The organism is Burkholderia sp. Bp8998 (genome assembly GCF_003854235.1).
GTDB lineage: Bacteria > Pseudomonadota > Gammaproteobacteria > Burkholderiales > Burkholderiaceae > Burkholderia.
This window is the reverse complement of the sequence record NZ_QTQF01000017.1, coordinates 1-110116: the sequence shown is the minus strand read 5'-3', so window position 1 is coordinate 110116 and position 110116 is coordinate 1. Positions and strand designations below refer to the sequence as shown.

Annotated in this window: 131 protein-coding genes; 85 read left to right on the top strand and 46 right to left on the bottom strand. The window is 61.3% G+C overall.

Features of this window, described 5'->3' with window-relative positions; genetic code table 11:
- Window positions 1–241 precede the first annotated feature (241 nt).
- The 4 genes from DIE06_RS18570 to DIE06_RS18555 all read left to right on the top strand — a co-directional run bounded on the left by DIE06_RS18570 (window position 242) and on the right by DIE06_RS18555 (window position 3876).
- Window positions 242–1174, top strand: a complete 933-nt coding sequence (locus DIE06_RS18570; protein ID WP_059607857.1) for a 4-hydroxyproline epimerase — start codon at window positions 242–244, stop codon at window positions 1172–1174.
- Window positions 1171–2298: an FAD-binding oxidoreductase gene (locus DIE06_RS18565; RefSeq protein ID WP_124662609.1), complete on the top strand. Its 1128-nt coding sequence runs from the start codon at window positions 1171–1173 to the stop codon at window positions 2296–2298. The genes DIE06_RS18570 and DIE06_RS18565 overlap by 4 nt, the downstream gene beginning before the upstream one ends.
- A 79-nt stretch (window positions 2299–2377) precedes the next feature.
- Window positions 2378–2611: a (2Fe-2S)-binding protein gene (locus tag DIE06_RS18560; protein WP_124662608.1), complete on the top strand. Its 234-nt coding sequence runs from the start codon at window positions 2378–2380 to the stop codon at window positions 2609–2611.
- Entirely contained in the window at window positions 2608–3876 is a 1269-nt protein-coding gene (locus tag DIE06_RS18555) for an FAD/NAD(P)-binding oxidoreductase (protein WP_124662607.1), read from the top strand. Before DIE06_RS18560 ends, DIE06_RS18555 begins: the two co-directional genes overlap by 4 nt.
- A 46-nt stretch (window positions 3877–3922) precedes the next feature.
- On the opposite strand, the gene DIE06_RS18550 is transcribed toward DIE06_RS18555, so the two are convergent.
- Window positions 3923–4867: a LysR family transcriptional regulator gene (locus DIE06_RS18550; protein WP_124662606.1), complete on the bottom strand. Its 945-nt coding sequence runs from the start codon at window positions 4865–4867 to the stop codon at window positions 3923–3925.
- A 164-nt stretch (window positions 4868–5031) separates the two neighbouring features.
- Here DIE06_RS18550 and gtdA point away from each other — a divergent pair, with 164 nt between their 5' ends.
- From gtdA to DIE06_RS18510, 8 genes are all read left to right on the top strand, one after another.
- Window positions 5032–6078 (top strand): gentisate 1,2-dioxygenase, encoded by a 1047-nt coding sequence (gene gtdA / locus DIE06_RS18545; RefSeq protein ID WP_124662605.1) that lies wholly within the window; start codon window positions 5032–5034, stop codon window positions 6076–6078.
- An 82-nt stretch (window positions 6079–6160) separates the two neighbouring features.
- Complete coding sequence (locus DIE06_RS18540; protein ID WP_124662604.1) at window positions 6161–6859, top strand: fumarylacetoacetate hydrolase family protein; 699 nt, start codon at window positions 6161–6163, stop codon at window positions 6857–6859.
- Between the two features lie 34 nt (window positions 6860–6893).
- Window positions 6894–7535 (top strand): maleylacetoacetate isomerase, encoded by a 642-nt coding sequence (gene maiA / locus DIE06_RS18535; RefSeq protein WP_124662603.1) that lies wholly within the window; start codon window positions 6894–6896, stop codon window positions 7533–7535.
- 19 nt (window positions 7536–7554) lie between these two features.
- Complete coding sequence (locus DIE06_RS18530) at window positions 7555–8763, top strand: 3-hydroxybenzoate 6-monooxygenase (RefSeq protein ID WP_124662602.1); 1209 nt, start codon at window positions 7555–7557, stop codon at window positions 8761–8763.
- A 76-nt stretch (window positions 8764–8839) separates the two neighbouring features.
- Window positions 8840–10201 carry an aromatic acid/H+ symport family MFS transporter gene (locus DIE06_RS18525; protein WP_124662601.1) on the top strand — a complete coding sequence of 454 codons (1362 nt, stop codon included), beginning with the start codon at window positions 8840–8842 and terminating at the stop codon, window positions 10199–10201.
- A gap of 130 nt (window positions 10202–10331) precedes the next feature.
- The gene (locus DIE06_RS18520; RefSeq protein WP_124662600.1) at window positions 10332–10682 is read left to right on the top strand and encodes a helix-turn-helix transcriptional regulator; all 351 of its coding nucleotides are present in this window, start codon (window positions 10332–10334) and stop codon (window positions 10680–10682) included.
- Complete coding sequence (locus tag DIE06_RS18515) at window positions 10672–11106, top strand: YeeE/YedE family protein (RefSeq protein WP_124662599.1); 435 nt, start codon at window positions 10672–10674, stop codon at window positions 11104–11106. The genes DIE06_RS18520 and DIE06_RS18515 overlap by 11 nt, the downstream gene beginning before the upstream one ends.
- Window position 11107: 1 nt before the next feature.
- Window positions 11108–11530 carry a DUF6691 family protein gene (locus DIE06_RS18510; RefSeq protein WP_124662598.1) on the top strand — a complete coding sequence of 141 codons (423 nt, stop codon included), beginning with the start codon at window positions 11108–11110 and terminating at the stop codon, window positions 11528–11530.
- Window positions 11531–11672: 142 nt separating this feature from the next.
- On the opposite strand, the gene DIE06_RS18505 is transcribed toward DIE06_RS18510, so the two are convergent.
- A complete protein-coding gene (locus tag DIE06_RS18505; RefSeq protein WP_124662597.1) occupies window positions 11673–12023 on the bottom strand; it encodes a hypothetical protein in 351 nt (116 codons plus the stop codon).
- 203 nt (window positions 12024–12226) lie between these two features.
- On the opposite strand from DIE06_RS18505, the gene DIE06_RS18500 reads away from it, so the two are divergent.
- A complete protein-coding gene (locus tag DIE06_RS18500) occupies window positions 12227–13711 on the top strand; it encodes a PLP-dependent aminotransferase family protein (RefSeq protein WP_185733422.1) in 1485 nt (494 codons plus the stop codon).
- 144 nt (window positions 13712–13855) lie between these two features.
- On the opposite strand, the gene DIE06_RS18495 is transcribed toward DIE06_RS18500, so the two are convergent.
- The 26 genes from DIE06_RS18495 to DIE06_RS18370 all read right to left on the bottom strand — a co-directional run bounded on the left by DIE06_RS18495 (window position 13856) and on the right by DIE06_RS18370 (window position 40636).
- Entirely contained in the window at window positions 13856–14131 is a 276-nt protein-coding gene (locus tag DIE06_RS18495) for a hypothetical protein (protein WP_124605290.1), read from the bottom strand.
- Between the two features lie 299 nt (window positions 14132–14430).
- The gene (locus tag DIE06_RS18490; RefSeq protein ID WP_124662595.1) at window positions 14431–14619 is read right to left on the bottom strand and encodes an AlpA family transcriptional regulator; all 189 of its coding nucleotides are present in this window, start codon (window positions 14617–14619) and stop codon (window positions 14431–14433) included.
- 97 nt (window positions 14620–14716) lie between these two features.
- The gene (locus tag DIE06_RS18485; RefSeq protein ID WP_124662594.1) at window positions 14717–15052 is read right to left on the bottom strand and encodes a hypothetical protein; all 336 of its coding nucleotides are present in this window, start codon (window positions 15050–15052) and stop codon (window positions 14717–14719) included.
- Window positions 15049–15684 carry a type VI secretion system amidase effector protein Tae4 gene (locus DIE06_RS18480; RefSeq protein ID WP_124506420.1) on the bottom strand — a complete coding sequence of 212 codons (636 nt, stop codon included), beginning with the start codon at window positions 15682–15684 and terminating at the stop codon, window positions 15049–15051. Before DIE06_RS18480 ends, DIE06_RS18485 begins: the two co-directional genes overlap by 4 nt.
- A gap of 2 nt (window positions 15685–15686) precedes the next feature.
- The gene (locus tag DIE06_RS18475; protein WP_375861558.1) at window positions 15687–16184 is read right to left on the bottom strand and encodes a PAAR domain-containing protein; all 498 of its coding nucleotides are present in this window, start codon (window positions 16182–16184) and stop codon (window positions 15687–15689) included.
- A gap of 199 nt (window positions 16185–16383) precedes the next feature.
- Window positions 16384–17502, bottom strand: a complete 1119-nt coding sequence (locus DIE06_RS18470) for an SPRY domain-containing protein (RefSeq protein ID WP_124662593.1) — start codon at window positions 17500–17502, stop codon at window positions 16384–16386.
- Complete coding sequence (locus DIE06_RS18465) at window positions 17499–20312, bottom strand: hypothetical protein (protein ID WP_124662592.1); 2814 nt, start codon at window positions 20310–20312, stop codon at window positions 17499–17501. Before DIE06_RS18465 ends, DIE06_RS18470 begins: the two co-directional genes overlap by 4 nt.
- Window positions 20313–20930 (bottom strand): hypothetical protein, encoded by a 618-nt coding sequence (locus tag DIE06_RS18460; RefSeq protein WP_124662591.1) that lies wholly within the window; start codon window positions 20928–20930, stop codon window positions 20313–20315.
- On the bottom strand, window positions 20927–21442 hold the full coding sequence (locus DIE06_RS18455) for a lysis system i-spanin subunit Rz (RefSeq protein ID WP_124662590.1): 516 nt from the start codon (window positions 21440–21442) through the stop codon (window positions 20927–20929). Before DIE06_RS18455 ends, DIE06_RS18460 begins: the two co-directional genes overlap by 4 nt.
- A complete protein-coding gene (locus tag DIE06_RS18450) occupies window positions 21439–21807 on the bottom strand; it encodes a phage holin family protein (RefSeq protein ID WP_124506414.1) in 369 nt (122 codons plus the stop codon). Before DIE06_RS18450 ends, DIE06_RS18455 begins: the two co-directional genes overlap by 4 nt.
- A gap of 11 nt (window positions 21808–21818) precedes the next feature.
- The gene (locus DIE06_RS18445; protein ID WP_124506413.1) at window positions 21819–22232 is read right to left on the bottom strand and encodes a hypothetical protein; all 414 of its coding nucleotides are present in this window, start codon (window positions 22230–22232) and stop codon (window positions 21819–21821) included.
- Window positions 22232–22765, bottom strand: a complete 534-nt coding sequence (locus DIE06_RS18440; RefSeq protein ID WP_124662589.1) for a glycoside hydrolase family 19 protein — start codon at window positions 22763–22765, stop codon at window positions 22232–22234. Before DIE06_RS18440 ends, DIE06_RS18445 begins: the two co-directional genes overlap by 1 nt.
- A 126-nt stretch (window positions 22766–22891) precedes the next feature.
- Complete coding sequence (locus DIE06_RS18435; protein ID WP_124662588.1) at window positions 22892–23233, bottom strand: hypothetical protein; 342 nt, start codon at window positions 23231–23233, stop codon at window positions 22892–22894.
- Window positions 23230–24582: an SPASM domain-containing protein gene (locus tag DIE06_RS18430; RefSeq protein WP_124662587.1), complete on the bottom strand. Its 1353-nt coding sequence runs from the start codon at window positions 24580–24582 to the stop codon at window positions 23230–23232. The genes DIE06_RS18435 and DIE06_RS18430 overlap by 4 nt, the downstream gene beginning before the upstream one ends.
- On the bottom strand, window positions 24579–25289 hold the full coding sequence (locus tag DIE06_RS18425; protein WP_124662586.1) for a hypothetical protein: 711 nt from the start codon (window positions 25287–25289) through the stop codon (window positions 24579–24581). The genes DIE06_RS18430 and DIE06_RS18425 overlap by 4 nt, the downstream gene beginning before the upstream one ends.
- Window positions 25276–26754: a shufflon system plasmid conjugative transfer pilus tip adhesin PilV gene (gene pilV / locus DIE06_RS18420; protein ID WP_124506408.1), complete on the bottom strand. Its 1479-nt coding sequence runs from the start codon at window positions 26752–26754 to the stop codon at window positions 25276–25278. Before pilV ends, DIE06_RS18425 begins: the two co-directional genes overlap by 14 nt.
- A 61-nt stretch (window positions 26755–26815) precedes the next feature.
- Window positions 26816–27277, bottom strand: a complete 462-nt coding sequence (locus DIE06_RS18415; RefSeq protein ID WP_124662585.1) for a hypothetical protein — start codon at window positions 27275–27277, stop codon at window positions 26816–26818.
- A 1-nt stretch (window position 27278) separates the two neighbouring features.
- The gene (locus tag DIE06_RS18410; RefSeq protein WP_124662584.1) at window positions 27279–30884 is read right to left on the bottom strand and encodes a host specificity protein J; all 3606 of its coding nucleotides are present in this window, start codon (window positions 30882–30884) and stop codon (window positions 27279–27281) included.
- Between the two features lie 12 nt (window positions 30885–30896).
- Window positions 30897–31526, bottom strand: coding sequence for a hypothetical protein (locus DIE06_RS18405; RefSeq protein WP_124506405.1), 630 nt, complete (start codon window positions 31524–31526; stop codon window positions 30897–30899).
- Window positions 31471–31839 (bottom strand): Mov34/MPN/PAD-1 family protein, encoded by a 369-nt coding sequence (locus DIE06_RS39555; protein WP_124662583.1) that lies wholly within the window; start codon window positions 31837–31839, stop codon window positions 31471–31473. The genes DIE06_RS18405 and DIE06_RS39555 overlap by 56 nt, the downstream gene beginning before the upstream one ends.
- Window positions 31775–32317: an NlpC/P60 family protein gene (locus tag DIE06_RS18395; protein ID WP_124506403.1), complete on the bottom strand. Its 543-nt coding sequence runs from the start codon at window positions 32315–32317 to the stop codon at window positions 31775–31777. Before DIE06_RS18395 ends, DIE06_RS39555 begins: the two co-directional genes overlap by 65 nt.
- On the bottom strand, window positions 32304–32798 hold the full coding sequence (locus DIE06_RS18390; RefSeq protein WP_124662582.1) for a hypothetical protein: 495 nt from the start codon (window positions 32796–32798) through the stop codon (window positions 32304–32306). The genes DIE06_RS18395 and DIE06_RS18390 overlap by 14 nt, the downstream gene beginning before the upstream one ends.
- The gene (locus tag DIE06_RS18385) at window positions 32795–33187 is read right to left on the bottom strand and encodes a hypothetical protein (RefSeq protein WP_124662581.1); all 393 of its coding nucleotides are present in this window, start codon (window positions 33185–33187) and stop codon (window positions 32795–32797) included. Before DIE06_RS18385 ends, DIE06_RS18390 begins: the two co-directional genes overlap by 4 nt.
- Window positions 33188–39046: a phage tail tape measure protein gene (locus DIE06_RS18380; protein WP_124662580.1), complete on the bottom strand. Its 5859-nt coding sequence runs from the start codon at window positions 39044–39046 to the stop codon at window positions 33188–33190.
- Between the two features lie 311 nt (window positions 39047–39357).
- Complete coding sequence (locus DIE06_RS18375) at window positions 39358–39759, bottom strand: hypothetical protein (RefSeq protein WP_124662579.1); 402 nt, start codon at window positions 39757–39759, stop codon at window positions 39358–39360.
- 85 nt (window positions 39760–39844) lie between these two features.
- A complete protein-coding gene (locus tag DIE06_RS18370) occupies window positions 39845–40636 on the bottom strand; it encodes a hypothetical protein (RefSeq protein ID WP_124506398.1) in 792 nt (263 codons plus the stop codon).
- A 95-nt stretch (window positions 40637–40731) separates the two neighbouring features.
- Here DIE06_RS18370 and DIE06_RS18365 point away from each other — a divergent pair, with 95 nt between their 5' ends.
- Complete coding sequence (locus tag DIE06_RS18365) at window positions 40732–40926, top strand: Arc family DNA-binding protein (protein ID WP_038728891.1); 195 nt, start codon at window positions 40732–40734, stop codon at window positions 40924–40926.
- Here the strand turns inward: DIE06_RS18365 and DIE06_RS18360 are convergent.
- The 10 genes from DIE06_RS18360 to DIE06_RS18315 form a co-directional block, all read right to left on the bottom strand.
- Window positions 40904–41365 carry a hypothetical protein gene (locus tag DIE06_RS18360; protein ID WP_124506397.1) on the bottom strand — a complete coding sequence of 154 codons (462 nt, stop codon included), beginning with the start codon at window positions 41363–41365 and terminating at the stop codon, window positions 40904–40906. The two genes, DIE06_RS18365 and DIE06_RS18360, sit on opposite strands and share 23 nt — an antisense overlap.
- Window positions 41362–42123 (bottom strand): hypothetical protein, encoded by a 762-nt coding sequence (locus DIE06_RS18355; RefSeq protein ID WP_124662578.1) that lies wholly within the window; start codon window positions 42121–42123, stop codon window positions 41362–41364. The genes DIE06_RS18360 and DIE06_RS18355 overlap by 4 nt, the downstream gene beginning before the upstream one ends.
- Entirely contained in the window at window positions 42123–42641 is a 519-nt protein-coding gene (locus tag DIE06_RS18350) for a hypothetical protein (RefSeq protein WP_124506395.1), read from the bottom strand. Before DIE06_RS18350 ends, DIE06_RS18355 begins: the two co-directional genes overlap by 1 nt.
- 2 nt (window positions 42642–42643) lie before the next feature.
- Window positions 42644–43372, bottom strand: coding sequence for a hypothetical protein (locus DIE06_RS18345; protein WP_124662577.1), 729 nt, complete (start codon window positions 43370–43372; stop codon window positions 42644–42646).
- Window positions 43373–43383: 11 nt separating this feature from the next.
- A complete protein-coding gene (locus DIE06_RS18340; RefSeq protein WP_124506393.1) occupies window positions 43384–43710 on the bottom strand; it encodes a hypothetical protein in 327 nt (108 codons plus the stop codon).
- A gap of 76 nt (window positions 43711–43786) precedes the next feature.
- The gene (locus DIE06_RS18335; RefSeq protein WP_124506392.1) at window positions 43787–44980 is read right to left on the bottom strand and encodes a hypothetical protein; all 1194 of its coding nucleotides are present in this window, start codon (window positions 44978–44980) and stop codon (window positions 43787–43789) included.
- A 125-nt stretch (window positions 44981–45105) separates the two neighbouring features.
- Window positions 45106–45528: a hypothetical protein gene (locus DIE06_RS18330; protein ID WP_124506391.1), complete on the bottom strand. Its 423-nt coding sequence runs from the start codon at window positions 45526–45528 to the stop codon at window positions 45106–45108.
- Window positions 45529–45555: 27 nt separating this feature from the next.
- A complete protein-coding gene (locus DIE06_RS18325) occupies window positions 45556–46683 on the bottom strand; it encodes a hypothetical protein (RefSeq protein ID WP_124662576.1) in 1128 nt (375 codons plus the stop codon).
- Between the two features lie 79 nt (window positions 46684–46762).
- Window positions 46763–48346, bottom strand: coding sequence for a hypothetical protein (locus DIE06_RS18320; RefSeq protein ID WP_124662575.1), 1584 nt, complete (start codon window positions 48344–48346; stop codon window positions 46763–46765).
- Entirely contained in the window at window positions 48312–50096 is a 1785-nt protein-coding gene (locus DIE06_RS18315) for a phage terminase large subunit family protein (protein WP_185648384.1), read from the bottom strand. The genes DIE06_RS18320 and DIE06_RS18315 overlap by 35 nt, the downstream gene beginning before the upstream one ends.
- Before the next feature lie 205 nt (window positions 50097–50301).
- On the opposite strand from DIE06_RS18315, the gene DIE06_RS18310 reads away from it, so the two are divergent.
- Window positions 50302–50853 (top strand): hypothetical protein, encoded by a 552-nt coding sequence (locus DIE06_RS18310; protein ID WP_124506387.1) that lies wholly within the window; start codon window positions 50302–50304, stop codon window positions 50851–50853.
- Window positions 50843–53362, top strand: coding sequence for a bifunctional DNA primase/polymerase (locus DIE06_RS18305; protein ID WP_185648383.1), 2520 nt, complete (start codon window positions 50843–50845; stop codon window positions 53360–53362). Before DIE06_RS18310 ends, DIE06_RS18305 begins: the two co-directional genes overlap by 11 nt.
- Before the next feature lie 232 nt (window positions 53363–53594).
- Here DIE06_RS18305 and DIE06_RS18300 read toward each other — a convergent pair whose 3' ends face one another.
- Window positions 53595–54164, bottom strand: a complete 570-nt coding sequence (locus tag DIE06_RS18300; RefSeq protein ID WP_185733421.1) for an HNH endonuclease signature motif containing protein — start codon at window positions 54162–54164, stop codon at window positions 53595–53597.
- Window positions 54165–54635: 471 nt separating this feature from the next.
- Between DIE06_RS18300 and DIE06_RS18295 the strand changes: the two genes are divergently transcribed.
- The 61 genes from DIE06_RS18295 (at window position 54636) to DIE06_RS18000 (ending at window position 90652) form a co-directional block, all read left to right on the top strand.
- A complete protein-coding gene (locus DIE06_RS18295) occupies window positions 54636–55394 on the top strand; it encodes a hypothetical protein (protein ID WP_124662572.1) in 759 nt (252 codons plus the stop codon).
- 239 nt (window positions 55395–55633) lie between these two features.
- Window positions 55634–56014 carry a hypothetical protein gene (locus DIE06_RS18290; protein WP_124662571.1) on the top strand — a complete coding sequence of 127 codons (381 nt, stop codon included), beginning with the start codon at window positions 55634–55636 and terminating at the stop codon, window positions 56012–56014.
- A gap of 1111 nt (window positions 56015–57125) precedes the next feature.
- Window positions 57126–57533, top strand: a complete 408-nt coding sequence (locus DIE06_RS18280; RefSeq protein ID WP_124506382.1) for a hypothetical protein — start codon at window positions 57126–57128, stop codon at window positions 57531–57533.
- A gap of 196 nt (window positions 57534–57729) precedes the next feature.
- Complete coding sequence (locus tag DIE06_RS18275; protein ID WP_124506381.1) at window positions 57730–58044, top strand: hypothetical protein; 315 nt, start codon at window positions 57730–57732, stop codon at window positions 58042–58044.
- Window positions 58045–58047: 3 nt separating this feature from the next.
- Window positions 58048–58338 (top strand): hypothetical protein, encoded by a 291-nt coding sequence (locus DIE06_RS18270; RefSeq protein WP_038728852.1) that lies wholly within the window; start codon window positions 58048–58050, stop codon window positions 58336–58338.
- Window positions 58339–58359: 21 nt separating this feature from the next.
- Entirely contained in the window at window positions 58360–58638 is a 279-nt protein-coding gene (locus DIE06_RS18265) for a hypothetical protein (protein ID WP_124506380.1), read from the top strand.
- A 17-nt stretch (window positions 58639–58655) separates the two neighbouring features.
- The gene (locus DIE06_RS18260; protein WP_124506379.1) at window positions 58656–59300 is read left to right on the top strand and encodes a hypothetical protein; all 645 of its coding nucleotides are present in this window, start codon (window positions 58656–58658) and stop codon (window positions 59298–59300) included.
- Window positions 59297–59473: a hypothetical protein gene (locus DIE06_RS38325; protein ID WP_185648381.1), complete on the top strand. Its 177-nt coding sequence runs from the start codon at window positions 59297–59299 to the stop codon at window positions 59471–59473. The genes DIE06_RS18260 and DIE06_RS38325 overlap by 4 nt, the downstream gene beginning before the upstream one ends.
- Window positions 59474–59498: 25 nt before the next feature.
- Window positions 59499–59804: a hypothetical protein gene (locus tag DIE06_RS18255; RefSeq protein ID WP_124506378.1), complete on the top strand. Its 306-nt coding sequence runs from the start codon at window positions 59499–59501 to the stop codon at window positions 59802–59804.
- 10 nt (window positions 59805–59814) lie between these two features.
- The gene (locus DIE06_RS18250) at window positions 59815–60090 is read left to right on the top strand and encodes a hypothetical protein (protein WP_124506377.1); all 276 of its coding nucleotides are present in this window, start codon (window positions 59815–59817) and stop codon (window positions 60088–60090) included.
- A gap of 1 nt (window position 60091) precedes the next feature.
- The gene (locus DIE06_RS18245; protein WP_124506376.1) at window positions 60092–60526 is read left to right on the top strand and encodes a hypothetical protein; all 435 of its coding nucleotides are present in this window, start codon (window positions 60092–60094) and stop codon (window positions 60524–60526) included.
- A complete protein-coding gene (locus tag DIE06_RS18240; protein ID WP_124506375.1) occupies window positions 60519–60875 on the top strand; it encodes a hypothetical protein in 357 nt (118 codons plus the stop codon). The genes DIE06_RS18245 and DIE06_RS18240 overlap by 8 nt, the downstream gene beginning before the upstream one ends.
- Window positions 60876–60907: 32 nt before the next feature.
- Window positions 60908–61237, top strand: a complete 330-nt coding sequence (locus DIE06_RS18235) for a hypothetical protein (protein ID WP_124506374.1) — start codon at window positions 60908–60910, stop codon at window positions 61235–61237.
- The gene (locus tag DIE06_RS18230; protein WP_124506373.1) at window positions 61234–61440 is read left to right on the top strand and encodes a hypothetical protein; all 207 of its coding nucleotides are present in this window, start codon (window positions 61234–61236) and stop codon (window positions 61438–61440) included. The genes DIE06_RS18235 and DIE06_RS18230 overlap by 4 nt, the downstream gene beginning before the upstream one ends.
- Window positions 61441–61445: 5 nt before the next feature.
- The gene (locus tag DIE06_RS18225) at window positions 61446–61652 is read left to right on the top strand and encodes a hypothetical protein (RefSeq protein ID WP_124506372.1); all 207 of its coding nucleotides are present in this window, start codon (window positions 61446–61448) and stop codon (window positions 61650–61652) included.
- Window positions 61653–61686: 34 nt separating this feature from the next.
- Entirely contained in the window at window positions 61687–62049 is a 363-nt protein-coding gene (locus DIE06_RS18220; protein ID WP_124506371.1) for a hypothetical protein, read from the top strand.
- A gap of 74 nt (window positions 62050–62123) precedes the next feature.
- A complete protein-coding gene (locus DIE06_RS18215; RefSeq protein WP_124506370.1) occupies window positions 62124–62588 on the top strand; it encodes a hypothetical protein in 465 nt (154 codons plus the stop codon).
- Window positions 62585–63250, top strand: a complete 666-nt coding sequence (locus tag DIE06_RS18210; RefSeq protein ID WP_124506369.1) for a hypothetical protein — start codon at window positions 62585–62587, stop codon at window positions 63248–63250. Before DIE06_RS18215 ends, DIE06_RS18210 begins: the two co-directional genes overlap by 4 nt.
- A 2-nt stretch (window positions 63251–63252) precedes the next feature.
- On the top strand, window positions 63253–63594 hold the full coding sequence (locus DIE06_RS18205) for a hypothetical protein (protein ID WP_124506368.1): 342 nt from the start codon (window positions 63253–63255) through the stop codon (window positions 63592–63594).
- A complete protein-coding gene (locus DIE06_RS18200; protein WP_124506367.1) occupies window positions 63591–64172 on the top strand; it encodes a hypothetical protein in 582 nt (193 codons plus the stop codon). The genes DIE06_RS18205 and DIE06_RS18200 overlap by 4 nt, the downstream gene beginning before the upstream one ends.
- 3 nt (window positions 64173–64175) lie before the next feature.
- Window positions 64176–64670: a phage protein NinX family protein gene (locus DIE06_RS18195; RefSeq protein ID WP_124506366.1), complete on the top strand. Its 495-nt coding sequence runs from the start codon at window positions 64176–64178 to the stop codon at window positions 64668–64670.
- The gene (locus DIE06_RS18190) at window positions 64667–64852 is read left to right on the top strand and encodes a hypothetical protein (protein WP_124506365.1); all 186 of its coding nucleotides are present in this window, start codon (window positions 64667–64669) and stop codon (window positions 64850–64852) included. The genes DIE06_RS18195 and DIE06_RS18190 overlap by 4 nt, the downstream gene beginning before the upstream one ends.
- The gene (locus DIE06_RS18185; protein ID WP_124506364.1) at window positions 64849–65526 is read left to right on the top strand and encodes a hypothetical protein; all 678 of its coding nucleotides are present in this window, start codon (window positions 64849–64851) and stop codon (window positions 65524–65526) included. The genes DIE06_RS18190 and DIE06_RS18185 overlap by 4 nt, the downstream gene beginning before the upstream one ends.
- A 301-nt stretch (window positions 65527–65827) precedes the next feature.
- On the top strand, window positions 65828–66055 hold the full coding sequence (locus DIE06_RS18180; protein ID WP_185733420.1) for a hypothetical protein: 228 nt from the start codon (window positions 65828–65830) through the stop codon (window positions 66053–66055).
- Window positions 66056–66129: 74 nt separating this feature from the next.
- The gene (locus tag DIE06_RS18175; protein ID WP_124506362.1) at window positions 66130–66888 is read left to right on the top strand and encodes a hypothetical protein; all 759 of its coding nucleotides are present in this window, start codon (window positions 66130–66132) and stop codon (window positions 66886–66888) included.
- Between the two features lie 44 nt (window positions 66889–66932).
- Window positions 66933–67346 carry a hypothetical protein gene (locus DIE06_RS18170; RefSeq protein ID WP_124506361.1) on the top strand — a complete coding sequence of 138 codons (414 nt, stop codon included), beginning with the start codon at window positions 66933–66935 and terminating at the stop codon, window positions 67344–67346.
- 247 nt (window positions 67347–67593) lie between these two features.
- The gene (locus DIE06_RS18165; protein WP_124506360.1) at window positions 67594–67908 is read left to right on the top strand and encodes a hypothetical protein; all 315 of its coding nucleotides are present in this window, start codon (window positions 67594–67596) and stop codon (window positions 67906–67908) included.
- A 7-nt stretch (window positions 67909–67915) separates the two neighbouring features.
- Complete coding sequence (locus DIE06_RS18160) at window positions 67916–68626, top strand: hypothetical protein (RefSeq protein WP_124506359.1); 711 nt, start codon at window positions 67916–67918, stop codon at window positions 68624–68626.
- A gap of 162 nt (window positions 68627–68788) precedes the next feature.
- On the top strand, window positions 68789–69022 hold the full coding sequence (locus DIE06_RS18155) for a hypothetical protein (protein WP_017880883.1): 234 nt from the start codon (window positions 68789–68791) through the stop codon (window positions 69020–69022).
- 59 nt (window positions 69023–69081) lie between these two features.
- Window positions 69082–69462, top strand: coding sequence for a hypothetical protein (locus DIE06_RS18150; protein WP_124506358.1), 381 nt, complete (start codon window positions 69082–69084; stop codon window positions 69460–69462).
- A 61-nt stretch (window positions 69463–69523) separates the two neighbouring features.
- A complete protein-coding gene (locus DIE06_RS18145) occupies window positions 69524–69934 on the top strand; it encodes a hypothetical protein (RefSeq protein WP_124506357.1) in 411 nt (136 codons plus the stop codon).
- An 83-nt stretch (window positions 69935–70017) separates the two neighbouring features.
- On the top strand, window positions 70018–70920 hold the full coding sequence (locus tag DIE06_RS18140) for a hypothetical protein (protein ID WP_124506356.1): 903 nt from the start codon (window positions 70018–70020) through the stop codon (window positions 70918–70920).
- Window positions 70913–71512, top strand: coding sequence for a hypothetical protein (locus DIE06_RS18135; RefSeq protein WP_124506355.1), 600 nt, complete (start codon window positions 70913–70915; stop codon window positions 71510–71512). Before DIE06_RS18140 ends, DIE06_RS18135 begins: the two co-directional genes overlap by 8 nt.
- A gap of 4 nt (window positions 71513–71516) precedes the next feature.
- The gene (locus tag DIE06_RS38320; protein WP_185648380.1) at window positions 71517–71663 is read left to right on the top strand and encodes a hypothetical protein; all 147 of its coding nucleotides are present in this window, start codon (window positions 71517–71519) and stop codon (window positions 71661–71663) included.
- Entirely contained in the window at window positions 71664–71963 is a 300-nt protein-coding gene (locus DIE06_RS18130; RefSeq protein WP_124506354.1) for a hypothetical protein, read from the top strand.
- Window positions 71960–72229, top strand: coding sequence for a hypothetical protein (locus tag DIE06_RS18125; RefSeq protein WP_124506353.1), 270 nt, complete (start codon window positions 71960–71962; stop codon window positions 72227–72229). Before DIE06_RS18130 ends, DIE06_RS18125 begins: the two co-directional genes overlap by 4 nt.
- A complete protein-coding gene (locus DIE06_RS18120; RefSeq protein ID WP_124506352.1) occupies window positions 72226–72435 on the top strand; it encodes a hypothetical protein in 210 nt (69 codons plus the stop codon). The genes DIE06_RS18125 and DIE06_RS18120 overlap by 4 nt, the downstream gene beginning before the upstream one ends.
- A complete protein-coding gene (locus DIE06_RS18115; protein ID WP_124506351.1) occupies window positions 72432–72695 on the top strand; it encodes a hypothetical protein in 264 nt (87 codons plus the stop codon). The genes DIE06_RS18120 and DIE06_RS18115 overlap by 4 nt, the downstream gene beginning before the upstream one ends.
- A 115-nt stretch (window positions 72696–72810) precedes the next feature.
- A complete protein-coding gene (locus DIE06_RS18110; protein ID WP_124506350.1) occupies window positions 72811–73038 on the top strand; it encodes a KTSC domain-containing protein in 228 nt (75 codons plus the stop codon).
- A gap of 8 nt (window positions 73039–73046) precedes the next feature.
- Window positions 73047–73451 carry a hypothetical protein gene (locus DIE06_RS18105; RefSeq protein WP_124506349.1) on the top strand — a complete coding sequence of 135 codons (405 nt, stop codon included), beginning with the start codon at window positions 73047–73049 and terminating at the stop codon, window positions 73449–73451.
- Window positions 73448–74176 (top strand): hypothetical protein, encoded by a 729-nt coding sequence (locus DIE06_RS18100; protein WP_124506348.1) that lies wholly within the window; start codon window positions 73448–73450, stop codon window positions 74174–74176. The genes DIE06_RS18105 and DIE06_RS18100 overlap by 4 nt, the downstream gene beginning before the upstream one ends.
- Window positions 74173–74523 (top strand): hypothetical protein, encoded by a 351-nt coding sequence (locus DIE06_RS18095; RefSeq protein ID WP_124506347.1) that lies wholly within the window; start codon window positions 74173–74175, stop codon window positions 74521–74523. Before DIE06_RS18100 ends, DIE06_RS18095 begins: the two co-directional genes overlap by 4 nt.
- Before the next feature lie 170 nt (window positions 74524–74693).
- Window positions 74694–75014: a hypothetical protein gene (locus tag DIE06_RS18090; RefSeq protein WP_221624060.1), complete on the top strand. Its 321-nt coding sequence runs from the start codon at window positions 74694–74696 to the stop codon at window positions 75012–75014.
- Window positions 75011–76456 (top strand): SNF2-related protein, encoded by a 1446-nt coding sequence (locus tag DIE06_RS18085; protein WP_185648379.1) that lies wholly within the window; start codon window positions 75011–75013, stop codon window positions 76454–76456. The genes DIE06_RS18090 and DIE06_RS18085 overlap by 4 nt, the downstream gene beginning before the upstream one ends.
- A gap of 305 nt (window positions 76457–76761) precedes the next feature.
- Window positions 76762–77313, top strand: a complete 552-nt coding sequence (locus tag DIE06_RS38315) for a hypothetical protein (RefSeq protein WP_038728797.1) — start codon at window positions 76762–76764, stop codon at window positions 77311–77313.
- Window positions 77314–77362: 49 nt separating this feature from the next.
- Entirely contained in the window at window positions 77363–78157 is a 795-nt protein-coding gene (locus tag DIE06_RS18075) for a hypothetical protein (RefSeq protein WP_124506345.1), read from the top strand.
- A gap of 22 nt (window positions 78158–78179) precedes the next feature.
- Window positions 78180–78368, top strand: coding sequence for a hypothetical protein (locus DIE06_RS18070; RefSeq protein WP_124506344.1), 189 nt, complete (start codon window positions 78180–78182; stop codon window positions 78366–78368).
- A gap of 3 nt (window positions 78369–78371) precedes the next feature.
- Complete coding sequence (locus DIE06_RS18065; protein WP_124506343.1) at window positions 78372–81056, top strand: DNA polymerase; 2685 nt, start codon at window positions 78372–78374, stop codon at window positions 81054–81056.
- A complete protein-coding gene (locus tag DIE06_RS18060; RefSeq protein ID WP_124506342.1) occupies window positions 81053–81268 on the top strand; it encodes a hypothetical protein in 216 nt (71 codons plus the stop codon). The genes DIE06_RS18065 and DIE06_RS18060 overlap by 4 nt, the downstream gene beginning before the upstream one ends.
- 157 nt (window positions 81269–81425) lie before the next feature.
- Window positions 81426–82715, top strand: a complete 1290-nt coding sequence (locus DIE06_RS18055) for a hypothetical protein (RefSeq protein ID WP_124662570.1) — start codon at window positions 81426–81428, stop codon at window positions 82713–82715.
- 77 nt (window positions 82716–82792) lie between these two features.
- Window positions 82793–83200 (top strand): Holliday junction resolvase RecU, encoded by a 408-nt coding sequence (locus tag DIE06_RS18050; protein WP_031396845.1) that lies wholly within the window; start codon window positions 82793–82795, stop codon window positions 83198–83200.
- A gap of 13 nt (window positions 83201–83213) precedes the next feature.
- Window positions 83214–83816: a 3'-5' exonuclease gene (locus DIE06_RS18045; RefSeq protein ID WP_038728781.1), complete on the top strand. Its 603-nt coding sequence runs from the start codon at window positions 83214–83216 to the stop codon at window positions 83814–83816.
- A gap of 68 nt (window positions 83817–83884) precedes the next feature.
- Window positions 83885–84889: a metallophosphoesterase gene (locus tag DIE06_RS18040; RefSeq protein ID WP_124662569.1), complete on the top strand. Its 1005-nt coding sequence runs from the start codon at window positions 83885–83887 to the stop codon at window positions 84887–84889.
- Between the two features lie 10 nt (window positions 84890–84899).
- On the top strand, window positions 84900–86918 hold the full coding sequence (locus tag DIE06_RS18035; protein ID WP_124506339.1) for an AAA family ATPase: 2019 nt from the start codon (window positions 84900–84902) through the stop codon (window positions 86916–86918).
- Window positions 86919–86925: 7 nt separating this feature from the next.
- Window positions 86926–87273 carry a hypothetical protein gene (locus DIE06_RS18030; RefSeq protein WP_124506338.1) on the top strand — a complete coding sequence of 116 codons (348 nt, stop codon included), beginning with the start codon at window positions 86926–86928 and terminating at the stop codon, window positions 87271–87273.
- 1 nt (window position 87274) lies between these two features.
- Window positions 87275–87853 carry a MazG nucleotide pyrophosphohydrolase domain-containing protein gene (locus DIE06_RS18025; protein WP_185648376.1) on the top strand — a complete coding sequence of 193 codons (579 nt, stop codon included), beginning with the start codon at window positions 87275–87277 and terminating at the stop codon, window positions 87851–87853.
- Between the two features lie 47 nt (window positions 87854–87900).
- Window positions 87901–88818 (top strand): hypothetical protein, encoded by a 918-nt coding sequence (locus tag DIE06_RS18020; protein ID WP_124506336.1) that lies wholly within the window; start codon window positions 87901–87903, stop codon window positions 88816–88818.
- On the top strand, window positions 88815–89081 hold the full coding sequence (locus tag DIE06_RS18015; protein WP_124506335.1) for a hypothetical protein: 267 nt from the start codon (window positions 88815–88817) through the stop codon (window positions 89079–89081). Before DIE06_RS18020 ends, DIE06_RS18015 begins: the two co-directional genes overlap by 4 nt.
- Window positions 89081–89287 (top strand): hypothetical protein, encoded by a 207-nt coding sequence (locus DIE06_RS18010; RefSeq protein ID WP_124506334.1) that lies wholly within the window; start codon window positions 89081–89083, stop codon window positions 89285–89287. Before DIE06_RS18015 ends, DIE06_RS18010 begins: the two co-directional genes overlap by 1 nt.
- Complete coding sequence (locus tag DIE06_RS18005) at window positions 89288–89506, top strand: hypothetical protein (RefSeq protein WP_124506333.1); 219 nt, start codon at window positions 89288–89290, stop codon at window positions 89504–89506.
- Window positions 89507–89995: 489 nt separating this feature from the next.
- Window positions 89996–90652 (top strand): SOS response-associated peptidase family protein, encoded by a 657-nt coding sequence (locus DIE06_RS18000; protein ID WP_124506332.1) that lies wholly within the window; start codon window positions 89996–89998, stop codon window positions 90650–90652.
- Window positions 90653–90682: 30 nt separating this feature from the next.
- On the opposite strand, the gene DIE06_RS38690 is transcribed toward DIE06_RS18000, so the two are convergent.
- The 6 genes from DIE06_RS38690 to DIE06_RS17970 all read right to left on the bottom strand — a co-directional run bounded on the left by DIE06_RS38690 (window position 90683) and on the right by DIE06_RS17970 (window position 98942).
- Window positions 90683–91846, bottom strand: coding sequence for a hypothetical protein (locus DIE06_RS38690; RefSeq protein ID WP_221624059.1), 1164 nt, complete (start codon window positions 91844–91846; stop codon window positions 90683–90685).
- A gap of 29 nt (window positions 91847–91875) precedes the next feature.
- Window positions 91876–93147 (bottom strand): site-specific integrase, encoded by a 1272-nt coding sequence (locus tag DIE06_RS17990; RefSeq protein ID WP_124506331.1) that lies wholly within the window; start codon window positions 93145–93147, stop codon window positions 91876–91878.
- A gap of 310 nt (window positions 93148–93457) precedes the next feature.
- Window positions 93458–94801, bottom strand: coding sequence for a cytochrome-c peroxidase (locus DIE06_RS17985; protein WP_124662568.1), 1344 nt, complete (start codon window positions 94799–94801; stop codon window positions 93458–93460).
- A 155-nt stretch (window positions 94802–94956) separates the two neighbouring features.
- The gene (locus DIE06_RS17980; RefSeq protein ID WP_124662567.1) at window positions 94957–96420 is read right to left on the bottom strand and encodes a metallophosphoesterase; all 1464 of its coding nucleotides are present in this window, start codon (window positions 96418–96420) and stop codon (window positions 94957–94959) included.
- Between the two features lie 130 nt (window positions 96421–96550).
- Window positions 96551–96862 (bottom strand): hypothetical protein, encoded by a 312-nt coding sequence (locus tag DIE06_RS17975; RefSeq protein ID WP_124662566.1) that lies wholly within the window; start codon window positions 96860–96862, stop codon window positions 96551–96553.
- A gap of 58 nt (window positions 96863–96920) precedes the next feature.
- Window positions 96921–98942, bottom strand: a complete 2022-nt coding sequence (locus DIE06_RS17970) for a BCCT family transporter (protein WP_124662565.1) — start codon at window positions 98940–98942, stop codon at window positions 96921–96923.
- Between the two features lie 454 nt (window positions 98943–99396).
- On the opposite strand from DIE06_RS17970, the gene DIE06_RS17965 reads away from it, so the two are divergent.
- The 8 genes from DIE06_RS17965 to DIE06_RS17930 all read left to right on the top strand — a co-directional run bounded on the left by DIE06_RS17965 (window position 99397) and on the right by DIE06_RS17930 (window position 108770).
- Window positions 99397–100353, top strand: coding sequence for a MurR/RpiR family transcriptional regulator (locus tag DIE06_RS17965; RefSeq protein WP_124662564.1), 957 nt, complete (start codon window positions 99397–99399; stop codon window positions 100351–100353).
- Window positions 100350–101339: an isoaspartyl peptidase/L-asparaginase family protein gene (locus DIE06_RS17960; protein ID WP_124662563.1), complete on the top strand. Its 990-nt coding sequence runs from the start codon at window positions 100350–100352 to the stop codon at window positions 101337–101339. The genes DIE06_RS17965 and DIE06_RS17960 overlap by 4 nt, the downstream gene beginning before the upstream one ends.
- Window positions 101340–101366: 27 nt before the next feature.
- A complete protein-coding gene (locus DIE06_RS17955; protein WP_124662562.1) occupies window positions 101367–103280 on the top strand; it encodes a dipeptide ABC transporter ATP-binding protein in 1914 nt (637 codons plus the stop codon).
- A gap of 128 nt (window positions 103281–103408) precedes the next feature.
- Complete coding sequence (gene gsiB / locus DIE06_RS17950) at window positions 103409–104971, top strand: glutathione ABC transporter substrate-binding protein GsiB (protein ID WP_124662561.1); 1563 nt, start codon at window positions 103409–103411, stop codon at window positions 104969–104971.
- 67 nt (window positions 104972–105038) lie between these two features.
- On the top strand, window positions 105039–105959 hold the full coding sequence (gene gsiC, locus DIE06_RS17945) for a glutathione ABC transporter permease GsiC (protein ID WP_044842909.1): 921 nt from the start codon (window positions 105039–105041) through the stop codon (window positions 105957–105959).
- 11 nt (window positions 105960–105970) lie between these two features.
- Window positions 105971–106864: a glutathione ABC transporter permease GsiD gene (gene gsiD, locus DIE06_RS17940; RefSeq protein WP_124662560.1), complete on the top strand. Its 894-nt coding sequence runs from the start codon at window positions 105971–105973 to the stop codon at window positions 106862–106864.
- Window positions 106864–107946, top strand: coding sequence for a P1 family peptidase (locus DIE06_RS17935; RefSeq protein WP_124662559.1), 1083 nt, complete (start codon window positions 106864–106866; stop codon window positions 107944–107946). The genes gsiD and DIE06_RS17935 overlap by 1 nt, the downstream gene beginning before the upstream one ends.
- A complete protein-coding gene (locus DIE06_RS17930) occupies window positions 107943–108770 on the top strand; it encodes a M55 family metallopeptidase (protein WP_124662558.1) in 828 nt (275 codons plus the stop codon). Before DIE06_RS17935 ends, DIE06_RS17930 begins: the two co-directional genes overlap by 4 nt.
- A 528-nt stretch (window positions 108771–109298) precedes the next feature.
- Here DIE06_RS17930 and DIE06_RS17925 read toward each other — a convergent pair.
- Window positions 109299–109673 carry a hypothetical protein gene (locus tag DIE06_RS17925; protein WP_124662557.1) on the bottom strand — a complete coding sequence of 125 codons (375 nt, stop codon included), beginning with the start codon at window positions 109671–109673 and terminating at the stop codon, window positions 109299–109301.
- Between the last annotated feature and the right edge of the window lie 443 nt (window positions 109674–110116).

Genomic DNA, 110116 nt, shown 5'->3' with positions numbered 1-110116 from the left:
CCTGCTTCGTATCGGTGCGACGACTGGCGCGTCGACGTGCAACCAGTATCGCCGTGCAAACACCCATCACGCTTGAGCCGTATCGCGGAGCAGAATGACGAAATCGGCACAGTGCCCGGAAGGGCCGCGAAAGGCGCTGCGTACTATGCCGATTTCGTCGCCGTCCTCATCGAAAAGCCACAAGCGGACGGACGCACGACGGAGGAAGCTATGCTCCTTTCCCCACTTCGGACGGCTCATGATGAAGCGCATCCAGATCATCGATTCGCACACGGGCGGCGAACCCACGCGGCTCGTCGTGTCCGGTTTCCCCTCGCTCGGCAACGGCACGATGGCCGAGCGCCGCGACGTGCTCGCGCGCGAGCATGATCGCTATCGCACCGCGTGCATTCTCGAGCCGCGCGGCAGCGATGTGCTGGTCGGCGCGCTGCTGTGCGAACCCGTGTCGCCGGAGGCGGCGGCCGGCGTGATCTTCTTCAACAACAGCGGTTACCTCGGGATGTGCGGGCACGGCACGATCGGCGTCGTGCGCACGCTGCATCACATGGGCCGCATCGAGCCGGGCGTGCACCAGATCGAAACGCCAGTCGGCACCGTGGAGGCGACGCTGCACGACGACTTGTCGGTCAGCGTGCGCAACGTGCTCGCGTACCGCCATGCGAAGGCCGTCGACGTCGACGTGCCGGGTTACGGCCCGGTGAAGGGCGACATCGCGTGGGGCGGCAACTGGTTCTTCCTGATCAGCGATCACGGCCAGCGCGTGGCCGGCGACAACGTCGCGGCGCTGACCGCCTATTCGTCCGCGGTGCGTGCAGGGCTCGAGCGCGCGGGCATCACCGGCGCGAACGGCGGCGAGATCGACCATATCGAGCTGTTCGCGGACGATCCCGAGCACGACAGCCGCAGCTTCGTGCTGTGCCCGGGCCATGCGTACGACCGTTCGCCGTGCGGCACCGGCACGAGCGCGAAGCTCGCGTGCCTCGCGGCCGACGGCAAGCTCGAACCGGGCGTCGTGTGGCGGCAGGCGAGCGTGATCGGCAGCGTGTTCCAGGCGAGCTATGCTCAGGCCGACGGCGGCATCGTGCCGACGATCCGCGGCAGCGCGCACCTGAGCGCGGAAGCGACGCTGCTGATCGAGGAAGACGATCCGTTCGGCTGGGGCATCGTGTCGTGAGCGAGACCCGGACCGACGTCGTCGTGATCGGCGCCGGCATCGTCGGCGCGGCGTGTGCGCATGAACTCGCGCAGCGCGGGCTGCGCGTGCTCGTCGTCGACGATGCGAGCGGCGGTGCAACCGGCGCCGGCATGGGGCACCTGGTCGCGATGGACGACAACGCGGCCGAGCTCGCGCTGAGTCATTACTCGATCGAGCTGTGGCGCGCGCTCGCCGACGAGATGCCGGAAGGTTGCGCGTACCGCAACTGCGGCACGCTGTGGCTCGCGGCCGATTCCAACGAGATGGACCTCGCCCGCACCAAGCAGGCGACGCTCGCCGCCCATGGCGTGGCGGGCGAGCTGATCGACGCGGCGACGCTCGCGCAATGGGAGCCGATGCTGCGCGCGGGGCTCGGCGGCGCGCTGAAGATTCCCGGCGACGCGATTCTCTATGCGCCCGTCGCCGCGAGCTGGCTGTTGCAGCGTGCGCCGGGCATCACGTTGCGGCGCGATCGCGCGGTGGCGGTCGACGGCCCGGGCGTGACGCTCGCGAGCGGCGACACGGTGCGCGCGGAGCGCGTCGTCGTCGCGAACGGCGTTGCCGCGCGCACGCTGTTGCCCGAGTTGCCGCTGCGCCCGAAGAAGGGGCACTTGCTGATCACCGACCGCTATCCGGGCCAGGTGTCGCACCAGCTCGTCGAGCTCGGCTATGCGGCGAGCGCGCATGCGAGCGACGGCATGTCGGTCGCATTCAACGTGCAGCCGCGGCCGACCGGCCAGCTGCTGATCGGCTCGTCGCGCCAGTTCGATACCGAGGACGCGCGCATCGAGCCGCCGGTGCTCGCGCGCATGCTGCGCCGCGCGGCCGGCTACCTGCCGGCGCTGGCTGACCTGAACGGGATTCGCGCATGGACGGGCTTCCGTTCCGCGAGCCCCGACGGCCTGCCGCTGCTCGGCGAACATCCGGCGCGGCCGGGCGTGTGGCTCGCGGTCGGGCACGAAGGGCTCGGCGTGACGACCGCGCCGGGCAGCGCGCGGCTCGTCGCCGCGCTGATGACCGGCGAACGGCCGCCCATCGACATAGAACCGTATTTGCCGGGACGTTTCCTGACGACGTCCCCCGTAGCCGGAGCGCTGACATGAAACGACCCCCACGCTCACTTCGTTCGCTGCCCCCCGCGGGGGCTGTCAGCCCCCTTGGGGCGGCCCGGCGGAGGCTGACATGATCATTCATCTGGACGGCCGCGCGCTGACGGTGGCCGACGGTGCGACCGTCGCGGCTGCCATCTCGGCGAGCGGCGACGACACGACGCGTGTGTCGTGCACGGGTGCGGCGCGCGCGCCGTTTTGCGGCATGGGCATCTGCCAGGAGTGCAGGATGACGATCGACGGCCGCCGTCGTCTGGCTTGTCAGACGCTGTGCCGCGACGGGATGCGGGTGGAGCGCACGCGATGAAACAGGAACGACTGAGCGTCGACGTCGCGATCGTCGGCGCGGGCCCGGCCGGGCTGTCGGCGGCGCGGGCCGCCGCACGAAGCGGTGCGACGGTCGCGATCGTCGACGACAACCCGCGCGCGGGCGGGCAGATCTGGCGCCAGGCGGCGGCCGCGACGCCCGTGCCGGCCGCGGCGGAACGTCTGGCGGTGCTGCGTCAGCCGAATGTCACGCATCTCGCGGCCACGCGCATCGTCGCCGAAACGCAGCCGGGCACGCTGCTGCTCGAGGACGACGAGCGCGGGTTCCTGCTCGAATTCCGCACACTGATCGTGTGCTGCGGCGCGCGCGAGCTGCTGCTGCCGTTCCCCGGCTGGACGCTGCCGGGCGTGACCGGCGCGGGCGGCCTGCAGGCGCTGATCAAGTACGGCCTCGACGTGCGCGGGCAGCGCACCGTGATCGCCGGCAGCGGTCCGCTGCTGCTCGCGAGCGCGGCCACGGCCCGTCAGGCGGGCGCGCAGGTGTCGCACGTGCTCGAACAGGCTGCGTGGCGCGATGTGGCCGGTTTCGGCGCGGGGCTGTGGCGCTGGCCGTCGAAACTCGCGCAAGCCGCGAAGCTCGTCACGACCACCTACCGGCCCGATGCACACGTCGTCGAAGCGTTCGGCGACAAGCGGCTCGAACGCGTGCGGATCCGGCAGGGCGAGCGCGAGTTCGAGGTCGACTGCGACCGGCTCGCGTGCGGCTTCGGGCTCGTGCCGAATACCGTGCTGCCGAGCCATCTCGGCTGCCGGATCGAGAACGGTGCGGTCGTGGTCGATGCGCACCAGCACACGAGCCGCGACGGGTGTTTCGCGGCGGGCGAGTGCACGGGTGTCGGCGGCAGCGAACTGGCGATGGTCGAAGGCGAGATCGCGGGCTACGCGGCCACCGGGCAGACGGCGCCGCTGGCCGCGCTGGTTGCGCAGCGCGCGCGCTGGCAGGCGTTCGCGGATGCGGTGCGCGAGCGCTTCGCGATCCGCGAGCCGATCCGCCGGCTCGCGCGGCCCGATACGCTGCTGTGCCGTTGCGAGGACGTGCGCTTCGACGCGGTCGCGCCAGCGCCGGCCTGGACGGCCGCGAAGCTGCAGACGCGCTGCGGGATGGGCGCCTGCCAGGGTCGTGTGTGCGGCGCGGCCGCGCAGGCGCTGTTCGGCTGGACGCCGTCGGTACCGCGCACGCCGCTCGTGCCCGCGCGGGTCGGCACGCTGATGCTGGACGAGACGGTGTCCTGCGACGGCACCTGACGAGCGACGGTGAGGCGGCCCGGTTCGCGCCGGGCTGCTTCGCCACTCATTCCACCCTCACTTTCTCCCATCCGCCCACCTGCGGCGCCGCACAGGCACGCAGGCACTCGATCGCGGCGCCCACGGCCGCGCGATTCGCGCTGTCCGGGTGCCAGTACATCGATACCGCCCCCTGGCCCTCGAGCCGCATCGGCAGGATGCGGATCGCGTTCAATTGCTCGAAGCGCCGCGCGGCTCGATGCGACGCGACGCCCAGCAGGTCGGTGTTGTTCAGCAGCGTGAGGTTCAGGATCGACGAATTCGATTCGACGCAGTGCGGCGGCTGCACGCGGCCGGCGGCCGTCAGCGCGACCTGCAGTGCGTTGTGCACGGGCGTGCCGGACGGCCAGACGATCCACGAGTAGGCCAGCACCTCGTCCCAGCCGACGGATGCCGCGCCGACGAGCGGGTGATCGGGCCGCGCGACGAACACCACCGGATCGACGTACAGCGCTTCTGCGTGCAGGTGCGGATCGACGGACGCCGAGCCGGAACGGCCGACGACGATGTCCAGCTCGCCGCGCGCGAGCTGCGGCATCAGCTGGTTCATCGTGCTCTCCGCGAGCCGCACCTGCGCGCGCGGCATCCGCTTCAGCAACTGCGACACCGCGAGCGGCACCGTATCGGCGGCCGCGACGCCCGACGTGCCGATCGTGACCAGGCCGCTGCCGCCTTCGCGCAGCGCGGCCATGTCGTCACGCGCGACGTCGAGCTGCGCCTCGACGCGGCGTGCATGCTCGATCAGCGCGTCGCCGTAGGCCGTCGGCCGCAAGCCGCGTGCTTGCCGCTCGAACAGCGGCAGCCCGACATCCTCTTCGAGTTCCTTCAGCCATTTCGACAGCGCCGGCTGGGTGGTCGCGAGCGCCGCCGCCGACTGGCTCAGGTTGCCCGTGCTGGCCAGGCTCAGCAGTACCTGCAGGTGCCGCAATCGCAGCCGGTGGGTCCAGTCCATCGCACGCTCCGTATCGGAAGGTATATCCGGAATCGTATGGATTAGATGATTTCACCATTTTACCGGGTATGTCTACGTCGCATATAAATGCGCTAACGGACTGAAGCACGCGGTCCCCGACCCGACACAGCGCCGACCGAGATCGGTCGCCCCAAGGAGACATCATGACCAGCCGACACCCGGATACGTCGCGCGCCGACTACTACGCACGGATCGCCGAACAGCGCCTCGCGCCGTTGTGGGAATCGCTGCACAACCTCGTGCCGAAAGCGCCGCAGCCCGCCGCGATGCCCGCGATCTGGAAGTACGCGCAGGTGCGCGACCTCGTGATGCAGGCCGGCAGCGTGATCAGCGCGGAAGAAGCCGTGCGCCGCGTGCTGGTGCTGGAGAATCCCGGGCTGCCCGGCAAGTCGAGCATGACGCCGACCCTGTACGCAGGCCTGCAGCTGATCCTGCCCGGCGAGATCGCGCCGAGCCACCGGCATACGCAGTCGGCGCTGCGCTTCATCGTCGAAGGCAAGGGCGCCTGGACCGCGGTGAACGGCGAGCGCACGACGATGCATCCGGGCGACTTCATCATCACGCCGTCGTGGGCGTGGCACGACCACGGCAACCCGTCGGCGGAACACGGCGGCGAGCCGGTCGTGTGGCTCGACGGGCTCGACATTCCGCTCGTCGCGAACCTCGACGCGGGCTTCGCGGAGAACTATCCGGAAGCCGAGCAGCCCGTCAGCCGCGCGGAAGGCGACAGCTTCGCGCGCTTCGGCCACAACATGGTGCCGGTGCGGCATCGCGTCGGCGATCCGACGTCGCCGGTGTTCAGCTATCCGTATGCGCGCACCCGCGAGGCGCTCGACGCGCTGTACCGCAACGGCGAGCTCGACGCATGGGACGGCGTGAAGCTGCGCTACGTGAACCCCACGACGGGCGGCTGGCCGATGCCGACGATTGCAACTTTCATGCAGTTCCTGCCCGCCGGATTCGACGGCCGCACGTATCGCAGCACCGACGCGACGATCTACTGCGTCGTCGAAGGCAGCGGTACCGCGTATATCGGCGGCGACGCGTTCGCGTTCGACGCGCACGACATCTTCGTCGCGCCGTCGTGGGCGGCGGTGCGGCTGTCGGCGTCGTCCGACAGCGTGCTGTTCAGCTATTCCGACCGACCGGTGCTGTCCGCGCTGAACCTGCTGCGCGAAGCGCGCGACTGACGCCGCCGGATTCCTTGATTCGTCCGGTGCGCCGCCGACGCGGTGCGCGGTTCTTCTTTCATTGCTCACGCTGGAGCCGTTCATGACTTACGTTTTCCCGCCCGAAGCGCCGGTGGCGCTTCCCGTCGCCGGTAGCGACGCCCGCTTCGCGGTGCGCCGCGTGTACTGCGTCGGCCGCAACTACGCGGCCCATGCACGCGAAATGGGCTTCGATCCCGATCGCGAGCCGCCGTTCTTCTTCTGCAAGCCGGCCGATTCGATCGTGCCGGTCGCCTACGGCGAAACGCTCGATCTCGCGTATCCGTCGCAGACGCAGAACTACCACTACGAAGCCGAGCTCGTCGCGGTGATCGGCAAGGGCGGGGCGGACATTCCGCTCGAGCGCGCGCTCGAGCACGTGTGGGGCTATGCGGTCGGTCTCGACATGACGCGCCGCGACCTGCAGATGAAGATGCGCGAGATGGGCCGGCCGTGGGAAATCGGCAAGGCGTTCGACCGTTCCGCGCCGATCGGCCCCGTGCATCCGGCGAGCGAAGTCGGTCGCTTCGAACAGGCCGGCGTGTGGCTGACCGTCAACGGTGCGACGAAGCAGAAGAGCGACGTGTCGCACCTGATCTGGTCGGTCGCGGAAACGGTGGCCGACCTGTCGAAGTTCTTCCGTCTCGAACCGGGCGACGTGATCTTCACAGGCACGCCGGAAGGCGTCGGTGCGGTGGTCAAGGGCGACGTGATGCAGGTCGGCATCGAGCGTCTCGGCGAACTGGTCGTGCGCGTGGTCTGACGCGCGCTCCGCGCTTTCCTCGAAAGGTCACATCGTGCAACTCCATAGCTTCTTCAACAGTTCGACATCCTATCGGGTGCGCATCGCGCTCGCGCTGAAAGGAGTGCCGTACGACACGCTGCCCGTGAACATTCGCACGGGCGAGCACCGCGAGGCCGGCTACGTCGCGCGGGTGAATCCGTCGGCGTCGGTGCCGGCGCTGGTCGACGGCGATTTCCGTCTCGGCCAGTCGCTCGCGATCATCGACTACCTCGACCAGGTTCATCCGGCGCCGCGGCTGATTCCGCTCGAACCGCGGCAGCGCGCACGCGTGCTGGAACTCGCGACGCTGATCGCGTGCGACATCCACCCGATCAACAACCTGCGCGTGCTGCGCTACCTCGACAGCGAATTGCAGGTCACGCCGCAGCAGAAGAATGCGTGGTACCGGCACTGGGTCGCGGAAGGGATGGCCGGCGTCGAGCGGCTGCTCGCGCGTGCGGACACCGGTCCGTGGTGTTTCGGCGATGCACCGACGCTCGCCGACGTATGCCTCGTGCCGCAGGTCGCGAACGCGCTGCGAATGGATTGCGACCTGGGCGCGTATCCGCGCAGCCTGGCGATTTACGAACACGCTCGGCGCGAGCCGGCATTCGACGCGGCGCAGCCGCAGCGGCAACCGGACTACGTCGCGTAACACGAAGCAGGAGACAGACATGGACGAGACAAACAACACAGGCCGACGCGTACTCGTGATCGGCGGCGGTATAGGCGGGCTCGCGACCGCGCTGGCGCTCGCGCGCCAGGGCATTCGCGTGAAGCTGCTCGAGCAGGCCGCGCAAATCGGCGAGATCGGCGCGGGCATCCAGCTCGCCGCGAACGCGTTCAACGCGCTCGACGCGCTGGGTGTCGGCGAGGCCGCGCGCAGCCGCGCGGTGTTCACCGACCGGCTGCAACTGATGGATGCGGTCGATGCGCGGGAAGTCGCGTGCATCGATACGGGTGCCGCGTATCGCGAACGCTTCGGCAACCCGTATGCGGTGATCCATCGCGCGGACATCCATCTGTCGATCTACGAGGCGGTCAAGGATCATCCGCTGATCGAATTCCGGACCAGCACGCAGGTGTGCGGTTTTGAGCAGGACGACAATGGCGTGACCGTGATCGACCAGCACGGCGAGCGTTATCGCGCCGATGCGGTGATCGGTTGCGACGGCGTGAAGTCCGCGATCCGGCACGCGCTGATCGGCGACGCGCATCGCGTGACGGGACACGTCGTGTACCGCGCGGTGGTCGACGTCGACAACATGCCGAAGGATCTGCAGATCAATGCGCCGGTCGTCTGGGCCGGCCCGCATTGCCATCTCGTCCACTATCCGCTGCGCGGCGGACGGCAGTACAACCTCGTCGTCACGTTCCACAGTCGCGAGCAGGAAACCTGGGGCGTGCGCGACGGCAGCAAGGAGGAAGTGCTGTCGTACTTCGACGGCATCCATCCGCTGCCGAAGCAGATGCTCGACCGGCCGACGTCGTGGAAGCGCTGGGCGACCGCCGATCGCGATCCGGTCGAGCGCTGGAGCGCGGGCCGCGCGACGGTGCTCGGCGACGCCGCGCATCCGATGACGCAATACCTCGCGCAGGGCGCGTGCCAGGCGCTCGAGGATTCTGTGACGCTCGGCGCGGCCGTCGCGCAGACGGACGGCGATTTCGAGGCCGCGTTCGCGCTGTACGAGCGCGTGCGGATTCCGCGCACGGCGCGCGTGCTGTATTCGGCGCGCGAGATGGGGCGGATCTATCACGCAAAGGGCGTCGAGCGGCAAGTGCGCAACGTGCTGTGGGTCGGACGCACGCAGGCGCAGTTCTACGACGCGCTCGACTGGCTGCACGGCTGGCGCGCGGAGGATTGCCTGAAGTCCGTCGCCTGACGCACTTCAGCCCGAATCCGGCGGCGCGCATTCCAACGACATCGCGCGCGACCGCCTTCATGGAGGAGACACCATCATGGCCGATATGCAGTCCATCGACATCAGCGCATGGATCGACCGGCATCGCGTTGCGCCGTTTCAGGCCGCGATCGTCGTGCTGTGCTTCCTGATCGTCGCGATCGACGGTTTCGACACCGCATCGATCGGGTTCATCGCCCCCGTCATCCGCGCGGAATGGGGCCTGTCGCCCGCGCAGCTCGCGCCGGTATTCGGCGCGGGGCTCGCCGGGCTGATGGCCGGCGCGCTCGTGTTCGGGCCGTTCGGCGACCGGTTCGGCCGCAAGCGCCTGCTGCTCGCTTGCGTTGCCTGCTTCGGCATCGCGAGTGCCGCGTCGGCGAGCGCGGGCGGCTTGACCGAATTGATCGCGTGGCGCTTCGTGACCGGCCTCGGGCTCGGCGGCGCGATGCCGAACGCGATCACGCTGACGTCCGAGTATTGCCCCGCGCGGCGGCGCTCGCTGCTCGTGACGACGATGTTCTGCGGTTTCACGATCGGCTCCGCGCTAGGCGGGCTCGCGGCCGCGTCGCTGATCGAACGCGACGGCTGGCGCGCGGTGCTCGTCGTCGGCGGTGCCGCGCCGCTGCTGCTCCTGCCGGTGCTCGCGTGGCGGCTGCCGGAGTCGGTGCGCTACCTCGTCAACACCGGCGCGGCGCGCGAGCGGATCGCGGCGATGCTCGCGCGCATCGCACCGGACCCGCGTCTCGCGCACGCATCGTTCGTCGCACCGCGCGGCAAGCCGGCCGGTTCGCCGCTCGGCCGCCTGTTCGGCGCCGACCTGCTGCGCGGCACGCTGCTGCTGTGGCTCACGTTCTTCATGAGTCTGCTCGTCATCTACCTGCTGTCGAGCTGGCTGCCGACGCTGTTGCGCACGACCGGCGCGACGTTGCAGACGGCCGCACGCGTGACCGCGATGTTCCAGGTCGGCGGCACGCTCGGTGCGATCGTCCTCGGCTGGCTGATGGACCGCTTCGATCCACACCGCGTGCTCGCGTGCAGCTATGCGGCGGCGGGCCTGTTCGTCGCGGCGATCGGCGTGCTGGCCGCGTCGCCGGCGGGTGCCGCGCTGGTCGTGTTCGCGGCCGGCTTCTGCGTGTCGGGCTCGCAAGTCGGCGCGAACGCGCTGTCGGCCGCGTTCTACCCGACCGAATGCCGGACCACGGGCGTGAGCTGGGCGAACGGGATCGGCCGCGGCGGGTCGGTCGTCGGATCGATGGCGGGCGGGGCGATGCTCGCGATGGGGCTGCCGTTGTCGACGGCATTCGCTGGCGTCGCGGTGCCGTGCGTGATCGCCGGGATCGCGGTGCTGGTGCTTGGCGCGGTACGGGCCGGCGCGAAGCGCGCGGCGGCGGCCGATGCGATCGCCGGCGAACAGGCGTAGCGGAGCGAAGCGAGGGCGGTGGTGAAGGCGCTTTCTGGTTCTGATGGGCGCGCGCCGGACGACGATGGTACGGATAAATATTATATAAACTGATATAATATTTATCCGTTAATCGTATGCCATCGCCCTCATGAACGCCGATCCCTCCTCCGGGCTGCCCGAGCCCGATCAGATGCGTGCCGCCGCCGAGTCGGCGTGCGCGCTGCTCAAGGTGCTGTCCAATCCCGACCGGTTGTTGCTGCTGTGCGAACTGTCGCAGGGCGAACGTTGCGTGAGCGATCTCGAGGCGCGGCTGGATATTCGCCAGCCGACGCTGTCGCAGCAGCTCGGCGTGTTGCGGGACAACACGCTCGTCCGCACGCGCCGCGAGGGCAAGAACATCCACTATTCGCTCGACAGTCCGGCCGCGATCGCGGTGATGGGCGTGCTGTACGAACAGTTCTGCGGCCCGGCCGCGAAGGGGACGCGTCATGCAGCTTGATGCGCTTCATTTCACGCCGTGGCTGTCGCTTGCCGGCGGCGTGCTGATCGGGCTGGCGGCCGCGTGGCTCGTCGCGTTCAACGGGCGGATCGCCGGAATCAGCGGCATCGTCGGCGGCCTGTTCACGGCCGGTGGCGCGGAGCGCGACTGGCGTGTCGCATTCGTCGCCGGGCTGATCGCCGCGCCGCTGATGATGCGTATCGCCGGTGCCGCCGTGACGCCGCGGGTCGATGCAGGCTGGGGCGCGTTGCTGGCGGCCGGCCTGCTGGTCGGGATCGGCACTCGCTATGCGGGCGGATGCACGAGCGGTCACGGCGTCTGCGGGCTGTCGCGGGGTGCGGCGCGATCGATCGTCGCGACGGCGGTGTTCATGGTCGCGGGCTTCGCGACCGTATTCGTGCAACGGCACGTGCTCGGGGGCTGACATGCAGGCAGGATTCGCGTTTCTTGCGGGGCTGCTGTTCGGCGTCGGCCTCATCGTGTCGGGGATGGCCAACCCGCAGAAGGTGCTCGGTTTTCTCGACCTGGCAGGCCGCTGGGATCCATCGCTCGGGTTCGTGATGGCCGGCGCGATCGGCGTCGCCGTGTTCGCGTTCGCGTGGGCGAAGCACCGGACGCGGTCGTTGCTCGGCCTGCCGATCCAGTGGCCGGCCGCGCGGGCGATTACCGTGCGCCTGGTCGCGGGGAGCGCCGTGTTCGGCATCGGCTGGGGGTTGGCCGGGTTTTGCCCGGGGCCGGCGATCGTATCGATCGGACTCGGGTCGGTCAAGGGCATCGCGTTCGTCGTCGCGATGCTGGTCGGGATGGCGTTATTCGAATGGATCGAGCGCGCTAGGAAGGCGCGATAGCACGGCGGGGGCTGCGGCCGAAGTTATCGGCCCGCTCGAGTCGGCGCGGCGCGGTGAGGGCGCCGGACACGATCGCGCTCGTCGCCGGAGCGGGCGACACGGTGGTCACATGACGACACCGGCGACGGCGCAAGCCACTGCGTCAGGATTGCCCGCGCACATGCCGCTCGCCGAGTAGCGGCGCGGACACCCGGCGCAGCCACGCGCGCCACGCGGCGAACACGCCGGACCGGGGCGCGGGTTCCGCGACGGTCGCGGCGACCGGCCCCGCATCGCCGGCGGACAACGCAACGTGACCGGGTGTCTCGATCGTCAGACATTCGCCTTCGTCGAGCATGCGGCGAACGTATTGCGGCGCATCGGGCAGCCAGTCGAGCCCGCCGTGACGCAACGTGACCGCGAGCGCGCCGTCGAGCACGATGACCTGGCTGCCCTTGTCGAACCACGCAAAGTGGCTTTGGCCGGCGTCGAGCCGAATGTCTTGCGTTCGCATGGCGAGTCCTTTTCCCGGTTGCGCAGCCCCGCGACGGCGAGGCGAGAGCGTGCAATCAGGTTAGGGAAACGCATGCGGGCAGGACAGATTCAGGGGACGGGAATCTGTTACGGTGCAGGCGACGATTTCGTGCCGCTGTATCGGTGGGTTTTCCCGGAATCTGTATCTGGCGTGCGCCTGAGCGCGCGGGCACGATGACCCGCATGACGCCCATCACCGACTCGTCCCGCACCCCGTTGCCGATGGCCGGCGAGCCGCTGTACGAACGGCTCGCCGAGCATTACCGCCGCATCATCGCGGCCGGCACGCTGTCGCCCGGCGATCGGATGCCGTCGGTGCGCGCATTCATGGCGCAGCACGGCGTGAGCCTGTCGACCGCGATCCAGGCGTTCCGGCGGCTGGAGGATACGGGCTGGTGCGAAGCCAGGCCGCGCTCGGGCTATTTCGTGCGGCGGCGCGCGGCGGCCGCCCTCGAAGCGCTGCCGGAAAGCAATGGGCCGCCGCCGAGCATCGAGCCGCCGTTCGCGGGGCTGCACGAACGCGTGTCGCGTGTGATCGATCGCGCGAATGCGATGCCCGATGCGCTGAACCTTGGCGGCGCGTCTGCGCTGGCGACGCTGTATCCGGCCGAGCGCCTGCAGGCGCTGGCGATCCGGCTGCTGCGGCGCAAGCCGACGCTGCTCACCGACGCGGGGCCGGTCGGCGGGTCGCCCGAATTCCGGCAGACGATGGCCAAGCGTGCGCTGTCGTACGGCGTGACCGTGTCGCCGGACGACGTGATGTCGACGAGCGGCGGCGTCGATGCGGTGAATCTCGCGCTGCGCGCGGTCGCGCGCCCCGGCGACACGATCGCGATCGAATCGCCGGCCTTTTTCGGCTTGATCCAGCTGCTCGAAAGCCTCGGCCTGCGTGCGCTCGAGATTCCGGCCAGCCCGACGACCGGGCTGTCGATCGAAGCGCTCGACGTGGCGCTGACCGCGTACCCGGACATTCGGGCCGTGGTCGTCGTGCCGAATCTGCAGAACCCGCTCGGCAGCGTGATGCCCGATGAACGCAAGGCCGCGCTGGTCGCGCTGTGCTCGCGTCACGGCGTGGCCGTGATCGAGGACGAGCCGTATCGCGAGCTCGTCGAAGCGCCGCACGCGGTGAAGCCCGTGAAGGCATGGGACCGTGACGGCACGGTGATCTACTGCCCGTCGTTCAACAAGGTGCTCGCACCCGGGATGCGGCTCGGCTGGATGAGCGCGGGCCGCTGGCACGCGCGCGTGAAGATGCTCAAGTTCGCGCACAGCCGGCACAACGCCGCGTTGCTGCAGGCCGTCGCGGCCGAGTTCGTCGGCTCGGGTGCGTTCGATCGCCACCTGCACCGGTTTCGCGAGCAGCTGCGCGTGCAGCGCGATGTGACGATCGATGCGATCGCGCGCCATTTTCCGGCCGGCACGCGGATGAACCGGCCGCCCGGCGGCATGCTGCTGTGGATCGCGTTGCCGGACGGCGTGCGTTCCGAAGCATTGTTTGATGCCGCGCTGGCACGCGGGGTAAGGATCGCGCCAGGCGCGATCTTCTCGAATTCCGACCGCTTTGACGCGTATATCCGGCTTGCCTGCACGCGGGTGTTCGACACGGCCCACGAAGCGGCCATCGAAACGCTCGGCCAGTTGATACGCGACGCGGCGGCCGCTGCGTAAGCGGGGCGGGTGCCGGCCGGGCTGGCGTGCCGGCGACCGGGCTCGGCGGTCGTGACAGGGGCACGGGCCGACCGATGCGGCACGTCGCCTGTGCGCCGGCCGGCCGCTGCGCCATGACGCGCCAGCGATACGATTTTGGCGATTTCATCGGCCGACCGCGTGCGCGGCGAGGTGCTGACGGATCAGCGACAGGTAGCGATCGCCGACCGAGAAGTCGCGCGCGGCACGCGGCCGTTCCGCCTGGCGCAGCGTGGCCGGCGCGCTCATGCCCAGGTACCGGCATACCGCCGACGGAAAGGGCTTGCGTGTATGCCCGAGCTGGCGCGCCGCGCGCTCGACGCGGGCGTCGCCGACCTGCGCACGCAGCCATGCCAGTACTTGGCGATCGGTGTCGTTGACGATACGGACCAGATGTTCCACTTTAAACAGGGACCCTTGTTGCATAAGGCTCTCCGGGGTGTTTTCGTCGATAAATCAGGTCTGGCTACCACCCTAGCTACCATGAAAGGCTGCGCTGGACCTGGAGCCACCAACCGGTGCTCTCCACGGTAGCGCCGAGCTTTTGCCGTGGCCACAAATACTGGTTGGTTGTACAGCTGTTTATCCATACAGTATTTTGGGCGAAGCAGGTTGTCAAGCGCTATAACGAGCCATGAGGGAACGAAGGAGGGAGATGAGGCGGGAGGGGCGGCGCTCGGGGCCGAGCGCCAGAGGGAGGGTTAGGCGGCGTCCGCGCCGGCCATGATCGCTTCGACGCTTTCGGCGGTGATACCGCTTGAGCGCTCCCCGATCTTTACCAGTTTCAGCTTTCCCTTGTCGACGAGGCGGTAGACGGTGGTTCGGGAGATGCTGAGCATATCCATGACAGCCTTAATGCGATACAGCTTCTTCGAAGTGGTGGTTTCCATGTTTCGACCTATTGTGGTGGTGGCCAGAGCGCGTATGGTATGGAGCGCTCTGGCACGTCGCAACACAATCTAGGTGACTATCGTATAGTCCGCGGCGTCAGCCGAAGGGGCCCAACGCAGGTACGGCGTAGGTGGCGAGATAGAACAACACGACGAATAGCGTCACAACGGCAAACACGGTGCCCCATTTCCGATTCGACCATCGCTTATAAGCGACTGCATTCAACACGCAGAACACAATGGCAGGCCAAATTAGTAATCCCAGTGTCACCAGGAAAAAAGCGGCATGAGAGCCGCAATGCTCCAGGTCGTTGCAGCCCGTCGAGTGTGAGGGAGGCGTGGGCCAGTGAATGTGGCTGAATGTGTAGCCTGATGCCCAGGTGACCAGCAAACCCCACACGAACCCCAACAACGCAAGCCCTGTACGCTTCATTTCACTTCCCAAAAAAGGATTTCTTTCGAGTTGGCCAGATCGGAGAACGCGTTGTCTCTTCGACCTCGAAGCCACGACAACGGGTTCGGCATTGAAGACATGCCAACTCGGAATCGCAGAAACGACGCCCAGTTGGGGGTCAGCGTATCCTTGTTCCACAAGTCGATGTGTCCACCGGTAAGAGTGCTATCGCCCGAGTCACCTTCTTGTCGCCAATATCCGAAAAAGTAGATGATGCCCGTTCGCCCTTTTACCTTGCTCTGCCAATCCGCGCCAGTGATGTTTTCCGGTTTGCCGAGTCCCAAGAAAGGTTGCAGCTTCAACCACTCGGCAAGTTCATAAGCACGAGTTGCCGTAGGCTTGTCGTTTAGCATGAGACGGCCCAGCTCCTTCTTTCCAGGCATGGGCTTCACGACCTTCTGCGAAAACGACTTCATATCGCTTCCGATGTTGTGAAAGGTGACGCTCATGCGGATGGCACACTGGTTCTCGTATTGACCTGTCTTATCGTCGTACGGGTCTTTGCTCGGGTAGGCGTTCCAAAGCTCTTGAAACGTAATTGACTTCAGTTGAGTTGGCTTGACCGAGTCACGCGTACTGTTCGAGCGTACCTTCAACGGTTTGTTCGGCATGGTTAAGCCTCATTCTGCTTAGCGATTGCATCGTCACCCCAGTAGACCGTGTAGTCGTCTGCACTGTGGCCCGTATGGACGCGCGGTAACATGCCGCTTGCATCGAGACGCCCTTGGAAGACACGACCATCCGTAGTCTCGATGTAGTAGGGGTAGCCCTCCGGACCATCAGCCGTCACTTTCACTTGTTCGTCGTACGGCTCGACCAGGTTGGACGCAACAGCGCCAGCAGCGGCGACGCCCGCAGCGGCGAAACCGGAAGAGGTGTGCTGACCGCTACCGCCTAAGTTGTCATCGCACCACGACTCGCCGCTAAGCGCCGCAATAATCCGTGGAGGTCGCGGGCATTTACACATGACGATGTCGCCGTCCAGGGCAATCTCCGCTACGAACTGTATGCGGTAGGGTCCCCCGGACTTAGCAATGACGCCGTTGCTCTTACATGCTGTGCAAAAGGCTTGTCCGCCAATCAGGGCAACTTGGTGGCCCATGAAGGTCATCGGCGGCCCCGCCGCAGGTAGAACGGTGCCGCCACTAGATAGAACATCCCCTACAGACGCGATTCTTCTTTGCATTGTTTGGCCCTCTCAGAATCCACGATCTTAGTCGCGTGGCTGCGTAATTTATCTCAATATTCCCGAGGGGCGCTATATCGTCCTCTTCAATGAGTAGTTGATCACACGACGGAAACCTTGAGGCTCACACAACCGAGGATGGTTTCCAAACCCCATTTGCTGAGAGCTTCAGCATGTCGCCGGTTTTTGCTCCGGTCAGATCGACGTCAGCGCAATCCCCAAGTGAGAGCTGCAAGCTGCCTTGCGACCACGGGATGAAGCCATCAGGTGCCGCGGCTGCGAAAGGTCCGCTGAAATTCACGGTCCACACTGACGCGACGTCCGAGCAGACGGCAGGGAAAAGGGGGAACGTGCCGCCAATCGGGTAGCCACCGACACCCGTCGCCGGGTTATTTGTGGCGCTACCGTTCCAGACGCCGCCGTTGACTCGGAACCATGCCGTGCGCGACGACGCGTCGATCGCTACGCCGACCGTGTCCCCTGCGACGTTGAATGCCGCGCCGGACCCGGAGTTCGTGCCGCCGTCTCGATACACGTTGCCGCTCGACTGGAACTTCCCGATCGTCCCCTGGCCGTCGTCATATCCGACCTGAGCGTCCATCGCCTCGTTGCGCGGGCACACGCCAACGGAGGCGTTCCCGCTCGACGTGCCCGAGACGAACGTGGTCTCGAAGTACCACTTGCCGGCCTTCATGCCGGTCGTTCCGAGCGCTACGACTTGCTTACCGCCAGGGACGGTAGCGGTCAGGTTGTTGTTCGAGAGCGCTACCGTGCCGGCCTTCATTACCGGATCGAATGCTGCACGCTCGGCGAAGCGCGAGATCCGCAACGTGCCATCCCCATCGGTTGTCTGGCCGGGACCGAGCTTCACGCCACCAAGCTGCGTGTTCGTTGCGACCGGGATGCCCGTGGACGGGGCATCTTTCAGGTCCTTATAGCTACCACTCGTTGCCACTTTCGCGAGACCGGTCACGGTGCTCGCGTCTTGCTGGCCGGTGTGGTTCTGTCGGTTCAGAAGCGTCGAATCCGCGCTGTTCTTTGTCGCTTGTGATGCAATACCGTCGAGCTTGGTCTTATCGTCAGCGCTCATGAAGCCGGCTGCTTTCTGCGTCACCACTCCGAACCACGCGCGCAGTGTCGAGAGCTTCAACTTGAAGTTGTTGCCGCCGTATGCCCCCGCGAGCATTGCATCATCAACTGGATTCTGGAGTTCGTTGAACTCCGAGATTTTCATGTCGCTCATAGGGAGGTCTCTGTTTTGATCAAGGTGCCGTCTTCTGCGGCGATATGGCCAGATGCGTTTTCAAGCAGGATGTTCGATTCTTCGATTTGGATGCCTGCACCTTGTTGGTTGCGTAGGTTCCACATCATTAAAAGACCTAGCGCGCGCATGATTTCGCCCGCCCAAAACCCGTAGAAGTAGTGTCCGTGTGACCAGCTTGAATAGGCACCGCTCATGTCGGAGTAGGGACCAGTCGGGTCTTCGATCACCTGCGTGCGTGTAAATTCGACCATGCAGCCGTTGATCACACGATCGACGTAGGCCGACTTCGAGCCGGCGAACTTCATACAGACAGCACCTGCCATGTACAGCGCCGTCATATGGCCGGTGTGGTCGTAGTCATCGTTGAACGCCGGCTTGTCGGGTGGAAATTCAGTTGGCGTCAGGTTGTCGTTTGCATCCTGGAAGTCAGCCAGATACTTCGCGTAGCGCTCACAAAACGTGATGAGTCGGGTATCGACAGGGAAACCTTGCTGCACGAGCAACTGCCACATCCGGCAACCTGCAAAGAACGCGCGCGCGTTGTATCCCGCCCACGGGTACGGCTTGTCCGTACCCCATGCGAACGTGTCGATGGGGCCTTGATCGAGCTGGTCATAGCGTGGCCATACATATAGCGGCGCAACCGGACCCATGACGCCGATCTTCTTCGCGTACGCTTCCTGAGCGTCGTAGTAGAAGGCGATGCAGTTGGTGTAATACTGGGTCTTGCCCGAGAGCACCCACATCGGCCCATACTGGTAGCCGGTGTACGGTGTGCCTCGCCAGTAATCCTTCCGCGCGCGAGAGACTGAATACTTCGTCGTGAATGGAAGCACTCCAGGTGTGTATTTCAGCGCGAGGGGGGCGGGATTGGACGCATACACGTCTCCCACTGCCATCTCCATCGCCGGCTGGCATTTCACATGGATGAACCACTCGGTCGAGTAGTCGTTGACCGACACGAGCTTCTGCGGGATCTCGCCCCAGCAGTACGTCGAGATCGAGCCGCCTTGGCCGTTGTTCGTGATGAATTCGATCTGCGTCATCGCACCATTCGGCGTCGGTGCGGCCGGTGTGCCTGCCGCCTGATTCGGCACGAGCGTGAAGTCTGACCAACTCAGCGGCAGTGTGGTCCAGCCACCGGAGGGCAGCACGCGCTGATACTTATTGCCAAGCGCGTCCGTGACCTTCAACCAGATCTCGCCGCTGTTCACCCGGTACGTCAACGACGTGAGGGCGCGGGTGGTCGGTGTTGCGAGCCAGAAGCCGGCGACGACACCGGAAGTGCCGTCATTGATGTTGGCCGTGCCGATCCAGTCAGCGCGGCCAGCGTCGCCGAGGATGCCGCCCTCGTACGTGGTGGTGTAGCCGGCGTTGCCGTACGGCACGAAGCTCGAACCGTCGAGCATGGCGTGCTGCTGGCCGTCCGATTGCGTGGCCGTGACCATCTGGCCGAACGGAACCACCATCGGCGTCGGCGTCACGCTACCGTTCGAGGGCAGGGCAAAGCGATACTGCCGGCCGGCGCTCAGGAGGTCGGTCTTCATCCGCGTCAGGAACTCGATGCGCGCCTTCGGCGTGTTGATGCCGATGGTGTTGACCATCGCCGTCTTGCTGGAGTCGATGCGCGTGTAGACGGCGATCTGTTCGAGCGCGACCGTGCTCTCCTTGTTCACATTCGATTCAGCGGTCTTCGACACGTGGATGTAACCGCTGCTGTCGCGATTGACCGTCGCCTTCGCGTCGCCGAGGTATTCCCAGTCGTACGCGATGCCCACGTTAAACGGGTCCGCTGCCCTCGAATCCTGGCGGAAATAGAATCCGTCAGCTTGAAGGTCCGTCGCGTCGTTGATCGTATAGATCGACGCGTTGAATGCGTTGAAGTAGCGGGGATTGCCAGTCTCCTGGAACATCAAGTAGCAGGCTTCGGCAAACCACTGCTCCGAGTCGATTGAATTGCCCCACTGGTCGGGCGTCAGCGCCATCCAGATCGGCCAGACGTCGAACGGTTGGTTGCGACCGATCATCGGGCCGGTCATGTTCGCGTAGTTGACCAGTGCCGTGCCCGTGAACGTCGCGTCGACGAGGCGAATCGTCCCCGGCGCGTCGCCGTTCGGGTCGATCGGATCCTGATCGGCGTTGTGCCGTACGCCGTCGTACGTTACGTACGAAGCGAACGGGTAGACCGTGCCGCCAGCATTGACCCCCGAGCGCACTGAGTCGTACGAGAGCTTTCCGTTGTAGACGGAGTAGAGTCGCGTGATGAGCTGGCCGTTATACGGATCGCCGGTCGGGATCTGGCCCACCCCGTTCGTGAACTGAACCTGGACACCCTTGCCACCGGGGCTATCCGGGTTGTTCGGGTCCAGCGGGCCGAAGGCCTGGAACGGGCGCTTGCCGTTGATGATCCAGTTCGCACGGTAGATCTGCGGCGTGGTCGGTGTCGACTGGCCGGCATAGAACAGATCGAGGTACGCGTCGATGGCGCGCACGGCGCGGTCGAGGTAGGAGCGCTTGCCGGTGCCCTTCCATGCGTAGTAGAGGCCGAGGATGTACAGGGCCTGACCTTCGGTCGTGGCCGTGCCATTCGGGGTGTACCAGACGCTCCCCGTCTCGTAGTGCATGTTGTTGCAAAGCACGCTCTTGCTGTTGACGATCATGTAGTCCTGACCCGTGTCAGGGTCGTCTTTCGTGTGACGATCCACGAACTGCATGAGGCCATCCAGCATCGAGTTCGCATTCGCGGCGAGCTGGTTGAGGGACTGACGGGACAGGTAGAGCCGGTTCATTTACGCAGGAATGTTGTTGCCGACGAAGTAGCCGACGTACGACTTGCCACCGTCGTAGGTTTCAAACATGAAGGCGTCGCTCACACCTTGTGCGTACGACAGGACGGGTGCGACGCCACCGTTCCATTTGATAATCGCCGGCCAAGTGCTGACCTTGTTCGAGCCGGTGCCCTGCTTGAGCACGAGCGAGAACGAGCGGACGAAGTTCGCATCGGTGGCCGGGTTGCTGATCGTGATAGCCGTCTGCGGGGAGTTGATCGTCGCGTTGAAACAGCCGATGCCGGTCGACAGGTCCAGGTCGAGACCGTTGCCGGTCACGTTCATGCGCGCGATCGGCGTCTTGTTGACGTCGCCGGTATCGCCTTTGTCGCCCTTGTCGCCTTTGATGCTGTAGCCGCTCGGCCAGACACCGCCCGTCTTCGGGCCGAACATGAAGCTGTTGTCCAGGTTGATGTACGAGTCGCCGTCGTTACCGACGTTATTGGCCGGCGCTCCGCGGCCGTAGAGCAGTTTCATCGGGGTAAGCTGTCCGAGATTGTTGTAGACCGGACTCATCATCAAGACGAGCGGCTGACCGTCAGGATTGGTCGGGGCGAGCGGGAGAGGGGCGGCGATCATTGCGCACCTGCATTCAAACGATCGAGAACGTCTCGGTCGCTCCGGACGACCGCTTCGCAGGCGTTGAGCTTGAGCACGATTCCGTCTGCTCGGCCGGCTTCGCTGAGAAGAAACTCAGTAGCCGGCAGCGAAAGTTCGGCTCCTCCGGTGTCAGCAGATATGCCGGCACCGGGGCCAGCTGTACCTTGGGTCGATTGATTGCCACAGGTTGCGGCTCGGTCGCGCAGGCGCAGAGCACCAGCGCGGGCAGCAGCAATGTCGCGGTCGGCTTGAGACTTCGCATCGTTGAGCTTCCTTTCGTAATCGGTCGAGATCCGCGTGACCAGCAGGTTCGACGTTGTGGTAGCGAATGCCGCTACCGCGTCCGCCCGCTCTTGAGCGGCACGCACGGCTTTCTGCTGCCGATCGTCGTTCTCGGCCATGAGCGCAACGTAGTGGTCGCGGGTGAAGTAGAAAGCGCCAGCACCGCTCAGGAGAGCGGCGCAGAGCGCGGCAATGGTGGTCAATTTCATGCGGTATCCACCTTTTGCAGAATGCGGGTCATGACCGCGTCGAACAGCTTCGAGCTGCCGTACCCGGCGACTGTGATGGCCGCGGCCTCCTGAGCGGAATCCCAGCGGAACGATTCGGCGATGAAGAACATAAGCAAGCCGGCTGCGATCGAGGAGACCATGTCTCGCGCGACGTGCAGCTTCCAGCGCGACAGATCTTCGGCGTTCGACAGCTTTTGCAGCGTCGACGCAGCGCCGCCGATGCTGCTGAGGATGACCGTGATCACGTACGCGATGACGGGGATACTGGCCAGATCCCGCCCGAAAGATACGTCGCTACGCGTTGCCGCGTAGGTGACGAGAGACCACGTGAGAGCGAGGAACATCGCCCATACCTTTATCGTTCGCTGCACGCTCGACCCCGTACGTGAAAAAGATTGCGAAAACTCAGCGTCAGGCCAAACACAGCCATCGAGCCATAGAGAACGAGGGCGCTTATCTGCACACTCTTGTAAGCCTGCTCAGCAACGAACAGATGAGACGCAAAGGAGAACGACGCCATCGGATAAACCCAATGACGCCACTTCAACCCCCACGTGAAAACGTATCGGTCGGGCATCAAGTCATTGACCACGATGTCGACCAGAAGCAGTGCGCCGGCAACGAGCAGCAAGACAGTAAAGAACCAGCCGCCGTGTTGCATCGTCGCGGCGGGGATCGAACTTGCGTGGCACCTCGAAAGCACGACGACAACAAGCACCCATGTCGTGAAGCCGAGGCGGGCGAAGAAGTCACCGTTGCGAGTCGTCATTAGGCGGCTCCCGGAATGACCTTTCGTGCGAGCGCGAGATACGCTTGACGATCCGCGAGACCGTTCGTGCCGCCGTTGATCACCTTCGTGACCGCGATGAAGTTCCTCTTCAACGCGAGGTTGTCGAGCTTGTGGTTCCACCAGAAGGCAGCAGCACTGAGGCACGCGTACTGCGGTTGCTCCAGCAGTTCCGGGTGCGCGATCAGGTCGAGGTCAAGCAGCATGCCCATCAGCAGGTAGTTGATCCGACCGGTACATTGGATCAGGCCGCGGCCCTTGTAGCGAACGCCGTCGCCCGGTTGCGTGTTGCCGAGGTCCTTGCGTCCCTCGTATGCTTGTCCGCTGGCGATCTCCAGCGTGTAGCGCCCCTCGGCTGACTCATGCGAGATCTGAGCCAGGAACTCGACGATCTCTTCCGGGGTATCGATCTCGAACTTCGCCATCGCGTCCGAGAGCAGGGGCGCGTACGTGGCGCATCTGTCGATCGGTGCGTGCGTCCAGAGCTTCCGAAGCTGGTCGGACGTAATAGACATCTCGGACTCGTGTGGTGGTGGTGAGTGCCGAGAATTTTAAGGTTGGGGTTTACGCAGACACAAAGAGTTTTGCACTCGAAATGCTAAGTGAACCTAAGTGGTTCACTTAGCACCAACTTCATGTAGTTACGCGGGTATCGGATCAACCGACGAGGGGGCGGCTTCAACCGAACGCGGCTGCGCGGAAAGCTTCCGGTTGGCGTCGTCGAGGCTCATTTGAAGCCGATGGGCGCGCGATTGGCTCTCGACCAGCGCGCTCTTCGTCGCTTCGAGCGCGGCATTCGCCTCGTCGAGCACAGATTGCAGAGTTGCGTTTGCCGAAGCCAGAGCTTGCAATTGCTGTTCGGCTTGACCCGCTGCAACGCTCGCGTGAGCGAGGCGATCCGCCAGCTCATTGCGCTGTTGCGTCAGCACGTGGTGCATCATCTGGCCTTCGTTCATCAGGGGGGTAGCTTGTTGATCGCTCATGGTGTTTCCGTTTTGATCTGAATGATTTTGCGGGTGGTGGTCCGCTTGTTGGCCAGAGGTCCGAAGACGATCTGGCGATGCTCAGGCAGCGTGCCGGTTAGCGGCTCGATACGCTGAAGTGTGCAGCCGGTCAGCTCGTAGAGAGCCGTGGCCATAAATACGACGTTATCGCTGTACGCGCTCTCGCAGGTGACATCCCACAAGTCGCCTTCGAGGAACATGCAGCTACCTTTGCAGAGCTGAAGCACGGGGCACGAGTTGCAGTGTTCGCGGGTCGACCAGTGGCGCGAGGACTTGAGCTGGACTGCGTCCATGTCCTGAACGTTGCCGGCGAGATGAGGCTGGCCGTTCGGCGCAACCGCTACCGCCGACACGTTCTGACACGTCAGCACGTTGCCCTTTAGGTCCATCGTCAGGGTGTCAGCGCGGTCGCTTCCGCACTTCTGGCCGAGCGTGCGTGCTTCGCGCCGAGTGACCACGGACTCGCCGAAGTCCACGATTTTCTGCGTGACGCTGTCGAAATTGAGTGCGTTGCCGCTCTTCAGCTCGTCGAAGGCGCGAGCGCGGTAGCGGACGTGCTCGTGCGTGTCGTGAAACGACATCGAGCGGCCACCTTCGTCGTACGCGTCGACGAACATGCCTTCTCCGATCGGTACTTCGGTGTCGCCCGTCAGCTTGATGAAGTAGTCGCGCACCGCGAGTCGCGACGTGCTTTCCTTGTGCAGCATCGCGTTGAAGGAGATCCGGTTCAGCGGGCGCAGGCGCTGGTACAGCATCAGGATCGCTTCCCGCGTCAAGGGGTTATCGAGGGGGTCTTGACCTCGTGCCTTCTGCCCCGGCCCGTCGTGCGAGATGCCGACCGTGAACCCCATCGAAATGAGCCATCCAGCCTTCATGTGATCGATCAGAGAGCCGTTCGTGATCATCCGAAGGGTGACGCCTGGGTAACGCATCCGCAGCCGCTCAGCGAGCGGTTTCAGCGTCTTCCAGTACACCATTGGCTCGCCACCCCAAAACTCGACCGTCGCGTCCTCGGTGAGATAGCAGTTTGCCGTGAGATGGGACATGAACACGTCGACGTCGCCGGGGTTGGCTTGGTCCGCGTGCGGCACGAATCGTTGCGAGCAGTATTCGCAGCTGTAGTTGCACGACAGGCCGAGCTGGATCTTCAGCGTGCGAACAACGCGGTCTTTACGCCCAGGGGGCGCGGCCGGCGCGCGCGGCTCGCTCGGACGCTCGGACACGACGTCGCAACCACGCTGGTCGGTGAGGGTGCTTCGTTGGTTGTTGTAGAAAAAGTCACGGCCGACTCCGGAGGCGTCGACCGTCTTCAGGCGGAAGGTGGTCATCTGGTGGCTAGGTACGTCGCCTGCCGCGCGCGGAGCGTCGTCTTGAAGGCGACCATGTCGTTGAAAGCGAGGTCCCCATCCTTCATTTTCAGCACACCAGCGTCAAGGAGTTTCTGTCGTTTATCAGATGGAAATGCGTCGGCCGGCAGGATCGAAAATAGCAACTCGGTGAGCAGATCCACCTGCGCTTCCAGTGCGGCAAGCGCGTCGTTTGTCTTGATGTCTTTCAGCAGCTTGTGTTTCGCATGCCAGCGGTCGATAACGGGCGCAATTGCCGGCATGAGCCGCTTTAGGACCATGTCGCCGCTTTCATCCGACAGATCCACGGTTGGCGCTGAATTGGCCGGCTCGACAGTGTGGCAAAAGAATACCGCCGTGTAGGCGTTCATCTCTTCGTTGATACCGACGAGAACGAGCGGCATAAAAGAATCAATGTTCTTTCGAAGAAGAGCGGACGACAGGCTGTCCTTTGACTCGTGGATGTCGCTGCCCCACACGACTACGTACTGTCCGTTGCGAGCACGCACGAGATGCAGGACGTCATTACCGTGCTCCACTTTGTTCAAGTCGAACTGCCAGTAGAGGCTCAGGTCCGTCGACTGCATAGTGAAACCGGTAGGTGTTGGGATGACAGTGACGATGCCGTACGCTTGGGCGCGCTGCTCATCCGTCAGATCGTCGGGGATGAGTACCTTATGCACCAACATGGCTGAGTCCTTTCCATTCGAAAGTGTTGTAATCGAAGTCGAATCCGTTTGCGCCGGCCGAGACGACGTATCCTTCGGCGATGATCATGTGGCATCCGCCGACGATTGGCAGATAGACCTTCGTGTTGGGATTCATGTCGTGTTCGACCACTCGCTTGCGTTGCCAGCCGTTGATGTGGGCGAACTCATCCCATCGGTCATCCAGAACGCGAACGTCGTCATTGTTCGGCAGGCCTTTCACTACACCCGTCTCGACGCCTCGCAACCACGACTGTTTGTCTACCACGCCAAACGCCTGCACGCCGTCGCGGCGCGTCCAAAACGCGTGATCGTCGGTCCAGAAGAATGAACGATCCTCGAACGAGATCATCTTTCGATCGCCCAGCAGCGGCGTCTCGACGTCGAGCACGGCTTCCGGCCCAAGCGGCGTCATGACAATGTCGCCAATCTCGATCTGTTCGACGTACTTCCAACTCCGGTCAGCCATCATGATTCGAGTGCCGGCTGGGAAGCACGTGCATGCACAGTTGCAGTTGCAGTTGCCCCAAACACGGACGAGCTGGACCTGATTGCCGGATCGCTGGAGGTAGAAGGACTGAGGCGCGATCACGCCGTTGGGCACCCACGGCCAGCCACCGGGGCGCCATCCGTCGCCACCGTCGAGCGTGCCGACCGAATTGAGTCGATCTTCTGCACCTTTGCCGGCAAAGCAGTTTTCCAGCCACCCGTAGCGCGAGGTCCAGATTCCACCCGTGCCTTGTTCGAGCGTGTGTGTGTCGGTCGCGAACCCTTTGCCTCCATACACCCGCACGTAGCTGCTGTCAGTCATGTGGATGCCGCCGCCGTACGTCTGGTTGTACCAGCCTACCTGACCGTTCGAACGGAACCAGCCGTTGTTATACAGCTCGGCCACCGTGTCGCCGTTGCGGCCGAGCTTGGCGTTATTCAGCGAGTTGTAGAGGTAGTCGGCGTAGTTTTTCGTCGCGGCGTGGTAGGGCTGTGACGGGTCGCCCGAAAGCGTCAGGGGGCCGTTCATCTGGTCGCCCGAGCGCAACACGCGGTTGTTCGCTGCGGTAGTCGCTGCCTGCGCCTGCGCGTCAACGTACCGCTTTGGCGCGGCATGCAACGCCTGGGATGGGTCTCCGGAGAGGGTGAGCGGACCAGTCATGTTGTCGCCGCTCTTCAAGACGCGCGTGCCAATTGCTGCTGAGAGCGCGTCGATCGAATCTTGGTAGGCGATCGTACGGTTGTAGTCGATCTCGACCACCCACGTGACCGGAGTCAGGCTCGCAAGGCGGAAAAGCTTGTTCTGCGACGTGCTCAGGTACGGCATGCCGATCTGAAGACCGTTGATCGGAAATGAGTCGCCAGCGTTGCGCGAGATCGCTGTGAGGTCGTTGTTGAGCAGCGGAGCCAGCGAGTCGGAGACTCGCTGACTTTCCGGAATCTGTGTGTAGTTCTGCATCGTGGTGGTGTCCGTTAGCAAACCGAATTTTACGAGCGCTGGCCAGAGCGCCCAAGGGATTTCAGTACGCGTGTGCTGCCCAAGTCAAAGCGCCATCGATCTTCGCCTTATCCGAGACTCGCTCCAGGAAGCAGTCGAAATACGTACGTGTGATCGAACCTGAAACCAGCTTCGCGGTGCATGGGTCGCTCGCGCTCTGTACGGTCAACGTCACTTTCGGTGGTACGTGGAACGGTCGCGAGAAGAATATGCGTGTCGGTGTCGTACCGTCGATGATGTTGTCACCGCTGTCAAACATATCCGGAACGTCGACGACAACGCTAAGCTTGTTGATCACACCCCGGTCGCCGGAAGTCGAGTTCATCGAGATGCGGAAGAGGGCAGTTTGATACTCGTAGTCACCCTGCACAAACGGTTGAAATGGTGCATAGCCGGTAGGGCTGTCCGAAGTCAGAAGCGTGAGGAAGCCATCGTCGTCGAGCACCTTCTTTGAGATGGTGATATCGGAAATTACGTGTGCCATGTCAGTACAGACTGTAGTTGATAGTTTGGCCGATACCCTGGACGTTGAGGGTCCCACGGAATATCGATCCACCTTCGCGGCCGACATACAATGTGCGCGTGTTCGTGTCCTGCGAAATCGCGACGAAATAGCGTTCGCCTATTTCAAGATCGATCGGGATGGAGATCTTTTTGCCGTTGTTGTCGATCGCGTAGACACTCATCGTCGATGCTTGATAGCCGATCGTGATTTGCGCGCCATTTCTCCCGCAGAAGCTAGACCATGTGTCGTCGTTGTTGTCGTACGGGATGACCCAAAAGCTCGTCGAGAACACGTTCGGGACATTGACGTCGAAGGTGACGCGAGTCGGGACCGGTTGGAGCGGTGCGGTTTGCACGAAAAGGCCCGACCCGTACTTCCCAGCGCGGTAGCTAACCGTCTGTTGCTCGGAGACCGCCCCATCCTCACCGGGGCCGGAGAAACCCAGTGTGTTGTCGAGCTTGATCGCATAAAGAACGTCGGCGGGTAGAGCCGAGAGTGTTGCAATCTCGGCGCGGTAGTTGATCGACGAGATGTCGCCCTCCGCAGCCCACGGCATCTGTGCCTTGGCGTCGTCCCACGGGAAGGTTGCATCCTTCCAGCGCATAGTGAAGTCGACAATCGCATCGAGACCGATGAAGAGCGTATTCTGCGCGCGGAAGCTCGTCGGAAGCGACACGCTGAAAATGTACTCAGCCTTCGCTTTGCCGTCGTCCATCCGCAGAGAGTCGCCGTAGACCACCATGTTGTACCGCATGCCGGTGAAACCTTTCGACAGTTCGTCCGACTCGTACACAATGTTTGTGTTGTCGAGTTGCGCGACGTCGGTCGTGACGAACGTTGCCTTGTCCGAATAGATGCCCGGCGCGGCGATCGACTTCAGCCAGAACTTGCGCGTACCACCTGCGCCGGCTGTAAGACCAAAGCTTGTAGATTTCGTCTTCGCTACGAACACCGCAGTGGCCCAGGTGTCGCCTTCACGGATCTCGTAGTCGAGGATGTTGTCTTCCGGGTTCGGCTTCCAGCTCATCTCAATCCGGTTCGCCGACTGAACAGCGATGACGCCGCGCACGGAGGAGGGACCATACAACGCGATGGTCTGGATCGTCGGAATCGGCGAGAAGTTGTGGCTCGTGTCGATGGCTCGGATCATGAAGGAGTATGCCCCCCCTGTATCCGTCGTCCATGCGAACTGCGTCGCTGCGTAGTCGGTCACGAGAACAGTTCCGGTCTCCCACGATGTGCCAAGGCGGATCTCATAACCAGCGCGGTCGAGATCAGGGATGGGGTCCCACTTCAGCAGAATGTCGTTCTGACGACGGATCACGTTGAAGTTCGTCACGTTGCTCGGCGGATCATCCTTACCGACGCATCGATAGTTCCACGCGGACAGTTGCGAGCTGCGGTAGTCGAACGTGCTAATTGCCCACACCGTGATGTCGTAGTCGACGCCGCTCTTGCAAGGGCCGAGGAAAATGCTTTCACCCGTCGTGCTCGCAGTGAGCCATGTCGACTGAGAACTCTCTTTCCACTGCACGTCGTAGCGCTTGACGATCGCGTTTGCAGGTGGGTCCCACGATACGAGGATGCGCGCTTGAATCGAGCCGTCCTGACCGATGATCAGTTGCTCCGTCCCGGAGGCCATGACCATGTTCGTCGGCGGGGGTGGGATCAGCGGGTTTTTGAACGAATACTGCTTGCTGCCGATCGGCACGCAGTTGTCCGCTGCTGCTTGCTTGTTGACGTTGACCTCGACAGCCGTAACCTTGTAGGTGTCAGGTTGATTGTCAACTGGCTCGATCGCGATCGTACGAAAGGGTTTCGCAATCCCAAATCCACCGTTGTCCTCGATCGTGAAAACCGTGCGATCCGGAATGTTCGGCGGAATGACGCCGCTCACGATCGTCAACTCAGTCACGGCCCCGGTCTTGCCGGGGTTCACGACGAGGTTCCACAATCCGTCGACAGACTGAAGCCGAAGGTTGTAGTTTTGGTTGATCGTAAAGTAGACCGGGTCGCGCAGATAGATCTTGTTGTTGAAGATGGACTTAATGCGACCGCCCGACGACCAGCCGGTGATCGGGTCGGCGACGTAGATCGGCTTGTAAGGGTCGATGACGCGGCCAAGGCGCGCGGTCATGAACGATACGGTCGCACACTCAGTGGTCGACGTGATCAGCTGATAAGTGGCGCGGCGAACGGCTTCGTGCTCGTTCGTGCAGCCGATCGCCTGAAACTGATAGGGAATGCTGCCGTTGAGCGCGATGTGCTCGTCATATGGGACACGCCGATGGTCGACGTTCCAGTCAATGTCAGGGTTGACGAACTGGACCTCGTAGTCGTTGTAGCGTGTCGACATGTCCGTGAACGTGTAGCTGAAGCCTTCCGGCGTCACGTTCTCGGGCGTGAACATCAAGGTAGGTTCTTCCCACTTGTCGACGCGGAGGTGAACCATGCCTGTTGCGTCGTCGAAGATGACCGCACCAAAGCTGCCGGCGACGTATCGCAGCATGTCAAGGCCGGTCTGCTGGTCGGTCAGAGCGAGGTTGAAAGTGTAGCGCGGTTGCCAGCCACCGCGACCGTCAGGGACCATCTCGTCACACCAGCGCCCCGCATCATAGAAATCGAAGCGGTTGCAGGTGATCCACGGGTAATATTTCGCGAGACCCCATGTGGGGTTCATGATGAGGTTGTACAGAATCCACGCCGGGTTGTTCGTCCACGCGAGCTTGAATGTCCCGTTCCACGGGCCGCTCGCGTCGTACGAGTGCATGTCGCCGTTGTAGTTCGTCGGCACGAGGATTTCCAGCCCGTCGTAGATGCCAGCGAAGTCGGGGATCGAGCTGAACTGGCTCGTCGCCTTGGCGACCAGATGCAGGAGCGCGACTTGGTTGTACGAGCGGTTCCCTTTCGTGACCATCTGGAAGCTTTCCCAGGTCAGGTCGCAGAACTCCGTCGTACTGGCGTCCGGATTCTCCTTCAGTACCCGAATTACCCAGTTGTCGTTGATACGAGGTACGTCCCACGAGTAGTCGACCATGTAGCCGCTCGTGGTCTTGCCGGTAACCTTGATCAATCCGCCCTGAACCTCTGACCACGCGGCGTAGCTGGACGCTGGACGATACTGGATTCGGAAGCGCGCCGTGTTGTTGAAGGAGCCGTCGTTGTTCTGAACGTAGAGGACATTGAACTGCATTCGTACTTGCAGTTGGTCGATCACGCCTTTCAACGACTGGTCGGTCTGTCGGTTGACCCACGTCCCTTGAAATAGCCGCGTGCCGACCTGGGTGTTCGAGCTTTCGCCCCCAAGGACGTAGTTGACCGGAGAGTCGTGCGCGGTGCCGAGCTTGACGCCGAGATTGAACGAGCTGAAGTTCAGCGATCCGTCCTGCGACATGAGAGGCGTCCCGCCGACGTAGAAGGTCTTCATGCCGTCGACCAGTCCTCGAATCGGGCCTTGAGAAAGTCCAAGGACGATCTCGACGACGTCTCGGGAAAACAGGTTGTCGTCCGTTCGCGTGGGCGAGCTGGAGCCACCGCCGCTCGCGCCACGGATGCTCTGGATAGGGCGTTCTTCTTCGACAATCATTATTTGGTTTCGTTATGCGAGCACGCAGTGGAGTGCCTGACCGTCCCCGTTCTGGTTGCAGTAGCCACCAAGGACCATGTTGGAATCGTCGTACCGCTTCGCGTCGACGTTGAACGACAGGTAGTGCCCGAAATGTTTCACGCGGCCGAACAGGAGGGGTAGTCGAGTTCCGATTTTCACGGTGTTCTGGCTGGCAGGGATAATCAAGCTAGAGTTCGTCGCTGAACCTGTTCCCAGCTTAGGTTGTGGGGCGAGCATTGAAATGATCCCGCCAAGCATCATCATCGCGCCCCCCATCATCATGCCGATGCCTACCTGAGCCATCGTGGCCCCTGCTGGACCGGTCCACCATAGGACCGCGCCGACCACGACCATGACGGCCCCAATCAGGATCTGTAGGAAGCCGCCGTTGCCGCCCGCGCCACGCAGGGCAGGGTAGACGTGCAGCTCCGTCTTCTCGGTCTGGACGAATAGCGCGTCACGGCAATCGAAGCCGTCGACGCGCACGTCGATGGGGTTCTCCGCATCAAAGCCGGGGAGCTGCTTCAGCACCGTCAGCGCTTCAGCAGCAGTGGTGGCATGAACTTTAATCGGTTCCGGGTGCAGTTCCTTCAGGGAGCCATGCAGATAGATCGTCTTCATCGAGCAGAATCACCGCGTTGTTTCTGACGTAGTAGCACCAAACATCGTGCTCGCCAATGATGTAGTGGAACCACCTTGGCCACGCCTGAAATGCACGGTAGTCCTCAGCAGATAGGTTAGGCCCCGTGCGCGGATGCGTGTGCCATGTGGCAGCAATTTGATCCTCGTATTGTCGGATAGACGCGGGGGTAATTTCAAAGCCTATTTCGGGTTGCTCATGGACGTTTTGGCACTCGACGATCGACCCGTCATTTAGGAGGAAGCCGCACCGTTCGGTCAGGGGAGTCCAGAGTCTCAACAAGTCGTCGTTCATACTTCTCTCTCAAGTGGGGTGGCAACAGGGTCATGAAGTCGACGGACTCTGTTTGCTCCTGATTCTTGGCTGCGATGTCCGGATGCCGGATGACATCGAGGATGCGGTTCTTCCATCGATCGTTCAGAGGGTCGGCTTTCGATACCTGTCCATACAGGTGATGCAATACGTACTGGTTGCCGACGTAGACGCCGATGTGGTTCGAGATGCCTGTCCTGCTGGCGACGTGCATCATCAACAGGTCGCCGATCTGCAAGCGATTCAACGGCGTGTTGACGAGTACGAACCCCTCACGGTTGAAGTAGTCACCAAGCAAATTGAAGCCATCGTTTTCCCAGGCACACGGCCGAGCGTAGTTCGTCAGCTTCATTCCATATGTCTTGTTCAGCCATCTGCGCACGAGGCCGTAGCAATCATCGCGGCCTTCCACATATGGGATTCCCTCGAACCCTTCAATGTATTTTTCATAGAGAGACATGTGGGAACTCCGGGGGGTAGAAGGCACGCGCCGGCAGATAGAACATCTGTCCGTCGAGTGGGGTGCGCAGTTCGAACGTCGCCATTGAATTGCTCATGCTCAAAGTCTTCGAAACACGCCAGATGTTGATTTGATATCGGCCGACATTGTTTTTTACGTCCTCAAGATGGCAGCGGTAGCGTGTCACTGTTGCGCTGTCGGTCTTGCCCTGTGCAATGAACGCCGAGAAAATGCCGTCAGGGTTGGCAACTGTAAGCTTCGGTCGATTCCACTGGCCGTCCGTGCGAACACCCTCGCCGGCGAGGGTGATCGGAATGGACTCGAATACCATGCCTTGCCAGGTGACTTGATTCTTGGCCGTCATACAAAGAACCGTACCGCCTGAGATGCTGTTGAGTTCGAGCTTGAATAGGTCGACCAATCCATCGGCTGACAACTCGAAGGATTGGGAGACATGGGTATCAGGAAGATCGGCTCTCACGGCATCTCCACAAACTCGATGCTGAATGACTCAGACCACCCGTCGGCCCCTTTCTTACCCTTCGGCATTTCGAGAGGCTTGCTGAAACGGACATTCAAGATCCCCAGCCAGGGGTGCTTATACTGAAATGTCTTGTAGAGTCTGTACGTTTCGTAGAACTCTTTCAGAAGACCCATGTTGTTGAGCGGATTCGTGGTGGTGTCCACGGTGCCGTCCGCGTTGATACCGCGCCACATCGTTTCAAAGGAGAGAACGAACGTGCGTTGTTCCGGAGCGGTGGGGGGTGTTGCGAAGACATACGAATTCCCGAGCTGGATACGCGTGCCAGACTCGGGGTACTTTTCTTCGACCAGATGATTCGGGAAATCGAAAGTGAGTGACGTTGCCATTTACATTTGACCCAGTGCAACTTGCTTGATCAGTTTCTTCGTAGAACCGCCCGTGACGATGTCGTTGCTAATCGCGGCGACGACGTCATTCGGCCCCATCTGTGGCTTCTGATCCGGAGCGACGACCCACACATTGACGTGCTGTGGCTGCTTCTCACGTTCAGGCTTGGGGGCCGGCGTGCTCTTCGAGATGACGCGGTTGCCGTGTGCGTTGAGGTTGTCGAGGAAGTCCGTGCCTACCGTCGACACGGCCCCATCGTTTAGCACATACTCGCCTTCTTTCAAAAGAGCATGTACGGAGTCACGACCGGGCATCCCGCCCGTCACGCTGCCACCCGACACGAAACGCTTCACGCCGGCCGAGCGAGAGACTAGGCCGTTGCTGACAGAACCACCCTGGACAGCTAACGCAGTGCCGGTCGAGGGCATATCGAAGCCACCCGTAGCCGCGGGAGCGGCGGAAGCAGAAGCAGCAGTCCCGAACATGCTGAGGACGCCCTTGATAAGCATGAGCGCGGCCTGCTGTTCGAGGATCTGCAAGACCATCTTCAGGAACGACACGCCGAAATCCCTAACGGCCTGACCAGCGGTCTTCGAGTGGGTGGTCAAGTCATCGAAGAACTGGATCAACGCGTTGTCGGTGCCGTTCAGCATGTTGGCGTATCCGTCGATCGCCATTGAAGTTGCGTTGTGCGTGTCGAGGAAGTTTTTGTTTGCTTCGTTGATGCCCTGCATCAGTGAGAATGAACCCGTGGTGGTCTTCGCCGCCAGCTTCTCCTGCAAACGCTCCTGACTCTCGACAAGTGCGTTAGATTTATCTTGCAGCGCGTTGAGTTCCCCCTGCTGCGCGGTGCGTTCCGTGGTGAGGCGCACGATCGTCGCTTCGAGACGTGCTTGTTCCTCCCGCTTCGCAGGATCAGCCTTCGCCGCGGCGAGCTGCGCGTACAGGCCTGTTGCGGGTGAACCAGCGCCGTCAGCTTCCTCGCCAAGCATCGCCGTCCGGGCGTTGACTTGTTTCCCCAACTGCTCGATTTCGCCGCGCAGTTGGGCGATGTTCGCCTGATATGTGACGAGGTTCCGCGCGTCTACGACGTCCTGATCCGCCGCTGCCTTCATGCTGAGCGATTGACGTTGAACCTGGCTGAACTGGGCTGAGTAGCGTGGATCACTCATGTATGCCGACGCGGCCTGATCGGCAACCACGGGGTACGAGTTTCGCTTCAGTTCGATCGCTTGATTGTTCGAACGAGTTTTCTCATCGCCCTTGAGAGTGGTCATGAAGGCGTTGAACGCCATTCGCGCCCGATCCTCGTCCTCCTTGAACTGCGCAGCCTTAATCTGCTCGTTGAGCTTGCGAACGCGTTCTGTGTTCTTGTCGATCTGCGAACGTACCTTCGCGTCCATCTCGTCTTGCAACGACTGAAGCTGCTGCTTCACGTCGTCAGCGTAGTCGCGGTGGTCGCCAACCTGAAGCGTCGGGCTGGTCCTCTTCAGCGTGTCGATCGTGCGGTTGTACTGGTTCTTGATCAGCTCGACGGCGACGTCGCCAAGCTGCCGTGCCTTGTCTGGGTCGCGGGTAATCCCGGCTTGGGTCTCGACTTCGGCCAGTTGTGCTTGAAGCGCGCGCTGCGCGGCCGAGTTTGTCGCTTTCAACGACGGTGCAGCCTCGACGCGTGCGTTTTCGATCTTGCGCTGGATATCGTTTTGCGCAACCTTCAACCGGTCGATCTGTGCGCGTAGGAATGCCTTCTGGATGTCGTCGTCGGACGCTTCCAGCTGGGTCTGAAGTTGGCGCATAAGCTGGCTGTTGGCCGCGCCTTGACTCGCCAGATCCGGGTTGTTCAGGAGGCTCTGGTAGCGGCCGAACGCACCAGCGCCGCTGCCGATGCGCTGCACGTAGTTGCGCGTCTCAGGCTTGAGCGCGCTGACGAACTCGGTCTCGGTGACGCCGGTTGGATTGCGGAAGTCCATCGACCGCCCGTCTGCGCTTGTAGTGGCCAGCAGTTTGTCGACATAGCCGGGGCCACCGTTGTAGGCCGCGAGCGCGAGCGTCGAGTTGTTGCCGTACTTCTTCAGTTGCGCGTTGAGGTATGCGCGGCCGATCGCCTCGTTGTAAGCGGCGTCGTTCCGGTAGCGCTTGTCGTCCCACGGCAGGCCGGCCAGCCGTGCAGCTTCGGGGGCAGTGTCTGGCATCACCTGGGCGATGCCGATCGCGCCCTTGCTCGACGTGACCGGAAGCCCGTTGGCGTCGAACTGCCGGTTGCCGCTCTCCTGCGTCTTGAGGGCGGTCCAGAGGGCGTCTAGGCGCGATTCCGGCGAGCCGAGTGCGCCCCTCGTACGCGTGACCGCCGCGGTGACTGCGGTGATGATTTCCTGCGCGACGGGATTTGAGTTGGCATAGCGCTGGCTCGCTAGAGACGTGTTCGTTCGATCCAGTTCGTGCTGGTAACCCTGTGCCGTTTGCAGGCCGTTCGTAACCTTCTGGAGATTCGTCAGGAGGTTGGATAGCGCCTGCTCCTCGGCATACGAGTTTGCCTTTTCGGCGTCCGAGATCCCCGGCGTGGCCCGTGCCTGAATTGCCTTCGCGATTGCTGCGTTCACGGCCGTTGCGAAGGCCGATTGGGCGTCCAAGTCGCGCGGTTGGCCGTTGATGCCGGCCGCGTCCACCAAGCCCGCTTGGACCTTGCCAGACACGTCCGCGCCGGCATCCTTCAGGTACTGGATGATTGCCGGAATGGTGTCCTTGTTCACCCCCTCGTCGATGGGCAGATATCCGGTTGACTGCTTGCCTCCCGGCAGGGCGTTGAAGCGGCTCGGCTCATACCCGGACAATGCGGTCTCGTCCATCATGCCGACGCCGGGAGTGCTCATACCCGGCGCGCGTTCGAGCTTGTCGCGTGGCCCGGAGAATGCCCCCTTCTGGAAATCTCCAGCGGCTTGGCCAGCGGCTTCTTTCGCACGCTCAACCATGACATCGAGTTGCGCGCCAAGCACGCTCGTGTTCATCTCGTAGCGCTTGCCAAGCTCAACTTGCAGCCGTTGCAGGCTATCGATCAGGTCTTCGGTCTTGCTGATAGCACTCTTGTCTAGCGTCACCCCATACTTCTCGAACTGCATGCTGACGTCGTCGATCTCGCGCTTGAGCTGTTCAGGGTGCTCGTTGAGCGCGGCCATCTTGTAGCGCAGGGTGTCGATCTGCTTGCCGATGCTGTCGAACGACTGCTTCGAAGAGGTCACGGCATCCTTAGCCGCGTTGACAGCAGTGCGCTGGTCCTCGAATGCCTGCTTCGAATCATTCAGCTTGTTGACGAGATAGACGACGCCAGCCGTCAGGCCCGCAATGGCTCCGACCACGAGGCCGACTTGACCACCCATTGCAGCGAGACCAGCCGCAGCTTCGAAGCCACCAAACGTCATGCCTGCGATGCCGCCAAGCAGACCCCCAACGTACTTTAGGCCGACTGCGAGTGCTCCGGTTCCGATCAACGTGCCAACTGTCTCCGTGACACCTGCGTAGTTCTTCAGCGCGGTTTCGGCACTCGACGTAAGGTCGAGCAGGTGCTTCAGGCCATCGAGCAAAGGCGTGAATCCTTCGCCGACCAGCAGCGACGTCTGGTTCTTGAAGCGGTCATACTGCGCGCCGAGCGTTTCCATCTGCTCGGCGTTCGCGCGCACTGCGGCGTCGGTGTGGTTGAGTGTCGACGAAAAGTCGTTCATCTCGGACAGGTTGCCCGAGAGCGCCGTGAAGGCCGATGCACTGCGCGCCTCGAATGCCTGCATGGCGTCGGCGGCAGTAAAGCCCGCATCCTTGAGGTTCTTCAGCGCACCGTACAAGCCTTGGGACTTGACGTTGATATCCTCCTGCGTGAGACCCAGCTGATCCAGCGTCGCCTTGAACTTCTGGCTCGGCTTTTCGAGGTCGATCAAGAGCTGACGCAGCCCGCCACCAAGTGTCGCACCCGAGGCAGTACCAGTGTTCGTAATCGACACAGTCGCCGACAGCATTTCCTTGAATGAGACGCCGGCTTCACTCGCGGTTTCACCAGCGGTTTCGATAGACGTCTTGAGCTTGTCCATCGTCAAGCGCGAAGAATTGACCGCTTGTGCGATCATGTTCGTCACCTGAACCGTATCGCTCGCGGAGATCTTGAATGCGCCGAGCGAGCCGGTAACGGTGTCAACCGTCTTGTTGAAGTCTTCGCCCGTTGCGGTGGCGAGGTCAGCGACGCCGCGCAGTGCTACACCGAGCTGATTGGTGGTCACACCAGTCTCCGACAAGGCGGCAGCTGCCTTGGTCAGATCCGTGGCGCTGTAGCGTGTCGCATTCGAGACAGTCTCGATGGTTGAAGCGAGCGAGGCGAGCTGAAGATCGGTCGCGGAAGTGATCGTCTTGAGGTGCGCCAGCGCTTCTTCGTACTGGATCGTATTTTGCAACGCGGACGTGAATGCAGTCTGCACTCCACGGGTCACGCTGTAGTTGGCGAGGAGGGCGGTCTGCGTCAGCGCGACTGATGCTCCACCATCGCCAAATGTCTGGCGATAGCGACGAGCACGCGTGGCTGCGTCCTGCTCATCCAGGAATTCCGGACTGTTGCGACGGTTGTTCTCGGCGTGTGCGTCACGCAGGCGCATAAGCGTCGCGCGATCGGGACCAAACTGAGCAGCGGCGCGTGCCGCTGCCTCGTCAGCCTGCTGCTGCCGGCGACGATTCTCTCGAATGGCACTATCCCAATCGTCTTCGAGCTTCTTCTGTGCTGTCTTCGACCGTCTATGGTCCTCAAGGATTGCGGCATCCCAGTCAGCCAGGAATTTTCGTTCCGTAGCCTTGTCGCGCTTGAGGTTTTCGAGATGCGCTGAATTCCAGGTCTTGTCAAACGACGCCTCGGCATCACGCGCGCGCTTGTGGTCTTCAACCTGCGCGGCCCGCAGTTGTCTTTCGAACGTGGCGTCGGCGCGTTGTGTACGCTGACGGTCTTCGACAATGGCTTGATTCCATGCCTTTTCGATCGCGGCTTGGCGGCTACGTTCCTCAGTGAGTGCTGCGGTCCAGTCCTTTTCGAGTTGCTTGCGCTCATTACTCAGGGCTTTCGCCGCTTCACGCTCGGCGCGCTGCTGAGCACCGACCGTAGTGCGCAGCGACGTCGAGAGATCCGCCTTGTCGGCGTTCACGATGGCTAGTTGGGCCTGCGCGACATCAACGTTCTGGCCGCTGTCGAGCGCGCGGCCGAGGCGCACGCGTGCCCCGCGCTCGCGCAGATCGATTTCCTGCTTCAATTGGTCGAGACGCTGCTGGCCATCGCGCATGTCACGCTTCGCCGCTGCCTGAGTCGCGGTGTCGCTGTCGATGATCGCTTGCTTGTACCGCTGCTGGGCGTCGGTGATCCGCGCCGTGATCTCGTAGATCCGCGTCGCGGCACTCATCTGCGCCGTCGAGTATTCGCGGTTCGCCTCTTGTGCGACCTGAAGTTGCCGCTCGAGGAGCACGCGGCGTTCCGCGGCGGCATTGAGTGCGGTTAGCTGTTCGAGCTGCGCACGATTGTCGGAGCCGAACAGTGCTTGCGAGCGCGTGCCTTGCACCAGGGCTTGGTTGATCTGCGCCTGCGGCCCGCCCGTACGCACCGTCGCGAGCATGGTTCGCATGTCGCGCTGAAGACCACCGATCGCGGCCAGGATGTTGGATTGACTTGGATCGGTGGAAGAGACGCCGGGGATCGAGATCTGCTTCGCGATCCCGCTGATGTCGTTGAGGCGCTTGAAGATCTCGGTGAGGAGGGTCGAGAGGGACTGCGCGTCCTGAAAGATCTTCGGACCAAGGGATAGGTCCAGTTGCCCCTGTTGTACTTGATTCTCGCCCGCCATTTATCGTTTCCCGAAGACTGCTGCCAACCGGCGTTGGGCGTCCGCGAAGTCTTTGGGCACGTCTTCTTGGGAGGATTCGGATGTGCTCGAAGCAGTCCCTGTGCCGAGGACTTCGGAGAGAAGGATCGCCAACGTCTGGAACTGTTGCACGTGGTTTGCTTGGCATTCGCCGAGCTTCAACCGTGTGCGGATTTTAATGTCCTCGCGACTGTACTTCCAGAAAATAATAGGCAGTGCAGAAGGAACTGTATCGAATGCCCAGCACACTGCCTCGCTGAAAGTGAGGTCGCGGAACCAGTCCGTGTATGCGGTTAGCTTGCCGGGTTTTCGGCCAGCTCTTTCAGGGCCTTCAACCGGCTTTCCTTGTCCTTGTGCCCCGTGACGATTCTCTCCATCGTCCGGACGAAAAAATCTGTCGCGTGCTGCGATACCCAGTCGAGCAGGCGTTCACCGTCTTCGATGGACATCTCGATGCGATTGACGTTGATCGGCTTGACGACGTTACCTTCTTCGTCTCGATCGGAAAGCACAACCATCAGTACAAAATCGCGAAGTTGAGAGTTCGCGGTGACTTGCAACGCGCCTTGAGCATCTCCAATACCTCGGCACAGTTCATTGAGCAAGCCAAAGGACATGAACAAGATCTTCTTCGCGCCGGCCAGGGTGATTTCGAGTTTTGCGGGCGGGGCTTGTCGCGTGGTGGTGGTCGACATGTTTTGGTTCCCTAATGAAAAATCCCCACGATTATGAGTCGCGGGGATTGGTGCTTCAAGGTTTTTCTCCGTACCGGAGTGAACCTTAGTTTGCCGACGCCAGCATCGCTTGCCCGAACGGCAGGAAGTCGTCGTAGAACGGGTCCGTCGAAACCAGATCGTACGGCTGGAACTTGTACGGCAGGTTGCCGAATGCGTCGGTCTTGAACGCCAGCGTGAAGCCGCCCGTGATTCGGATCTTCGGGATCAGCAGTGCGACCGGCGTGTTGTCGGCCAGGTTGCCGACCACCTTCGCGGCGAGGAACGGCTGGTTGGCCTTCGAGCCGATGCCCACGACGTTGACCTTCTGGACCACCGTGCCGATCGGCAGCTGGTAGTCGAACTTCTGCGAGCTGACGACTTGCAGCGTCTTCGCCGTCGAGTCGATCGTCTTGACCTTGGCGACGAGCATCCGGTCGCTGTAACCCGGCACAACCGCCTGAATCCAGTCGCCGACCGCGAAGCCGGTGGCCGATGTGACCGGCAGCGTGTCCGCGCCGGCAGCGTTCGCGGGCACGTCGGCGTTCAGCGTGGTCTTGACTGTGGACGGGGTCAGTGCCGAACCGTCGAGGCCCAAGCCGTACGCGAGGTTCTTCGACGTGTGCTCGAACACTTCCATCGTGGCGGTCACGGGGTTGCCGGTCATCACCGAGTAAACGACGCTGTTCTTCACACCCTGCGTCAGCTCGGTGTATGCCGGCTGGCCGCTGATCGTGAAGTTTTTCACGAGACCGATCGAGTGCTCGTCGGGATTGAGGTTGAACAGGTCAGCTTGGGGGCCGATCATCACGGTGGCCGACCCCAGCATGAACTTTTCGGACTTTGCTTCACCAGCCATCGTTAGTTCTCCGGTTTAAAATTCTGGTGGGGCGATCCTACGTGTGATACCTTCCCGAATCAAAGGTTTTTATTGGTATATGGAGGAACCACGCAATGGAGTTGGAAGAGCGCGAAGCCTTTACGGTACGCATCCCCGTCACGCTCGACGTTCAGATCAAGCAGCGTGCGAGAGTTAACCGTCGAACGCGGAATGCAGAGATCATCCATCTGCTTGAAACTGCGATCGACAATGCTACGAGCGCCGATCAAAAGCTCATCAGCAGCATTACGAAGAAAGATCCGCAGTAACCGTGGACGATGCCATGAACGCGACCCACTTCATGGATCGTCCCAGCCCACCGCCTACGGGCAAGACGCGAACGCCGTTTTGCACCACCATCGTCCCCAGCTTTTCCCCCTTCAACGCATCGAGCACGTCGATCGACTTCGTCGGTAGCAGCCGCTGAACCAGTGCGCTCATCACTCGCGTGAGATCAAAGTCGTTTGTATCGTTCTCGGTCGCGACACCAACGACAGCTGACACCGTCGTCAGATGTTCGTCGAAGTCGAGCGAATACTGTGCGACTCCAATCAGATTACCGGACGGTAGCTTGTCGTAGTCGTTGTAAGAGTCGAAGAAGACGGGTTGAAGCGCGATGCCCGTCGAGGCCTGAAGGCTTGTCGCCTGGTCTGCGCAGAATCGCAGGAGACTCGACAGATGATCGCCATAGAGGTTTTCGCTTTTCATAGGTATGGTTTGACTGCTCGGTTGATGATCGGAAAGATCATGTTCTGCTGATACCAGAGGATGTATGCGCTCACCAGCGGGCGGTATGCACCGCGCCGGTTGTTCGTCAGCTTTGCGGCGAGGTTGTTTGTCTCAGGCAGATACTGCTCCACCATGTTGGCGACCATCACGTTCATGTTATTGAGCTTCGGTAGCCAGTCGACTACGATGCGAACGGTATCGGACGGACGGCTGTAGTATCGTCCACCGACCTTGACCCCATTGCGCATCGTCCCAGCAGGGTAGCGGCCAAGGCCCTGCATGCGAGTCGCGTCGATTGTCACCTTTACCTCGCCGAAATACTGCGACGGGTTGCCGAGACGCATCAACTCGTTACGCAGCGAGTTCTTTATCTGCTTGGCATCACCGATGTGCTTGCGGCGCATACGACGTGACTCAGGACTGTTCTTCACCCGGCGCGGGAGGGTGCTGTACTGGAAATAGTTGACGTGATCATTCTTCTCGTAATGGAGATAGAAGTACGTCAGTTCGTTCCAGTGAGCGCCTACTTGACCGAGCCACATGGGTGGGTCGGACGAGCCGATCGAACCGGTCCCGACAAGGTCGGTGAAGAAAGAGTCCAGCTTCTTCGTTATCTCATCCTTGATTTTCACCGAAACCTTGTCGGCGTAATCGGCAAGGCTGTTCGTGACGTTCTGAAAGATAAAGTTCTGGACGAACTGCATCACGCTGTCTTGAACAGCCTTGACGTCTGCCATTACTCAGCCTCGGCCACGGTGACGCCCAGCTCGAACTTCACATTCGAGACGCGATAGTTGTTCGGCCCGATCAGGTCACCCTCTTGCAACGGGAACCCGGTGATGACTCGATAGCGCTGACGCTTAGAGTTACTGACGTCAGTGGTCTGGCCGAGCGGGCGTACGTCGTACCACGTCTTACCGATCATCGACATCGCCTCGTTACGTGCGAAGCCGGACACGGGGTCGGTCTGGCGCGAGATACGTTGAACATCCCCGTTGAACGGGAGATGGAACATACGGAAGATCGCATCGTTTGCCGTCCGGCTGAAATCCCCGAGGACGTAGTAGAACCCGAGGTCGTTGACCGTGTCGCCGGGGTTTGCGACAGAGCCACGGCGCACATGAAGCATGCGTTGGGGCGTCGTGAACTGCTCGGACGACGACTTCGCGGACGGTGAGGAGACGATGCCGTACACCTTGGCGTTGCCTCGTGATACGTTCACGAGGATTCGGGTGAGCTGAGGTAGAGTGGTCATGACTAGCCTGTCACCGGGTCAGTTGGGGAGGAGACCACGAAGATCGTCGGCGTCACGGCGACGGATCGGGCCAGTGTGTCGCTCAGCTGCGCGAGGCTCGCGCCGAGTTGAGTTGTCAGGTCTTCCTTCAGCTTGTCTAGGTCGACCCAGTCCCAGCGTGAGAAGTTCGAGTTCTCAACTTGTTTCGACTGCACGAGCCGCAACTGGAAGGAGGGCAATGCGTCGATCGCGGCGCGCGCGGCGAGAGCGCGATTCGCGGCCGAGCGCGTACGGCTGTCCCCGACCACGAGGGCGTTTGTGAAGTCCGTACCATAGTCGGCGCGCAGCGAGTAGTACGCCGGGATCAGGTCGATCGCTTCGTCTGGCAGCTCGTCGACGGAAACCCCCATCAGACCGCGCACGGCGTCCGCATCGGCGCTCATCGGTATGAAGGGGTGTAGACCATAGGCCACCTGCTGCTGGCGGCTCTGCCCGGACGTTTTGAAGGCGAGGAAGACGAATCGGGTCTCGGTGTCGTTTCCCGCGGTGATGCCGTTCACGTGAGCTGGCAGCAGGATTTGGGCGGTCGTGCCCGGTACATCGAGCGCAGCGTGGTCCAGGCCGGCCAGGACAGCGCCGCTCTGGTCACGCACGGTGTACGTCACGGAACCGGCATCAGGTTGGGCTTGCACGCCACCGGCCATTAGCTCGACTTCGAAGGTCAGGTCTTCACCAGCCTGGAACCACTGCATGGCGCGTCTCCTTACGAGCGGCGACGGCGGGACGTTGCCGGGGCGGCTTCGGCATCTTCACCGGCCTCGGTCGGCTCGGCGTCGATGCCATATCGAGCGAGGAACGACTCGTTGGCCACGTCGAAGTCGCCATCTGCTTCCTTCAAGAAGCGGACGTATTCGGCGTCCGTGGCGTCGGGCTTCAACTCCGCGACGATCTCAACCTGATTCAGACCGACACGAGTGTTGATGAACGGGGTTTGACGAACGACCGAGGGGCGGAAAGCGTCCAGCTCGTCGCCGCTCATGCCGTCGAGCAACATGAACTTGCCAGTGGTGTGTGCGAGGATCTTCTTCATCTTCATCATCTATCCATAAAAGGACATAAAAAAGCCCGCCCGAGAGGGGCGGGCTTTCAGGCTCTCGACCGGAGGTTTACGCGGTCACGTCGAGGACTTGGCGCGTGTCCGGGAACGCCAGCTTGTAGCCGGTGTTTTCCGTACGCACGTAGGTGATCGACTGGTTCAGGATCGAACGCTCGTTTTCCGAGATGTTCGAGCCGGCTTCGATCAGCTCTTCCAGCGTTTCAGCCTTCGTGAAGCCGACCAGCTTTCCTTCCGGCACCGCCGACGACAGGTGGAAGTTCACCGACTGGTTGAGGATCGGGACCTGGGTGTTGATCTTCGGCGTACCTTGCGCAACCAGCGCTTCGATATCGGTCGCATGCGCGCCCGAGATGCCCGTCACCGGCTGGAACATGAACAGCAGCTCTACGAACATGTCGTAGTTGCCGATAATCGTGTCGATCGGGTAGCCAGCCTTCGCGCGGGCCATGAGCCACTTCGCGAGCGCCTTGTAGTTCGACGAGAATGCCTTGGTGGCATCGCCGCCGAAGTCCGATACCTTGACCACGCCAGCTGCACCATTGACGCCGTCGCCGTTGATCAGGATGGCCGTCGCGGCGCGCACCTTCGAGATCTCCAGCTCGCGGCCGACGCGCGCTGCAAACGGCGTCATGATGTCGAGCGAAGCACGGCGGTTGAATTCGTACGAGGTACGATAGCCCGAGCCGTGCTTGAAGATGCCGACCGTCTGCTGCGACGTGCGGATCGTGCGAACCGGGATGCGGCCCAGTTCCGGGATCGTATGCGTCGTGCGCTCGTTCGAGTCGTCTTCGACGAACGTCGAGATCATCTCGGTGCCGTTGATCGTGCGCGACTGCGCGACGAGCGGAGCGACCTGTTCGATCTGGTCCTGGCGGTTCTTCCAGCGCAGGATGTCGTCCATGACTTCCGGGAACATCGCGCGGGTGCCCGGATACGTCTGGAACGTTTCCGATGCAGCTTGCAGCAGGACGCCTTGCGAGAGATCCTGGCGGACGGGCAGGTTGAGGTAGGCGAGCGCAGCTTCGTAGCCGTTCAGGCCATCGTAGCGGCCTGCGTCGTCGGCACGGCGCGGGTCGATCGCGAGCGTGAGATAGTCACGCAGGTTGAGGCCCGAGTCTGCGGCGAGGCGCACGAGGCGCTGGCCAGCGTTGATCGAGCGCTGGACGTCGGTGGTGTCGTCCGGTTTGAGGCCGGCGAGAACTTCCGCAGGTGCGCGGCGTTCGATGTCGATCAGATCTGCCATGTTTTGATCCGTTGTCAGTTGTTTTTGAACCTTCGTCAGCCCGGTGGTGGTCGGAATTGACGAGGGTTTTGCAGCTCTTCCAGCAGATGAACCCGGTGGTGGGCGAGGTCATCTGCCGCCATTCTTTACAGCTCGATCGCGACCACGTTGCCGCTGGCCAGCACTTCGACGACGCACCACGGCGAGTAACCACCGAATGCGTCCTTCGCAGGGTCGGCCTTGCGAACCGTGCCGCCGCCACCGCCGACGAGGCGGTCACCCGGCGTCGCGGCGTAGCCCGCTTTGACCAGGAAGTCGAGGCCACCTTCCAGCGAGACGGTGCCGACGTTCAGGCCTTCGGTCACGCGGTTTTCGATCGTTTCGAGTCGGCCGGCGAGCAGATCACCGTCGCCGGCCAGCTTCACCGTATTGGGCGCGGTCGGGTCGATCGACACTGCCTTGCCTTCGTCCTGACCTTTCTTGATGCCCGCGGCCAGGTTGAACGGATACTGCGAATCCTCATCGTAGAGACCACGAAGGGAGACGCCGTTACCGATAGCGTTGCTCATGAATTACCTCTCGTGTTGCGGGTTCGCTTAACGCGGCGCGGACTTGAACGCGCTCGACGCGTGAAGCGTCGTCCCCTTCGTTGCACCAGTGCCGGTATCGGACCCTTGCGAGCGGCCACCGTTGCCGGCACCCGCTTTCAGGACTTCAACCTGCGCTTCTGCGGTCGCGAGCTTCGCCTTCAGATCGGCGACCTCGGTTTCAGCAGTCTTTGCCGAAGCTTCCAGCTCCGTCACCTTCGCTTGCGACTCGGCCAGCGAGGTTTGCGCTGCCTTCAGCTCCGTACCTTCCTTCAGCGTCTTGTTCTCGGTGCTCAACGCCTCGTTGGTCGTCTTGAGCGCCGCGATTTCCGCTTCTTTCAGCGAAATCGTGTGTTCGTGAATCTTCTGGCCCGCCTTCAGGTTGGCCAGCTCTTCGATCAGTTCCTTATCCATCTTCGTCGTACTCCGAGGGGATGTGGTGGTGGTGGCAATCAGCATCAAATGCTCGGGTGCGACGCCCGAAGCTGCCAAGCGGTCATACTGCTCTTGGCCGAGCCGCTGCTTCGTGCGGCCCAAAATCTTCGCGTTGTTCGCTGCGCCTTTCGACACGAGCGACGTTTCAGTCCATCGATCCAGCCCGTTGATCTTCAGATACGCGCCGTCTTCGCCGAGCACGTGATCATTGCCGCACACGCGGTCGTAGAAGTTCGAGAAGCTGGCGTCGGGGCCACGCCAGTCCCAACTGCACTTCGAACAGAGCAGCTGTTGGCCGACAAACCCTACGCTGACCTCGTCGATGATCCCGTTGTCGAGCTTCGCGACATTCGGATCGTCTTTCGGCAGGTAAAAGAGGCAGACCAGTTCGCTCGATCCGTCGCCGAGCGTCGACGGGAGGACTTCGCCGTAGAAGAATCGACCGAGGGGGAGTTCGTCTCCGTTCGGGTGAAGGGTCTGGAGGGGGACAAAGCCGCCGCTATTCAGATAGCTGGCCATCTGGTTGAGCGTGTCAACCTGGATCTGGCCTTTGTCGAAAATCGAACCGGGCTTCGTCAGCGGGCGCGTGTTAGTGACCGAGGCTTCGAATACGACGATCGCGTTGAAGTCGACCTGATCACCCCCGTTGTTGCGGGTGATCAGATTCTGAATTCTCGGTGTGATCGGAACGCTCTTAGCCATGCCAGTGTGGTGCTTTTCATGCTGCCCGGTGAATGTAGCCCGTATTATTTCGACCAGCTAAATGAGAGTCAAAGAGTTTTTAGGGCTTCACCGCGTTACTCGCGGCGGACTTCGAACCTTTTGAGGAAAGCGACCGGCCGAGTGGGTCGGAGTTGGGGCTGACCTTGCTGACGTCCGGGCCGTGCGGGCCATTCGTCTTTCCCGAGTCTCCTCCAGAACCACCTGAGTTCGGCTGGTCAAGGTTATCTTGAGCGGTCAAGACCTGGACGTTTGTACCCGGCATGAAGTTCGTGCCACTGAGGATCGGAGCCGAGTCGGGTCGAATTCGTCCGTACATCTCAAGGTGGTACTCGTCGTCGTCGATGATGCCCAGCGACAGGTCAGCCTTCAGGCGCGACGCGCGCATCGTGAGCTGCGGTTCCAGCTCGGTAAGCGGGCGCATCTCGGCGGGGCGGAATTTGCATACCACGCGGGACTGCGAGCCTTGCAGACGAATCGCGAGCGTCAACATGTCTGAGAACAGGTCAGCGATCGGCTGGTTGATCTCTTCGGCCGTCATGCTGAAGAGGCGCGCTTCGACCGAGGCTGTGTTCACGCCAGCGTTGCCCCTGCCGAGAATCGTCCCCATCGTGCGCAGGCCAGCTTGGTTCTGCGCGTTCAGCGTCTCGATGATCGACGAGATGTCGATGCCCATCCCCGGTGCCTTGTCATTGATCATCTTGACCTCCGACGAGTCCGTATGGACGAACGCCTGATCCGGCCGAATGTTCGCGATCTGACCGCTGATCCCGTTGATCACGCTCGCGACGTACTGCTGCAACTTGACGGGGTTGGCTTTCGTGTCGAGCGGCGCATTGCGCGTGATGACGTCTTCCAGCACCTTCACTTCGAGACGAGGGTAACCGGTCAACTGCATGATCCGGTACAGGTCGTTGATCACCTGTTGCCGGCCGGCGATTGTGTTGATGGCGGACACAAACGGCGAGTAGGTGTAGATCGTCGTCGGGTCACGCCGGAAGAATTTGCAGAAGAACGTCGGGATCGTCAGGTCGATGGTGTCGCCGGCCGACGTGCGTTGCTCAGGCGTGAAGACGCCCGGTTGAGGTTCGATCCACCAGAGGGTCTTCGGGTCGAGCATGCGGAATTCGGTCGGCACGAAGGTCTTGTCGAGCACCATTTCGCATGGCAGCGAGCCGCCCGCGAGGATCATGTACCGGAAGTTCTCGGCCAGCTCCTTGAACGACGGCCTGAAGTCGAAGCCCTTAGAGTAGTCGTTGCGGACCTCGTAACCTTGCATCACTGCGTTGAGGATTTTCTGTCCGTCGCGGTCGATCATCCCGTTCACGTCGTAGACGACGGCCATCAGGTCGGTGTTGGCCACGGTCAGGTACGCGTTAGCTGCGGCCGACACGTCCGGGTCCTGGACGAGTAGGGTCTTGATCAGGGCGCGCGAGTCGTTCGCCGTGCGCGAACTGAAGATGTCGGTCAAATGCTCGCGATACGTCGGCATCGTGAGCAGCTGAGTTGGCGCGCTCGGGTTATAAGTGCCAGGCATCGACATGCCGCCCTTCGCGGAACGACGCGGCAGGATAATGGAGAGCGCCGCGCCGAGCGCCCCGCCGATTCCCTTAGAAGAAGAGTTGCGGGTGGTGGTCGTTGCCATAGATCAAGTTGCCAGTGGTGTGTTTGGTATTGGCCAGCGTGAGTTGACTGGTCTCGTTGATGCCCACGGTCGCGCCGACGATCTGGATGACACTGCGCGTTTCCGTGTTGAAGAGGGCGGATGCGTTGGTGGTGTGTAGCTTCACGGCAGACAACATGAAGCCCAAGGCATGGAAGAAGTGATCGTTACCGTTCAGCTTCTTCCATTCCGCTTCTTTCTCTGGTTCTTCGTTGCGAACCATGTCTTTCAGGTGCTCAACGATCGCCGAGCGGTGCGTCCCGTAACCGGAGAACTTGATCTTGCGCAGCCGGATGGCTCGGGCCACTTCGTCGAGGAGGAGCGTCCGGTTGGATTGCATGTGTGTGATCTCGCCGGCGGGGTCCTTCACGAGATTGATTTCCTTGGAGCCGCGGTACTCGTTCGGCAGGACGCGGCGATGGGACGCGTCGCGCACTGCCTCAGCGGTAGGCGTGTACGGGTGACGGTCACAGCCACCGGCAACGAGGCGGTAGGTCGTCAGGATGCGCGCGATCTCCTCAAGCAAGCGGCCGACAGGAACGGTTAGGAACTCGACCACATGAATCGAAGACACGTCATAGCCTTCGCCGACGACGATGTGGCAGGTCTGACCAATGTCTATGCCAAGCCACGCCGGCATCGCATTGTTCGACGGGCGGACCAGTTGAAACTCGGTGAACGCCGCGTTGATGTCCGCGTCATTCAGGCGCTGGTCGCCCCCCGTGTGGGAGCGACCGAGCACGGTGTTGTACCAGCCGCGGATGAAGTCCTTGCGCTTGTAGATGAAGAGCTGACGCAGGATGTACTTCGGCGGTAGGCGTTCGGTAGAGAAGGCGCGCACGCGATAGCCGCGCGCATGCTTGCGCTGCGGGTACTTCGGCACCCATGCGCGGCGCTCATGGTCACCAAGGTTCAGCGGCGCGCCACAATGCTCGCAGTGGATGGAGACGGCGTCGAGGTCGATCGTGCCGGCGTCGATCATCGCCTCTTCGATCTCCTCGAAATCCAGACTGTCGGGAAGGCCAGGGATTCGTACGAACGGGCGCTCGAAGTCGGGCACCTGCCAGTGGTTGCAGCAGGCGCACTTCAACATGTACTCGTGCTGGTCGCTGACCTTGAACGTCTGGTCGATGCCGTAGTCCTGGAAGGTTGGCGTCGAAAAGCGGTGATTCAGCTTCCAGTCTGAGCCTTGAAGTCGCGAGTTGAAGAGGGCAAGCATCGACTGATCAGTCAAATCCACTTCGTCGTTGACGACCATGTCTGCGGAGATGGACGTCGCCGCACCTTCGCCGGCAGCGGTGAGGTAGAGGAAGCTTTTGCCGACTTGAATGATCTCCTTCGTGCGCGTCGGCTTCTTGCCGCCGAGTGATTCGAGGTTGAATGCGTGCTCCTCGTCGACGAGTGGGCGAACGCGGCCGACAGAGATCCGCTCCATCATGGCCTCGTCGGGCAGCGTGTAGATGACATTTACACCGCGGTTGCGAGCAATGAACGCGAGCACCTTCCGGATCTGCACTTCGGTCAGGCCAACCTGAGACGGCTTAATGCAGTCGAGGTTGTCGTGCATGTCGTCCGCGATCTGCTTCTGGAAGGGATAACGCTTGAACGAGAAAGCTCTGTCGTTGTGCGTGGTGTTCTCGCAGATCCAGTCGCCATAGGTCATTGACGCGCGGTCTTTCGACCAGCGGTTCGCTGCGCGTTCGTAGAGCTGTTGGAGATACTGGTTGGACATGGAGATGATTCGGCCATCTAAGCAGGCGCTATTTTTACGCGGCCGGTCATCGGAGTACAAAGAAAATCTGATGCACGGGGCAGTTGTTGTCCCTCCCATGGGCATCAGATGATAGAGGCGAGGATTTATCAGATAGACGTCGTGATTTCCATTCTTCGCGGAGAGGCCGGCCGGTATTCTTGCACTCCTCTTCAGCGAGAACCCTATGAGCAACGACTTTCACTATCCGGTCATCACCGATCACGTGGAGTGGTCGATCAAGATGATCCTTACCCTGGCCACGGAGAACGCGGCCTACCTCGACGATGAAGCATGCCCTTACGGTGCTGAATTCAAGAAAGTGATCTCGAACTTGATCCGTCGTCAGATTCAACCTGAGCAGAAGAAGGTTGACATAGCGGATTTCGAGATCACCGAAGACCAGATCGATTCGAGTCTCGACATCGACTTGTATCGAGTCTTCACCGACCTCAAGAACTACGGAAAGACCATCCCTCAATCCGACCAGACGGAGCGCATGGCTTATTTCCGCACGGCGACCAGTCTTCTCGAACGTTTGGTGACAGCTCGGGAGCGCGCACTGGGGATCAAGCAGATCCGGGACTTCCAGGACACGGTACTGAGCATCATGGAAGAGTGCATGTCGCCGGATCAGCGTACCGAGGTCATGGAGCGCTTGCGCAGCGCAATCACCACTCGTCGTTCGGATGATGACGCTACGCCCACCACCACACAAGAGTCTTCGAATGAGAACTGAACGTCAACCGATCTTCGCGCAGACTGCACCGAGGTACTACGCAAAGGGCCTGCCTGTTATCCCGCTGTACCCCGAAGAGAAGAAGCCGATCCCGAACGATTGGTCGCGCTACTTCGATCATCCGGTCGAGCCCGAGCAGCAGCAAGCGTGGATTGAGCAGTGTCCGACGTCAAACATCGGCATCGTGCTCGGCCCGCAGTCGGGCATCGTCATGATGGACATCGACACGGTCGACCAGCGGCTGACGTCTATCATTCAGAGCTTGCTGCCAACGTCGCCTTGGTGTCGTATCGGTAAGAAGGGGATGATGCTGGCCTTCAAGTACACTGGCCTGAAGACGTTCCGTATCAAGAACACGTCGGGCGAGACGATCTGCGAAATGCTGTCGGCTCGTACCCAATCCGTACTGCCGCCGTCGATCCACCCGGACACGAAGCGCCCGTACGAGGCGAACTGCGATCTGGTTGACGTCGTCCACATGTTGCCGGCGCTCGACCAGCAGATCGAGTCGATGCTACGCGCTGCGTTGCAGGAGGCTGGCGTCGAGCTGTCGCACTCGGGTTGGACGCGCGTGGTCGACTTTGCATCGGCCGGCTCTCGCGACACATCGCTGACGGAGCGCGCTGGCCTTTTCGCGTATGCAGTTATGCGAGGCGACCGGTCGTTGAAGGAGGCGATTGGCATGCTTCAGGCGTACGCCGCTGATTTCGTCGAGAACGTTGCCGGCGATCCGATCGACGTCGACAAGCATGTCAAGAACATGATCAAGTTCCTGCACCGTGACGTCTACGATAAGCAGAAGGTGCTGCCGAGCGGTTGGGACGATGGTCTGACCGATGAAGAGAAGCAGGCGTACAGCCTTGAATTCACGAAAGAGCAGGAAGAGTGGGGTTTCGACGACCTCAAGCAGTTCCTCCTGGATGAATTCGAGCGGTTTCCGAAGGATTCACCGCAGCGCAGCCAGTCAATCGACAAGGCGTTGCACAAGGTGGCCACGACGTCGAGCCTCAACAAGCTCGAAGAGGACCGCATTCTCGACTTCATTTCGACGTCGGGTGGCATGGGTCTGAAGCTTTCTTCGCTCAAGGCGCGCATCAAAGAGCTGCGTATGGGTGAGATCAAGGGTCAAGACCAGTCGGAAGTAGCACGGGCCGTCATCAAGGACCTTGAGCAGATGTTTCCCGTGCGCGCGCACAACGGCTTTCTCTGGAAGTGGGCCGGTTCGCACTGGGAAAAGCTCGACGACAACTACGTGCTGTCGAAGATCTCGGCCGACTATGGACATCTGACGGCGTGCAAGAAGTTCAACGACATCCGTGGCATTCACAACCTGATGAAGACCATCTTGCCGCAGGGTATCCGCACACTCGACGTGCGCGGCGTGAACTTCGCGAACGGCTTCCTCACGGAAGACCTGAAACTGCTGAATCACGACCCCGGCTACGGCATGATCTATACGTTGCCGTTTCGTTACCTGCCGGAAATCTCGGGAAATTGCCCGATGTTCTTCGAATTCCTGAAGAAGAGCTGGGGTGAGGACGAGGACTACCAGCAGAAGCTCGACGCTATTCAAGAGGCGCTGGCCGTCACGTTGTTCGGTCTCGGCCCGCGCTTCCAGCGTGCTGTGCTGCTCCAGGGTGCGCCGAAGTCCGGGAAGAGCCAGTTGTTGAAGATCGCGCAATCGCTTGTGCCCGACAACGCGCGCGCTGCGGTGCCGCCGAACGAGTGGGCCGACAAGTTCCTGCCGACTCAGATGTTCGAGAAGATCATCAATGTCGCGGGCGAGCTGAGCGAGAAGAAACTGGTTGATGGCCAGCGCTTCAAGGACATTATCGATGGCGCGGAGATGTCGGGGCAGCTGAAGGGAGGGCAGATCTTCCGATTCCGGCCGATCTGCACGCACTGGTTCGCCTCGAATCACTACCCGCGCACGGAAGATACGTCCGAGGGGTTTAACCGTCGATGGCTCGTGCTTCAGTTCAACCGGCCCGTGAAGGCCTCCGAGCGCCGCCTGGACCTCGGTGATGTGATTGTCGTCGAAGAGCGTGAAGCTATCGTCGCGTGGGCCGTGCAGTCGATGAGCCGGTTGAAGGCGCACAACGAGTTCACGTTGCCCGACTCGCATAAGCAGACCATGCGGGAAGTAGCCAACCTCAACAACAGTGTCCGGTTTTTTCTCACGGAGAGTGGCAAGGTGCGGATGGGCGCTCTCCAACAGGAGGCATCCGCTGGGTCGAGGAGTTCAGCCCCCATCTCGGTGGTGGAAACGAAGCTCTATCAGACATACTGGTCCTTCTGCGTAGGGCCGGGAAGTGCCAAGCCTGTTGGATCGACGCAGTTCAGAGCCAAGATGCGGGAATTGGCTACCGAGTTCGGATTCAAGCTTACGATCAGAAACACGGAGCTGGGTGGGCAGGAGATTCAGTACGAAAACCTCACACTTGTGGGATCGTCGGGTTCGCAGAGTACGTCGACGGCCCCTTCTGGCGTGAAGCCCATCGCCGCTTGATGTTGAGCATGTACAACCGCGAAGAGAACTATTAAAAACGCGAGTACGAAAAAAATCGCCCCGAGGGTAGCTAATCCTCGGGGCGACCTAACAGCTAACATTGATCAAAACATGCCCCTGAAGAGGGCTGACAGTGAGGCTGGCCACCTCGACTGTCTGAGACAAGTCTCTCAACCTGTCATGCTTGACTCACCACCACAGATCATCAAGCACTTTGTTAACTGTACCTGTCTCATCCTACCTTTGCAAGTCCCTTTCGGCTTATCAAAAGAGGTTTTAAGAGTTCATCGGTACTTACTCCTCTGTTAAGAGGACTATGAAGAACGACTTTGGCAGCAAGGTACATCTCATGCGCTTCTACAGGGCTTGCGAACGTACCAAGGTGGATTGCCTTATCTCGATAAATTGTCGCTCGATAGTTCCCGGAGTTAGTAACGATGACGCCAGGGAAGGCGTCTTTCGTGTCTGCAAGGTTACTTACGGTTACAACTTGAGCGGGGTCAAACAGGTTCTCTACCTGGTTGTTTTGCTTGTCATTGTCGCGATGTCGAATCGACCCTGTAGGCCAGTATCCATAAGCTAGTGCCCATACGAGATGATGCTCATAGATGACAAGCCCTTTGAAAACTATCTGCCGAAAACCTGACGCCTTATGTAAGGAGCTGGCGACTTTTCCGGCAGACTTAGGTCCTCTTGGGCTGTTTGTCAGACGAATAACGCGACCGACTACCGGATCGTAGCCAAAGTGCTCACGCGCCATCTCAACTGTAAAGTCTTGGCGCTTTAGTTTCTCTTTCTCCATTGTCATCTCTGCTTCATGGGGTCGTGCTGAGAGCGGGGGCCAGAACATTCGGAGTCCAAGCGGCCTATGCCGCAATATCCGTCCCCAAAATGTTGTTACCAGATGTTTCGGTTGCGTCGACGCTTGCCGGCCGCACGGCTAGGGGCTGGGGCGGTAGCGCAATCAGTATAAAACATACTATGGTTGGAAAATCGAAAAATTCAAAAACAGTGTGCCTACCATAGTCGAAACCGCAGCGCAACCCCTTCGCGCTAAATCATAGTATCCTTATAACCGTGGTAAATGCAGTAACGCAGCGACCGCGGGGCATGCGCCCCGTGCGCGCTGGGGGAGACGTGCGCCTTGCGCACGGGTCAGTCCCAAAGGTGCAACGTTGAACCTTTCGCAGCGCAGTAGATGAAAGGTGCAAGTTGAACCAAAGCAAACGGCGCAATCCCGCGCCATTCGCAACCTACGCTTAGGGGTACTAACATGGCTGAGTTTCAAATTGCATCGGGCGCGGCAACCTATGCCGCGAAGGAAATCATCGGCACGGAACGCAGCGCAATCACGCGCGCTTACTCGGCAATCGTTGCCTTGTGCCTTCGCGACGACAATCACGGCGCGCGCGGCTACGCGGCTCGTTTGATTGACGTGTTGAGCGAGCAAATCGCCGAGCAACGCGCCGGTAAAAAGTGGGCGGAGATGGGCGCGGCCGATCGTGTTAGCGCCACGCGCGCCGCGTTTCCGACCGCGAAGCGTTACGCGGAAAAATCGGTTGGCATCGCGAAGCAAGCAGCCGACAAGGGTGCGCCCGTGACGGAAATCGCGAACGCAGAGAAAGACGAAGACGCGGCCGGTATCGTGCGCGCGTGGCTTCTCGGCATGGGCTGCACATCGCAAGACGCGTTGTTTGCCGCGTTCGGGTTCGCAAAAGCGGCCGGCAAGCGCGAGCCGAAAGGCGCAACCGCAAAGACTCCGTCTGAAGTGACGAGCAGCACGCCTGAAGTGCCCGCGAGCGATGCACAACCCGCACAAGCGCCGGCCGCAGAGGTGAAAGAAGCCGATAACCGCAGCGTTGCGGACGTATCGCGCGAAAACGCGGCGCGTTTCGCTGAATCCGTGCGTGCGGTCATGGCTGGCATGTCCGATTCGGATCGGCAGTTCTTTGCACAAACGATTCTCGCTGACGTTCAGGCAGCAGCAGCCCTGAATATCGCAGTCGCTGAGACTGAAACGGTAGCAGCGTAAGTCAACCCCGCCCAGTTGCCAGACTGGGCAGGTTTGAACGGCTCGCGCGTGGTGGCGTGAGTCGTTCCTTTTTCTTCGCCCTATAGGGGGCCGGCGCTACCGCTTACGCGCCGGTCGCAAGGGCACCTTCACATCCATGAATCCGGTCATGCCTCTGCGGCAGGCATAGTAGCGCCCAGTAGGCGGCTTGATCGGGAAACTGGATGAAAAGTGCAAGTTGAACTATCCGGAGAATTCCGATGCGCTACCTTGATCCGACGATCAGCAACTATTCGAAAGCGATTTCCAGCGGCCTTGACGCGCAGCGCCAGTATCAGCGCGCGTTCCGGTTTGATCAGCAGCACGGCGAGCGCGCCGAGCGGCTGGCGTGCATCGCGATGATCCGGGCCAACCTCCCGGAAGACGAATGGCCCGAGTTCGCCCGCGAAGCCGCTACCGCTCCTGCGGCAGAAGCGGTAGCACAACCCATGACGCGGAAGCGGCAGCGGGCGGCAGAGGCGCGATACAGGCGCGAAGTGCAGGTCCAGGAGGTCCGGTGCGATCTCGGCCGGCTGGTCGACGCATGGGGCGCGACCGTCCGCGACGGGGCAACGTTGCGCGCGCTGCGCGGAGGGCGCTGACATGGTCGCGGGAGCGGTAGCGGCATTGGCGATCGTGTCGTTATTGGTATGGGGCGCATTCGATAAGTGGGAAATAAAGCGAGTGCAAACGTTCAACTTGAACCGAAATGGTTAATCGTGCGGTATTCCGCGTTACGCGAAACGCGCACATATATCTGATAGTTGGACCGGGAGATTTTGTGGGAGCGGTAGCGAATGTGCGGAGCGTAACCCGGCACCTGAAACTATGTTGTTTCTATACAACATAATTTTCCTTGTCCCTAGTCCGCTACCACGCCCCCTCCAACTCCAGCTCCGGTCAATGGCCAGGAGGGGTGCAAAGCGCAGCGGCAACTATCTGATAGTTGTGTTGGTTTGTCGTCTGTAATCAATGACTTAGCTATTTAACTTCTCTTCTTTTTCTCTTTCTCTTTCCGTTCCGAAGAAGAAAAGGGAGGGGACAAGGATGAGCGCCAAAGTCGACTTCATTGCGAGATCGCATCTATCTGATAGTTCTAGTTTTATATAAGAAACGAATCAGACCTCCATCCTTGTCCCCTCTGAATTTGCGACGCGCTACCGAATCGCGTTTCTGTCGCGTCTATACGATAAATGCCAAAGACAATGAAAATTACACCTGTAAACCGGATATGCTTGTCCCCCTCGCAGCAAGTAATCGAGACCGCTCAAAGAAACGCGTTGCTCGCTACCGCTCCAGCTCGTGCTCTAGCTCGTGCTCCAGTAGCAGGCCGCGCGCTCGTCGTCCTCGCTCCAGCTCGTGCTCCGCGAAACGTGCAACTTGCACCTTCGCTGTATGACGCCCGAGCCTATGTGCGGACGACCACGGTCTCGACGACTCGAACCATCCGCGGCTGGAACGTCCGGGTGGAACTCACCGCTCGCGAGCTGGCTTCCGCTGATTCCGCCGATCGCACCATCGGCAGACTGTGCGCTCTCGCGACCGTGATACTGGCCGTGATCGGAGTGTGGGCGCACATCTTCGGCTGAATCTCCGGGCCAGACCGTTTTCCCAGGCCCAGGCGGGCACTGCGGGATCTCCCGTATACCCACCTAGCCTAAAACAACGCCAGCGGCATATAGAGCCTCTGGCAAAACCATTCCGCTAGGAATCATGCACACCACCACCATGCCGCTTTATGCCGCGATTGCGTCCACGCTCGCGACTATCGAGCGCTGCAAGTCCGCACGCAGCTCCTTCCTGCCAAACCACGAAGCGCACCTCCGAAAGCTGCTCGACATGCTTCCTTCAGGCTCGGGCCTTGACTCGGGCACGCAACTGCTCGAAGGCGAATGCAAGAGCAACAAGCTGGTATTTCAAGCTGATTTTCACCACATGAACGGACACGGGATGTACGACGGATGGTCGGAACACCACGTGATCGTCACGCCATCGCTGGAAACGGGGGCTGTTATCCGGATCACTGGCCGAAACCGGAACAGCATCAAGGATTACCTGCACGACGTCTTTCATCACGCGTTGTTTCAAGGCGTCGACCCACACCCGATAGGTTCAACTTGAACCATCGCCTGAGACCTAACAAGAAGAATCAACGTAGACCATGAACTCTATCTATTCCGAGGCTCCCCAACTGTTTGACGCAATCGACGAGCTGTTCAAGTCGCGTGAAGACAGTGAGCAGGACATTCGACCGATCTTGACCGTGTTCACGAGCTGACAGAGATCGGCCTGCATTCCCTGAAGAGAACCCACCACCATGAAGACTATCGAGACATATGTGACGGCCGATGGCCGGCAGTTCACCAATTACGTCGAGGCATTGCGCCACGAAGTGACCGTGGTATTACCCGACAACCTCGCGCAGATCATCAACGATGAGTACGCGAAGGCGTCGTGCGGCGTTGCGTTGCAGGACGAGCCGCTGATGAAGATCGTCGACGGGGTCATCAACAACCTCCAGCAAGTCGAGAAGATTCTTGAGCAGATCAAGAGTGGCAGGCTCGAACTCGACGGGTTGGAACTCGTGCAGCAGGCCACCGAGCGTTCCCAGTCGCAATCGATCCTGGGGTGAGCCATGCGTGAGATCCGCAAGTACACCAGTTCGGACGGCAGGGAGTTCGCCACGCAGCGCGAATGTGCCGAACACGAATGCTCGACCACGGTGCCGGCGAAATTGAGGCAGCGCCTGTTGAAGTTCTATCAGGAAGAGCACGGCGCGATCACGAGCAAGATCGAGCAGGCAACGTTCGATCGCATGTGCGCAACGCTGGTTCTCAATCGACGCAACGCAAGAGTCATCCGTGACGTGTTGCAGGAGTTCAGCAACGCGGCTACGCATCTGCCGCTGGAGCCGGTCTACAGCTGAGCGGATTTTCTAGGAGGGGCCATGTTGTTCTCACGTCGGCCCAATCCCGTCGAATGGAGAAAAGGTCGGTGCCCGAGTATCGCGGGCAAGCCGATCGTTGATTGCGCGCTGGTGAAGGGCCTTCCGGTCTTCATCGTGCCGCGTGACGACGGGCATTGGGACTACTTTGTCTACGGTTGCCAGCGCAATACGGCTGAGACCTGGGACGTCGCGGCACGCCTCGTAACGGAGGACGCGCAATCCCAACGCAACTACCACCTTGACCAAGAAGAGTTCGACGCTCTGATTGGTTCAACCTGAACCAAGGATCAAACATCATGGGCAACACCACCACCTACGGCCCGTTTGAAAGTTTCGAAGAGATGATGAGCGACGCTGGCCAGCGCGCACCATACGTCGAACGAGCGATGCAGATTGTGCTTACTGCAAGCGTGTTCGAGCAGCTGAACGATGAACAACGCGACGTGAACCTGCCGCTCGACGTGCTCATCGACAACATGGCCAAGCAGTGCGGCATGGTGATCAAGAACCATCAAGACGGCCCGCATCTACGCAAGGCTTGGTATTACGAGCTGGAGGATCAACGCACCGTGACTGATCGAGCTGAATCGCTCAACGAGCGTGACGTGATTCTCCACCTGACGGCGATGCTCGAGCATTTTGCTGGCATGCAGGAGACACACGAGCAGCGTCTTGCTGCCATGTACGCACAGCACGGTCGCATGTGCCTGAAGCAACGCCCGCATCCGATCTCGTCGCGGTCCTACGCTGAGCGGCAGCGCATGGCATTCAACATGCGCGACTTCGCCGGCGAGTTTGCTCGGAAACTGGCCCACGCATGGATCAACGCTGACATGTCGAACTGTCGACGGATCGAAGAAGCGTTTCCGCATCTCTTCGCGAAGTACAGCGACCCGAGCTACGACAGAGTGCGAGAGGAGCGCGAGGGAGTGCCGGCGTGACCAACCCCAACTTCCCGTATTACGTGATCAACCGCAAGACGAAATTCATCGTCGCGGGTTTCGACTCCGCAGCCGACGCGCAGAGCTTTATCGGCCGTTGGATGCACGACGACTACACGGTCACGAGTCGATCCGAAATTGCTCAGATGTACCCGGAGTACCGGGCAAGCTAACACCACCACCACGCAGGATCAAAACATGAGCACGCAAGAACTGGCCCCGATCACGAAGGACGATGACGCAAACACCGCTGCCGTTGTCGCTATCGACAAGCTGATCGCCAACGCAACGATTCAACCTGAACCTACCCCTTACACGAAGCGAGAAGTGAAGTTCGCTCGTGACATTCTCCAGTTTCAGTTGAGCGACCACATCAGAAAGACGATCGCTCGATTCGAACGCGAGACCGGAGCAAAGGTTACGGGTATCGCCTACAACCCGTACATGACGGCCGACACCCCGGTGGTGCTGACCGTCTACCACAACGACGAGTACGTCTTCTGAGGCGGATGCGATGAACATCAAGCACGTATTCGACTTCAACAAGGCGCTGGACCACGGTCCCTACACTTGGCCGGGCGGCTATCCGTGTTACTTCATCACATCCGATTGCGAAACGCTGTCGTTCGAGGCCGCAAAAGAAAACGCAGGTCTTGTCCGCGACGCGATCATCGCAAATGACAAGCACGGTGGCTGGAAGGTGATCGCGATGGATATCAACTGGGAAGACGCGAACATGGTTTGTGTTCACTCGGGGAAGTCGATCGAATCGGCATACGGGGAGCACTGACATGCACATCGAACGTCTCAAGATGCTGAGCAATATGCTCAGGACCGTCAATCCGAACCACTTCGATCTCGGCGACTGGGTCGATAGCCCTTGGTCGACGCGAGAAGCACTGGCCATCCCCAGCAGCGGTCTCCCTCAGCGCATCGTGGAGTGCGGCACGACCGCGTGCGCAGTTGGTTGGGCCTGCACGACGCCCGAGTTCCAGGCCCAAGGTCTCAGCTACAAGTGGGATGAGGTCTGCTACAGCTCGGCACTCAGCCCCACCTTTGACGGCAAGGAGTCGTGGGAGGCAGTGTGTGCCTTCTTCGAAATCGATCGGCCTACCGCTGATTACCTGTTCTCGCACCATGAATACGAAGTGGGGCGTGCAACACCCCCTTCAGATGTCGTCGAACGCATCGAGGCGGTGATTCGTGGGGAGGGCACTCATGGCTAGATTCACCATCACTGTCGCGCGGCCAACGTACTACACGCACGACTTCGAAGCGTCCAACTCGGAAGAAGCGAAGAAGGCAGCGTTGGAGGCATACGCACAGCATGGCTCCGAAGCCTTTGACTGCGAGAGTAGCGGAACTGCTACCGCTCACGAAGGAGATACACCGAGAGATCCGCTCACCAAAGATGTTGTCTCGAACGTGGCGGACTTTCTCGCAGAGCTGGTCGACTGCTACAGCGTGGAGGGGGAGTTCAACTCTTTCTCAGCGCCTCTTGGAACAGCCGAAATCCGTGAGAAAGCCACACGTCTGGCGAAGACGCTCGGCGTGCAGTTTCCCGTCGACGAATGATCACAAGTTCAAGTTGAACCAAGGATCAACACATGAATATCGAACAACGCATTGCGATCGAGAAGCAGATCGTCGAAAAGATTGTCGTCGACGCGCTCGCCGCAGGTTTCAAGCTGAGCGTCTTTGATGGTGAGCAGACGGCCATTTCGAAGAGCACGGATAAGGACAAGATCCTCGCAGAGCTGTTTGCCTGCGATGAGGAGTATCTGCGCTTCTGGAAAGACGACAACCACGTCGGCTCTGTGTACCTCGTCTACGGTAACGATGGTTGGGATGTTGTTTGTGACCATCACTTGTGCCTGGACGACGTCCTCAAGGGGGCGACCGAACTGGCCAATCAGCTGGCTGAGCAACACGGATGAACCCGGAGCAACTGCTGGAGTGCATCCAGCGCCTGGAAGCGCGCGTCGCCGAGCTTGAGCTGGACCTGTACACAAACCCGGACATGGCCGACCGGCGCGCGCGCCGGCAGCTGACCGAGCAGTTCAAGCGGCAGGGGTTGTCGGGCCGGAAGGCTCGCGACGCCGCGTGGCGCACCCTGCACGATCCTAATTTCACATTGTGAAAAATATGAGCAAGCCGATCTATCGCACCCGCTTCACGACGCAAGGCGGCAAGTACCGCGTCCGGGAATTCCGCTCGCAGAAGAATGCAGAAACCCATGCCAAGCAGCTTGCCAACGAGGGCGCGTATGGCTATGTCGAGCGCACGACGGCGACCAGTCACAAGGTCGTCAGCAATTGGGGTCGATGCGCTCCCGAAACCACTGCCGCATAGCGTAGAATCAACTTACAAAGTACAAGGAGAAATCATGATGTCTGTCGCTTTCGACACCTTGGCTTACGTCAAGCGCCTCGAACAAGGCGGGGTCCCGCGCGAGACCGCGGTGATGCAGGCCGAGGCGCTGGCTGATGCGATCGACCAGACCCTGGCGACAAAGCAGGATCTACTCAACACGCAGACGGCGGTTGAGCAGAAGGTCGACGCGACGCGTACCGATCTGCGTCGTGAAATCGACAACGTCCGCGCAGACATGAAGCTCGGCCTCACGGAGACGCGTGGGGAGTTTCGTGTCGAAATCGAGAAAGCGAAAACCTCCATGATCACGTGGCTCGTGACATTGACGGTTCTCGCTACCGCTGCACAGATCGCTTCGAGGGCGTTTCTGCACTGATTCAGCCGGTTGAGTAAGGAAGAGTGCGCTCTGGCCAGTGCGCTCTTTTTATACCCCCATCACCACCACACATCATGAAAACTATCGTATTGACCCCGGCTTGGTCGGGCGTCATGGGCGTGCTCGTCGCCTCGTTGCGCGATGGCACCGAAGAAGGCAAGAAGCACGCTGAAGCGGAGCTGTTCAGCCTCGCCAAGAAGGTGGATCAGATCAATGACCACTTCAGAAAAGAACGCGAATCGATCCTGGGCAAAAAGATGGCCCAGCTGGCTGAGCAGGGGGCAACTGAAGCAGGCAAGATCGTCATCAAGGAAGACAAGATGGCGATCGTCACCAAGGCGGGCCGCGTCGAATGGTTCAACCTGAACCAATTCGGGGGAATCGCGCCAGCAGACAATCTCGCGCTCACCAAGCAACTGGTCGACGCGCTTGAAAGCATGCTCTCGATCGACGACTGGCAGGACGACTGGCTTGCGAATCCGCAGATGATCGCGAACGCTCAAGCGGTCCTGGCACTGGGGCGGGAGGCGCTGAAATGAGCAGCCCGTTCAAAACCTCTCTAATCCTGTCCGAGTCCGATCATAAAGGCGTCGGGTTGCTGCTGAAAGAAGTGGGTGAGCAGGTGATCTGTGAGTTCGATAAGACACCGCAGACGCAGGAGCATGCCATCTACATCCGTGACGCGGTGAACGAACATCCGGCGCTCCTCCGCAAGCAGGAGATCCTCTTCGACCTTTCGTTCACGCTGGGCAACCGCTGGCACACGTTCTCCGACCAGCTCACTGGCGACATCATGGACCACCATGACGGTTCGCGCGGTTTGTGCGATCTCGTGAAGGCATGGGCCGACGAATTCGACGTCGAATGGGAATCCCGCAGCGAGGACGAAAAGCAAAACTACATCGGTGATGTCGACGAGTTCGCGAATCGGAAAATCGCTGAGCTGATCGATTCCGTGAAGCGTCCTGAGCCGCCTCCGCCGAGACCGATCAAGGTCACGCATAGCTACAACCGTGCGCTCGCCGAGAACACCTTCCACTACGTTGGTGTGAAGTGGCAGATCGTCTTCAAGGGTAGTGACGGCACTGACTTCTGCCGCGAGACCATGCCTGCAATGAAGACCCTGAACGATGTCCTCTCGTTCATCCGAGAGAAGTGCAACGCGCTCGGTTTGAGCGGCGCTGACATTCAACGGTGGTGATCATGAAAGAACCCGTCCGTTACTTCACCCCGTACCCGTTCACGATCGAGACCCTGCAACGTGTCGACGAGCCGCCGCGTTACGTCATCTCCCGCGCGAAGGTCGGTGGCCGCTACAGCGACGAACTGCTGAAGAAGGAAGAGGCTGAGTTGCTGCTGCACACGCTGACGCGTGAAGAAGCCGACAAGGAGCAACTGCGCTACCGCGTCTGGCAACTGGAGCAGCAATTCACCTGGGCGATGTCGGAGATCAAGGAACGCTACGAGGGACCATACGAGGAGTATGCCCCCGAGCGTAAGCGCTACAACGAGGCGCTGGCAGTTCTGCGGGGGGGCAAATCGTGAAGCTTCCGATTCGCATTGAAATGGCAAGCGAATACTTGTCGCAAGAGGATCGAGCGGACTTTGCCGATCGAGTTGAGCGTGTTGTTGACGCTGAAGGCGACACGGTTTGCTACACCGAGAGCGGCTTTTTCGCGATGCCGTTTCTCGACGCGCATGCGATCACCGTTGCAGTCAACACCCACCAGAAGCTGGTCGAGGCATTGCGAACGGCGCAGGGTTTCGTCGAGGAGGTCTCCAAGGCAAGCGGATTCGGTGACGCACACACCTTACCCACGATCAACGAAGCGCTGCTCGCCGTCGAGCAGGAGAGCTGGTTGACGTACGACTCTGGGCCGCAGGACAACGACCGATACACCGTGTTCCCGTACTGGATGAGTGACGACAAAGACGATGCCACTCGACGCGCGTATCTCGGCTTCAACATTTCCCCATCCTCGCCGAATACTGGCGTCAGCATGTGGGGAGAGTTGCCGAAGGGCCAGCAACCGGGGGCGTACCTGGGAAAGTTGATTCGATTCGTCGATCTTCCGGACGCCGTCCGCAATCACGTTATCGCACGAGTGAAGGATATCGGATAACCCATGAAGATCAAAACAAAAGAACTCAAGGGCGCGGCGCTCGACTGGGCAGTCTCCGCGGCGCTCGAGACGCAGTTCAAGGAAGCCCGCGTGGTGAAGATCTGCCGCATGGAGGCGACAACTCCCGCGTGGATCGAGCGCGAGAATTCCCCTGGCTCGGCTCCGCATTACCACCGCTTCAGCCCGTCGACCGATCGCGTCCAAGGGTTCGAGATCGTTGAGCGCGAGGGTATCAGCATCATTCGCAGCGATGACGACTGGGGCAGGGATGCGCAAGGCTACACCAACAATGTCCGTATCCCGGTATGGTGCGCCGAGCGCGGACAGCAAACCTGGTCAGAATCGACCGAGCATCAGCAGCATGACGCAATGTATCAGTTTTACGTGGCAAGCCTGACGTACGGCCCGACCGCGCTCATCGCCGCGATGCGCTGCTACGTGGCCGAGATCTGCGGGGCCGAGATCGAACTGCCAGATGAACTCGCGGAGGCCGTATGAAGATGCTAACTGCGGCCCAGTTCACCTCGCTGATCGAACTACGTGACGCCATGCACCGCGCTGTCGAACTTGGCGTCGTCACGGAGATCGCGAAAGAGGTCACGGAGCGGGACTCGGTGACCGACTTCATGAACGCAATGACGCGCCTCTGTAAGCGCGAACTGGGGACGAAGCCAATATGAGACCACTGTCGCAACTGGACGGCTCGCGCGGCGCTCCAATGGGCCGGCTCGCGCACCACGGTGACCACGATGCTGCCATAAAACTTGTCGTCCACCACTGTCCCTTTGTCGACGGCGCCTACGACGAAGGTGGGGCGTACTGGGGAGCGGGGGAGCCGCTGTGGCGGGCTATCGAACCCGATGGGGATGTGGAATTCTTCCTGCGCAGCAAAGACCGCTGGGAGGTACTGGAAGACGTTCGTGAGCTGTATCCAAACGCGGAAATCATCGAAACACCGCGCGAACGCTGGTTTGAAGAATTCTTGGCAGGCTACGAAGAAGCCGCACTGTGGTCGAGCATCGACACGATTAAGAACGAAGAGGGGGAGGAGGAGACGGTGCATCTCGACGATGGCTACGAACTGCACGAAGAGGCGAAAACGAAGTTCCGCGAAGACTGCAAGAATTTCTGTGACTTCGCCGAGCCGCAGTTGCGTCGTGCAATTGATTGCAACGGCTACAAGGCGGTCGAGGCGGGGCATGATTTCTGGCTCACGCGAGCTGGCCACGGTGCTGGCTATTGGGATCGCCGCCAACTACCGCGCGACTTGCGTGACCAGCTATCCGACGCAGCACGTCAGGCGGGAAGCCGAGAGCTATACATCGGTGACGACGGATTGATTCACCAGGGGTAGAAGATGAAAAAGACGGACGTTAGTCCTCGAAAGTCCTACGGAGTAAGAGCCGGATCATGGAACGAAATGCTATCCATGATGGAAGTAGGCGAACGGCACTACATAGAGACGACTGTTGAGGGCTATCCGCAGTTGATGCGGACCATCAATACCCCTGCCAGCCGCAGGCCGGCGGAAATGCGCGACTCGAAGTTCAGTACAAACCTTTTCACAGCAGTTATGGCAACGCGCGTTGGGGAGATTCGCTACCTCCTCTGTATCGAGCGGAAAGCATAACCACCACACCGAGGTAACCACCATGTTGAGTGCAATCATCACGATGTTCACGGGAAAGTCGCCTGCTAAGGAAGCGAAGAACCAATTGCGCATGACGCGCCTCGCGCTGCTCGAAGCGCGCGGCGCACTGGAACATTTCCAGGCGGAAGTCGCGAAGCTCGAAGCACGCGAAACACGCTTGGCGGCACATGTCTCTGAGGACGATCGCCAATACCAGCGCGAAGCGCAAGCGTCGATGGCAGCTGCCATTTGAAAGTTCAAGTTGAACGAGGCGCGTCTGGCCACGACCCTCGTTCACCGAAACGCTAACAATCCACCACCACAACGATGACCAATATTGACAAGTCCGCGCTCGACGAGCGCGCGCGCCAGCTCGTCCGCGAAGAAGTGCATGCGTGTGTCAGCATGTTAATCAGCGACCTCAGCACGCTCGTCGCTGGTGCCGACCCCGGCCTACTGCGTGAGGTAAGTATCGATCAAGATGAACTGATCGGCATCTGCGTGCAGGACGACTATAAGTCCGCAGCTGAAGACGAAGACTACGTGCTGTTCGAGAACGAATATGGAGAGTACGTCGCACTTCAGCCGGAAGACGATGTGAAGGGGAATCTCACTCTCGACAACCTCGGTTACTTCGAACACGCCGGGAAGTTCTATGTCCTTCCGGAAGAAGCGGTCGACGAGATCAAAGAACTGGATGCGCCCGATCAGGCGAAGATCAGCGCAATCATCGCGACCGCGAAGGCTCGCGACGACGGCGGTGAGACCGATGGCATGTTCTTCGAGGCAGATACCGAACATGCGGTATTGACCTCCTACCTCAATAAGCACTACGTCGACGACTGGTACAACGACGAACAAGAAGCGTGGCGCGCGGCATGCGAATCGAACAGTATCAGCCCGCACACACGCGAAGCCTACGAGCACTGGATCGTCTCCGGTTGGCTGGCGAGCAAACTCGAAGAGCAGGGTGAGATGGTCAATCGCGATATTTGCGGTCTGATCGTTTGGGGACGCTGCACAACCGGGCAAGTCATCTACATGGATGGCGTCATCCACCAGATTGCGCGCGACCTCCTCGACTGAGGTAGGGCATACTTCTAGTCCTTTTATAGACAAAGAGGGCGGAAGTGAACAAGGTGATTCTCTGCATGGCTCTTACGGGGTGTTTGACGGCGTGTGCGTCTAGAACTCTTCCATTTGAGCAGGCAAAGGACGTTCCTGCGGACAGGATCTATTCGACGAAGTATGCGCAACCGGTGGAAGGTGCGCAGAAGATCACGGTTATACGCACTGGGGGCTCGTTTATCTCGGGTGGGGGTGCGCGCTACGAACTGTTGGCCGATGGTGTGAAGATCGCATCAATGGCGACCGATGAGCGCGTCGATCTATTCCTCCCCACTGGCGAGCACATGCTTTCGGCGCGTAATGGCGTGTGGACAAGTGTTGAGCCACAGTCCATCCTGATCAACGTTCCAAGTCGATACAGAACATACCGCCTCGATTCTGCGAGCGGGGTGTTGTTGCAACCTGCCCTTGAATGAGCGACGTCTAGTCGCGAAACCATGTTCAAAGCCCGCCACTCGGTGGGCTTTTTTATTTTCTCAATTCAGCACAAAAGGATCTGTACATGTTCATGTCTGATACGCAAGTTTTGCGGACGTACCTCGTAGCGGCGACCGTTGAGCGTGCACGCAAGGTGGGTTTCGAGGAATCGTTTCGTTCCCTCGTCACGCAGCAGCTTCATGACATGTCGGATGCAGACGTCCGCGCAATGGCAAGGATCATCGTATGACACCAATGAAATTCCACCAGACCTATGCGGTCATCACGGACGAGAGTGCTGAACAGGGCGATGTCGACGAGACGGGCTTCGACTGGCAGGACGTTTCATACACGTTCAAGGAGCTGGTTCGCCTACTCTGCTTCGAATATGCGGGGGCTGAACCGAGCGACTACCCGTCATCGAACCCAGGTTGGATCACTTCTCACGGGGAGCGCGATCTTCGCGACGGCTCCTTCCGCAACATCTCCCTGCATCCTGCTAACGACCGAGCGCGCCGCTGGTGGCCGAAGGCGTTAAAGGCAACAGGGATCACAAAGTAGGTACACCATGCACCTGTACAACGGGGAAACTTTCGAGCTTGAAGGATATAGCTTCAAGGCTCAGTTCGAACGAGACGACGATATCGGCGAGCCGTGGAGTCACCATGACGGCCACGGCGTGGTGTCGGACTGGACGCGTCGTGACAAGCGGCCCGGCGAAGTCTTGCTGGCATCCGATCGTGCCTCGCGACGCTATTACGACATCTCGGCATCCAACCAGATCGCCAAGGATGAAGGATGGGGTTTGAGCGAGGAAGACCAAGCCGAATTGATCAAACGGCTATCTGGAAAACGCGTGCGTCGTGTAAAGCGTGCCCAATATCACGTCGTCAATGGTCTGCGCGTACCTCGCCTTGAGTGGGAAACAGTGGAAACGCCTGGAAGAGATCCCAGCAAACGTTTAACGAGTGGTGAAATTCGCGCAGAAGCCGTTCGCCGCGATTTCGAATTCCTGCGCCAATGGTGTAATGACCAATGGGAATACACGTGGGTCAAGGTGGTTCTCCTCCGTCAAAACGATGAAGGGGAACTCGTTGAAGATGAGCGCTTCAGCGACAGCGTCGGTGGCGTCGAATCGTACAAGAACTACCACGTGACAGTCGCTCTCGAATGCGCAAAAAGCCTGATTTTTCAGGTGAAAACTTCACAAGAAGCGAATAGAAGGGAGGAGGTCGAGCGTCGGCATTGGGCCGAACGGGATGTGCCGACTATCGTATAGTCAAGATGGAACGAGGCGCGTTTCTTCAATAGAATGGCATCTCCATCAGCCGACACAGTAGGTAATGCCGGGATGACCGGTTTTAGCAAACTGCACGGTTAATATTTCAACAAAATGACGATCATCTAATGTATGATCTAGCGATCCAAAGGTGATAGCAAGATGGCATTGCAAACGGCAGCACAGAAACGAAAGTTCGTGAAAGACCTCATCAAGAATGTGCAGGATGACGTGATGAAGCGCATCGAGCACATGCCGGCCGATTGGGATGGCGTCGAGCTGCGCCAGTACATCGGTAAGAAGTTCGAGAACGAGAAGGATGCCTTCGCATTGCGTGGCAACACCGCGCGAGGCCGCGCCTTCAACAACGAGATCTCGGACAACCGTCACCTGTAAAGACAAGTACACCGATGCACCGATAAGCTGGCCCTTGTCGTTGTGTCGCGGATTGAGACATGACCACCACCACCACAACCTGGACGGACGACGACGAGCGTCTGCTGCGCGAACTGGCATCGCGCAAGGAAGAAGTAGAGGCCCATCAGCGGGCGTCTGTCGAAGCCGTCGTGAGCACGTTTGCTTATCGCGACATCAGCGAGACCGACATCACGGACGGGCTGATTGAGCGGGCCGAGCAGATCTGCCGCGCGCTCGTGCCTTACCTCCCGCGACCCAGCGAAGCTGAAGCTGCGACCGTGCGTAAAAAGGCCATCGATGCCATCGCACTGGGTCTCAGCGAATGTGTCAGGACGTTCCCGGTCTCCACGCCGGCTGTCGTCCTGAACCATCTCATTGCTGCGGGATTGCTACCCGTGTCGATGAGAGGCCGTACCTGATTGGCCGACCTGGCAGGCTGATCACTTCTCTCAACCAAAACAAACCCTGAAGGAATTGAAGATGGAACCCACCACCACCACGACCAAGAACTCCGCTGCTCCGAAGAAGAACAAGGGCGGCAACGACGGCAAGTCCCCGCGCGCTCTGCGCGGCGCTCCGAAGGCTGCATCGAACTGGTCGGCCGCGGACGAAGCCCGTTTCCAGGAGCAGCAGAAGGCCCGTGAAGCGTTCGTCGCCGAGCGTACCACGTCGCTGAAGAAGATCGCTGGCCTCATGCTGCACGGCGTGAAGCCGGTTCACATCGAGGCGGTGAAGGGCGCGGACGGCACCGTGATCACCGAAGGTTACGCTCTGCCGGTCGCAGCGACCGAAGAGCAGCTGCTGGCCAACCTCGCGGAGCACGGCGACGCGATCCTGACGTACCTCTCGAAGCACTACAAGCTCCAACCGACGCTGCTGAAGTCGCAGTAATCGCTGAAGCGTAGTAGTTCATCGAACTGAAGCCGCATGGTTTGAGCCATGCGGCTTTTATTTCGACATTTTCGAGAGAAAGCATGGCCACTCAAAAGTATGAGGAGAAGCGGTTTAAACCGTCTACCCTCGAACTGATCGGAATCATCAACGACATCGTTCGCGAATATCAGAACCAAGGGTACGTCTTGACCACGCGTCAGCTGTATTACCAGCTCGTCGCTCGCGACATCATTCCCAACAATTTGCAGGAGTACAAGCGCGCGGCGTCAATCATCAACGACGGAAAGCTCGCGGGCCTGATCGACTGGGACATGCTCGAAGATCGAACGCGTGCGTTCATTCGCCGTTCGCGCTGGACGTCCCCGACGTCGATCATCGACGCATGCGCGGACCAGTACCATCAGGACCTCTGGATCGGTCAATCTCGCCGCGTATTCGTCATCGTCGAGAAAGAAGCTCTCGTCGGGGTGCTCGAACGTGTGTGCCATCGTTACGATACCCCGCTGCTCGCCGCGCGTGGCTACCCGTCGTCGACGGTGTTGCGCGAGTTCGCGTTGAGCGACATCATCCCAAGTATGCGTGAAGGTCAACGCGGTCTCATTCTGCATCTCGGCGATCACGACCCGAGTGGGATCGATATGACGCGCGATTTGCTCGAACGCCTCCGGATGTTCGGCGGGCACTCGTTTGAGCTGAAGCGCATCGCGCTCAATATGGCTCAAGTCGAGGAACTGAACCCGCCCGAGAACCCGGCGAAGTCCACGGATGCTCGGTTCAAGTCCTATCTCGACCAGTACGGCGAATCCAGCTGGGAACTTGATGCTTTGCCACCGCAGTATCTTGACCAGCTCGTGTCGTCACATATCGATGCTGTTATCGATCACGGTGCGTGGAGTGTGAACAAGCAGATCATCAGCGACGCGAAGAAGATGATCGGCAAGGCATCGATATACATCGCTGACGGTTGCCCTGACTATGACTGAGGCCGTCGATAGTAAGGCCGATCTGGCGGTGCTGGTTGCACGTATCAAGGACCGCATCGACAACTTCGGCCAGCTCGACGTCTGCTGGCCGTGGAAGGGGGCGAAAACAAAAGCTGGTCCGCGCTTGAAGATGGTTCGAACAAGCGATATGGTTCCTTTCTACCAGCCCACGGTCGTGACCTCGTACGGGCTTGTGAAGGTTGGTAAAGGGAAGCGGAAAGTCGTGCACAAGATCGTCTACGAGTGGGCGACGCCGGAAGTCTCTAAGTCCGACCGATACAGGCTCGTGAACGAGTGCGGCAACACGCTTTGTTGCAACTACACACATTGGCGCTTCATCGACAACGGGCCGCCGACGCTTACAGAAAGTGAAGGCGGCAATCCCGATGCGATGGCGGTACTGAAGCAGGCATGTGTCGAGCTGCTGGAGTCCATGCTCGCGGTAACGCAGCCACGATCCCTTGCGGACGTGATGAATCACCCGTACATGGTCGATTTTCAACCCGATCTGATAAAGGAGGTTCTACGTGACATCGGAAAAGGGCACCTTGTTGAATCCGCCGCAGGTGATCCAGGTCCACCACCTGGATAACCACATGGAGCCGAAGTATTTCACCCACGAGCGTGTGCTTGACGCTTGGGTTCGGACCATGAAGACGCTGGAAAAGCTTCGTGTCATCAAGGGCTACTTTGTCCTGCCGGTGGGCTACATACCGGACGGCGCGAAGATCGAGATGCGATAGATGGAAGTCATCGCCTATCGCGCCGAGAGCGGCAAGATGCGCGATGTCGTTGACGTCGCGCTTGTTGTGCTCCTGAAGGTCGATATCAACGCCTTTGTCGACCTGAAGGAGAAGTACCTGCCACACGGGCTGAAGCAGGCGATACGCATGCAGGATCACCCGTTTTGGCAGAACGAGGGATTGGAGATGTGGGAGGAGATAAAAGCCCTTGTCAACGCACGTCTCGATCTCGGATACTGGTTCGGGCAATCGATGGAGTCGCCCGCTGTAGTTGGAATCTTCCGTACGGAATCAGAATGAACCTCACCACCACCACTGAGGCAAGACCGCACCCACTGGCCGATGTACCGAAAGCAGTCGACGCCCTGATCAAGACCGGGGAAGCTCTCCGGAAATTCGCAAACGTCAACGTCGCCGACAGTCAAGGGAACGAGTCGCCGATTTCTCGCGACACGTGGTTCTCGGCAGTCAAAAACACAATCAGCTCAGGTCTCTTGAGCAAGCAGCAGATTGCACGCCTGAAGCGTCTGCGTGATGAACTCCGACGCACGAAGGTGACGGCATGAGTCAATCACCGCTGGCACGCAATCTCGCGATTGCCGCTGCTGCACACGAGGCCGCTGAGAACGACCGGATGCGCCGTGAGTTCGAGCAGCACGAATGGCTCGAAGGACTGTCGCTCGAACGTGATCCGCAGGACGATGGCTATCTCAACTCGGAAGTTCACCGCTACTGGACCTTTTGGCGTGACGGCTGGAGGGCTGCAACGTGATGATTCCGGTCAAGACAGCCCGCACGACTCACGATCTAGGCCGGCCCGCGAACTGGAACGAGGAACGCGACGGAAAGTGCATATCACTTCCGGTCGTCCGCGATAACGAGCAGAACGTCTGGATGTCATATTGGCAACCGAGTCAGCAAGATGTCGAGAAGCTGCGCAACGGCGCGATGATCAAGCTGACGGTGTTCGGCATCGGCCAACCCCCGGTCGCGATCGAAGTGCCTGAAGAAGTCGTGTTGTACGCAGGTTAGTAGTAAAGCCGCACGGTAAGCGTGTCACCACCACGCGTCCCGTAAAGGCTCTTCGTAGTAGAGCGGGTGCCACCACCACCTGAACAGCAACCTTCAATCTATAAGAGATCGAAACATGAAATCTGGCTACACGTCTGTGACCTCGTCGCAGATCTCCGCATTTGCCTATAACGAAAAAAATCAGCAGCTCAACATCGTTTTCGTCAAGAACGGTGAGGAGTATCAGTACAGCAACGTCCCGAAAGAACTCGTCGGCCAGCTGGTCGCGGCCGATTCGTTTGGCTCGGCCTTCAGCGGCCTCATCAAGAAGCATCCCACTCGTTTCCCCTACACGAAAGTCTGAGCCTTGCGATGACGAAGGAGGAACGCGATCAACAGATCGCGGATCTCTACGTCGACGGCAAGTCAGCCTCGGCTCTCGCGCGTGATTTCGCCCTGTCGGTTCCGTCGATCAGGGCAATCATCGCGGCAAAAGGAGTCAAGGCGTCTCAGCGGAAGAAGGTAGAGAACGCTGAACATCCGGGGCAACCCGTGAGACGTACGCTTGGCCGCACTCATGAGCGGCTTGGGGAAACTCTCGCGTTCAGCAGAGCGATCGAACTCAAACATACCCGAAAGGAAGCTTCCGAACGGCTCGGTTGGACCGTGCACAAGGTCGCTGCCGTCGAGACAGGGCGTTACGAAGTGACGCTCACCGATCTCATGGATCTCTCGGGGTATACGAAGAAGCACGTGGGTGAATTGATAAGGCTATGAAGGATCACCATTACGAGGAAGGCGACCACAAGATCGAAGTACGGACGTACGGAATTCACTGGAACGCTGAAGGCGTTGCGTACCTGCACCAAGGGCGCAACGCATCGAACTTCCTGTCGCTGAAGGCACCATCACCCTTTGCGGTGGTGCCGGCGCGCAGGCTTGCTTGCAACCACCTTTTCCCCGTGAGCGCGGCAGTTCCGGACCCAACGCATTGGAGGCAATTTCAGGCGCTGGCAAGGGACCCGTTGGTCAAGGTCATGCTGCCGATTCCGAAGGCAGATGGTGAGGCCGGGGTATTCGTGATGGAGGACACGAACGACGAGATGACGCTGACGCTGCTCACGCTCTCGCGCATGAGCAGCCCGATCCAGCCGATCGTGAGGCCAATCTGGCACTTCTCGCCGAACGACATCGCCGCGGAACTGGAACGCACCAACGTCCAGCCGCTGGTGCTGACGCAGGCGAACCCGAAGCACCAGCGGGTCGTCGACACGATCATCGACCAATCGGTGTACATGCCACGCCGGGTGATCATCACCGGCACGTACGACGTAGTGGCTCGTAAGCCTGCGCAGCGGCTCAAGACGGCGCTGCTTGCCGGTGAGGAGGGGCTGATAGTGTCGTTGCCCTTGGAAAGCCTCGGTGTGGCTGTCTTGCGGCGCTACGCGCGCCGCGAGGACATGCTTTCCGATCTTCCCATCGCCCGAGGGAGGGGAGCATGAGCACGGCAATCGAACTGCGTGCGCAGATCGAGCGCCGTACGCACGTCGACGCCTGCTTTAGATGGCGCGACCGACACGGTATCAAGCACGACCCGGCGAAGATGGATACGCGGCACGTCTTCAATACCTTGAAGATGATCTGGAACAACATGGTGCCGGAATACTACCGCGTTGGTTTCAATGTCCGTCTCTACAGCTTTGGGCCGTCGTACACCCGAGAGTACATGGTCCAGGCCGTCTATCAGCTCGGTCATGAACTGTCGAAGCGTGTGTTGACCAGTGAACAGTTGCGTCTGCTGCGTCAGATGTACAGCTACTTCTCGAACGTGTCGGCTTTGCTGACCTGATTCGTCACGTGCCTGTCTGTTGGAGAACGATGCGGCCGCGCTTTCCGATGTTGATGAGCTTGTTGCGCCGGCCGCAGTGTGGGCAGAACACGTAGATGCCGAACGAGTCGATTCCGACTTTTTCGGCATCGAACGGGAATTCAAGGTGGCACTTGATGCAAAGCCAATTCATGACGACCTCCTATTCGGAGCGAAGAATCGAAATGAACGATAGAACAACACCCGAAGAAAGCAAGGCATTCCACGTGGGGCAGGTGTGGCGTGGAAAGCGCCCTTCGAACGCCAACGGGTTCGTGAACGACCGGGTGATCATCCACATCAACTTTCTCGGTGCGATCACCTACGACGGTCCCGCTGTCGGGATCGGACGACGTTATCCGGTCGTGACCCGTGAGACGTTCGAAAAGTGGGCAGGCAGACAGGTCAAGAGTGAGCTGCCGGAGGACGAATGGCAGCGGTGGGATTTTCGAGACGGGAGCAGGAACAAGTGACAATCGAGAAGAAAGTGCCGCGCGAGCACCAGATCGCGGATCTCGCTTTCTACATCATGACGCCGCGTTGTATGAACTTGTCGGACCCTGCGACGCAAAAGACTGGCTCGGCCTGCATGTACACGCAGTACCTCTGGGACGACCTGGGATGCAAGTCGTACTTCGTCATGCCGATGTCGCTGCTGCGAAAGAACAAGGATGAGTTGTTGGAGTTCACGAACTTCCATCCGAGCGAGATACAGATCGTCGACGGCGAGGCCAAGCGACGCGAGCGTCAGATGCGTAACGAGAACGCGAAGGTGTTCATCATGGGGTTCCAACGCTTTTCAGACGACTGGCAGCGTTTGAAGCAGTGGCATCCTCAGCTCAATGCCGCGATCTTCGATGAGTGGCACCTTGGCTATTCGGGACATGATTCCGGCCGCACGCAGAACATGTACATCGCGATGCGTAGCATCGAGCGCTTCATGGCCATGACGGGCACGATCATCAAGGGCACGCTCGCGAGCGCGTATCCGGCTCTTCAGGTAATTGAGCCGCGCTTCTACGGCACGTACGGCGCGTTCCTGGCCCAGCACCGGCTTCAGGACGAATATGGCACGACAATCGGGTGGCACAACCACCAGCGGCTGGGCCAGATCCTTCAGCACGTAGCCGTTCGCCACACGTTCGAAGAGGTTCATGGTCCGGAAGCGAAGGTCATCGTCACTGAGCTGTGCGACATGTCGCCCAAGCAGCGGAAGGCATACGAGGAAATGGAGGAAATGGCGCTCGTCGAGCTGGAAGACGAGTTCCTTGAAGGCCAGTCGCCGGCAGTCAACGCGATGCGTTGTCGGCAGATCATGGCCCATCCGGAGACCTTCGGGCTGGCCAAAGGCGAGACAACCGGAAAGGATGAACGCCTGAAGATCCACTTTGCGGACGCGGTTGTGTCCGGGGAACCGATCGCGGTGTTCGCCGCGCTCGTCCCTGAGCAAGAACGCATCGTCGCCATCGCGAAGTCGATGGGCCTGCGCACGGCGCTGATCAACGGGCACGTGTCGTCCACGCAGCGCGCACGCATCGACGAGGCATTTCGCCGCGGTGATCTCGACTGCGTGGTTGCATCGCCGGATACGGCCGGTGTCGGCTTCAACTGGCACCACCTTGAAACGATGGTCTTCACTTCACTGAACTATATGGACGACTCATTCGTGCAGGCGTATCGGCGAGGCATCCGTGGCAAGCGCGCGCGACCGCTGCGGATCTACGTGCTGGAGTATCGCGACTCCATCGATCAACGCATCATGCAGATTATCGAGAACAAGTCGCGTGACGCGAACCTCGTCGATCCGACGAAGGAGGTCTTCCGGTTGTCGGAGCAACGCCGTCAGCAAGAGGAAGAGATGTTCGATTCATCGAAGGCTACCGATCGGAAGATATCGATGGCCGAATTCGCGTAAGGAGGGCGCGATATATCGTATAGAGCAGCATTGTGTAGTTAGTAGAACGAAGGTACGATCATATTCCTCGACGTGTCCACCACCACGGCGAGAGAACAGAAGCAGAAACAGACGCATAAACAGCTAACATTTGAAGGAAACGTATGGACCCGATCCAAGCAGCAATGCAGCGCGCCAAAGACGCAGCAGCTGGCGCAATCGCAAACGCAGCAGCCGGCGCAGCCGCCGCGCCGACGACCGGCACGGCAGTCGCAGCAGTAGGTGCGGCTGGCGGTGCGGTTGCAGTTCCCGGCCAGAAGCTCTCGATGGAGCAACTGATGTCGGCGGGCATGGCCGTCGATCTGTGGATCAAGCCGAAGGAATTCGGTCTCCAGGTCGGCGCAAGCGCCAAGCTCGTGCAGTCGTTCGAAGCGGTTATCGACATGACGGAAGGCACGGGCTTCATGGTCAAGATGTCGATCAAAGCCGGCAACCCGGCGCAATACTGGTCGACGTACGACGGCGTCACGAGCGACAAGGGCATCCCCTGGTCCGAAGCGCAAGCCAAGGCCATCGCCCTCGACGCGAAGGCCCGCGCGTACCGCAGTGCTGACGTGCCGATGATCCTGACGGCCGACATCGTCTCCGCGGACGGTGAAGTGCTGGCGAAGGCTGGTCAGCGTGTCGGTTACGCGACGTCGACCACGAACTGGCGTGCGTGGCAGGACTTCTACCAGAAGGTCATGGAAGCGAACGCTGGTGGCCAGCGCGTGGACGTGAAGGTTGGCTTCCTCCGGATGACCAACAAGAACAACAACGCGTGGGGCATCATGACCTGGGAATACCAGGGCATCGAAGCGGAAGCCGAGCCGGCGTAAGCCACAAGCTGTACGGAAAGCCGCGAGTCAAAAGCTCGCGGCTTTTTTCATGTCCTGCGAGGTCATCATGGGTTTGCATTTCATCGACGGAAACAACCGTTTCCGCACCATCTTCGAAACCAGCGGCTCGATTCGCAACGTGCTGGTCGACATGAAGATGCTGCCGATGTTCGACACCATCATTTGGGTTTGGGATGGACACGGCGCGAAGGACCGACGCCGAGCGCTCTATCCCGGATACAAGGTCGGCCGGCAAAGCGCCGTAGACGAGTTCTACAAGACGATGGACCTGTTCAAGCAAGTGCTGCGGTTCACGCGCTGCATGTCGCTTGAGATCCCGACATGGGAGGCAGACGACGTCATCGCCACACTGCATCGTCTCTACAAGGACCAGACGGACTCGATCACCATCCATTCGACTGATGGCGATTACCTCGCGCTGTGCGATGGCAAGCACACGAAGCTCGAAGGGCGCGACAAGGTCGAATACGACAACACCGACTTCACCGAAGTGCGTCTGTACAAGACGCTCGTCGGTGACAAGTCCGACAAGATTACCGGCATCCCCGGTTTCGGCGACGTGGCGTGGGAGCACTGCGACCGCGAACGCTGGATGCAGTTTTTCACCGAGGGCTACGTGCCCTGTTGGGATAGCGAAGCCGGTTCCTTCCACCTCGGCAAGAAGCCGTTGGCATGGGTTAAGGAAAACGAAGCTGCACTGAAGGGTATGTGGGAGATCACGGGCTTCTATGACGTTGACCCGGAACTGATCGCGAAGCATCTGGTTGTTGGCCAGCATGACGACAAGGCGATCAACCACATTCTTTCAGATTTCATGATGTGACCACCACCACAAGGATCAAAACATGGCCTCTGCTGAACGCATTCAGCTTCTCATCATTCAGGATGAGATCTCGAAACTCCCCGAAGACGATCGCACGAAGATCGACAGCATCGTCGTCCAGTTCCGGGCGATGCTCGAAGCGGAACCGGCTCACGCGATGATGGCGCTCGCGCTGGTCGGCGCTGAAGCTGCCGACAAAGCGGCGGGGTAAGCGATGGACAAGGATCGCAAAGTCCTTGTCGATGCGCGCAACATCGACGCTCTCCTGCCGCAGATCATCGCGGAAGTAGCGTCGGCCGGATTCATCGGTTTCGACATCGAGACCGAAGACTCGCGCAGGCATGCAGGCCTCGCCGAGATCATGAAGGTCGACGACGAGGGCAGGGGGACGAACAAGAAGCTCATCTTCGACACCAACCGAACGACCGTGTGCGGATTTTCGGTCTACCCGGACGGCAACCATCTCGGCTATTACGTCAACCTCGCGCACGCCGATACCGAGAACCGTGTGCCCTGGGAGGTCGCGCGCCAGATTCTCGACGCCCGCCGACCGGACTCTTTCTTCATCATCCACAACGCTCAGTTTGAGTGGGTCATGATGATGAAGTCGCTCGGCTTCGACATCCCGGAAGATCGCGTCATCTGCTCGTTGCAGCTTTGCGTGTCGGCGTATTCGCCCGACACGTACTTCCGCGACAAGTTCATGGAGCCGGGTCTCGGCGGCATCGAGAAGATCCTGCCCGTGGTTGCTCGTGTATTTTCTGGCTACCAACCGGGTCAAGACCTGAACTCCGAGCAAGAAGAGCTGTTGCAGAAGGTCATCGGCAAGGAGTCGAAGGCCGCGCATAGCTGGAATGGCTACGTCGATTCGATGCGGATCGGCTATGACCTGAAGCGAGCCGTGAAGAGCTGGTTCGGCTATGCGATGGCCACCTTCGAAGAGACGCTCGGCGAAGAAGTCCACATGGGCATGTTGACCGGCGAGGAAGTCTACGAGTACGGCGTAGACGACGCGTACTGGTGCGTGCAGCTGTTCCACCGAGTGCTTCAGCACATGATGGAGACCAACCCAGCGGTCTTCAGCACGTTCATGGAACAGGAGATGCCGTTCGTTCGCATCGCGGCCGAGACGTGGGGCCACGGCATCAAGCTGAACGGGCCGGCCGTGTTGCGTCGGCGGGACGAAGAGCGTGCGAACGAAGCCGCGTGCCTGCGCAAGATGAAGGCTGCGGTGCGCGCGATGTTGCCGTTCCCGGACGAGCCGCACGACAAGCTGCTGAAGTACGACAAGTGGTACGCGAAGTGGCAGACGTATCGCGCTCAGATCGAGAAGTGGGCGAACTCGCCAGACAGCGACGACGACTTCATTCAGTGCATGCAGACACGCGGCCCGGTTTCGAACGCGTGGGCGCTGGAGCGCAAAGTGCGCGAATCGACGGGCGTCAACCTCGTCCACTACATGCCGATGCGGACGATCATCTACGACTTGATGCGCGGCTCGTACATGCAGTCCAACGGCAAGACGCAAAGCGACGGCGACTGCCGCGAAGAGCTGAAGCGCCGCTGGATCAAACGTCACCGCGACGCTGGTCTGGAGATCGGCGATAACGGCGAAGTGGCACCGGCGCTGAAGCTGGGCGTGACGCTGAACAAGCGTATGCAGATCGACCACTTCGAAGCCGGCATGATGATTTTCCAGTGCTACGACGAGCTGGCCTCGATCTCGCAGCGGATGAAGCTCTACCTGACGCCTTACCTGCGGCTAGTGGACCCTGACACGGGCCGTGTGTATCCGCAGCTACGCTCGCTGCTCGCGACGCGCCGCAGCTCGTGCCAGGACCCGAACGGGCAGCAGCTCAGCAAGTATGGCGATTCGGTGTACGTGCGTGGCTTCTTCGAAGCCGACGACGACGACGCGGAGGGCGAGGAGCACGTTCTGGTGTCGGCCGACTGGTCTGCTGTCGAGCTGGTGATCGTGGGCGACTACTCGAACGACTCAGGCTTCCGTGAGGCCTACGGCCAGCGCCCTCACGCGGACCTGCACAAGAAGGCCGTGACCGGTCTGATGAACCTCACCGACGAAGAGTACGCCGTCCACCCGGATCGGAAGATGCTGCGTCGCGATGTCGGCAAGGTGGCGAACTTCAACTACTGGTACTCGGGCGCATTGGGCACCGTGGGCGAGAAGCTTGGCTGGTCGAGCGACTTCATGTGGGAGATGGTCGATCGTTACCGTGGCACGTTCCCGGACGCGGAGCAGTGGCGTGTCGACACGATCCAGGAAGCTCGTGACAACGGCTACGTGCAGCTGCCCGACCACCATCGGCGCGACCGCTACGAGTCGACGTACGAGTGGGTGAACGTCATGCGGCAGAAGTTCGCGTCATACGGTGACCCGGCCATTGCGGCGTTCGGCGAGCTGGTGATCAAGAAGATCAACCGACGCGCCGGAAACCAATCGGTCAACGCGAAGGTTCAAGGCTTGTGCGCGGCGCTCGCGAAGCGTGCGATGAAGCGCATGAAGGCCAAGATCAAGGAGATGGGATACCGCGCCCGCTTCTACCTGCTGGTCCACGACGAATTGATCTACTCCGTCCCGCGCTCGCAGGTGCTCGACTTCTGCGAAACGCTGTACGAAGTGATGATCGAAGACGCCGGCCTGATCAAGAACCTGAAGCTCGACTCGTCGCTCGCGATCGGCCGCACGATGCAGCCGTGGGATCTCAAGAAGGCCCCGGATGGCCAGATCGAACTCATGGAGATGCAGAGGGGCCTGCCGTGCGTCAGCGAAGACCGCTGGGAACAACGAGCCACGCGCGAAGAGCGTCTGGCGATCCTCAACTACATCCTCGACGGCATGCCCGTCGCAGCTAACGAATCAGTGGAGTGCGCAGCATGAGCAACAAAGTCACCAAGTCGACCACTATGGTCGCGTTCGAGACCATGAGCGGCTACGAGTCGCGCGCTGGCTCGCAGAATCGCCCCGGCACCGAGGCGCTGGAATGGGGCCTGCGCGAGATCGTCCGCGTCATGACCATCAATGGTGACAAGGAAAAGGTCGCTGAGATCGTCGCGGAGGCCACCGCTGCCGTCGAGAAGGATCTGACGTGAACTCGAAGCTCACGCTCCAGGATCTGACGCGTGAGCAGCGCAACGACCTGCGGAGAATGTGTATTCCGCGGGTCGTGCTGGACCTCTTGCAGCTGATCCAAGAAAAAGACCACGAACTGGCAACCCTGAAGAACACCACCACCACGAAGGACCATTCATGTACCGCTTTAACCGACTCATGGCCGAATGCCGTGGGACCTCATCTCGCATCGAGAAGACGGAAGCCCTGACAAAGCTCGGCGCACACGACGACGAGTTCGCAAAGAAGATGCTGGTCGCTGCGCTCTCGCCGTTCGTGACCTATGGCGTGAAGAACTTCGATATGCCGACTGGCTTCTCGGTGGAGAACGTTGACGCTGGCGTTATGTTCCTCCAGCTGCTGGACGATCTCGCGACGCGCAACTACACCGGGAAGGCCGCGCAGTCTGCAATCGCGAACGTGCTGTCGCACTACACGCTGGAGACCGCCGAGAACATGGCCTGCGTGCTGCGCAAGAAACTGCGCATAGGTATCGGAGCGACGGAGATTAACAAGGTCTTCCCGGACTTGATCCCGGTCTTCGACGTGATGTTGGCTGAGAAGTGGGAGCCGGGCGTCTCCGACATCTCGTATCCCGCGCAGGCCGAGTTTAAGATGGACGGCCAGCGCGATACGGTCTTCGTCATCCCTGGCCAGCCGTGCGAGCACTACTCGCGCGAAGGGCTGCGTCAACCATGGATCGAAGGGCTGTTCGACGACGAGATGCAGGCGATGCGCCTGCGCCTCTGCGGCGACGAGGCAATGGTGCTCGACGGTGAGGCGATGGTTCACGTCGTTGATCCGACGAAGAAGCATCCCTCGTGGACGGCTACGATGAACTGCAAGAAGGAGGGTGCTGACCGCTCGAAGCTGCGCTACTACGCGTACGACTGGATGCCGATGTCGGAATGGAAGAAGCGCCAGTGCTCACGCAAGCAGGAGCTTCGAAGCTTGATGCTCGACGCGGCAATTAGCGACCTCGCGCTCAGCAAAATCTTCCCGTCATACAAGGAAACGGTCGCAGATCGTGCCCAAGTGGACGCGATGTTCGATAAAGCACTCTCGCTCGGTTACGAAGGCCTGATCGTCAAGGACCCGGACGCATTCTACGAGTGGGATCGGTCGACGTCCTGGCTGAAGGCGAAGCCGCTGCACACGGCTACGCTGAAGATCACGGGCATTTACGAAGGAGAGAAGACGGGGAGGAACGAGGGGCGTCTCGGCGGCTTCCAGCTCGAAGGTGCGATCGAGGATGGCACCGAGATCAAGACCGATTGCGGCGGCGGTTTCTCAGACGATCAGCGTGAACTCTTCTTCAAACATCCGGAGATGGTTGTGGGCCGTATGGCTGAAGTCGAGTACACCGAGGTAACGAAGAAGAACGCGTTGCGTAACCCGGTATTTCTGCGGTTTCCGGACGGCAACTAGCATATAGTTGCCGAACTTCTGCGGTGGTTATCTCCATATAATGCTTAGCACACCACCACCACATCAGTAAAAGAAAAATGAGCATTGTATGGAAAGACGCGGAGAGCGAATTCGAATCGTTCTTCGCGCCCTTCGGCAAGCGCGCGCATGTGCAGCGCTTGACCGATACCGCGTACGTTCGCGGTTCGACAGGGCGGGCCGCATCCTTCAAGGATGCGCAACCGTCGGACTACATCATCACTCTTGAAGGGACGACGTTCTACGCTGAGGTCAAGAGCACTCAGAGCGAGCCGTCGTTTCCCTTCAGCATGATCAAGAAGAGCCAGTGGGCAGCAGCCCGAATGGTCACCGCAGCTGGCGGGCATTACCGCTTCTACATTCGCCGCGAGACGACAAAGCGCTGGTACGTCGTCCCGGCAGTCGTATTCATCACCCATACGGCCAAATCGATCCGCTGGCACGAGATCGACGGCTACCTCATCTAACAAGGATCAAAGCATGACCAAGTATCTCGACGTGATGGTCGACCTGGAAACGACCGGAACTCAGCCTGAGCGCACGGCAATCATCGAAATTGCAGCGGTTCGCTTCGATTTCGCGTCGGGCGAGATCATGCCCGACATGTTCAACCGCTGCCTGATGATCCCGCATGGCCGCTTCTTCGACGAAGAGACCCGCAACTGGTGGCTCAAGGACAAGCGCGAGATCCTGCAAGGCATTTACGCGCGGATGGAGCGCCCGGAGGTCGTGATGCAGGCGTTCCGCGATTTCCTGCTGCGCGACGTCGACACGTACAACGAGAAGCTGAGATTGTGGGCGAAGCCGTCGCACTTCGAATATCCGTTCCTCGAAAGTTATTTTAAGGAGTTCGAGATCGGCAACCCGTTCCACTACCGCGACACGAACGACATGAATTCATGGATTCGCGGGCGCTACTGGCCGCAGCAACCGCCCGAGTTCGAGCGAAACATCCCGTTCGAAGGTGACGCTCATAGCGCGCTGTTCGACGTGCTCCACCAGCTCAAGGTCCTGTACGCAGTGCGTGACCACTCCACGAAGCACCCCAGCCTCGCAGCAGCCGGCGACGTCGTCGAAGCGTAAGCGGTAGCGCAACCGAGAGAGCAGCGCGCTGCGGCGCGCTGTACCACCACTTCACTAGGTTGTGAATCATGAAAATCGAAACTATCGCCGGCCTTCGGGTCGGCTTTCTTGGCGACCCCCATCTTGGTCGTGCTTTCCTGACTGGTGTCCCCCTTGATCGTCGGGGCGAGCGCGAGCGCATGCAGATGAACGAGTTCGTCGAGTCGTTGTTCGCGGACGTCGATGTGAACATCTGCCTCGGCGACATTTTCGACACGTTTGTCGTGCCGCCCGAGATCGTACTGGCCGTTGCATCGGCCTACCGCGAAGCGGCGCGCGCTCGGCCCAACACGTGGTTTGTCCTCACACGCGGCAACCATGACGCCTCGCGCGATGCCGACAAGCGTAGCTCGTTCGATCTGCTGTACCAGCTGCTGAACGGCGTCGAGAACATCGTCATCGCGAAGGATGACGTCCAGATCGTCGAGCACGGCATCTTCCGCCTTGGCGTTGTCCCTTGGCATCCCTTCACCAATTCGAAGGATATGGCACGCAAGCTGGTCGAGGACGGCTACAAGGAGTTCGACCTGGTCGTCGGGCACTGGGACCGTGTCACGTTTGAGGACAACCCGCACAACGCGGTTCCGCTGTTTGAGCTGCGCCCGCTCACGAAGCTGGTCGTCAGCGGCCACGATCACCGGCCGTACGATGAAACGCTCAACGGCGTGCGCCTCATCTTCCCCGGCTCGATGCAACCATACGCGCACGGCGAAAACGACAAAGACAGTCGCTACGTCACGCTCACTCTGGAGGAGCTGCGTGCCGTCGTCGCTACTACGCCTGATCAGTTCCACGACGTGGCCGTGCGCGTGTTGCTCAAACCGGGCGAGCAGATCGATTTCCCGGTTGACGCGTGGGCACTGACGACGAAGCCGATTGCCGACAACGGCGAGGAGTACGTCGACATCACCATGCAGACCGAGTCGTTTGACATGGTCGACATTCTGTCGCGCTGCCTGACAAAGCATAACGTCACCGCTGAGACTTCGAACGAAGTGCTCGCGATGTATCAAGAACGCCGGAACGCTGCTTGAGGACACCATCATGCTGCTGAACCTGAATATCAAGAACGGCTATCGTCACCCGAACTCGACGTTCGCCTTCCCGGTGGGGCAGACCGCCATCACGGGGCCGAATGAGTCGGGCAAGAGCGTCACGCTTGAGATGATCCTGTTCGCGCTGTGGGGTAGCGTCGCGCTGCGCGGCGCGGCCGACGACTACAAGAAGCTCGAAGTCGCGCTCGAATTCATCGTGCGAGACCAGACGTACCGCATCGTCCGCACGACGAAGAACGCGAAGCTGACGCGCGGGGGTGAGGACGTCGCTACGGGCACGAAGCCGGTCAATGCCAAGATCCGCGAGCTGTTCGGCTACGACTACGACGTATTCACGATGGCCAACGCTGTACTGCAAGGCCAGATCGAGAAGCTGTCGGACGCGAAGCCGACCGAGCGCCGCAAGATCGTTGACCAGACGATCGGCTTGAACGTGCTCGACGAAATCGTGACCGATCTCGGCAAGCAGGCCCTCGCGTTCCGCAATCAGGCTGACGGAGTCGCCGCGGTGCTGCGGGAGCCGGTCAAGCCCGAGCAGCCAGCCGACTTCGAGTCGAGCACGACACTTGGCCAGAAGCGCGACAACGTCGCGACCCTGGTCAACGAGCTGAACCAGCTGCGCGGTATGGTGGCCCACAAGCCGTCCGAGCCGGTCGTCCCCACCTGCACCATTGGCGAAACCGTCGAGACGCTACAGAGCCTGATTGCGGCCCGCAGTGAGCTGGTTTCGGCGAAGGGTACGCTGGAGAGTGCAGCTGCCGATCAGCGGGCTTCGCTGAAGCGTCTGAAAGACGGACTCACGGCAGTGACCACGGACGGCACCGTGGGCCGTCTGGAGGGCGAGATCGTCCGTATCGAGAAGCAGATCGCGACGCTGGTCGAGCCGACGCTTACGGTCAACGAAATCGTGCTCCTCGAGATGGCTCACGAGCGGCACGTCCGCTGGGGCCAGCGCCAAAAGCTTTTGGGGCAGGGCTCGCACGTCTGCCCGAGTTGCGACCACCACTGGCCCATCGCGGCAGCGGCGCTCGAAGCCTACGCGGACGTAACCGACGCGGACGCTACTGCGCCCACGTATAGCCAGAAGGATCTGAACGCGCAGCGGACTATGCACGACAACGCTGAGCGTCGGGCCGCGCTCACGCAGGAGGTCGTCGAGCTTCGTGAGCGCATCGAACGCACGAAGCAGGACACGCAGACCGCGATCGACGCTCAAAAGGCGAAGATCGTCGAGGCCGAGCAATCGTTGGTCGAGACCGAGCAATCGGTCAAGACCCTTCAGGAAGCGATTGACAACACGCCCGATCGTAGCGATGACCTCAAAGAGCGTCAGGCGTACGAAGGCCAGCTCGTCGCGCACCACGCCCAGGTGCTCAGCTACAACGAGTTCTTCGCGAAGCTGGCCGCGCGCGAGGCGCGCGTCGCCGAGCTGGCCGGTGTCGAGGCCGAGCTGAGCAAGCTGGACGAGCAGTTGGTCGCGTCGCGCGCCTACGAGCAGGCCGTGGGCACGTACGAGGCGCAGATGGCCGCGTACGGCATCGACAAGGCGAAGCTCGATGCGTTGAATGCTGCGGCCGATGACAAGGCCGCAGCGAAGGCAGCAGTAGCGGAAGCGAAGCTCGTGATCAAGTCGCATCTGGTGCCGTCGCTCAACAAAGTAGCGTCCGTGCTGCTCAACCAGATGACTGGTGGCGCACGTACGTCGATCGTGGTGGATGAAGACTTCAACATCACGGTCGACGGCCAAGCAGTGCAAACGCTGTCCGGTTCCGGAAAGGCTGTCGCGAATCTCGCACTCCGGATTGGTCTCGGTCAAGTGCTGACCAATGGGGTGTTCTCCGTCTTCATGGCCGACGAGTTCGACGAGTCGATGGATGCGCAGCGTGCTCAGTACACCGCCGAGTGTCTGCAACGTTTGAAGGAGACCATCAAGCAGGTGATCATCGTCACGCACAAGCGTCCGATCGCAGACCACATCTTCACACTTCCACTGAAAGAGGCCGCATGAGGAATTAATGGAGTCCATTAAAACGCTACTAGATCAAAACTTCACCCCCCAGCTTATCGCGACGTTCCTTGACACCACCCTGGAGCGTGTCGTCGAAGAGATGAACAAGATGGAACTCTTCGGCTGGGGAAACCCTGGAAATTACGCCTTCATTATCGCGCGCAAGTTCCCCGCGGAACGCCGCTGGAATGAAAGGTTTGAACGGATTCTGGCGAATGCACGTGAGAAGCACGATCAAGGGCTGATCACGATGGTTCAGGTTCGAGACGACGACATGATCATCCAGTATGCGATGCCCGTCGAACGTCCCGTGTCGCGCCGACTCTGGTTCACCGCACCACCCGAGACTTACTAAAATGAACTTCGAACAATACAAACCTCTGGCCCTTCGCACCGAGAAGCCGCTGGCAACTTCTCTGCTGCGCCTGCAACACGCATCGCTCGGTCTTACGACCGAACATGGCGAGTTCACGACCGAAGTCAAACGCCTTTGGGCCTATCAGAAGCCGCTCACGCAGGAGATGCGCGAACATATCTTCGAAGAGCTGGGCGACATTCTCTGGTACGTGGCCATCGGTGCCGACGCGCTCGACTTCGAGATCCCCGAATACCAGCATCTCTTCGACTTCGACCTGAGCGCGCTACCGCTCGCGGAACAGCTCCAGATCGTCGCGAATCGCATCTCGGTCGAGATCGGCTTCTTCACGTATGAAGTGCCGCTGTATCAAGACGCGCGCGCTCGCACGGGAGCGATGCGCAGCCTCGTAAACATCCTCAGCGGCGTGGCCCATGCCTGCGACGCGCTCGATATGCCTCTCGAAGAAGTCATGTCGGCGAACATCGCGAAGCTGAAGCAGCGTTTCCCGGATGCCTACACGAATGCCGCCGCTGAAGCGCGCGCGGACAAGGGCGGTCTGGACGCTCGCAACTCGTAAACCACCACACGTAGGAAGGGCCGACCACCACCGGCCCTGAAAACAAGATGAAACCTATCATTCTGGCCAAGGTGATCGAAGATTCGATCGCCTCGAACGGCGTGCGCCTCACGACCGTTGAAGTGCGGTATCCGCGCATCATCCATAGCGAGCTGATGACGCACCGCAAGTTCTCGCGCAACGCGGGCAGCTCCCGCGCTATCCCCATCCGTCGCATGTTGCGCCAAGTCTGGTCGCGGCCGGCGTGTCCCGCGGAGTGGGGCACCAACCAGCCGGGTATGCAGGCAGGAACGGAGCTTCAAGGCTGGCGTCTGTGGGCCGCGAAGGCCACATGGCGCAGCGCTGCCCGCTTCGCCGCGCTGCATAGCTGGCTGCTCATGAAGCTCGGCGCGCACAAGCAAATCGCCAACCGCGTCACCGAGCCGTACCAGTACATCAACGTCCTGCTTTCCTCGACCGACTGGGGCAACTTCGACGAACTGCGCTGCCATCCGGACGCCGATCCGACGATGCAGATCTTGGCCGTCGAGATCATGACCGCGATCGAGGTCAGCGTGCCGCGCCGGTTGCGCATCGCTGAGTGGCACTTGCCATACGTCCTCCAGGCTGAGCGCGAGGCGCTGCCGATTGAAGAACAGATCAAGCTGTCCGTCGCGCGCTGCGCACGGATCTCCTACGACCCGTTTGACGGCGACGCGAGCCACGCGAAGGAGTTCGAGCGCTACGCTAAGCTGGTCGGCGCGCGCCCGATCCACGCATCTCCGACCGAGCACCAAGCGACGCCGGCTTTCTCGTCGACGCAGAAGGGCGGCAACTTCGACGGCTGGCTTCAGCACCGCCAGGACGTCGAGAAGGCCCGCGCGATGGACGGTGAAGTTCCTGCCGTCCTGCGCCGGCAGTGGACCAACGACGAGGTCCGATTGCATCGCGCTCTGGTCGCGCAGCGCGGGGAGGTCGAGGCATGATGGCCGAACTTGCCGCGCCAGCTACGCAAGGCCCGCAAGGGCCTCGGAAACACGCGCACTATCACAAGCCGTGCCCGTATCCGAGTATCGATGTGTACCGCGTGCTTGAGCTGTTCAACGTTGTCGATCCGTGCATTCAACACGCGGTAAAGAAGCTGCTGGTTGCCGGTGGTCGTGGCCAGAAGGACATCACCAAGGACATACAGGAGTCGATCGACACCTTGATCCGCTGGCAGGAGATGCGGGCAGAGGAGACGCGCTGATGGCTACTGACGAAATCCTCGTGGTGAAAACGTATCACCGCGAGAGCACCAGCAACGACGTCTACGTGAAGTGCCCGCACTGCGGCCGGTTGCTCGAACTTGAAGCCGGCGACTTCAAGGGCGAGATGTTCACGGACAAGGTCTGCGGTGGCACGCTCGAAGTGAGCCACAGCGCGTATCGTTCCCCGTTCCCGCAGGAGGATTGAATGACACTTGGCAAGAACTACGTGACTGCACCTGTCTCCGAATGGGTGTACGGGAAACCGCAGCATGGTGGGGCCAAGTGCCTGCTGCTGACGATCGGCGGCATTGCGGTCATCGGCGTGTGGCAGGGCGAGGTTGGCCAGCATTACCTCGCCTGGGCTGCATTGCCGAAGCGCAACAAGGAGCTAGAAGCGAAACTTATGCAAAGGCCACGGGCATAAGTCGACTCTCGTCACGACGAACTGCTCTCGGAGGCTACCTTGATGCTTGCATTGAGGAGCCTTCGCAGCGCAATTACTTCAAGCACCATCCGTCTCACATCTGCGCCACTTACCTGGTCAGGTTTGTCCCACCACTGCCTCAAAAGAGTGACGTCCGGCGACACAAACTCCGGTAGAGGCTGCTCCTTTGACGGCCCTGAATACCTCGCCGGCACGGACATCCGAGCACGCTCGTGCGTGCGGAGCTGCAAGTGCCGATCTCTCCGCGTCTCATCTAGACGCCGTGTCCCTTCCTTCCCGTACCCATGCCAGTGTTCCGCCTCATAGTCGGTCATCCAGAACTGGCAATCAATCACGCCGTAGTACGAGTCAACATACTCCCAGCGGTACTCCCATAGCGGTTCCACGGTTCACCTCAAAATACTGTATGGATGTACAGTATATTCCGAGATAAGATGCGTTGGTCAAGTCTTGAAATTGGGGAGCGACATGTGTACGAACTACCGTGCGCCAGACGAAGATCCAGGGATCAGCGAGCTGAAGATTGGAATCGGCGACCTGTACAAGCGCGATCCTTGGGACTTGGAGGTGTATCCGGACTACAGTGCCCCGATAGCCTACGCGGCCGGGGACGGTCTGGAGGTGGTCAAAGCCGTGTTTGGCTTCTGGCCCAAGTTCATGCAGCCCGAGCGGCGGGACGAGAACGGTCGCAAGAAGAGACCTCTGGATACCATGAACGCGCGGACGGAAACGGTCGGCACGTCGCGCCTTTATAGCAAGGCATGGCGGGACGGGCAGAGGTGTCTAATTCCGGCGCGCTGGGTCTACGAGCCTTGCTACGAGACTGGCAAGAACGTGTGGCATCGAATCGGCCTGACAGATTGGCAACCGTACTGCGTCGCAGGCATTTGGCGGCGCTATGAGGACGCTGACGGTCGCACGTTGATCGGCATGTCCATGCTTACAGTCAATGCTGACGGCCATCCGGTCATGTCCCGCATGCACAAACCGAACGACGAGAAGCGGTCGGTCGTGATCCTCCGACCTTCCGACTACGACGAGTGGTTGCACACGAAGAACGTCGAGGCCGCACGTGCGATGCTTCAGCTCTATTCGGCCGACGAAATGAGCGCTGGGCCGAAGTAATTGCGGAGTGGGGGAAGGTATTTCAGGATATTAATAGTCCATATCCGCCGCCCGATCCCAAGCCGCTTGTTCGTGCTCAATGAACGCGTTCATGTCCCCTACCGAGGTCATCGCGGCTGCGTAGGTCCCATTTCTGGCGTAGGTTAAAATGATCGGCAATTCGGTATCGTGCAGGTATGCCCTTGCTGGTTCGCGTCCATTCGACCAAAGAAAATTGATGAATGAATCGATCAGGGCTAGAGCATCCTCTTCTCGGAAAGCGATGCCCCCGGTTAAGCGATATTTCCGACTCCCTGCCTTGTGCGGGAGAAACACGGGAACGGCTCCTGCCCCTGAGTGAAAATGATAAGCCTCTCCGCGCTTGCCAAAAGCGCCATGTGCGACAAAGTTGCGCAGTTCATAGCGAATATCACTTAATTTGTCAAAATACAGCTTGGCCTCTCTTTCGGTAAGGTCGAAAACTGCTTTGTACTTCGCCGACCACTCTGACTGCGCTAAAGTGGTAATCTCATCAGCAGTTTGAACATGGCCTAGCAAGATTGCCAAGTGGATGAAGACGTGCTCTGTCCAACTGTAGAAGGCATCAATTGCTGCAAGAGCCAACCAGCTGGACTCCTTGCGCAATTGCCAGCTTGCGTATACTGGCGCATTTCCCGCTCTCATTGCACTACGCTCGTCCTCCCGCGCTTTTTCAGCGTCGGCTGCTTTCACCTTAAAGCTGTTGGTGAAAAATTCGTAGCGATCAAATAGTTCGCTACTATTGTTCCTTACGTTGACAGCAGATTGTGCAAGCCCTTGATCTGCCTTCCATTCAAAATATGGTTCGGCTTTTCTTATGGCTTTTTGAATTCGAATTACAATTTCGCGAATGTCATCCTCTTTGCTTTCAACGTCGTCGGCGAACACGCCAAGCCCCATTTTGCGATGCTCGATCAGATAAATATGTCCCTTGTATTCAACGGGAACTGACCATGCGACCTTGTCACCCTGGCCAAGATTCTCAAAACCTAGTAATTCGACGAGAAGAAAATAGACTAAGTAATAAGCGGGTAGGGCACGTCCAGCGTTAGATCGACGACCGACGTAAAGTGTGCGGAAGTCGGTGATATTTCCCGGCCGAACTGCACCCAACGCTTTACTAGCTGCGTCGCGTACCGGAATGAGTTCAGGCGGGAGCAGATTCGGTGTGGTCATGGTGTTGGTTGTAGTCAGTTATGTTTATCTTAACTTGCTCTTCTGAAAAGCAGCACGTTCGTCGGCTGAACGTCGGTCGGCGGATTTTTCCCCTCGCAGCAATCACTCACGAAGGCTGCCCACAGCGCCATTGCCGCTCGTCTCTCCGGGATCTCCTCCCGCACGTCGTAAATCCCTTCTACACCTTTCACTTTGTGGTTCAGCGCGATTTCGCTGATTTCCCGCGAGACGCCCATGTTCCTCATGTGGCCTTTTGCCGTGCTGCGTGTGTCGTGCGGAGTGAAGTACCGCATCTCAAGCTTGCTGCTTTCAAACGCCCGCGAGATGGAGGCCCACAGCGTCTTGACGCCCATGTGAGTATCGCCGAGCTTGCGTCGCTTGCCACACCGCGCTGGCAAGAGCCATTCAGAGTCCCCCGATATGGCCATCAAGTCCTCGATCCACTTCACGACGGTTGGAACGAGAGGTACGAGCGCGCCGAATCCTGCTTTGAGGTTTTGTGGCGGAATCCACCACGTCCCACGCTTGAGATCGAAGTGTTCCTTCCTGGCCTTGACCAGTTCGCTTGTGCGAACGCACGTGGCCAACAGGACGCGGAACATGAGCCCGTTGTCGCTACCGATCTTGTCGTCGATGTCAGGCAACAAGACCCTAAGCTCATCCTCAGTAAGCATCAGTCGTTGACGAACTGGTGGCGGCTCGCCAAGCAATGCTCTCAACTTAATGCCCGCAGTGGGGTTGGTCTCGACGACCCGCTTGCCAATCGCATGGTCGAACAGGATCGAAACCGTCCCCAGCACACGATTACAGACGTTCCAAGATTTCCCACTGGTCTCAAGCATGTAGATGATGTCGGCCGACGTGACCTTTCGAGCCTCCAGTGAACCGAGGTTCGGCTTCACCATATTCTCGATATCCCAGTTCCGGTTGTAGATCGAACCTTCGGCGAGACTGACCATCACCTTTTCCTTGTAGTCGTCACATAGTTGGCGGACGGTCAGCGCGGAGGCGGTACGGGCTTTCTCTGTCTTCTTGTCAGCGGCAGGGTCCTCGCCCTTGTCGATCTCGACTCGGAACGCGCGAGCAGCTTTTCTGGCGGATGCAAGCGACATGTCCGGGTAGTTGCCGATCGTCAGCTCACGGCGGCGGTTGCCCCGGCTATAGCGAAGGACCCAGGTCGCGGTTCCTGAGCCGGATAGGGTGAAGGTCAGGCCGTCGCCATCGGCCTTGGCAACGGGTTCCCCTTTGGCGATCCAGTGTCGGATCTGAACATCGTCGAGCGCGTGGTGGAGGCGCGGCATGTTGGTTTTTCTTGTGGTGGTGGAGGCCCGAGTATATCGATTGTCCATCCCCCTAGCTACCAGCCTAGCTACCAACTGAGGCGCGTATGTGGCGTTACGTCACGATACATTGAACGACGCTAAGTCATTGAAGATTAAAGGATCAAGGTTCAATCTCGGTACGTCACGTTACGTTGCGGTACAGGGATGGATAGTCCGGACCAGATGTTCCATCGCGCACCTCACTGTTCATAAATACAGTACTGTAAATATAACCAGTATGCGAGGCGGCTGCAAGCGGGCGCGCATGCGCCTGGCCGTTCGGCCAGGGTCAGCGCGTCGGCGCGTCGGTGCGGGCGGCCGGCGATCCGGTGATCCGGGCGGCAGGCGCGGCGGCCGGGGCGAGATTCGCGTAGCGCGCGTCGGTCAGCGTACCGAGGAACGCGACGATGTCGTCGATTTCCGCGTCGGTCAGCGCGGGCGGCGTGCCCGGCCGGCGGTTCATCGGCGTCGAATTGACGTTGATGTTGCCGCGATACGCGGCCGGCACGTCGTCGAACGTCCGGGCGCCGTGATACCAGTGGCCCGGGTCGGTCGAACGCGTGTTGTAGAACGCGACCGCGTCGCGCAGCGTCGTGAACACGCCGTTGTGCATGAACGTCTGCTTGACCGCGACGTTACGCAGCCCCGGCGTGCGCAGGTAGCCGCACCATTGCGTCGGCTCGGGCCAGCGCAGCCGCATTGCCGTGTCGCACAGGCCGTTGTCGAAATGGCGCGGATCGCGGTTCGCGGGCAGCGCGCGGTTGCGCGGCACCGCGATCGCGTCGTAGCCGAAATCGGTGAAGAGCGAGCGCTCCGGCCGGCTCGATGTCTCCGACAGCGTATGGCAGCTCATGCAGTTGCCCTTGTCGGGATTGCGGAACAGCGCCAGGCCGCGCATCTCGGCCGGCGCGAGCGGCTTGCGCGTGCGCAGGAACGCGTCGAAGCGCGACGTGAACGGCGCCATGTCGTCGCTTTGCAGATAGGCTTCGACGGCCGTGCCCAGCGCGCGCACCAGTTGTTCGGGATCGCGCCGCACCGATGCGCCGAAGTGCGCGGCGAGATCGTTCGCCAGTCCGGTGTCGTCGACCTTGCGCAGCAGCGCGGCCGGCGACCGGTTGTTCATCTCGTTCGGGTCGAACAACGGCCCGCGAATCTGTTCGGCCAGCGTGTCCGCGCGGCCGTCGCTGAAGAGCCCGCCGAACGGCGACGGCGCAGGCGCGTCGTCATCCTGGTAGAAGTGGCGGCGCGGCACGTAGCGCACGTAGAGCAGCGACGGCGCGTTGCGCTCGCTGAAGCGCCCGGGGCGGCTGCCTTCCGGCACGCCCGGCCCCGCGAGCGAGGCGGCCGACAGCGTCGGCGCGAACGCGCGCCCCGGATCGTGGCAGCCCGCGCACGACATGCCGCGCGGCTCGGACAGCCGCGGGTCGAAGAAGATTCGGCGGCCCAGTGCGACGAGCGCCGGGTCGGGCGCGAAACGGGCGGTCGCCGCGTCGACCTTGCCGGTCACCTGCGGCGTGCCGTTGCCGATCGTGCCGACGACGCGTGCCGGCGGCGCGCCGGGCAGCAGGATCGTTGCGGACGGTACGGCATGGGCCGCGAGCGCGGCGCCGGCGAGCGCGGCCGCGGCAAGCATGCGTACCGTCCGGCCGCCGACGGCGACCGGAACCGAAGCGGATACCGGACGCCCCGCAGCGGCTGCCTGCGCAACCGTCCGCCTTCGCGATCCGGCCATCGGTTGCCGCCGGCCGGTCGAACCCGTCAAATCGTCACCCCATCGAACTTCGTCGGTCACGGCGTGATGAACCCCGTCTTGTCGCATGCGAGCGTGTTGCCCGACTGGTCGCACGACGCGAGCAGCTTGCCTGCCGCCGAATACGCATGGAACACCCAGCCCGTCGCCGGCGCCGCGCGTCGCTCCATGATCAGGAAGCCGAAGCTGTTGTGGTGCGACAGCCGCTCGATCACGGCGCCCGGCGCGGGCGTCAGGCCGGCCGGGAACGGATCGGGCAGCGCGACGTCGAGGTTGTCGCCGCCGTTGCCGGACACGATCGTCGCCGGATGCCCGGACGAGAAGTTGATCGCCTGGAAGTCGTGCACGTGCCCGTGCAGCGCGACGTGGATGCCGGGCGGGTAGTACGCCTGCGCGTTCAGGCTCGCCATCACCGACTGCAGTGCGAGGTTACCCGGCGCGGGCGTGCTGCCGGCGATCGGCGCGAATGCGAGGATCGGATGGTGGTTCGTGAAGATCGTCGTCGACATGCCGGCCTTCGAGGCGAGCAGTGCGACCGTCTGGAACTGCTTCTGGTAGATGCGGAATTGCGCGTCGGTCGTCTTCAGCGGATTGCGGCCGACCTTCGCGGTGTCGAACACGATTACCTGCGTGCCGCTGCCGAGCGCCACCGCATAGGGATCCGAGTAGTTCGCGTCGTTGTCGTTGGCCGGATCGTCGCACGAGCGGGCGGCCGAATACGGGCGCGGATCGAGGAAGCGGTACCAGCCCTGGCCGGCCCGCGCGCATTCCTCGTGGTTGCCGCGCACGACGACCCACGGCGCCTTCGCGAACAGCGGCGCGGCCGGGCGGAACAGGTCGGCCTGCCACGTATCCCAGCCGTAGCCCCACGGGCTGTCCTTGCAGCCGGCGATGTCGGGCGGGCACGCGTTCTCGCGGTAGTGATAGTCGCCGACGTGCAGCACGAGGTCCGGCGACAGCTTCGCGACGCTTGCCGCGATCGTGTCGAACGGCCAGACCGTCGCGTCGTTGCACGCCTGCCATGCGTTGTCGGCCTTCTTCATCCGGCAGCCCGTGTCGGCGATGATCGCGATGCGCTGCGGCTGCGCTTTCGGCAGCGGCAGCGCGCGGCCCGCGACGCTCGCCGTCTGCGCATCGGCCGGCAGCGTCGCTTCGCAGACCGACACCGGGAAGCTCGACGGTTTCGAGTCGGCCGGGTCGCTGGCGGTCGTCCGTTGCGCGACGGTCGCGGCGCCGGCACGCAGCGTCATTCGCGACAGCTTGCCGTCGACGGACAGTTGCGGACACAGCGGATCGCTCGCGGACGCGGGGCTGTAGTTCGTGATCACGCGCGCGATCGCCTGGTTCGCATCGCCGATCTCGACCCACGCGGCCTGGACGTTGATCGCGGCAGTGGCCGGATCGGCGGGCGTGTCGATGTGATTCGAACACGCGGACAGCACCGCGAGGGCAACAAGCGGAGCGCAGCGCACGAACAGCGCGCGAGAGAGGAGTCGTCGCATGGGAGGCACCGTAGGAAAGCCGTCAACGATACGCAGCGCGAATGTAAGAAATGTGAAGGACGGGCACGGCGGCTTGGCACGCGCGTTGCCGTTCACGCGCGACCAAGCGGTGCCGTGCAACAGGCGGGGATCAGCCGCGCCTCGCGCGCAACATCAGCCACGCGCAGCCGGCCGCGACGAGCGCGAGCCCGAACAGCACCGCCTCGACGCCGAGCGCGAAGCCCGGCGGCATCTCGCCGCTGTTCGGCACGGGCGACAGGTTGGCGGTGATCGCGATCGCGCCGCCTGCCAGCAGCGCGATGCAGACGATCCAGTAGACCTTGCCGCGCGGCGTGGCGGTGCGAATCCGCCACAGCGCGAGGCCGACGCCGCCGAGGTAAAGCACCGCGAGCGTCGCGAGTGCGACGAGGTCGCCGGTGCGGTCGTGCGGAAGACCGCTCATCGCGCGGCTCCGTCGGATGCCGCGCGTCTGCTCGACGCGATGAATGCGACGGTCTCGTTCATTCGGCCTCCGTTGCGTGCCCCGGCGCACGGCTCAGCAGGTGCGTACGCTGGTCGGCCGCGAGCGAGACGTACCGTTCGTATTGACGCAGCACGTCGGCGATCAGTTCGTCGCCGTGCAGGTATTCGACGTCGTAACCGAGTCGGCCGTCCTCGAAGAACGTGACGATGCCGTACACATGCGGACGCGCCGATTCCGGCTCGGCCGCTTCGCGTACCAGGAAGGCGGCCGCGGATTTCGCCGTCACGCGCGCGCCATAGACAAAATCGCGGTGCTCCGCGGTCGGCACGGTCAGCCGTACCGCGTCGTCGCCGTCGCGTTGCACGTGCGCATCGACGCCGCCCGCACGCAGTGCGTCGGCGACCTTGCGCAGCGCGGGCTCGACGGTTTCCGCGACAAACTGGCGCGCGTCGGCCTCGGTCGTTTGCCGCAGGATGTGCGTCAGGCGATGGCGCCAGTGCTGGCCGGTCCAGAAGCTCGTCGCGGGCGCGACGTCCTGCGAATAGTGCACGCGATCGGCCGCGAGCCCGCGCCACAGCCCGTAGCACAGCGCGAGCATGATCAGGGCAACCGGCAACGCGGCGATCAACGTCATCGCCTGCAACGCGCCGAGCCCGCCCGCGACCAGCAGCACGGCCGCCGTCACGCCCAGCAGCGCAGCCCAGAACAGCCGCTGCCAGACCGGCGAACGCGCGGCGCCGCGCGTCGCGATCTGGTCGATCACGAAGGCGCCAGAATCGGCGGACGTGACGAAGAACACCGCGATCAGCACGATCGCGGCGATCGACAGCAACTGCGGCAGCGGCAGGAAATCGAAGAAGCGGAACAGCAGCGCGTCGACACTGCCAGCCGTTTGCGCGAGCGCGCCGGCCGCGCCGTGCGTGTCGAGCCAGATCGCGCTGTTGCCGAACACGGTCATCCACACGAGATTGAATGCGGTCGGCACGAGCAACACGCCGATCACGAACTGGCGGATCGTGCGGCCGCGCGAGATCCGCGCGATGAACATGCCGACGAACGGCGACCACGATACCCACCATGCCCAGTAGAGGATGGTCCAGCCGCCGAACCAGCCTTCCTCGCGCGGCGGCGCGTAGGCATAGGTGCGGAACGACAGGTCGACGAGATTCGACAGGTACTGGCCGATGTTGTCGCCGAGCGCGCGCAGCAGGAACGACGTCGGGCCCGCGACGACCACGAACGCGAGCAACAGGAAAGCCAGCAGCAGGTTCAGCTCGGACAGCCGCCGCACGCCCTTGTCGAGGCCGCTCGCGGCCGATGTGCCGGCCAGGATCACGACGATCGCGACGAGCCCGATGCGAAACGCGTTGCCGCTCGTGTCCCAGCCGGCGACCGTATGCAGGCCCGCGCTCATCTGCATCACGCCGTAGCCGAGCGTCGTCGCGATGCCCGCGACCGTGCCGACCAGCGCGAACGCGTCGACCGTGTGGCCGATCCAGCCGTTCACGCGTTCGCGCAGCACCGGATACAGCCCGGAGCGCAGCGTCAGCGGCAGGTTGTAGCGGAAACCGAAGTACGCGAGCACGAGCCCCATCAGCCCATAGATCGCCCACGCATGGAAGCCCCAGTGGAAGAAGGTCATCAGCATCGCCTCGCGTGCGGCGGCAGGCGTGCCGGGGTCGACGGTCGGCGGTTTCAGGAAGTGCTGCATCGGCTCGCCGACGCCGAAGTACATCAGGCCGATTCCCATGCCAGCCGCGAACAGCATGGCCGTCCACGACAGGAAGCTGAACTCGGGCTCGGCGTCGTCGGGGCCGAGCCGGATGTTGCCGAAGTCGCTCGCCGCGACCAGCACGAGAAACACGAGGAACGTGGTGACGGCGAGCACGTAGAACCAGTCGAAGCGCGCGACGACCCATTGCTGGCCGGAGGAGAACAGTGCGCCGGCTTCGTTCGGGAGCAGCGCGCATACGACGAGCAGCGCGCCGATGACCACGAGCGCGGGCAGCACGACCTGCGGCTTGAATGTCGTGCGGGGCGAGGGACGGGAATCTGGCATGACGGGCATCCAGTTGTGGGCGCAACGAGGCGCGACGCCGCCCGGCGCGCAGGTCGCGCGTCGGACCCTGATACGGCGCGCGTCGAGTGTACCGCGGTGTCAGGACTGCAAGAAGGGGCATGCAGCAGGGATCAACCTGACGAATTGTAAGGTATCGGGGCAATCGAGAAAACCCGCACGCTGCGCGCTGCGTGCGAACGAAGGCGAGGACGAGGCGCGTCAGCCGACCCCGATCGTGCTCGGGGTTTTCCCGACAGGTCTTGAAGCAGGGTGTCCGGTGCGTTGCACGACGACCGAGCGCCGAACGCCCGCTTGACGGGGCCAAGCGGCCGTCGCCCGGCCGACTGCATCAGCCGGGCCCGGCAGGGGGCGTGACAACCCTGATGAAAATTTATTTTTTTCCTGACGATAGATTGTGTAAATTGATTTTCATCGACCTTGCAAAACCATTCGCATGACGCCTCTCGTTCCGCACGACGCCAGCCAGGATGAATCCGTGATCGCGGAGCGCATCGCGTCGGCCATGCCGCGGATGACGCCCATCCATCGCCGGATGGGCGAGTTCGTGCTCGCGAATCCGTTCCGCGCGGCGACGATGCGGATCGACGAGCTCGCGCAGGCGGTGAACGCCTCGATCGCGACCGCGAACCGCTTCGCGAAGGCGCTCGGCTTCGACGGCTATCCGGCGATGCGCGCGGCGCTCGTGCGCGGCTTCGAGGCGACGCTTGGGCCCGTCGAGCGGCTGCGTTCCGCACAGGAGCAGGAACAAGAGCAGGAGCAGGGCGTGCGCGGCGCCGCATGGATCGACGCGGTGTTCGACCAGGCCGTCGCGAACATCGAGAACACGCGCGCGCAGCTGGATGCGGCCGATGTCGAGGCGGCCGTCGAGGCGATCGTCGGCGCGCGGCGCGTGCTGATTCTCGGCGCCGGCTCGAGCGCGTTTCTGGCCGGGCTGATGGAACATGGCTTGTCGGTGTGTCACGACAACGTGCAGTCGCTCGCGCTGCTCGGCGGCCCGTCGCATGCGGCGCGGCGCCTGTACACGGCCGACTCGCGTGATCTCGTGATCGCGCTCGCGTTTCCGCGCTATGTGAAGGACACGATCGAGCTGACCCGCCGCGCGGCGGCGCGCGGCGCACGCGTGCTCGGCATTTCCGACGGGCCCGGTTCGCCGCTTGCACCGATCGCATCGCTGAATCTGTACGTCAAGGCCGAACGGCGTTTCGCGGCCACGTCGGAAGCGGCCGTGCTGACGATGATCGAGGCGCTGATCGACGCGGTCGCGCTGCGCACGCACCGCTCCGCGAAGTCCGCCGCCGAAATGACCGAATTCCTGTTGCCGTGGCTGGTCCAGCCGCAAGCGGCGCTGCCGGCCGCCAATCCTTCTTCCTCCGGTCCGAAAAAATCATGACTTCACCCGCGATCGTCGCGATTCATGGCGGTGCAGGCACGATCCTGCGCGATGCGATGGACACCGACACCGAACGCCAGTACCGCGCCGAACTCACCGCGATCCTGCAGGCCGCGCAACAGGTGCTCGCCGACGGCGGCAGCGCGCTCGATGCCGTCACCGTCGCCGTGCGGATGCTTGAAGACTGTCCGCTGTTCAACGCCGGGCGCGGCGCCGTCTATACGGCCGAAGGCAAGCACGAACTCGACGCGGCGGTGATGGACGGCACGACGCTCGCGGCCGGCGCGATCTGCTGCGCGACCCGCGTACGCAATCCGGTCCTCGCCGCACGGCGCGTGATGGAGACGAGCGAGCACGTGCTGTTCGCGGGCGCGGGCGCCGACGCGTTCGCGGCCGCACAGGGCCTCGAACTCGCCGAGCCCGGCTACTTCGACACCGACGCGCGTCATGCGCAGTGGCTCAAGGCGCGCGCGGCGGCCGCCGGCACGATGCTCGATCACGATGCGGCGACCTTCTCGTTCGGCACCGGGCAGCCGGCCGAGCCGCTCGATCCCGACCGCAAGCACGGCACGGTCGGCGCGGTCGCGTGCGACATGCATGGCCATATCGCCGCGGCGACGTCGACGGGCGGCATCACGAACAAGCAGCCCGGGCGCGTCGGCGATTCGCCGATCATCGGCGCCGGCTGCTATGCGGACGACGCGACCTGCGCGGTATCCGCGACGGGCACCGGCGAGATGTTCATCCGGCTCGCGACCGCGCATGACGTGGCCGCGCAGATGGCCTATCGCGGCGCGTCGCTGGCCGCCGCCGCGCACGACGTCGTGATGACCAAGCTGCCGCGCCTGGCCGGGCGCGGCGGGATCGTCGCGGTCGACGCGCGCGGCAACGTCGCGATGCCGTTCAACACGGAAGGGATGTATCGCGGCTACGCGCGCGTCGGCGAGACGCCCGTGGTCGGCATCTATCGTGATGATGCGGCCTGATTCCGGATCGTACGAGGAGACCTTCGCATGACTTCGAGCCGAACCCCGTCCGCGCTGGTGCTGCCGGAACAGCGCGTCATCGCCGTCGACGACCTGTCGGTCATGTTCCGCCGCGAACACGCGACGTTCGACGCGGTGCGCAACGTGTCGTTTCACGTCGATCGCGGCGAGACGCTCGCGATCGTCGGCGAATCGGGCTCCGGCAAGTCGGTCACGTCGCTCGCGCTGATGCGGCTCGTCGAGCACGGCGGCGGCGAGATCACGAGCGGCCGGATCGCGTTGCGGCGCCGAGGCGGTGCCGTCGTCGACCTCGCGCAGGCGAGCGCCGCGACGATGCGCGGGATCCGCGGCGCGGACATCGCGATGATCTTCCAGGAGCCGATGACGTCGCTGAACCCGGTGTTTACGGTCGGCGACCAGATCAGCGAGGCGATCGCGCTGCACCAGTCGAAGCGCCCGGCGGAAGCGCGCGCGGAGGCGTTGCGGCTGCTCGATCTCGTACGCATTCCGGAGGCGCGCCGCGTGTTCGTGCGCTATCCGCACCAGTTGTCCGGCGGGATGCGGCAGCGCGTGATGATCGCGATGGCGCTGTCGTGCCGGCCCGCGCTCCTGATCGCCGACGAACCGACCACCGCGCTCGACGTGACGATCCAGGCGCAGATCCTGCAGCTGATCCGCGGCCTGCAGGACGAAATGAACATGGGCGTGATCTTCATCACGCACGACATGGGCGTGGTCGCCGAGGTGGCCGATCGCGTGCTCGTGATGTATCGCGGCGAGAAGGTCGAGGAGGGCGAGTCCGAGCGCATTTTCGCGACGCCCGCGCATCGCTACACGCGCGCGCTGCTCGCGGCCGTGCCGCGGCTCGGCTCGATGCACGGCACCGATGTCCCCGAGAAATTCCCGCTGCTGAAGGTGGACGGCGCGAGCGCGGCCGCGCCGGCGCCTGCCGCGAACGACGCGAGCAATGCCGCCGCCGCCGGGCAGCCGCACGTCGATCCGGCCGCGCCGCCGATCCTGCGCGTGCGCGATCTCGTCACGCGCTTTCCGGTGAAGAGCGGCGTGTTCGGCCGCGTGTCGCAGTACGTGCATGCGGTCGAGCGTGTGAGCTTCGAGCTGCGCGCGGGCGAGACGCTGGCGCTCGTCGGCGAATCGGGCTGCGGCAAGTCGACCACCGGCCGCTCGCTGCTGCGCCTCGTCGAATCGCAGAGCGGCTCGATCGAATTCGACGGCCGCGACATCAGCGCGCTGAAGGGCGCGGATTTGCAGGCGCTGCGCCGGAACATCCAGTTCATCTTCCAGGATCCGTTCGCGTCGCTGAACCCGCGCCTGACGGTCGGCTTCTCGATCATGGAGCCGCTGCTCGTGCACGGCGTCGCGAGCGGTCGCGACGCGCAGGCGCGCGTCGACTGGCTGCTCGACAAGGTCGGCCTGCCGCCGGAGGCCGCGCGCCGCTATCCGCACGAATTCTCGGGCGGCCAGCGCCAGCGGATCGCCATCGCACGCGCGCTCGCGCTGAATCCGAAGGTCGTGATCGCCGATGAATCGGTGTCCGCGCTCGACGTGTCCGTGCAGGCGCAGATCGTCAATCTGATGCTCGACCTGCAGCGCGAGCTCGGCGTCGCGTATCTGTTCATCTCGCACGACATGGCCGTCGTCGAACGCGTCAGCCATCGGGTCGCGGTGATGTATCTCGGCCAGATCGTCGAGATCGGCCCGCGCCGCGCGGTGTTCGAGGCGCCGCAGCATCCGTACACGAGGAAGCTGATGAGCGCGGTGCCGGTGGCCGATCCGGCGCGCCGGCATGCGCCGCGCCAGCTCGCGGCGGACGAGATTCCGAGCCCGATCCGCGCGGCCGGCGACGAGCCGGTCGTCGCGCCGCTCGTCGCGGTCGGCCCCGATCACTACGTCGCGACGCATCGCGTCGGCGGCGCGTATTGATTGCACGCGAGGCGCATATGGACCGCAGCTGCGCACGCGCCAGGCAACGGCGTCATTTTCCCGAGCGGATGCAGTCACGCCGCGATTTCCCCCACGCGTTACCGAATCATCCACAGGAGCCAGACAACATGAACAAGCCGCATTCGTTCCCGATGTTCCGTCCGCGCGCGTTCCTCGCTGCGGGAGCCGGCGCGCTCGCGCTGTCGGTCGCGGCGCCCGCGTTCGCGCAACAGAACGTCGTGGTCGCCGTGTACTCGACGTTCACGACGATGGACCCGTACGACGCGAACGACACGGTGTCGCAAGCCGTCGTCAAGTCGTTCTACGAAGGGCTGTTCGGCTTCGACAAGGACATGAAGCTCGTGAACGTGCTCGCGACGAGCTATGAAGCCAGCCCCGATGCGAAGACATACACGGTCAAGCTGCGCCCGGGCGTGAAGTTTCACGACGGCACCGATTTCAACGCCGCCGCGGTGAAGGCGAACTTCGACCGCGTGACCGATCCGGCGAACAAGCTGAAGCGTTACGGGCTGTTCCGCGTGATCGAGAAGACCGAGGTGGTCGATCCGATGACGGTGCGGTTCACGCTGCACGAGCCGTTCTCCGCGTTCATCAACACGCTCGCGCACCCGTCGGCGGTGATGATTTCGCCCGCCGCGCTGAAGAAGTGGGGGCACGACGTGTCGCTGCATCCGGTCGGCACCGGCCCGTTCGAGTTCGTCGAATGGAAGCAGACCGACGACATGAAGGTGAAGAAGTTTGCCGGCTACTGGAAGAAGGGCTATCCGAAGATCGATTCGATCGACTGGAAGCCGGTGGTCGACAACAACACGCGCGCCGCGCTGCTCAAGACCGGCGAGGCGGATTTCGCGTTCACGATTCCGTTCGAGCAGGCGGCCGACCTGAAGAGCAACCCGAAGGTCGAGCTGATCGAGCGGCCGTCGATCATCCAGCGCTACATCTCGCTGAACACGCAGAAGAAGCCGTTCGACAATCCGAAGGTGCGTGAAGCGCTGAACTACGCGGTCAACAAGGAAGCGCTCGCCAAGGTCGTGTTTGCCGGCTACGCGACCCCGCAGACGGGCGTTGCCCCGGTCGGCGTCGAATATGCGACCAAGCTCGGGCCCTGGCCGTACGATCCGGCGAAGGCGCGCGCGCTGCTGAAGGAGGCCGGTTATCCGAACGGCTTCGAGTCGACGCTGTGGTCCGCGTACAACCATTCGACGGCGCAGAAGCTGATCCAGTTCGTCCAGCAGCAGCTCGCGCAGGTCGGCGTGAAGGTGCAGGTGCAGGCGCTCGAAGCCGGCGAGCGGGTCGCGAAGGTCGAGAGCGCGCAGGATCCGGCGACCGCACCGGTGCGGATGTACTACAGCGGCTGGTCGGCCTCGACGGGCGAGGCGAACTGGGCGCTGTCGCCGCTGCTCGCGTCCACGTCGGTGCCGCCGAAGCTCTACAACACCGCGTACTACAAGAACGGTACCGTCGACGACGATCTCGCGAAGGCGCTCGAGACGACCGACCGCGCGAAGAAGGCCACCCTGTACGCCGACGCGCAGAAGCAGGTGTGGGCCGACGCGCCGTGGATCTTCCTGGTGCAGGAAAAGATCGTTTATGCGCGCAGCAAGCGCCTGCACGGCATGTACGTGATGCCCGACGGTTCGTTCAACTTCGACGAAATCTCGGTGAAATGACGGCGGTTCGCCCGCTGCGCGGCGCCGGCGGCGCAAGCTGCCGGCGCGCTGATTCGATCGGTGCCCCATGCTGAATTTTCTCGTCAAACGCCTGTTCGGCCTGCTGCCCACGCTCGCGATCGTCGCGGTGCTGGTGTTCCTGTTCGTGCACCTGCTGCCGGGCGACCCGGCGCGGCTCGCGGCCGGCCCGGAAGCCGACGACGCGACGGTCGCGCTCGTGCGTGCCGATCTCGGGCTCGACCGGCCGCTGCCCGCGCAGTTCGCGAACTTCTTCGTGAAGATCGCGCACGGCGATTTCGGGACGTCGACGCGCAGCAAGCGGCCGGTGTCGACCGAGATCGGCGAGCGCTTCATGCCGACGCTGCTGCTGACGCTCGTCAGCATGGTCTGGGCGACGGCGTTCGGGATGGCGATCGGGATCGCGTCGGCGGTATGGCGCAACCGTTGGCCCGACCGCCTCGGGATGACGATCGCGGTGTCGGGCATCTCGTTTCCGGCGTTCGCGCTCGGCATGCTGCTGATGGAAATCTTCTCGGTGAAGCTCGGCTGGCTGCCCGTCGTGCCGGACGGCACGTGGAAAAGCTACGTGCTGCCGTCGCTGACGCTCGGCGCCGCGGTCGCGGCCGTGATGGCGCGCTTCACGCGCGCGTCGTTCGTCGAGGTGCTCAACGAGGACTACGTGCGCACCGCGCGCGCGAAGGGCGTGCACGAGCCGCTGGTCGTGCTCAAGCATTGTCTGCGCAACGCGATGATCCCGGTCGTCACGATGATGGGGCTGCAGTTCGGCTTCCTGCTCGGCGGCTCGATCGTCGTCGAGGCCGTGTTCAACTGGCCGGGGCTCGGGCGCCTGCTGGTCGATGCGGTGACGATGCGCGACTACCCGGTGATCCAGGCGATCGTGCTGCTGTTCTCGCTCGAATTCATCCTGATCAACCTGACCGTCGACGTGCTGTACGCGGTCATCAACCCGACCATCCGGTTCAAGTGAGTGAGGCGCGCATGAACGCGACTGTCCAGCCCGCGGCATCGACCGCATCGAGCGCGATCCGCACGCCGTGGCGCGAATTCTGGCGCAAGTTCCGCAAGCAGACCGTCGCGCTGGTCGCCGGCGGCTTCGTGCTGGCGCTCGTCGTACTCGCGTTCGTCGGCCCGCACATCGTGCCGTTCGATCCGGAGAACTATTTCGACTACGACGCGCTGAATTCGGGGCCGTCGGCCGTGCACTGGTTCGGCGTCGACTCGCTCGGCCGCGACATCTTCAGCCGGATCATCACCGGCACGCGCATCTCGCTCGCGGCCGGCTTCTTCTCGGTCGCGCTCGGCGCGCTCATCGGCACGTTCTTCGGGCTGCTCGCCGGCTACTACGAAGGCTGGTGGGACCGCATCACGATGCGCGTGGCCGACGTGCTGTTCGCGTTCCCGGGGATCCTGCTCGCGATCGGCGTGGTCGCGATCCTCGGCAACGGGATGGTCAACGTGATCTGCGCGGTCGCGATCTTCAGCATTCCGGCGTTCGCGCGGCTCGTGCGCGGCAACACGCTGATGCTCAAGCACATGACCTACGTGGAAGCCGCGCGCAGCATCGGCGCGTCCGACTGGACGATCATCATGCGGCACATCCTGCCGGGCACCGTGTCGTCGGTCGTCGTCTACTTCACGATGCGGATCGGCACGTCGATCATCACGGCCGCGAGCCTGTCGTTCCTCGGGCTCGGCGCGCAGCCGCCGACCCCGGAGTGGGGCGCGATGCTCAACGAGGCGCGCGCGGACATGGTGACCGCGCCGCACGTCGCGATCTTCCCGAGTCTCGCGATCTTCCTGACCGTGCTCGCGTTCAACCTGCTCGGCGACGGGCTGCGCGACGCGCTCGATCCGAAGCTGGAGCGGCGCTGATGCGAGCGGTACCCATGTGGGCCGCGACGCTGCCGGCCGGGCCGCGCGGCACGATCGCCGACGTGCCGGGCGTGACGGTCGGCCATGCGACGCTCGATGCCGGCGACGTGCAGACGGGCGTCACCGTCGTGAAGCCGCATCCGGGCGACCTGTACCGCAGCAAGGTGCCGGCCGGCGCGGCCGTGATCAACGGTTTCGGCAAGAGCGTCGGGCTCGTGCAGGTCGACGAACTCGGCACGCTCGATACGCCGATCGCGCTGACCAACACGTTCGGCGTCGGCGCGGTCGCGCAGGCACAGATCCGCGCGGCGATCTCGGAGAATCCGCACATCGGCCGCGACTGGTCGACCGTCAACCCGCTCGTGTTCGAGTGCAACGACGGCTATCTGAACGACATCCAGGCGTTCGCGGTCACGGCCGCGCATTACGACGACGCGTGCCGCACGGCGGCGCGCGACTTCGCGCGTGGCGCGGTGGGCGCCGGGCGCGGGATGTCGTGTTTCGACCTGAAGGGCGGGATCGGCTCCGCGTCGCGCGTGACCGTCGCGGCCGGCAGGCCGTATACGGTCGGCGCGCTGGTGCTCGCGAATTTCGGGCGGTTGCCGATGCTGACGCTCGGCGGCGTGCCGCTCGGGCGTGTCGTCGCGCAGCGGCGCGCCGCCGCGCACGCGCACGCGGCCCCGCCGGAGCAAGGCTCGATCATCCTGCTGCTCGCGACCGATGCGCCGCTCGATGCGCGGCAACTGTCGCGGCTCGCCCGTCGCGCCGGCGCGGGACTCGCCCGCACCGGCTCGGTCTACGGGCATGGCAGCGGCGACCTCGCGCTCGCCTTTTCCACCGCGTACACGATCGCGCACGACGCGTCGACTGTCGCGCTGCCGGCCCTCGTGGCCGATGCCGCGCTCGATCCGCTGTTCATGGCCGCGGCCGAAAGCGTCGAGCACGCGATCGCCGACGCGCTGCTGCAGGCCGTGACCGTGGCTGGGCGCGACGGCCACGTGCGGCAATCGCTGCGCGACGCGGTGCCCGATCTCGATTGGTTATTCAACGAAGGCAACGAAGGACGTCCGATCCATTCATGAAGATTCTGATCTCGACCGACATCGAGGGTGTCGCCGGCGTGTTCGCCGTCGAGCAGACGCGTGCCGGCAATCCGGAATACGAACGCGCGCGCCGCTGGATGACCGCGGAGGCGAACGCGGCGATCGAAGGCGCGTTCGCGGGCGGCGCGCAGGCCGTCTGGGTCAACGATTCGCACGGCGGCTTTCGCAACCTGCTGCCCGACGGGCTCGATGCCCGTGCACGCGTCGTGCTCGGCAAGCCGCGTCCGCTGGGAATGATGGCGGGCCTCGAGCAGCAGCCCGACCTCGTGTTCATGATCGGCTTTCACGCGAAATCGCAGACGCGCGGCGTGCTTGCGCACACCATCAACAGCTTCGCGTTCACGCAGGTGTGGCTGAATGGTGTCGAACTCGGCGAAGCCGGGCTGTACGGCGCGCTGGCGCGCGAATACGGCGCGCACGTCGCGCTGGCGTCTGGCGACGACGTGTTCGCCGAGGAAACCCGGCCGCTGTTTCCGGACGCACGTTTCGAGACGGTCAAGACAGCCGGCGGCGCATCGAGCGGCGACACGCTCACGCCGGCCGCGTCCTGCGCGCGCATCGCGACTGCCGCACGCGAAACGGTCGCGCATGCGCTGTCGTCCGGCTGGCGCGCGACCGCGCATCGGCCCGCGCCGGCCACTTGCACGCTGCGCGTGCAGACGGCCGCGCTCGCCGATCTGTTCTGCGTGCTGCCGTCGCTCGAGCGGGTCGATGCGGTGACGCTGCGCTTCGACGGGCCGTCGGTCGAGCACGTGGTGCGCACGCTGAACAGCCTGTCGGCCATGTCGTTCATGCTGCGGTGATGCGTGCCGACCTTTGAATGACAATTGTTGTGGCAATTTTTGCTGGCTGACAAGCCGGCCAGACAACGGGCGTGTTACAAGTGACAAACAATTTGCGTTGCGGATATTTGCGACGATATCGCAGAAATTGAGGGCTCGACTTCTCCTGCCGGGAGGGGCACGGAGTTAAATAGAGCCGAGTGTGTTGATATGGGGCGGGTCTTGCCTCTGGCGACAGTTGTGTATCTCGGGGATGCAGTTGCATCTGGCAAATCGACCTTGATAAAAAAGGCATTTATCACAGTCGCTTGCTATTTTCGAGGCTTCATAAGCAAATTTGGGTGCAATCCGAGTCGTTTTGAGATTGTGATCGAGAGATATAAAGTTCGTGCGCATTGCATTTCTTGCGCATACAAAGCTCTGAGTCAACTCGCATCGGCCCAAATAAAAATTCAGCCTCAAAAATTTTATCATGGGGACGTCACGATGGTTCGCTACGGCAGAATGGGGCGCGTGCGAGTTGTCCTTAGCACATTCGTGCAAAAATTCTCATTTCGCTTTGGATGTGGTCGGACGAGTGCGCTTCCGTGGTGAGCATGTTTTATGATTTGATTGGACTTCCGTCATCAGGCTTGCTGCGAGGGCGTGCCGACTTGTGGTGTGCCATAGATTTGCTTTTTTCAAAATCGATCGGGGCGTCACTTTTTTTCGCTCATGTCGCAATGTATCAATCGCCCAATTGATGCGATCTTCTGGAAGATTATACTGATTTAGTTTCGCGCGAAGATCTGCATGGTAATGTATGGCCATCTTGGCTTGATTGCGTGTGAGGTTCGCATGTTCGGCCAATGCGGCCAAGGTTATACGTTTCGGGTGCTCAATGACGCTCATTAAATCTTGAAATGCCGTTTCCAGACGGCTCATGCGGTTCTTTATCCGTTCGCTGGGTTCATTCTTGTCCTTAGGCGACGCAATTATCATAGCTTTGCTGTCTCTGAGTAGCCATTCTTTGTCCCGAATTCTGGCTCGAATACCCGCGCTACTGGATGACACACTCCTCCACAATGACGAGCCGCGGATATTAGCAGCGGTGATCATGCGCATTATAGTTGCTCTGTCCTCGCTCGGAGAGGGGACGGGGCGGCTGAAGGCATGGCAACTTGGCCAGCGGGAATAAAGCCACTCTGCATCATATAACCGTGCGAACCAGTAGGGACAAGAGTACCCAGAGGGAGCTTAGACTCTAGTTTCAAGTGCAACACCTTTGATGAGGTAGGGTGTTGCAATGAGGAAATACCAGCATCTGAGCGCCGAAGAGCGCGCGGCGATCATGATCGAGAGGGCCAGAAACACGAGCGTCAGGGCGA

Excerpts from the sequence above, each read along its gene's own strand:
- DIE06_RS18570 (WP_059607857.1), top strand. The coding sequence starts at position 242 with ATGAAGCGCATCCAGATCATCGATTCGCACACGGGCGGCGAACCCACG.
- DIE06_RS18560 (WP_124662608.1), top strand. The coding sequence starts at position 2,378 with ATGATCATTCATCTGGACGGCCGCGCGCTGACGGTGGCCGACGGTGCG.
- DIE06_RS18555 (WP_124662607.1), top strand. The coding sequence starts at position 2,608 with ATGAAACAGGAACGACTGAGCGTCGACGTCGCGATCGTCGGCGCGGGC.
- DIE06_RS18550 (WP_124662606.1), bottom strand. The coding sequence starts at position 4,867 with ATGGACTGGACCCACCGGCTGCGATTGCGGCACCTGCAGGTACTGCTG.
- gtdA (WP_124662605.1), top strand. The coding sequence starts at position 5,032 with ATGACCAGCCGACACCCGGATACGTCGCGCGCCGACTACTACGCACGG.
- DIE06_RS18540 (WP_124662604.1), top strand. The coding sequence starts at position 6,161 with ATGACTTACGTTTTCCCGCCCGAAGCGCCGGTGGCGCTTCCCGTCGCC.
- DIE06_RS18530 (WP_124662602.1), top strand. The coding sequence starts at position 7,555 with ATGGACGAGACAAACAACACAGGCCGACGCGTACTCGTGATCGGCGGC.
- DIE06_RS18525 (WP_124662601.1), top strand. The coding sequence starts at position 8,840 with ATGGCCGATATGCAGTCCATCGACATCAGCGCATGGATCGACCGGCAT.
- DIE06_RS18520 (WP_124662600.1), top strand. The coding sequence starts at position 10,332 with ATGAACGCCGATCCCTCCTCCGGGCTGCCCGAGCCCGATCAGATGCGT.
- DIE06_RS18515 (WP_124662599.1), top strand. The coding sequence starts at position 10,672 with ATGCAGCTTGATGCGCTTCATTTCACGCCGTGGCTGTCGCTTGCCGGC.
- DIE06_RS18510 (WP_124662598.1), top strand. The coding sequence starts at position 11,108 with ATGCAGGCAGGATTCGCGTTTCTTGCGGGGCTGCTGTTCGGCGTCGGC.
- DIE06_RS18505 (WP_124662597.1), bottom strand. The coding sequence starts at position 12,023 with ATGCGAACGCAAGACATTCGGCTCGACGCCGGCCAAAGCCACTTTGCG.
- DIE06_RS18500 (WP_185733422.1), top strand. The coding sequence starts at position 12,227 with ATGACGCCCATCACCGACTCGTCCCGCACCCCGTTGCCGATGGCCGGC.
- DIE06_RS18490 (WP_124662595.1), bottom strand. The coding sequence starts at position 14,619 with ATGGAAACCACCACTTCGAAGAAGCTGTATCGCATTAAGGCTGTCATG.
- DIE06_RS18485 (WP_124662594.1), bottom strand. The coding sequence starts at position 15,052 with ATGAAGCGTACAGGGCTTGCGTTGTTGGGGTTCGTGTGGGGTTTGCTG.
- DIE06_RS18480 (WP_124506420.1), bottom strand. The coding sequence starts at position 15,684 with ATGCCGAACAAACCGTTGAAGGTACGCTCGAACAGTACGCGTGACTCG.
- DIE06_RS18475 (WP_375861558.1), bottom strand. The coding sequence starts at position 16,184 with ATGACCTTCATGGGCCACCAAGTTGCCCTGATTGGCGGACAAGCCTTT.
- DIE06_RS18470 (WP_124662593.1), bottom strand. The coding sequence starts at position 17,502 with ATGAGCGACATGAAAATCTCGGAGTTCAACGAACTCCAGAATCCAGTT.
- DIE06_RS18465 (WP_124662592.1), bottom strand. The coding sequence starts at position 20,312 with ATGAACCGGCTCTACCTGTCCCGTCAGTCCCTCAACCAGCTCGCCGCG.
- DIE06_RS18460 (WP_124662591.1), bottom strand. The coding sequence starts at position 20,930 with ATGATCGCCGCCCCTCTCCCGCTCGCCCCGACCAATCCTGACGGTCAG.
- DIE06_RS18455 (WP_124662590.1), bottom strand. The coding sequence starts at position 21,442 with ATGAAATTGACCACCATTGCCGCGCTCTGCGCCGCTCTCCTGAGCGGT.
- DIE06_RS18450 (WP_124506414.1), bottom strand. The coding sequence starts at position 21,807 with ATGTTCCTCGCTCTCACGTGGTCTCTCGTCACCTACGCGGCAACGCGT.
- DIE06_RS18445 (WP_124506413.1), bottom strand. The coding sequence starts at position 22,232 with ATGACGACTCGCAACGGTGACTTCTTCGCCCGCCTCGGCTTCACGACA.
- DIE06_RS18440 (WP_124662589.1), bottom strand. The coding sequence starts at position 22,765 with ATGTCTATTACGTCCGACCAGCTTCGGAAGCTCTGGACGCACGCACCG.
- DIE06_RS18435 (WP_124662588.1), bottom strand. The coding sequence starts at position 23,233 with ATGAGCGATCAACAAGCTACCCCCCTGATGAACGAAGGCCAGATGATG.
- DIE06_RS18430 (WP_124662587.1), bottom strand. The coding sequence starts at position 24,582 with ATGACCACCTTCCGCCTGAAGACGGTCGACGCCTCCGGAGTCGGCCGT.
- DIE06_RS18425 (WP_124662586.1), bottom strand. The coding sequence starts at position 25,289 with ATGTTGGTGCATAAGGTACTCATCCCCGACGATCTGACGGATGAGCAG.
- pilV (WP_124506408.1), bottom strand. The coding sequence starts at position 26,754 with ATGCAGAACTACACACAGATTCCGGAAAGTCAGCGAGTCTCCGACTCG.
- DIE06_RS18415 (WP_124662585.1), bottom strand. The coding sequence starts at position 27,277 with ATGGCACACGTAATTTCCGATATCACCATCTCAAAGAAGGTGCTCGAC.
- DIE06_RS18410 (WP_124662584.1), bottom strand. The coding sequence starts at position 30,884 with ATGATTGTCGAAGAAGAACGCCCTATCCAGAGCATCCGTGGCGCGAGC.
- DIE06_RS18405 (WP_124506405.1), bottom strand. The coding sequence starts at position 31,526 with ATGAAGACGATCTATCTGCATGGCTCCCTGAAGGAACTGCACCCGGAA.
- DIE06_RS39555 (WP_124662583.1), bottom strand. The coding sequence starts at position 31,839 with ATGAACGACGACTTGTTGAGACTCTGGACTCCCCTGACCGAACGGTGC.
- DIE06_RS18395 (WP_124506403.1), bottom strand. The coding sequence starts at position 32,317 with ATGTCTCTCTATGAAAAATACATTGAAGGGTTCGAGGGAATCCCATAT.
- DIE06_RS18385 (WP_124662581.1), bottom strand. The coding sequence starts at position 33,187 with ATGGCAACGTCACTCACTTTCGATTTCCCGAATCATCTGGTCGAAGAA.
- DIE06_RS18380 (WP_124662580.1), bottom strand. The coding sequence starts at position 39,046 with ATGGCGGGCGAGAATCAAGTACAACAGGGGCAACTGGACCTATCCCTT.
- DIE06_RS18375 (WP_124662579.1), bottom strand. The coding sequence starts at position 39,759 with ATGTCGACCACCACCACGCGACAAGCCCCGCCCGCAAAACTCGAAATC.
- DIE06_RS18370 (WP_124506398.1), bottom strand. The coding sequence starts at position 40,636 with ATGGCTGGTGAAGCAAAGTCCGAAAAGTTCATGCTGGGGTCGGCCACC.
- DIE06_RS18365 (WP_038728891.1), top strand. The coding sequence starts at position 40,732 with ATGGAGTTGGAAGAGCGCGAAGCCTTTACGGTACGCATCCCCGTCACG.
- DIE06_RS18360 (WP_124506397.1), bottom strand. The coding sequence starts at position 41,365 with ATGAAAAGCGAAAACCTCTATGGCGATCATCTGTCGAGTCTCCTGCGA.
- DIE06_RS18355 (WP_124662578.1), bottom strand. The coding sequence starts at position 42,123 with ATGGCAGACGTCAAGGCTGTTCAAGACAGCGTGATGCAGTTCGTCCAG.
- DIE06_RS18350 (WP_124506395.1), bottom strand. The coding sequence starts at position 42,641 with ATGACCACTCTACCTCAGCTCACCCGAATCCTCGTGAACGTATCACGA.
- DIE06_RS18345 (WP_124662577.1), bottom strand. The coding sequence starts at position 43,372 with ATGCAGTGGTTCCAGGCTGGTGAAGACCTGACCTTCGAAGTCGAGCTA.
- DIE06_RS18340 (WP_124506393.1), bottom strand. The coding sequence starts at position 43,710 with ATGAAGAAGATCCTCGCACACACCACTGGCAAGTTCATGTTGCTCGAC.
- DIE06_RS18335 (WP_124506392.1), bottom strand. The coding sequence starts at position 44,980 with ATGGCAGATCTGATCGACATCGAACGCCGCGCACCTGCGGAAGTTCTC.
- DIE06_RS18330 (WP_124506391.1), bottom strand. The coding sequence starts at position 45,528 with ATGAGCAACGCTATCGGTAACGGCGTCTCCCTTCGTGGTCTCTACGAT.
- DIE06_RS18325 (WP_124662576.1), bottom strand. The coding sequence starts at position 46,683 with ATGGCTAAGAGCGTTCCGATCACACCGAGAATTCAGAATCTGATCACC.
- DIE06_RS18320 (WP_124662575.1), bottom strand. The coding sequence starts at position 48,346 with ATGGCAACGACCACCACCCGCAACTCTTCTTCTAAGGGAATCGGCGGG.
- DIE06_RS18315 (WP_185648384.1), bottom strand. The coding sequence starts at position 50,096 with ATGTCCAACCAGTATCTCCAACAGCTCTACGAACGCGCAGCGAACCGC.
- DIE06_RS18310 (WP_124506387.1), top strand. The coding sequence starts at position 50,302 with ATGAGCAACGACTTTCACTATCCGGTCATCACCGATCACGTGGAGTGG.
- DIE06_RS18305 (WP_185648383.1), top strand. The coding sequence starts at position 50,843 with ATGAGAACTGAACGTCAACCGATCTTCGCGCAGACTGCACCGAGGTAC.
- DIE06_RS18300 (WP_185733421.1), bottom strand. The coding sequence starts at position 54,164 with ATGGAGAAAGAGAAACTAAAGCGCCAAGACTTTACAGTTGAGATGGCG.
- DIE06_RS18295 (WP_124662572.1), top strand. The coding sequence starts at position 54,636 with ATGGCTGAGTTTCAAATTGCATCGGGCGCGGCAACCTATGCCGCGAAG.
- DIE06_RS18290 (WP_124662571.1), top strand. The coding sequence starts at position 55,634 with ATGCGCTACCTTGATCCGACGATCAGCAACTATTCGAAAGCGATTTCC.
- DIE06_RS18280 (WP_124506382.1), top strand. The coding sequence starts at position 57,126 with ATGCACACCACCACCATGCCGCTTTATGCCGCGATTGCGTCCACGCTC.
- DIE06_RS18275 (WP_124506381.1), top strand. The coding sequence starts at position 57,730 with ATGAAGACTATCGAGACATATGTGACGGCCGATGGCCGGCAGTTCACC.
- DIE06_RS18270 (WP_038728852.1), top strand. The coding sequence starts at position 58,048 with ATGCGTGAGATCCGCAAGTACACCAGTTCGGACGGCAGGGAGTTCGCC.
- DIE06_RS18265 (WP_124506380.1), top strand. The coding sequence starts at position 58,360 with ATGTTGTTCTCACGTCGGCCCAATCCCGTCGAATGGAGAAAAGGTCGG.
- DIE06_RS18260 (WP_124506379.1), top strand. The coding sequence starts at position 58,656 with ATGGGCAACACCACCACCTACGGCCCGTTTGAAAGTTTCGAAGAGATG.
- DIE06_RS18255 (WP_124506378.1), top strand. The coding sequence starts at position 59,499 with ATGAGCACGCAAGAACTGGCCCCGATCACGAAGGACGATGACGCAAAC.
- DIE06_RS18250 (WP_124506377.1), top strand. The coding sequence starts at position 59,815 with ATGAACATCAAGCACGTATTCGACTTCAACAAGGCGCTGGACCACGGT.
- DIE06_RS18245 (WP_124506376.1), top strand. The coding sequence starts at position 60,092 with ATGCACATCGAACGTCTCAAGATGCTGAGCAATATGCTCAGGACCGTC.
- DIE06_RS18240 (WP_124506375.1), top strand. The coding sequence starts at position 60,519 with ATGGCTAGATTCACCATCACTGTCGCGCGGCCAACGTACTACACGCAC.
- DIE06_RS18235 (WP_124506374.1), top strand. The coding sequence starts at position 60,908 with ATGAATATCGAACAACGCATTGCGATCGAGAAGCAGATCGTCGAAAAG.
- DIE06_RS18230 (WP_124506373.1), top strand. The coding sequence starts at position 61,234 with ATGAACCCGGAGCAACTGCTGGAGTGCATCCAGCGCCTGGAAGCGCGC.
- DIE06_RS18225 (WP_124506372.1), top strand. The coding sequence starts at position 61,446 with ATGAGCAAGCCGATCTATCGCACCCGCTTCACGACGCAAGGCGGCAAG.
- DIE06_RS18220 (WP_124506371.1), top strand. The coding sequence starts at position 61,687 with ATGATGTCTGTCGCTTTCGACACCTTGGCTTACGTCAAGCGCCTCGAA.
- DIE06_RS18215 (WP_124506370.1), top strand. The coding sequence starts at position 62,124 with ATGAAAACTATCGTATTGACCCCGGCTTGGTCGGGCGTCATGGGCGTG.
- DIE06_RS18210 (WP_124506369.1), top strand. The coding sequence starts at position 62,585 with ATGAGCAGCCCGTTCAAAACCTCTCTAATCCTGTCCGAGTCCGATCAT.
- DIE06_RS18205 (WP_124506368.1), top strand. The coding sequence starts at position 63,253 with ATGAAAGAACCCGTCCGTTACTTCACCCCGTACCCGTTCACGATCGAG.
- DIE06_RS18195 (WP_124506366.1), top strand. The coding sequence starts at position 64,176 with ATGAAGATCAAAACAAAAGAACTCAAGGGCGCGGCGCTCGACTGGGCA.
- DIE06_RS18190 (WP_124506365.1), top strand. The coding sequence starts at position 64,667 with ATGAAGATGCTAACTGCGGCCCAGTTCACCTCGCTGATCGAACTACGT.
- DIE06_RS18185 (WP_124506364.1), top strand. The coding sequence starts at position 64,849 with ATGAGACCACTGTCGCAACTGGACGGCTCGCGCGGCGCTCCAATGGGC.
- DIE06_RS18175 (WP_124506362.1), top strand. The coding sequence starts at position 66,130 with ATGACCAATATTGACAAGTCCGCGCTCGACGAGCGCGCGCGCCAGCTC.
- DIE06_RS18165 (WP_124506360.1), top strand. The coding sequence starts at position 67,594 with ATGACACCAATGAAATTCCACCAGACCTATGCGGTCATCACGGACGAG.
- DIE06_RS18160 (WP_124506359.1), top strand. The coding sequence starts at position 67,916 with ATGCACCTGTACAACGGGGAAACTTTCGAGCTTGAAGGATATAGCTTC.
- DIE06_RS18155 (WP_017880883.1), top strand. The coding sequence starts at position 68,789 with ATGGCATTGCAAACGGCAGCACAGAAACGAAAGTTCGTGAAAGACCTC.
- DIE06_RS18150 (WP_124506358.1), top strand. The coding sequence starts at position 69,082 with ATGACCACCACCACCACAACCTGGACGGACGACGACGAGCGTCTGCTG.
- DIE06_RS18145 (WP_124506357.1), top strand. The coding sequence starts at position 69,524 with ATGGAACCCACCACCACCACGACCAAGAACTCCGCTGCTCCGAAGAAG.
- DIE06_RS18140 (WP_124506356.1), top strand. The coding sequence starts at position 70,018 with ATGGCCACTCAAAAGTATGAGGAGAAGCGGTTTAAACCGTCTACCCTC.
- DIE06_RS18135 (WP_124506355.1), top strand. The coding sequence starts at position 70,913 with ATGACTGAGGCCGTCGATAGTAAGGCCGATCTGGCGGTGCTGGTTGCA.
- DIE06_RS38320 (WP_185648380.1), top strand. The coding sequence starts at position 71,517 with ATGGAGCCGAAGTATTTCACCCACGAGCGTGTGCTTGACGCTTGGGTT.
- DIE06_RS18130 (WP_124506354.1), top strand. The coding sequence starts at position 71,664 with ATGGAAGTCATCGCCTATCGCGCCGAGAGCGGCAAGATGCGCGATGTC.
- DIE06_RS18125 (WP_124506353.1), top strand. The coding sequence starts at position 71,960 with ATGAACCTCACCACCACCACTGAGGCAAGACCGCACCCACTGGCCGAT.
- DIE06_RS18120 (WP_124506352.1), top strand. The coding sequence starts at position 72,226 with ATGAGTCAATCACCGCTGGCACGCAATCTCGCGATTGCCGCTGCTGCA.
- DIE06_RS18110 (WP_124506350.1), top strand. The coding sequence starts at position 72,811 with ATGAAATCTGGCTACACGTCTGTGACCTCGTCGCAGATCTCCGCATTT.
- DIE06_RS18105 (WP_124506349.1), top strand. The coding sequence starts at position 73,047 with ATGACGAAGGAGGAACGCGATCAACAGATCGCGGATCTCTACGTCGAC.
- DIE06_RS18100 (WP_124506348.1), top strand. The coding sequence starts at position 73,448 with ATGAAGGATCACCATTACGAGGAAGGCGACCACAAGATCGAAGTACGG.
- DIE06_RS18095 (WP_124506347.1), top strand. The coding sequence starts at position 74,173 with ATGAGCACGGCAATCGAACTGCGTGCGCAGATCGAGCGCCGTACGCAC.
- DIE06_RS18090 (WP_221624060.1), top strand. The coding sequence starts at position 74,694 with ATGACGACCTCCTATTCGGAGCGAAGAATCGAAATGAACGATAGAACA.
- DIE06_RS38315 (WP_038728797.1), top strand. The coding sequence starts at position 76,762 with ATGGAGCAACTGATGTCGGCGGGCATGGCCGTCGATCTGTGGATCAAG.
- DIE06_RS18075 (WP_124506345.1), top strand. The coding sequence starts at position 77,363 with ATGTCCTGCGAGGTCATCATGGGTTTGCATTTCATCGACGGAAACAAC.
- DIE06_RS18070 (WP_124506344.1), top strand. The coding sequence starts at position 78,180 with ATGGCCTCTGCTGAACGCATTCAGCTTCTCATCATTCAGGATGAGATC.
- DIE06_RS18065 (WP_124506343.1), top strand. The coding sequence starts at position 78,372 with ATGGACAAGGATCGCAAAGTCCTTGTCGATGCGCGCAACATCGACGCT.
- DIE06_RS18060 (WP_124506342.1), top strand. The coding sequence starts at position 81,053 with ATGAGCAACAAAGTCACCAAGTCGACCACTATGGTCGCGTTCGAGACC.
- DIE06_RS18055 (WP_124662570.1), top strand. The coding sequence starts at position 81,426 with ATGTACCGCTTTAACCGACTCATGGCCGAATGCCGTGGGACCTCATCT.
- DIE06_RS18050 (WP_031396845.1), top strand. The coding sequence starts at position 82,793 with ATGAGCATTGTATGGAAAGACGCGGAGAGCGAATTCGAATCGTTCTTC.
- DIE06_RS18045 (WP_038728781.1), top strand. The coding sequence starts at position 83,214 with ATGACCAAGTATCTCGACGTGATGGTCGACCTGGAAACGACCGGAACT.
- DIE06_RS18040 (WP_124662569.1), top strand. The coding sequence starts at position 83,885 with ATGAAAATCGAAACTATCGCCGGCCTTCGGGTCGGCTTTCTTGGCGAC.
- DIE06_RS18035 (WP_124506339.1), top strand. The coding sequence starts at position 84,900 with ATGCTGCTGAACCTGAATATCAAGAACGGCTATCGTCACCCGAACTCG.
- DIE06_RS18030 (WP_124506338.1), top strand. The coding sequence starts at position 86,926 with ATGGAGTCCATTAAAACGCTACTAGATCAAAACTTCACCCCCCAGCTT.
- DIE06_RS18025 (WP_185648376.1), top strand. The coding sequence starts at position 87,275 with ATGAACTTCGAACAATACAAACCTCTGGCCCTTCGCACCGAGAAGCCG.
- DIE06_RS18020 (WP_124506336.1), top strand. The coding sequence starts at position 87,901 with ATGAAACCTATCATTCTGGCCAAGGTGATCGAAGATTCGATCGCCTCG.
- DIE06_RS18015 (WP_124506335.1), top strand. The coding sequence starts at position 88,815 with ATGATGGCCGAACTTGCCGCGCCAGCTACGCAAGGCCCGCAAGGGCCT.
- DIE06_RS18010 (WP_124506334.1), top strand. The coding sequence starts at position 89,081 with ATGGCTACTGACGAAATCCTCGTGGTGAAAACGTATCACCGCGAGAGC.
- DIE06_RS18005 (WP_124506333.1), top strand. The coding sequence starts at position 89,288 with ATGACACTTGGCAAGAACTACGTGACTGCACCTGTCTCCGAATGGGTG.
- DIE06_RS18000 (WP_124506332.1), top strand. The coding sequence starts at position 89,996 with ATGTGTACGAACTACCGTGCGCCAGACGAAGATCCAGGGATCAGCGAG.
- DIE06_RS38690 (WP_221624059.1), bottom strand. The coding sequence starts at position 91,846 with ATGACCACACCGAATCTGCTCCCGCCTGAACTCATTCCGGTACGCGAC.
- DIE06_RS17990 (WP_124506331.1), bottom strand. The coding sequence starts at position 93,147 with ATGCCGCGCCTCCACCACGCGCTCGACGATGTTCAGATCCGACACTGG.
- DIE06_RS17985 (WP_124662568.1), bottom strand. The coding sequence starts at position 94,801 with ATGCTTGCCGCGGCCGCGCTCGCCGGCGCCGCGCTCGCGGCCCATGCC.
- DIE06_RS17980 (WP_124662567.1), bottom strand. The coding sequence starts at position 96,420 with ATGCGACGACTCCTCTCTCGCGCGCTGTTCGTGCGCTGCGCTCCGCTT.
- DIE06_RS17975 (WP_124662566.1), bottom strand. The coding sequence starts at position 96,862 with ATGAGCGGTCTTCCGCACGACCGCACCGGCGACCTCGTCGCACTCGCG.
- DIE06_RS17970 (WP_124662565.1), bottom strand. The coding sequence starts at position 98,942 with ATGCCAGATTCCCGTCCCTCGCCCCGCACGACATTCAAGCCGCAGGTC.
- DIE06_RS17965 (WP_124662564.1), top strand. The coding sequence starts at position 99,397 with ATGACGCCTCTCGTTCCGCACGACGCCAGCCAGGATGAATCCGTGATC.
- DIE06_RS17960 (WP_124662563.1), top strand. The coding sequence starts at position 100,350 with ATGACTTCACCCGCGATCGTCGCGATTCATGGCGGTGCAGGCACGATC.
- DIE06_RS17955 (WP_124662562.1), top strand. The coding sequence starts at position 101,367 with ATGACTTCGAGCCGAACCCCGTCCGCGCTGGTGCTGCCGGAACAGCGC.
- gsiB (WP_124662561.1), top strand. The coding sequence starts at position 103,409 with ATGAACAAGCCGCATTCGTTCCCGATGTTCCGTCCGCGCGCGTTCCTC.
- gsiC (WP_044842909.1), top strand. The coding sequence starts at position 105,039 with ATGCTGAATTTTCTCGTCAAACGCCTGTTCGGCCTGCTGCCCACGCTC.
- gsiD (WP_124662560.1), top strand. The coding sequence starts at position 105,971 with ATGAACGCGACTGTCCAGCCCGCGGCATCGACCGCATCGAGCGCGATC.
- DIE06_RS17935 (WP_124662559.1), top strand. The coding sequence starts at position 106,864 with ATGCGAGCGGTACCCATGTGGGCCGCGACGCTGCCGGCCGGGCCGCGC.
- DIE06_RS17930 (WP_124662558.1), top strand. The coding sequence starts at position 107,943 with ATGAAGATTCTGATCTCGACCGACATCGAGGGTGTCGCCGGCGTGTTC.
- DIE06_RS17925 (WP_124662557.1), bottom strand. The coding sequence starts at position 109,673 with ATGAGCCGTCTGGAAACGGCATTTCAAGATTTAATGAGCGTCATTGAG.